Source organism: Pseudomonas sp. AE27 (genome assembly GCF_037113495.1).
GTDB lineage: Bacteria > Pseudomonadota > Gammaproteobacteria > Pseudomonadales > Pseudomonadaceae > Aquipseudomonas > Aquipseudomonas palmensis.
Genome location: NZ_CP146966.1, coordinates 5,705,001 through 5,815,209, shown reverse-complemented (window position 1 = coordinate 5,815,209; position 110,209 = coordinate 5,705,001). Strand labels below are relative to the sequence as shown.

Annotated in this window: 111 protein-coding genes, 5 tRNA genes, 2 rRNA genes and 1 pseudogene (2 of these 119 only partly in view); 49 read left to right on the top strand and 70 right to left on the bottom strand. The window is 64.8% G+C overall.

What is annotated here, in order from left to right; translation table 11 throughout:
- The 9 genes from V9K84_RS26880 to V9K84_RS26840 form a co-directional block, all read left to right on the top strand.
- Nucleotides 1–688, top strand: the 3' portion of a protein-coding gene (locus V9K84_RS26880; RefSeq protein WP_088515590.1) for a mannuronate-specific alginate lyase. The gene continues 419 nt to the left of window position 1, outside the view; the window shows 688 of its 1,107 coding nt (coding positions 420–1,107); its start codon lies beyond the left edge, outside the window; the stop codon is at nt 686–688.
- A gap of 177 nt (nt 689–865) precedes the next feature.
- Nucleotides 866–2,323: an MBOAT family protein gene (locus V9K84_RS26875; protein ID WP_058540860.1), complete on the top strand. Its 1,458-nt coding sequence runs from the start codon at nt 866–868 to the stop codon at nt 2,321–2,323.
- A gap of 11 nt (nt 2,324–2,334) precedes the next feature.
- Nucleotides 2,335–3,498, top strand: a complete 1,164-nt coding sequence (locus V9K84_RS26870; protein WP_043860999.1) for an alginate O-acetyltransferase — start codon at nt 2,335–2,337, stop codon at nt 3,496–3,498.
- Between the two features lie 12 nt (nt 3,499–3,510).
- Nucleotides 3,511–4,158, top strand: a complete 648-nt coding sequence (locus V9K84_RS26865; RefSeq protein ID WP_043860998.1) for an alginate O-acetyltransferase AlgF — start codon at nt 3,511–3,513, stop codon at nt 4,156–4,158.
- 33 nt (nt 4,159–4,191) lie between these two features.
- On the top strand, nt 4,192–5,643 hold the full coding sequence (locus V9K84_RS26860; protein ID WP_043860997.1) for a mannose-1-phosphate guanylyltransferase/mannose-6-phosphate isomerase: 1,452 nt from the start codon (nt 4,192–4,194) through the stop codon (nt 5,641–5,643).
- Nucleotides 5,644–5,770: 127 nt separating this feature from the next.
- Nucleotides 5,771–6,235: a multidrug transporter gene (locus V9K84_RS26855; RefSeq protein WP_338793328.1), complete on the top strand. Its 465-nt coding sequence runs from the start codon at nt 5,771–5,773 to the stop codon at nt 6,233–6,235.
- Between the two features lie 76 nt (nt 6,236–6,311).
- A complete protein-coding gene (locus V9K84_RS26850; RefSeq protein WP_143516671.1) occupies nt 6,312–6,791 on the top strand; it encodes a thioredoxin family protein in 480 nt (159 codons plus the stop codon).
- A complete protein-coding gene (locus tag V9K84_RS26845; RefSeq protein ID WP_054914855.1) occupies nt 6,682–7,506 on the top strand; it encodes an SDR family oxidoreductase in 825 nt (274 codons plus the stop codon). The genes V9K84_RS26850 and V9K84_RS26845 overlap by 110 nt, the downstream gene beginning before the upstream one ends.
- Nucleotides 7,507–7,747: 241 nt before the next feature.
- Nucleotides 7,748–8,416: a TetR/AcrR family transcriptional regulator gene (locus V9K84_RS26840; protein WP_052504232.1), complete on the top strand. Its 669-nt coding sequence runs from the start codon at nt 7,748–7,750 to the stop codon at nt 8,414–8,416.
- On the opposite strand, the gene V9K84_RS26835 is transcribed toward V9K84_RS26840, so the two are convergent.
- The 3 genes from V9K84_RS26835 to V9K84_RS26825 form a co-directional block, all read right to left on the bottom strand.
- Nucleotides 8,405–9,310 (bottom strand): CoA ester lyase, encoded by a 906-nt coding sequence (locus tag V9K84_RS26835; protein ID WP_043860993.1) that lies wholly within the window; start codon nt 9,308–9,310, stop codon nt 8,405–8,407. The genes V9K84_RS26840 and V9K84_RS26835 overlap by 12 nt on opposite strands.
- A 45-nt stretch (nt 9,311–9,355) precedes the next feature.
- On the bottom strand, nt 9,356–10,096 hold the full coding sequence (locus V9K84_RS26830) for an SDR family NAD(P)-dependent oxidoreductase (RefSeq protein ID WP_088515553.1): 741 nt from the start codon (nt 10,094–10,096) through the stop codon (nt 9,356–9,358).
- A 173-nt stretch (nt 10,097–10,269) separates the two neighbouring features.
- Complete coding sequence (locus V9K84_RS26825) at nt 10,270–10,548, bottom strand: hypothetical protein (protein WP_143516672.1); 279 nt, start codon at nt 10,546–10,548, stop codon at nt 10,270–10,272.
- A gap of 13 nt (nt 10,549–10,561) precedes the next feature.
- On the opposite strand from V9K84_RS26825, the gene V9K84_RS26820 reads away from it, so the two are divergent.
- From V9K84_RS26820 to V9K84_RS26805, 4 genes are all read left to right on the top strand, one after another.
- The gene (locus V9K84_RS26820; protein ID WP_043860990.1) at nt 10,562–10,975 is read left to right on the top strand and encodes an acyl-CoA thioesterase; all 414 of its coding nucleotides are present in this window, start codon (nt 10,562–10,564) and stop codon (nt 10,973–10,975) included.
- Between the two features lie 71 nt (nt 10,976–11,046).
- Complete coding sequence (locus tag V9K84_RS26815; RefSeq protein WP_078479507.1) at nt 11,047–12,189, top strand: acyl-CoA dehydrogenase family protein; 1,143 nt, start codon at nt 11,047–11,049, stop codon at nt 12,187–12,189.
- A gap of 114 nt (nt 12,190–12,303) precedes the next feature.
- Complete coding sequence (gene paaK / locus V9K84_RS26810) at nt 12,304–13,665, top strand: phenylacetate--CoA ligase PaaK (protein ID WP_054914859.1); 1,362 nt, start codon at nt 12,304–12,306, stop codon at nt 13,663–13,665.
- A gap of 40 nt (nt 13,666–13,705) precedes the next feature.
- Nucleotides 13,706–15,397 (top strand): thiamine pyrophosphate-binding protein, encoded by a 1,692-nt coding sequence (locus V9K84_RS26805; RefSeq protein ID WP_043860987.1) that lies wholly within the window; start codon nt 13,706–13,708, stop codon nt 15,395–15,397.
- A 45-nt stretch (nt 15,398–15,442) separates the two neighbouring features.
- Here V9K84_RS26805 and V9K84_RS26800 read toward each other — a convergent pair whose 3' ends face one another.
- The 5 genes from V9K84_RS26800 to V9K84_RS26780 all read right to left on the bottom strand — a co-directional run bounded on the left by V9K84_RS26800 (nt 15,443) and on the right by V9K84_RS26780 (nt 21,553).
- Nucleotides 15,443–16,237, bottom strand: a complete 795-nt coding sequence (locus tag V9K84_RS26800) for an SDR family oxidoreductase (RefSeq protein ID WP_043860986.1) — start codon at nt 16,235–16,237, stop codon at nt 15,443–15,445.
- A 75-nt stretch (nt 16,238–16,312) separates the two neighbouring features.
- Entirely contained in the window at nt 16,313–17,803 is a 1,491-nt protein-coding gene (locus V9K84_RS26795; RefSeq protein ID WP_054914860.1) for an efflux transporter outer membrane subunit, read from the bottom strand.
- Nucleotides 17,800–18,876, bottom strand: coding sequence for an HlyD family secretion protein (locus tag V9K84_RS26790; protein ID WP_054914861.1), 1,077 nt, complete (start codon nt 18,874–18,876; stop codon nt 17,800–17,802). Before V9K84_RS26790 ends, V9K84_RS26795 begins: the two co-directional genes overlap by 4 nt.
- Before the next feature lie 20 nt (nt 18,877–18,896).
- Complete coding sequence (locus tag V9K84_RS26785) at nt 18,897–20,450, bottom strand: MFS transporter (protein WP_043860983.1); 1,554 nt, start codon at nt 20,448–20,450, stop codon at nt 18,897–18,899.
- A 191-nt stretch (nt 20,451–20,641) separates the two neighbouring features.
- Nucleotides 20,642–21,553: a LysR family transcriptional regulator gene (locus V9K84_RS26780; protein ID WP_043860982.1), complete on the bottom strand. Its 912-nt coding sequence runs from the start codon at nt 21,551–21,553 to the stop codon at nt 20,642–20,644.
- A gap of 170 nt (nt 21,554–21,723) precedes the next feature.
- Here V9K84_RS26780 and V9K84_RS26775 point away from each other — a divergent pair, with 170 nt between their 5' ends.
- Nucleotides 21,724–22,176 (top strand): universal stress protein, encoded by a 453-nt coding sequence (locus V9K84_RS26775; protein WP_043860981.1) that lies wholly within the window; start codon nt 21,724–21,726, stop codon nt 22,174–22,176.
- Between the two features lie 38 nt (nt 22,177–22,214).
- A complete protein-coding gene (locus V9K84_RS26770; protein WP_043860980.1) occupies nt 22,215–22,991 on the top strand; it encodes an enoyl-CoA hydratase in 777 nt (258 codons plus the stop codon).
- A 26-nt stretch (nt 22,992–23,017) separates the two neighbouring features.
- On the opposite strand, the gene V9K84_RS26765 is transcribed toward V9K84_RS26770, so the two are convergent.
- From V9K84_RS26765 to V9K84_RS26750, 4 genes are read right to left on the bottom strand one after another with little or no spacing between them, the layout of a single operon-like run.
- Nucleotides 23,018–23,875, bottom strand: a complete 858-nt coding sequence (locus tag V9K84_RS26765; RefSeq protein WP_043860979.1) for an HlyD family secretion protein — start codon at nt 23,873–23,875, stop codon at nt 23,018–23,020.
- A gap of 11 nt (nt 23,876–23,886) precedes the next feature.
- On the bottom strand, nt 23,887–24,087 hold the full coding sequence (locus V9K84_RS26760) for a DUF1656 domain-containing protein (protein ID WP_043860978.1): 201 nt from the start codon (nt 24,085–24,087) through the stop codon (nt 23,887–23,889).
- The gene (locus V9K84_RS26755; protein ID WP_054914863.1) at nt 24,077–26,263 is read right to left on the bottom strand and encodes an FUSC family protein; all 2,187 of its coding nucleotides are present in this window, start codon (nt 26,261–26,263) and stop codon (nt 24,077–24,079) included. Before V9K84_RS26755 ends, V9K84_RS26760 begins: the two co-directional genes overlap by 11 nt.
- A complete protein-coding gene (locus V9K84_RS26750) occupies nt 26,260–27,771 on the bottom strand; it encodes an efflux transporter outer membrane subunit (RefSeq protein ID WP_043860976.1) in 1,512 nt (503 codons plus the stop codon). Before V9K84_RS26750 ends, V9K84_RS26755 begins: the two co-directional genes overlap by 4 nt.
- A 186-nt stretch (nt 27,772–27,957) precedes the next feature.
- On the opposite strand from V9K84_RS26750, the gene V9K84_RS26745 reads away from it, so the two are divergent.
- Complete coding sequence (locus tag V9K84_RS26745) at nt 27,958–28,905, top strand: LysR family transcriptional regulator (protein WP_043860975.1); 948 nt, start codon at nt 27,958–27,960, stop codon at nt 28,903–28,905.
- A gap of 73 nt (nt 28,906–28,978) precedes the next feature.
- Nucleotides 28,979–29,950 carry a D-glycerate dehydrogenase gene (locus V9K84_RS26740; RefSeq protein ID WP_058540854.1) on the top strand — a complete coding sequence of 324 codons (972 nt, stop codon included), beginning with the start codon at nt 28,979–28,981 and terminating at the stop codon, nt 29,948–29,950.
- A 37-nt stretch (nt 29,951–29,987) separates the two neighbouring features.
- Here V9K84_RS26740 and V9K84_RS26735 read toward each other — a convergent pair whose 3' ends face one another.
- Complete coding sequence (locus V9K84_RS26735) at nt 29,988–30,902, bottom strand: DMT family transporter (RefSeq protein WP_054914866.1); 915 nt, start codon at nt 30,900–30,902, stop codon at nt 29,988–29,990.
- A gap of 136 nt (nt 30,903–31,038) precedes the next feature.
- On the opposite strand from V9K84_RS26735, the gene V9K84_RS26730 reads away from it, so the two are divergent.
- Entirely contained in the window at nt 31,039–31,914 is an 876-nt protein-coding gene (locus tag V9K84_RS26730; protein ID WP_043859711.1) for an AraC family transcriptional regulator, read from the top strand.
- 75 nt (nt 31,915–31,989) lie between these two features.
- Here the strand turns inward: V9K84_RS26730 and V9K84_RS26725 are convergent, their stop codons facing one another.
- The 6 genes from V9K84_RS26725 to V9K84_RS26700 all read right to left on the bottom strand — a co-directional run bounded on the left by V9K84_RS26725 (nt 31,990) and on the right by V9K84_RS26700 (nt 38,258).
- Nucleotides 31,990–34,404 carry a TonB-dependent receptor gene (locus tag V9K84_RS26725; protein WP_088515591.1) on the bottom strand — a complete coding sequence of 805 codons (2,415 nt, stop codon included), beginning with the start codon at nt 34,402–34,404 and terminating at the stop codon, nt 31,990–31,992.
- Nucleotides 34,405–34,507: 103 nt separating this feature from the next.
- Nucleotides 34,508–35,488 carry a FecR domain-containing protein gene (locus V9K84_RS26720; protein ID WP_088515555.1) on the bottom strand — a complete coding sequence of 327 codons (981 nt, stop codon included), beginning with the start codon at nt 35,486–35,488 and terminating at the stop codon, nt 34,508–34,510.
- Nucleotides 35,485–36,048, bottom strand: coding sequence for an RNA polymerase sigma factor (locus tag V9K84_RS26715; RefSeq protein ID WP_088515556.1), 564 nt, complete (start codon nt 36,046–36,048; stop codon nt 35,485–35,487). The genes V9K84_RS26720 and V9K84_RS26715 overlap by 4 nt, the downstream gene beginning before the upstream one ends.
- 4 nt (nt 36,049–36,052) lie before the next feature.
- A complete protein-coding gene (locus V9K84_RS26710; RefSeq protein ID WP_043859708.1) occupies nt 36,053–36,379 on the bottom strand; it encodes a DUF3325 domain-containing protein in 327 nt (108 codons plus the stop codon).
- Nucleotides 36,379–37,956, bottom strand: a complete 1,578-nt coding sequence (locus tag V9K84_RS26705) for a PepSY-associated TM helix domain-containing protein (protein ID WP_088515557.1) — start codon at nt 37,954–37,956, stop codon at nt 36,379–36,381. The genes V9K84_RS26710 and V9K84_RS26705 overlap by 1 nt, the downstream gene beginning before the upstream one ends.
- Nucleotides 37,953–38,258 carry a DUF3649 domain-containing protein gene (locus V9K84_RS26700; protein WP_043859706.1) on the bottom strand — a complete coding sequence of 102 codons (306 nt, stop codon included), beginning with the start codon at nt 38,256–38,258 and terminating at the stop codon, nt 37,953–37,955. The genes V9K84_RS26705 and V9K84_RS26700 overlap by 4 nt, the downstream gene beginning before the upstream one ends.
- Before the next feature lie 201 nt (nt 38,259–38,459).
- Between V9K84_RS26700 and V9K84_RS26695 the strand changes: the two genes are divergently transcribed.
- The 5 genes from V9K84_RS26695 to V9K84_RS26675 all read left to right on the top strand — a co-directional run bounded on the left by V9K84_RS26695 (nt 38,460) and on the right by V9K84_RS26675 (nt 43,413).
- Nucleotides 38,460–38,960: a sigma-70 family RNA polymerase sigma factor gene (locus V9K84_RS26695; protein ID WP_088515558.1), complete on the top strand. Its 501-nt coding sequence runs from the start codon at nt 38,460–38,462 to the stop codon at nt 38,958–38,960.
- Nucleotides 38,957–39,886 carry a FecR family protein gene (locus V9K84_RS26690; RefSeq protein WP_088515559.1) on the top strand — a complete coding sequence of 310 codons (930 nt, stop codon included), beginning with the start codon at nt 38,957–38,959 and terminating at the stop codon, nt 39,884–39,886. Before V9K84_RS26695 ends, V9K84_RS26690 begins: the two co-directional genes overlap by 4 nt.
- Nucleotides 39,887–39,975: 89 nt before the next feature.
- Nucleotides 39,976–42,306 carry a TonB-dependent Fe(3+) dicitrate receptor FecA gene (fecA, locus tag V9K84_RS26685; RefSeq protein ID WP_088515560.1) on the top strand — a complete coding sequence of 777 codons (2,331 nt, stop codon included), beginning with the start codon at nt 39,976–39,978 and terminating at the stop codon, nt 42,304–42,306.
- 248 nt (nt 42,307–42,554) lie between these two features.
- On the top strand, nt 42,555–42,968 hold the full coding sequence (locus V9K84_RS26680; protein WP_043860410.1) for an HPF/RaiA family ribosome-associated protein: 414 nt from the start codon (nt 42,555–42,557) through the stop codon (nt 42,966–42,968).
- Nucleotides 42,969–43,104: 136 nt separating this feature from the next.
- Entirely contained in the window at nt 43,105–43,413 is a 309-nt protein-coding gene (locus V9K84_RS26675; protein WP_043860411.1) for a DUF3509 domain-containing protein, read from the top strand.
- 7 nt (nt 43,414–43,420) lie between these two features.
- Here V9K84_RS26675 and V9K84_RS26670 read toward each other — a convergent pair whose 3' ends face one another.
- Nucleotides 43,421–43,891: a phosphate-starvation-inducible PsiE family protein gene (locus tag V9K84_RS26670; protein WP_043860412.1), complete on the bottom strand. Its 471-nt coding sequence runs from the start codon at nt 43,889–43,891 to the stop codon at nt 43,421–43,423.
- Nucleotides 43,892–44,147: 256 nt separating this feature from the next.
- Between V9K84_RS26670 and V9K84_RS26665 the strand changes: the two genes are divergently transcribed.
- Entirely contained in the window at nt 44,148–44,411 is a 264-nt protein-coding gene (locus V9K84_RS26665; RefSeq protein ID WP_043860413.1) for a YebG family protein, read from the top strand.
- Between the two features lie 3 nt (nt 44,412–44,414).
- Here V9K84_RS26665 and V9K84_RS26660 read toward each other — a convergent pair whose 3' ends face one another.
- The gene (locus tag V9K84_RS26660) at nt 44,415–45,437 is read right to left on the bottom strand and encodes a Glu/Leu/Phe/Val dehydrogenase dimerization domain-containing protein (protein WP_054914877.1); all 1,023 of its coding nucleotides are present in this window, start codon (nt 45,435–45,437) and stop codon (nt 44,415–44,417) included.
- 116 nt (nt 45,438–45,553) lie between these two features.
- Here V9K84_RS26660 and V9K84_RS26655 point away from each other — a divergent pair, with 116 nt between their 5' ends.
- Complete coding sequence (locus tag V9K84_RS26655; protein WP_043860415.1) at nt 45,554–46,360, top strand: tetratricopeptide repeat protein; 807 nt, start codon at nt 45,554–45,556, stop codon at nt 46,358–46,360.
- A 77-nt stretch (nt 46,361–46,437) separates the two neighbouring features.
- Here V9K84_RS26655 and maiA read toward each other — a convergent pair whose 3' ends face one another.
- The 3 genes from maiA to hmgA are packed head-to-tail and all read right to left on the bottom strand — an operon-like array spanning nt 46,438 to nt 49,673.
- Nucleotides 46,438–47,064 (bottom strand): maleylacetoacetate isomerase, encoded by a 627-nt coding sequence (maiA, locus tag V9K84_RS26650; protein ID WP_088515561.1) that lies wholly within the window; start codon nt 47,062–47,064, stop codon nt 46,438–46,440.
- Nucleotides 47,065–47,076: 12 nt separating this feature from the next.
- Nucleotides 47,077–48,369 carry a fumarylacetoacetase gene (gene fahA / locus V9K84_RS26645; protein ID WP_043860417.1) on the bottom strand — a complete coding sequence of 431 codons (1,293 nt, stop codon included), beginning with the start codon at nt 48,367–48,369 and terminating at the stop codon, nt 47,077–47,079.
- 2 nt (nt 48,370–48,371) lie between these two features.
- The gene (gene hmgA / locus V9K84_RS26640; RefSeq protein ID WP_088515562.1) at nt 48,372–49,673 is read right to left on the bottom strand and encodes a homogentisate 1,2-dioxygenase; all 1,302 of its coding nucleotides are present in this window, start codon (nt 49,671–49,673) and stop codon (nt 48,372–48,374) included.
- Between the two features lie 117 nt (nt 49,674–49,790).
- On the opposite strand from hmgA, the gene V9K84_RS26635 reads away from it, so the two are divergent.
- Complete coding sequence (locus tag V9K84_RS26635) at nt 49,791–50,570, top strand: IclR family transcriptional regulator (RefSeq protein ID WP_043860419.1); 780 nt, start codon at nt 49,791–49,793, stop codon at nt 50,568–50,570.
- 293 nt (nt 50,571–50,863) lie between these two features.
- Here V9K84_RS26635 and V9K84_RS26630 read toward each other — a convergent pair whose 3' ends face one another.
- The 4 genes from V9K84_RS26630 to V9K84_RS26615 all read right to left on the bottom strand — a co-directional run bounded on the left by V9K84_RS26630 (nt 50,864) and on the right by V9K84_RS26615 (nt 54,047).
- Complete coding sequence (locus V9K84_RS26630) at nt 50,864–51,775, bottom strand: SDR family oxidoreductase (protein ID WP_043860420.1); 912 nt, start codon at nt 51,773–51,775, stop codon at nt 50,864–50,866.
- Nucleotides 51,776–51,886: 111 nt separating this feature from the next.
- Complete coding sequence (locus V9K84_RS26625) at nt 51,887–52,792, bottom strand: alpha/beta hydrolase (RefSeq protein WP_043860421.1); 906 nt, start codon at nt 52,790–52,792, stop codon at nt 51,887–51,889.
- Nucleotides 52,793–52,984: 192 nt separating this feature from the next.
- On the bottom strand, nt 52,985–53,671 hold the full coding sequence (locus tag V9K84_RS26620; RefSeq protein ID WP_088515563.1) for an LrgB family protein: 687 nt from the start codon (nt 53,669–53,671) through the stop codon (nt 52,985–52,987).
- A complete protein-coding gene (locus V9K84_RS26615) occupies nt 53,661–54,047 on the bottom strand; it encodes a CidA/LrgA family protein (protein WP_043860423.1) in 387 nt (128 codons plus the stop codon). Before V9K84_RS26615 ends, V9K84_RS26620 begins: the two co-directional genes overlap by 11 nt.
- 96 nt (nt 54,048–54,143) lie before the next feature.
- Here V9K84_RS26615 and V9K84_RS26610 point away from each other — a divergent pair, with 96 nt between their 5' ends.
- On the top strand, nt 54,144–55,031 hold the full coding sequence (locus V9K84_RS26610; protein ID WP_043860424.1) for a LysR family transcriptional regulator: 888 nt from the start codon (nt 54,144–54,146) through the stop codon (nt 55,029–55,031).
- Here V9K84_RS26610 and V9K84_RS26605 read toward each other — a convergent pair whose 3' ends face one another.
- On the bottom strand, nt 55,032–55,487 hold the full coding sequence (locus V9K84_RS26605) for a flavodoxin (protein WP_043860425.1): 456 nt from the start codon (nt 55,485–55,487) through the stop codon (nt 55,032–55,034).
- A gap of 150 nt (nt 55,488–55,637) precedes the next feature.
- Here V9K84_RS26605 and V9K84_RS26600 point away from each other — a divergent pair, with 150 nt between their 5' ends.
- Together V9K84_RS26600 and V9K84_RS26595 are read left to right on the top strand one after the other, a co-directional pair.
- Nucleotides 55,638–56,099, top strand: coding sequence for a PAS domain-containing protein (locus tag V9K84_RS26600; protein ID WP_088515564.1), 462 nt, complete (start codon nt 55,638–55,640; stop codon nt 56,097–56,099).
- A 69-nt stretch (nt 56,100–56,168) separates the two neighbouring features.
- Nucleotides 56,169–56,777, top strand: coding sequence for a hypothetical protein (locus V9K84_RS26595; protein WP_088515565.1), 609 nt, complete (start codon nt 56,169–56,171; stop codon nt 56,775–56,777).
- An 85-nt stretch (nt 56,778–56,862) separates the two neighbouring features.
- Here V9K84_RS26595 and V9K84_RS26590 read toward each other — a convergent pair whose 3' ends face one another.
- A complete protein-coding gene (locus V9K84_RS26590; protein ID WP_043860428.1) occupies nt 56,863–57,813 on the bottom strand; it encodes a MerR family transcriptional regulator in 951 nt (316 codons plus the stop codon).
- A gap of 229 nt (nt 57,814–58,042) precedes the next feature.
- Here V9K84_RS26590 and V9K84_RS26585 point away from each other — a divergent pair, with 229 nt between their 5' ends.
- The 4 genes from V9K84_RS26585 (at nt 58,043) to V9K84_RS26570 (ending at nt 60,057) form a co-directional block, all read left to right on the top strand.
- Entirely contained in the window at nt 58,043–58,615 is a 573-nt protein-coding gene (locus tag V9K84_RS26585; protein ID WP_088515566.1) for an antibiotic biosynthesis monooxygenase, read from the top strand.
- 86 nt (nt 58,616–58,701) lie between these two features.
- Nucleotides 58,702–59,400, top strand: coding sequence for a dihydromonapterin reductase (folM, locus tag V9K84_RS26580; RefSeq protein ID WP_054914885.1), 699 nt, complete (start codon nt 58,702–58,704; stop codon nt 59,398–59,400).
- 26 nt (nt 59,401–59,426) lie between these two features.
- Nucleotides 59,427–59,723, top strand: coding sequence for a DUF1244 domain-containing protein (locus V9K84_RS26575; RefSeq protein ID WP_043860431.1), 297 nt, complete (start codon nt 59,427–59,429; stop codon nt 59,721–59,723).
- A complete protein-coding gene (locus tag V9K84_RS26570) occupies nt 59,716–60,057 on the top strand; it encodes a HopJ type III effector protein (RefSeq protein ID WP_043860432.1) in 342 nt (113 codons plus the stop codon). Before V9K84_RS26575 ends, V9K84_RS26570 begins: the two co-directional genes overlap by 8 nt.
- A gap of 42 nt (nt 60,058–60,099) precedes the next feature.
- Here V9K84_RS26570 and V9K84_RS26565 read toward each other — a convergent pair whose 3' ends face one another.
- Nucleotides 60,100–61,032, bottom strand: a complete 933-nt coding sequence (locus V9K84_RS26565) for an alpha/beta fold hydrolase (RefSeq protein ID WP_088515567.1) — start codon at nt 61,030–61,032, stop codon at nt 60,100–60,102.
- A gap of 244 nt (nt 61,033–61,276) precedes the next feature.
- Entirely contained in the window at nt 61,277–62,065 is a 789-nt protein-coding gene (locus V9K84_RS26560; protein WP_058540840.1) for an SDR family oxidoreductase, read from the bottom strand.
- A gap of 138 nt (nt 62,066–62,203) precedes the next feature.
- Here V9K84_RS26560 and V9K84_RS26555 point away from each other — a divergent pair, with 138 nt between their 5' ends.
- Entirely contained in the window at nt 62,204–62,773 is a 570-nt protein-coding gene (locus tag V9K84_RS26555) for a TetR family transcriptional regulator (RefSeq protein WP_088515568.1), read from the top strand.
- Between the two features lie 109 nt (nt 62,774–62,882).
- Nucleotides 62,883–63,656 (top strand): ParA family protein, encoded by a 774-nt coding sequence (locus V9K84_RS26550; RefSeq protein WP_054914890.1) that lies wholly within the window; start codon nt 62,883–62,885, stop codon nt 63,654–63,656.
- Nucleotides 63,657–63,683: 27 nt separating this feature from the next.
- On the opposite strand, the gene arsH is transcribed toward V9K84_RS26550, so the two are convergent.
- The 12 genes from arsH to V9K84_RS26490 all read right to left on the bottom strand — a co-directional run bounded on the left by arsH (nt 63,684) and on the right by V9K84_RS26490 (nt 73,718).
- Nucleotides 63,684–64,385: an arsenical resistance protein ArsH gene (gene arsH / locus V9K84_RS26545; protein WP_088515569.1), complete on the bottom strand. Its 702-nt coding sequence runs from the start codon at nt 64,383–64,385 to the stop codon at nt 63,684–63,686.
- A 12-nt stretch (nt 64,386–64,397) separates the two neighbouring features.
- The gene (locus V9K84_RS26540; RefSeq protein WP_088515570.1) at nt 64,398–64,868 is read right to left on the bottom strand and encodes an arsenate reductase ArsC; all 471 of its coding nucleotides are present in this window, start codon (nt 64,866–64,868) and stop codon (nt 64,398–64,400) included.
- A 31-nt stretch (nt 64,869–64,899) separates the two neighbouring features.
- Entirely contained in the window at nt 64,900–66,183 is a 1,284-nt protein-coding gene (locus tag V9K84_RS26535; protein ID WP_043860439.1) for an arsenic transporter, read from the bottom strand.
- A 15-nt stretch (nt 66,184–66,198) separates the two neighbouring features.
- Nucleotides 66,199–66,546: a metalloregulator ArsR/SmtB family transcription factor gene (locus V9K84_RS26530; RefSeq protein ID WP_043860440.1), complete on the bottom strand. Its 348-nt coding sequence runs from the start codon at nt 66,544–66,546 to the stop codon at nt 66,199–66,201.
- A 98-nt stretch (nt 66,547–66,644) separates the two neighbouring features.
- Nucleotides 66,645–67,343 (bottom strand): epimerase, encoded by a 699-nt coding sequence (locus V9K84_RS26525; RefSeq protein ID WP_088515571.1) that lies wholly within the window; start codon nt 67,341–67,343, stop codon nt 66,645–66,647.
- Between the two features lie 41 nt (nt 67,344–67,384).
- A complete protein-coding gene (locus V9K84_RS26520; RefSeq protein WP_088515592.1) occupies nt 67,385–68,242 on the bottom strand; it encodes an SDR family NAD(P)-dependent oxidoreductase in 858 nt (285 codons plus the stop codon).
- Nucleotides 68,243–68,302: 60 nt separating this feature from the next.
- Nucleotides 68,303–69,148 carry an SDR family NAD(P)-dependent oxidoreductase gene (locus tag V9K84_RS26515; RefSeq protein ID WP_088515572.1) on the bottom strand — a complete coding sequence of 282 codons (846 nt, stop codon included), beginning with the start codon at nt 69,146–69,148 and terminating at the stop codon, nt 68,303–68,305.
- A gap of 58 nt (nt 69,149–69,206) precedes the next feature.
- Nucleotides 69,207–69,776: a TetR/AcrR family transcriptional regulator gene (locus V9K84_RS26510; RefSeq protein ID WP_043860443.1), complete on the bottom strand. Its 570-nt coding sequence runs from the start codon at nt 69,774–69,776 to the stop codon at nt 69,207–69,209.
- A gap of 144 nt (nt 69,777–69,920) precedes the next feature.
- Nucleotides 69,921–71,399: a DUF6765 family protein gene (locus V9K84_RS26505; protein WP_338793274.1), complete on the bottom strand. Its 1,479-nt coding sequence runs from the start codon at nt 71,397–71,399 to the stop codon at nt 69,921–69,923.
- Between the two features lie 180 nt (nt 71,400–71,579).
- Nucleotides 71,580–71,792 (bottom strand): hypothetical protein, encoded by a 213-nt coding sequence (locus tag V9K84_RS26500; RefSeq protein WP_088515574.1) that lies wholly within the window; start codon nt 71,790–71,792, stop codon nt 71,580–71,582.
- 573 nt (nt 71,793–72,365) lie between these two features.
- A complete protein-coding gene (locus V9K84_RS26495) occupies nt 72,366–73,355 on the bottom strand; it encodes a hypothetical protein (protein ID WP_088515575.1) in 990 nt (329 codons plus the stop codon).
- Nucleotides 73,356–73,460: 105 nt separating this feature from the next.
- Nucleotides 73,461–73,718 carry a hypothetical protein gene (locus tag V9K84_RS26490; protein ID WP_088515576.1) on the bottom strand — a complete coding sequence of 86 codons (258 nt, stop codon included), beginning with the start codon at nt 73,716–73,718 and terminating at the stop codon, nt 73,461–73,463.
- Between the two features lie 213 nt (nt 73,719–73,931).
- Between V9K84_RS26490 and V9K84_RS26485 the strand changes: the two genes are divergently transcribed.
- Nucleotides 73,932–74,408 carry a hypothetical protein gene (locus V9K84_RS26485; protein WP_143516674.1) on the top strand — a complete coding sequence of 159 codons (477 nt, stop codon included), beginning with the start codon at nt 73,932–73,934 and terminating at the stop codon, nt 74,406–74,408.
- Nucleotides 74,409–74,539: 131 nt separating this feature from the next.
- A pseudogene (locus V9K84_RS26480) lies at nt 74,540–75,154 on the top strand (transposase); the annotation flags it as partial.
- A gap of 110 nt (nt 75,155–75,264) precedes the next feature.
- Here V9K84_RS26480 and V9K84_RS26475 read toward each other — a convergent pair.
- Both V9K84_RS26475 and V9K84_RS26470 read right to left on the bottom strand, forming a co-directional pair.
- A tRNA-Thr gene (locus V9K84_RS26475) sits at nt 75,265–75,340 on the bottom strand.
- A 56-nt stretch (nt 75,341–75,396) separates the two neighbouring features.
- Nucleotides 75,397–75,825, bottom strand: a complete 429-nt coding sequence (locus V9K84_RS26470; RefSeq protein WP_043860329.1) for a pilin — start codon at nt 75,823–75,825, stop codon at nt 75,397–75,399.
- Between the two features lie 216 nt (nt 75,826–76,041).
- Here V9K84_RS26470 and V9K84_RS26465 point away from each other — a divergent pair, with 216 nt between their 5' ends.
- Genes V9K84_RS26465 through yacG form a run of 4 tightly spaced genes read left to right on the top strand, consistent with a single transcriptional unit; the run spans nt 76,042 to nt 78,942 of the window.
- Nucleotides 76,042–77,250: a type II secretion system F family protein gene (locus tag V9K84_RS26465; protein WP_088515577.1), complete on the top strand. Its 1,209-nt coding sequence runs from the start codon at nt 76,042–76,044 to the stop codon at nt 77,248–77,250.
- 2 nt (nt 77,251–77,252) lie between these two features.
- Nucleotides 77,253–78,122: an A24 family peptidase gene (locus V9K84_RS26460; protein ID WP_088515578.1), complete on the top strand. Its 870-nt coding sequence runs from the start codon at nt 77,253–77,255 to the stop codon at nt 78,120–78,122.
- Nucleotides 78,119–78,742, top strand: coding sequence for a dephospho-CoA kinase (gene coaE, locus V9K84_RS26455; protein WP_054914907.1), 624 nt, complete (start codon nt 78,119–78,121; stop codon nt 78,740–78,742). Before V9K84_RS26460 ends, coaE begins: the two co-directional genes overlap by 4 nt.
- Nucleotides 78,739–78,942, top strand: coding sequence for a DNA gyrase inhibitor YacG (gene yacG, locus V9K84_RS26450; RefSeq protein ID WP_043860325.1), 204 nt, complete (start codon nt 78,739–78,741; stop codon nt 78,940–78,942). The genes coaE and yacG overlap by 4 nt, the downstream gene beginning before the upstream one ends.
- Here yacG and V9K84_RS26445 read toward each other — a convergent pair.
- Nucleotides 78,939–79,628 carry an energy-coupling factor ABC transporter permease gene (locus V9K84_RS26445; RefSeq protein ID WP_043860324.1) on the bottom strand — a complete coding sequence of 230 codons (690 nt, stop codon included), beginning with the start codon at nt 79,626–79,628 and terminating at the stop codon, nt 78,939–78,941. The genes yacG and V9K84_RS26445 overlap by 4 nt on opposite strands.
- A gap of 129 nt (nt 79,629–79,757) precedes the next feature.
- On the opposite strand from V9K84_RS26445, the gene V9K84_RS26440 reads away from it, so the two are divergent.
- The 4 genes from V9K84_RS26440 to V9K84_RS26425 all read left to right on the top strand — a co-directional run bounded on the left by V9K84_RS26440 (nt 79,758) and on the right by V9K84_RS26425 (nt 85,349).
- Complete coding sequence (locus V9K84_RS26440) at nt 79,758–80,387, top strand: DUF1780 domain-containing protein (protein ID WP_043860323.1); 630 nt, start codon at nt 79,758–79,760, stop codon at nt 80,385–80,387.
- A gap of 168 nt (nt 80,388–80,555) precedes the next feature.
- Nucleotides 80,556–80,729, top strand: coding sequence for a DUF3094 family protein (locus V9K84_RS26435; RefSeq protein WP_043860322.1), 174 nt, complete (start codon nt 80,556–80,558; stop codon nt 80,727–80,729).
- A gap of 90 nt (nt 80,730–80,819) precedes the next feature.
- Entirely contained in the window at nt 80,820–82,115 is a 1,296-nt protein-coding gene (locus V9K84_RS26430; RefSeq protein WP_043860321.1) for an NAD(P)/FAD-dependent oxidoreductase, read from the top strand.
- A gap of 129 nt (nt 82,116–82,244) precedes the next feature.
- Nucleotides 82,245–85,349 carry a DUF6543 domain-containing protein gene (locus V9K84_RS26425; RefSeq protein ID WP_088515579.1) on the top strand — a complete coding sequence of 1,035 codons (3,105 nt, stop codon included), beginning with the start codon at nt 82,245–82,247 and terminating at the stop codon, nt 85,347–85,349.
- Between the two features lie 53 nt (nt 85,350–85,402).
- On the opposite strand, the gene V9K84_RS26420 is transcribed toward V9K84_RS26425, so the two are convergent.
- From V9K84_RS26420 to rluD, 7 genes are all read right to left on the bottom strand, one after another.
- A tRNA-Pro gene (locus V9K84_RS26420) sits at nt 85,403–85,479 on the bottom strand.
- Nucleotides 85,480–85,578: 99 nt separating this feature from the next.
- Nucleotides 85,579–85,654, bottom strand: a tRNA-Lys gene (locus V9K84_RS26415).
- A 5-nt stretch (nt 85,655–85,659) separates the two neighbouring features.
- A tRNA-Pro gene (locus V9K84_RS26410) sits at nt 85,660–85,736 on the bottom strand.
- A gap of 10 nt (nt 85,737–85,746) precedes the next feature.
- Nucleotides 85,747–85,822: transfer RNA gene (locus V9K84_RS26405), tRNA-Asn, on the bottom strand.
- 302 nt (nt 85,823–86,124) lie between these two features.
- The gene (clpB, locus tag V9K84_RS26400) at nt 86,125–88,689 is read right to left on the bottom strand and encodes an ATP-dependent chaperone ClpB (protein ID WP_043860320.1); all 2,565 of its coding nucleotides are present in this window, start codon (nt 88,687–88,689) and stop codon (nt 86,125–86,127) included.
- A gap of 125 nt (nt 88,690–88,814) precedes the next feature.
- A complete protein-coding gene (gene pgeF / locus V9K84_RS26395; RefSeq protein WP_088515580.1) occupies nt 88,815–89,555 on the bottom strand; it encodes a peptidoglycan editing factor PgeF in 741 nt (246 codons plus the stop codon).
- Nucleotides 89,552–90,514, bottom strand: a complete 963-nt coding sequence (gene rluD / locus V9K84_RS26390; protein ID WP_043860318.1) for a 23S rRNA pseudouridine(1911/1915/1917) synthase RluD — start codon at nt 90,512–90,514, stop codon at nt 89,552–89,554. Before rluD ends, pgeF begins: the two co-directional genes overlap by 4 nt.
- Nucleotides 90,515–90,664: 150 nt before the next feature.
- Between rluD and V9K84_RS26385 the strand changes: the two genes are divergently transcribed.
- Both V9K84_RS26385 and V9K84_RS26380 read left to right on the top strand, forming a co-directional pair.
- A complete protein-coding gene (locus tag V9K84_RS26385) occupies nt 90,665–91,687 on the top strand; it encodes an outer membrane protein assembly factor BamD (RefSeq protein WP_043860317.1) in 1,023 nt (340 codons plus the stop codon).
- Nucleotides 91,688–91,785: 98 nt separating this feature from the next.
- Nucleotides 91,786–92,022 carry a PP0621 family protein gene (locus V9K84_RS26380; protein WP_043860316.1) on the top strand — a complete coding sequence of 79 codons (237 nt, stop codon included), beginning with the start codon at nt 91,786–91,788 and terminating at the stop codon, nt 92,020–92,022.
- A 41-nt stretch (nt 92,023–92,063) separates the two neighbouring features.
- Here V9K84_RS26380 and thiO read toward each other — a convergent pair whose 3' ends face one another.
- From thiO to V9K84_RS26355, 5 genes are read right to left on the bottom strand one after another with little or no spacing between them, the layout of a single operon-like run.
- Nucleotides 92,064–93,161, bottom strand: a complete 1,098-nt coding sequence (gene thiO, locus V9K84_RS26375) for a glycine oxidase ThiO (RefSeq protein ID WP_088515581.1) — start codon at nt 93,159–93,161, stop codon at nt 92,064–92,066.
- 29 nt (nt 93,162–93,190) lie between these two features.
- Complete coding sequence (locus tag V9K84_RS26370) at nt 93,191–93,601, bottom strand: type IV pilin protein (RefSeq protein WP_054914914.1); 411 nt, start codon at nt 93,599–93,601, stop codon at nt 93,191–93,193.
- Nucleotides 93,602–93,612: 11 nt separating this feature from the next.
- Nucleotides 93,613–94,125 (bottom strand): PilX N-terminal domain-containing pilus assembly protein, encoded by a 513-nt coding sequence (locus tag V9K84_RS26365; RefSeq protein WP_088515582.1) that lies wholly within the window; start codon nt 94,123–94,125, stop codon nt 93,613–93,615.
- A complete protein-coding gene (locus V9K84_RS26360; RefSeq protein WP_088515583.1) occupies nt 94,122–94,826 on the bottom strand; it encodes a hypothetical protein in 705 nt (234 codons plus the stop codon). Before V9K84_RS26360 ends, V9K84_RS26365 begins: the two co-directional genes overlap by 4 nt.
- Nucleotides 94,823–95,170, bottom strand: coding sequence for a prepilin-type N-terminal cleavage/methylation domain-containing protein (locus V9K84_RS26355; RefSeq protein ID WP_088515584.1), 348 nt, complete (start codon nt 95,168–95,170; stop codon nt 94,823–94,825). The genes V9K84_RS26360 and V9K84_RS26355 overlap by 4 nt, the downstream gene beginning before the upstream one ends.
- A 137-nt stretch (nt 95,171–95,307) precedes the next feature.
- Here V9K84_RS26355 and V9K84_RS26350 point away from each other — a divergent pair, with 137 nt between their 5' ends.
- Nucleotides 95,308–95,784 carry a GspH/FimT family protein gene (locus V9K84_RS26350; protein ID WP_229589858.1) on the top strand — a complete coding sequence of 159 codons (477 nt, stop codon included), beginning with the start codon at nt 95,308–95,310 and terminating at the stop codon, nt 95,782–95,784.
- On the opposite strand, the gene ispH is transcribed toward V9K84_RS26350, so the two are convergent.
- The 6 genes from ispH to murJ form a co-directional block, all read right to left on the bottom strand.
- Nucleotides 95,773–96,720, bottom strand: a complete 948-nt coding sequence (gene ispH / locus V9K84_RS26345) for a 4-hydroxy-3-methylbut-2-enyl diphosphate reductase (protein ID WP_043860310.1) — start codon at nt 96,718–96,720, stop codon at nt 95,773–95,775. The genes V9K84_RS26350 and ispH overlap by 12 nt on opposite strands.
- Before the next feature lie 14 nt (nt 96,721–96,734).
- Nucleotides 96,735–97,172, bottom strand: a complete 438-nt coding sequence (gene fkpB / locus V9K84_RS26340; RefSeq protein ID WP_054914918.1) for an FKBP-type peptidyl-prolyl cis-trans isomerase — start codon at nt 97,170–97,172, stop codon at nt 96,735–96,737.
- Entirely contained in the window at nt 97,165–97,680 is a 516-nt protein-coding gene (lspA, locus tag V9K84_RS26335) for a signal peptidase II (RefSeq protein ID WP_043860308.1), read from the bottom strand. Before lspA ends, fkpB begins: the two co-directional genes overlap by 8 nt.
- Nucleotides 97,673–100,504 carry an isoleucine--tRNA ligase gene (ileS, locus tag V9K84_RS26330; RefSeq protein WP_043860307.1) on the bottom strand — a complete coding sequence of 944 codons (2,832 nt, stop codon included), beginning with the start codon at nt 100,502–100,504 and terminating at the stop codon, nt 97,673–97,675. The genes lspA and ileS overlap by 8 nt, the downstream gene beginning before the upstream one ends.
- Entirely contained in the window at nt 100,501–101,451 is a 951-nt protein-coding gene (gene ribF / locus V9K84_RS26325) for a bifunctional riboflavin kinase/FAD synthetase (RefSeq protein WP_168186867.1), read from the bottom strand. The genes ileS and ribF overlap by 4 nt, the downstream gene beginning before the upstream one ends.
- A gap of 118 nt (nt 101,452–101,569) precedes the next feature.
- The gene (gene murJ / locus V9K84_RS26320; protein ID WP_043860305.1) at nt 101,570–103,108 is read right to left on the bottom strand and encodes a murein biosynthesis integral membrane protein MurJ; all 1,539 of its coding nucleotides are present in this window, start codon (nt 103,106–103,108) and stop codon (nt 101,570–101,572) included.
- 251 nt (nt 103,109–103,359) lie between these two features.
- Here murJ and rpsT point away from each other — a divergent pair, with 251 nt between their 5' ends.
- The gene (rpsT, locus tag V9K84_RS26315; protein WP_043860304.1) at nt 103,360–103,638 is read left to right on the top strand and encodes a 30S ribosomal protein S20; all 279 of its coding nucleotides are present in this window, start codon (nt 103,360–103,362) and stop codon (nt 103,636–103,638) included.
- A 143-nt stretch (nt 103,639–103,781) separates the two neighbouring features.
- Here rpsT and V9K84_RS26310 read toward each other — a convergent pair whose 3' ends face one another.
- The 5 genes from V9K84_RS26310 to V9K84_RS26290 all read right to left on the bottom strand — a co-directional run.
- On the bottom strand, nt 103,782–106,082 hold the full coding sequence (locus V9K84_RS26310) for an MlaD family protein (RefSeq protein ID WP_078479466.1): 2,301 nt from the start codon (nt 106,080–106,082) through the stop codon (nt 103,782–103,784).
- Nucleotides 106,075–106,698, bottom strand: coding sequence for a paraquat-inducible protein A (locus V9K84_RS26305; protein WP_088515586.1), 624 nt, complete (start codon nt 106,696–106,698; stop codon nt 106,075–106,077). The genes V9K84_RS26310 and V9K84_RS26305 overlap by 8 nt, the downstream gene beginning before the upstream one ends.
- Nucleotides 106,685–107,344, bottom strand: coding sequence for a paraquat-inducible protein A (locus tag V9K84_RS26300; protein WP_043860301.1), 660 nt, complete (start codon nt 107,342–107,344; stop codon nt 106,685–106,687). The genes V9K84_RS26305 and V9K84_RS26300 overlap by 14 nt, the downstream gene beginning before the upstream one ends.
- Nucleotides 107,345–107,495: 151 nt before the next feature.
- A 5S ribosomal RNA gene (gene rrf / locus V9K84_RS26295) occupies nt 107,496–107,611 on the bottom strand.
- 138 nt (nt 107,612–107,749) lie between these two features.
- Nucleotides 107,750–110,209 (bottom strand): 23S ribosomal RNA (locus tag V9K84_RS26290) (it continues 431 nt past the right edge of the window).

Genomic DNA, 110,209 nt, shown 5'->3' with positions numbered 1-110,209 from the left:
GTCGATGCGCAAATGGGCGCTGGGCAGCCTGAGCTCGGCATACCTGCGCCTGAAGTTCTCCAACGCACAGCCACTGGCGGCGCACCAGGCCCAGGCCGAACAGATCGAGAAATGGTTCGCGCGCCTGGCCGAGCAGACGGTCAAGGACTGGAGCGACCTGCCGCTGGAAAAGATCAACAACCACTCGTACTGGGCCGCCTGGTCGGTGATGGCCACGGCGGTGGCGACCGATCGCCGCGACCTGTTCGACTGGGCCGTGAAGGAGTACCGCGTGGGTGCCAACCAGGTCGATGCGCAGGGCTTTCTGCCCAACGAGATGAAGCGCAAGCAGCGCGCCCTGGCGTACCACAACTACGCACTGCCGCCGCTGTCGATGATCGCCAGCTTCGCCCAGGCCAACGGCGTGGACCTGCGCCCGGAAAACAACGGCGCGCTCAAGCGCCTGGGCGAGCGGGTGTTGTCCGGGGCCAGAGACCCGAGTGCGTTCAAGGCGCGCAATGGCCAGAAGCAGGACATGGACGATCTGAAGATCGACAGCAAATACGCCTGGCTTGAGCCGTGGTGCAGCCTGTATCAGTGCGACGCCGATGCGCTCAAGCGCAAGCAGGCGATGCAGCCGTTCAAGAGTTTCCGCCTGGGCGGCGACCTGACGCGCGTCTACGACCCGCAGGCAGAACAGAAGAAATGACGGGCTGGCCCCTTCGCCGGCAAGGCCGGCTCCTACACCGGACGCACCCGTAGGAGCCGGCCTTGCCGGCGAAGAGGCCCGAACAGCCACTGCAAGACGATAGGTTCCCCCGCAATTTCAGCGGGGGGTTTGGGGGGCTGCTGCCCCGATTGTGGATAACGACAAGGAGAGATCGGGATGGTGTTCTCGTCCAATGTGTTCCTGTTCCTGTTCCTGCCGATCTTTCTCGGCCTGTACTACCTGAGCGGGCAACGCTACCGCAACGCCCTGCTGCTGCTGGCCAGCTACGTGTTCTACGCCTGGTGGCGGGTGGACTTCCTGGCGCTGTTCGCCGCGGTCACCCTGTGGAACTACTGGATCGGCCTCAAGGTGGGCGCCGCCGGCGTACGCACCAAGCCGGCCCAGCGCTGGCTGCTGCTGGGGGTGGTGGTCGACCTGGGTATCCTGGGCTACTTCAAGTACGCCAACTTCGGCGTCGACAGCATCAACGCGATCATGACCTCGTACGGCCTGGAGCCGTTCATCCTCACCCACATCCTGTTGCCCATCGGCATCTCGTTCTACATCTTCGAGTCGATCAGCTACATCATCGACGTGTACCGCGGCGACACCCCGGCCACCCGCAACCTGATCGACTTCGCCGCGTTCGTGGCGATCTTCCCGCACCTGATCGCCGGCCCCGTGCTGCGCTTTCGCGACCTGGCCGACCAGTTCAACCACCGCACCCACACCCTGGACAAGTTCTCCGAAGGCTGCACGCGGTTCATGCAGGGCTTCATCAAGAAGGTGTTCATCGCCGACACCCTGGCGGTGGTCGCCGACCACTGCTTCGCCCTGCAGAACCCGACCACCGGCGACGCCTGGCTGGGCGCACTGGCCTACACCGCGCAGCTGTACTTCGACTTCTCCGGCTACAGCGACATGGCCATCGGCCTGGGCCTGATGATGGGCTTTCGCTTCATGGAGAACTTCAAGCAGCCCTACATCAGCCAGTCGATCACCGAGTTCTGGCGGCGCTGGCACATCAGCCTGTCCACCTGGCTGCGCGACTACCTGTACATCACCCTGGGCGGCAACCGCGGCGGCACCTTCGCCACCTACCGCAACCTGTTCCTGACCATGCTGCTGGGCGGCCTGTGGCACGGCGCCAACTTCACCTACATCATCTGGGGCGCCTGGCACGGCATGTGGCTGGCGATCGAGCGCGCACTGGGCCTGGACACCAACCCGCAGCGCTTCAACCCGGTCAAGTGGGCCTTCACCTTCCTGCTGGTGGTGATGGGCTGGGTGATCTTCCGCGCCGAAAACCTGCACGTGGCCGCACGCATGTACGGCGCCATGTTCAGCTTCGGTGAATGGCAGCTGTCGGAGCTCAACCGCGCCAGCCTCACCGGCCTGCAAGTGGCCACCCTGGTGATCGCCTACCTGAGCCTGGCGTTCTTCGGCCTGCGCGACTTCTACCGCAACGCCAAGCCCACGGCCAAGGCCAGCCCGGTGGCCGTGCATGGCGACGGCAGCGTGAGCCTGGACTGGGGCCTGTACATGACCCGCGCGCTGGTGCTGCTGCTGTTCGTGGCCTCGATCCTCAAACTCTCGGCGCAAAGCTACTCGCCGTTCCTCTACTTCCAGTTCTGAGCGAGCCGACCATGACCCGATCATTACGCAAACTCTACGCCGTGCTGTTCATGGCCCTGCTGCTGGGCCTGGGCATCTGGTCGCTGGGGGGCCTGGGCAGTTTCCAGCGCACCGCGCAGATGTCCCTGCTCGACGGCAAGCTGGCCAAGGCCGCCGAAACCCACTACGACGCGCAGTTCCCGATCAAGCGCCTGGGCACCAACCTCTGGGCGGCGCTGGACTTCAAACTGTTCAACGAAGGCCGCCCGGGTGTGGTGCTGGGCCGCGAGCAATGGCTGTTCAGCGATGAAGAGTTCAAGCCGGTGGCCGGCAGCGAACAGTTCGAGGCCGAGAACCTCGCACTGATTCGCGGCGTGCGCGACACCCTCAAGCAGCACGGTGTGCAACTGGTGCTGGCGATCATTCCGGCCAAGGCCCGCCTGTACCCGGAGTACATCGGTGAGCAGACGCCCGCCAGCCTGCATGCCGACCTGTACAACCAGTTCCATGCCAAGGCGCGCCAGGCCGGCGTGTTCGCCCCGGACCTGCTCGGCCCGCTGCAGGCGGCCAAGGCCCAGGGCCAGGTGTTCCTGCGCACCGACACCCACTGGACACCACTGGGCGCCGAGGTGGTGGCACGCCACCTGGCCGAAGCCGTGGCCCGCCAGACCCTGCTCAGCGGCACGCCGCAGCAGTTCGTCACCGAAGCCAAAGCCGCCACACCGTACAAGGGCGACCTCACCAACTTCCTGCCGCTGGACCCGTTGTTCAGCCACCTGCTGCCGGCCCCGGACAGCCTGCAGCAACGCACCACCCGCCCTGCCCGGGCCCAGGATCACACCGACAGCGACGACGCGCTGTTTGCCGACAACGAGATCCCCGTGGCGCTGATCGGCACCAGCTACAGCGCCAACCCGCACTGGAACTTCCTCGGTGCGTTGCAGCAGGCGCTGCGCAGCGACGTGGTCAATTACGCCGAGGACGGCCATGGCCCGCTGCTGCCGATGCTCAAGTACCTGCAGACCGACGCCTTCAAGACCAGCGCCCCACAGGTGCTGGTATGGGAGTTCCCGGAACGTTATCTGCCAATGAAAAACGACCTCAGCGCCTTCGATCCGCAGTGGATCGCCCAGCTGAAGCAAACCCGTACCGCCAATCAAGACATGGCCCTGTCGTCCAATCGGACGCAACACTGAGAGGAACTGCACATGACCACCAAGCACCGCATTGCCAAAGCATTCGCCCTGACCGCCGGCATGAGCCTGCTCTCGCTGCAGGCCTGGGCCGGCGCCGACGCCGCACTGTACGGCCCCAGCGCGCCCAAGGGCTCGACCTTCGTGCGCCTGTACAACGCCGGCAACCAGCCGGTGGCCGCCAGTGTCGGCAATACCCAGATCAGCGAAGTGGCCGCCCAGGGCAGCAGCGATTTCAGCTTCATGCCCCAGGGCGACTACAGCGCCAAGGTCGGCAGCCAGACCGTACCGGTCAAGCTGGCGGGCGATCACTACTACACCCTGGTCAACCACGGCAGCGGCCAGCCGCAACTGGTCGAGGAACCGCCGTTCAAGAACAAGCAGAAATCCCTGGTACGCGTGCAGAACCTGAGCGACCAGGCCCTGACCCTGAAGACCGCCGATGGCAAGACCGAAGTGGTCAAGCCGGTGGCGGCCAAGGCGCGCGGCGAGCGCGAGATCAACCCGGTCAAGGTCAGCCTGGCGCTGTATGAAGGCGACAAGAAAGTCAGCGACCTCAAGCCCGTTGCACTCGAACGTGGCGAAGCGGCCGTGCTGTATGTGACCGGCAGTGGCAGCAACCTGTCGCCGGTCTGGGTCAAGCGCCCTGTGTCCACCCGTTAATCAACTGCCCCTTTCAACGTTCGGAGATTACCCATGATTCCAGTCATCCTGTCCGGTGGTAGCGGCTCGCGTCTGTGGCCCCTGTCGCGCAAGCAATTCCCCAAGCAGTTCCTGGCCCTGACCGGTGAACACACGCTGTTCCAGCAAACCCTGTCGCGCCTGGTGTTCGACGGCATGGACGCGCCCATCGTGGTGTGCAACAAGGACCACCGTTTCATCGTCAACGAGCAGTTGGCCAACCTGAACCTGGACACCCAGGCGATCCTGATGGAACCGTTCGGGCGCAACACCGCGCCGGCCGTGGCGCTCACGGCCATGAAACTGGTCAACGAAGGCCGCGACGAGCTGATGCTGGTGCTGCCGGCCGACCACGTGCTGGACGACCAGAAGGCCCTGCAACGCGCCCTGGCCCTGGCCACGGTGGCCGCCGAACGCGGCGAAATGGTGCTGTTCGGGGTGCCGGCGACCAAGCCGGAAACCGGCTACGGCTACATCAAGTCGAGCCAGGACGCCCTGCTTCCCGAAGGCATCAGCCGCGTGGCACAGTTCGTTGAAAAACCGGACGAAAAACGCGCCACCGAGTTCGTCAAAAGTGGCGGCTACTACTGGAACAGCGGCATGTTCCTGTTCCGCGCCAGCCGCTTCCTCGAAGAGCTGAAAAAGCACGACCCCGACATCTACGACACCTGCCTGCTGACCCTGGAGCGCAGCCTGGAAGACGGCGACAGCATCAGCATCGACGAGGCCACCTTCGCCTGCTGCCCGGACAACTCCATCGACTACGCGGTGATGGAAAAGACCCAGCGCGCCTGCGTGGTGCCGCTGAGTGCGGGCTGGAGCGACGTGGGCTGCTGGTCGTCGCTGTGGGACGTGCACGAGAAGGACACCAACGGCAACGTGACCAAGGGCGACGTGGTGGTGCAGGACAGCCACAACTGCATGATCCACGGCAACGGCAAGCTGGTGTCGGTGATCGGCCTGGAGAACATCGTGGTGGTCGAGACCAAGGACGCCATGATGATCGCGCACAAGGACAAGGTTCAGGGGGTCAAGCAGATGGTCAACACCCTGGACGCCCAGGGCCGCAACGAAACCCAGAACCACTGCGAGGTGTACCGCCCGTGGGGCTCGTATGACTCGGTGGACATGGGCGGGCGCTTCCAGGTCAAGCACATCACGGTAAAACCCGGCGCCAGCCTGTCGCTGCAGATGCACCACCACCGTGCCGAGCACTGGATCGTGGTGTCGGGCACGGCCGAGGTGACGTGCGACGAGAACGTGTTCCTACTGTGCGAGAACCAGTCCACGTACATCCCGATCGCCTCGGTGCACCGCCTGCGCAACCCGGGCAAGATCCCGCTGGAGATCATCGAGGTGCAGTCGGGCAGCTACCTGGGCGAGGACGACATCGAGCGTTTCGAAGACATCTACGGGCGCTCCACGCCAGTGGAGCGCGGGGTGTCGATCAAGACCATCGCGCAGTGATCTAGCGGCCCTTTCGCCGGCAACGCCGGCTCCTACAAGGAATACGCGTTCCCTGTAGGAGCCGGCTTTGCCGGCGAAGCTTTTTAGGCGTTAGGATGATCCTTCATCCGCACCCAAGGCGCCCTCCATGTTCATCGGTATCCTGCTCATCCTCACCTGGCTGGTCCTGCTGCTGCGCTACCCGGCCAAGGCCTTGCCGATCTCCATGGCCGCGCTGCTCGGCCTGGGCCTGGTGGGCCTGTGGGTGGTGTGGCTGGACAACCGCGAGGCCAGCCAGCTGGCCCGCCTGGAACTGCGCCTGGACTACGCCCCCGACGCCTGCCCGGCCGACCGGCCGCTGCGCGTACAGATAAAGAACGCCAACCGCGTGCCGCTGGTCGAGCTGCGCTGGCGCGTGGCCGCCTACGCCCCCGGCGACACCGTCAACCTGGCCGAGAACACCTACACCGCACCGCGCTACCGCGGCCCCGGCGACCTGCAGCCCGAGGCCAGCTGGCACGACTGCCTGCCCCTGCCCCCCCTGCGCTCAGGCTACCGCCCGCAAACCCTGGAATTTCGTGCCGAGCACCTGCAGGGTGGGTTTGCCAACTAGTATTTTTGTCAGTTACCTGAGACACGCCAGCCGGGGTTGAATGGAGCGCACCGGAAATCTTGCAGGAGGCACCACCATGTCACTCAGGCCCGTGACCCGCCTCGACCAGCTCCAGGCGCTGCTCGATGATTGCACACGCCAACGCCCGGCCATGGTCATGGTGGGCTCGGCCAGTTGCCCGCCTTGCCGCACGATGCATCCCGGTGTTGCACGGCTTGGCAGTCAACATCCTCAGGTCGACTTCCACTATTTCAACGTCGACCTGTTCGAGGATCACCCGCAAGAACCGGCCCTGACCCTCCTGTTCCAGAGCCTGTCGCTGCACTATCTGCCTTCACATATCCTGTTGCCCGTCGCCGGCCCCAACCTCGTGGTGTGCGCCACGAGCATCACCCGGCTGATCGAAGCCCTGACCGAACACCACATTCTGAGGAGAGCCCCCTTCCATGCCCGTCGTCCTGATCACCGGTTGCTCCAGCGGCATCGGCCGCGCCCTCGCCGACAGCTTCAAGTCCGCCGGCTACGACGTGTGGGCGACCGCGCGCAAGGCCGATGACGTCGCCACGCTGATCAAGGCCGGCTTCAGCAGCCGCCAGCTGGACGTCAACGACGAGGACGCCCTGGTGCGCCTGGCCGACGCCATCGAAACGGCCCATGGCGGCCTCGACATCCTGATCAACAACGCCGGCTACGGCGCGATGGGGCCGCTGCTGGACGGCGGTGTCGAGGCCATGCAGCGCCAGTTCGAGACCAACGTGTTCGCACTGATCGGTGTGACCCGCGCACTGTTCCCCTTGCTGCGACGCAATCGCGGCCTGGTGGTGAACATCGGCAGCGTGTCGGGTGTGCTGGTCACCCCGTTCGCCGGCGCCTATTGCGCATCCAAGGCGGCGGTGCATGCGCTCAGCGATGCGCTGCGCCTGGAACTGGCGCCGTTCGGCATCGGCGTGATGGAAGTGCAGCCCGGCGCCATCGCCTCAAGCTTCGCCAGCAATGCCGGGCGCGAGGCCGAGCAGGTGCTGGCGCAAGACTCACCGTGGTGGCCATTGCGCGAGCAGGTGCGCGCCCGCGCCCGCGCCTCGCAGGACAGGCCGACCCCCGCCAGCGCGTTCGCCCAGGGCCTGCTCAAGGCCGTACAGCAGCGTACCCCGCCCGACCTGCTGCGCCTGGGCAACGGCAGCCGCGCCTTGCCGCTGCTGGCCGGCGTGCTGCCCAAACGGCTGCTGGAAAAGGTGCTGAAGAAACGTTTCGGCCTCGACCGCAGCCTGTGATCTGCCCGGTTTGCGGGGGCCTGCGCCGGCGATAGCTGACCCTATCGCTAACTATAAAGTGCACACCAGAGCATTTTCCAAAGCGTCTCCAAGGCCAAGAATCGCCCTCGTACTGGATCGGCTGCATTGCCACAGCGGCGGCGCGCTCCAGGCAATCAGGGAGAAATCTCCAAGGTCGGAGCACCGCTGCCTGCTGGCAGCCTTTCTCACAAATGCAATCAGGCCCTTTCTGGAGACATTCGTGAAACACCTTAACCTTCCGCGCAAGATCCCCACCCAGGCCCGCTCGCGGATGATGGTCGAAACCATCCTCACCTCCACCGCCAAGGTGGTGGTCAAGCATGGCTACCAGGGCACCAACACCAACCTGGTGGCCCAGCGCGCCGGGGTCAGCGTGGGCTCGGTCTATCAGTACTTCCCGAACAAGGATGCATTGATCGCGGCGTTGCATGAGCGCCATGCGCAGGCCATGAACCGGGTGATTCTGGAGGTCGCCGGCGCACACGAGGTGGCCGACCTGCCGGCCCACCTCAGGCTGCTGGTGCAAGCCCTGCTGCACCTGCACCAGCAGGAACCGGAGCTGCACCGGCTGCTCGACACCGACCTGGCCAACCTGAGCCGCAGCGTCGACGACCTGCAGCACAAGGCCCGCATCACCCTGTCCATCGAGCGCCTGCTGGACCGCTGGCGGGCCACGCTGGCTCACAGCAACCTGCACCTGGCCGCCTGGCTGGCGGCGCAGGTGATCACCTCGATGGTCAAGGCCTACATCCTCGACTCGCCGCAGATGAGCCAGGCGCAGATCGAGGATGCGATCAGCAGCTCGCTGATCGGGCTGTTGTGCCTCCCGCCGGCCATGCCGCTGGCCACCGCCCGCGCCCGCGCGCAGCCGCACAGCTCAGCGGCGTAGCGCCTGGCGCGCCTGCAACTGCTCGTAACGCTCCAACAAGCGCAGCGCCTGCAGGTAGCTGGGCACTTCCACCACCAGGCCATCGACTTCGGCACGCACGTTGCCGCCCTGGGCCGCCGCCTCGAACGCCGCCACCTGCCGGCGCGCCAGTTCGGCGTCCGCGTCAGCGGGGGTGAGGTAGCGATTGGCGACCGCCACGTGCGCCGGGTTGACCACACCCTTGGCCTGGTAGCCGATGGAGCGGGCGAACTGCATGTCGGCTTCGGCACCCTGCGCGTCGGCAAAGGTGTAGGGCGAGTCGATGGCCAGCACCCCCGCCGCCGCACATTCGAGCAGAAAGCGCGAGCGCGGGTAATACAGCTCGGTGCCGGCGCGGCTGCGCCCGGCGCCCAGGTCGGCCACCATGTCCTCGGTGGCCACCAGCATCGCCTTGATACGCGGGCTGGCGGCGGCGATCTCGATGGCGCGCACCACGCCCAGCGCGGTCTCGATGTTCGGCACGATCAACGTGCTGCCGGCAGCGATGCCATGGCGCCCCTCAAGCTCGGTGATCAACTGGTCCAGCTCGATCATCTGTTCGCGGCGCTCGACCTTGGACATCATCACCACCTGCGGGCGGCCAGCCATCACTGCCGCCAGGTCCTCGTGGCCACAGGTTTCAAACGGGTTGATGCGCACCGCACTGACCCGCCCGCAGGCGCGCCAGCGCTGCAGGATATCCACCGCCAGTGCACGCGCCTCGGGGCGTCGCGCCGGTGGGGTGAAGTCCTCCAGCTCCTGCACCAGCACGTCGCCATCGCCGTCGAGTGCCGCCAGCAACGCGCGCTCGTCGGCGCCGGGAATGAAGAAAAAGGTGCGGCAAAGCGCCAGTGGGTTGTCCTTGGAAACTGCCATGGTTGACGTCCTGTACAGAGAAGAAAAGGAAGAAAAGAAAGCGCCTCAGAGCATCGCCAGGCCGCCGTCCACGGCGATGGTGGTGCCGCTGACGAACGAGGCCTTGCCCGACAGCAGCCAGGCGATCACCTCGGCGGCTTCCTCGGCACGGCCCTCGCGGCGCAAGGCGGTCATGCCGTGCAGCTGTTCGAGCTTGCCGGCGACGCGCGTGGTGTCATCGAGCATCGGCGTGCGGATCACCGCCGGGGCGACGCAATTGACGGTCAGCCCGCGCGGGCCCAGTTCGCGCGCCAGGCCCTTGCTCAGGGTGATTACCGCGCCCTTGCTGGTGGCGTAGCCGAGCGTGCCGGCCAGGCCACCGCCGCGAATGCCGGCGACGCTGGCCACGGTGCAGATATGCCCGCCGGCGCGCATCAAGGGCACGCTGTGCTGCACCACGCTGAAGGTGGCAAGCAGGTTGACCTCCAGCAACTGGCGCAGGCGCGCCACGCTCAGGTCGTCGAATGCCGTGGTGTCGACCACCCCGGCGCAGGTGGCCAGGCCATCGATGCGCCCGCGCCACCGGGCGATTTCGGCGAACACCGCGGCCACTGCCTGTTCATCGCACAGGTCCAGGGCGAACGGCCGATGGCCTGGGCCCAGCGCATGCAGGGTGCGATCCAGGCCGCCTTCGTCACGGTCCAGGCACGCCACCTGAAAACCCTCCCGTGCCAGCTGCAGGGCGGTCGCCGCGCCAATACCGCTGGCCGCACCGGTGACCACCGCCACCCTGTCTTGATTGGTCATGAACACTGCACTCCCTGAATGGCGATACAGGGCCGCTACAACAACGGCGCCTGAGTGGCGGCCATGCTAAAAGAATGCCTGCCGAACAACTACTCGCATTAAAAACCCCACATACAAGAGCCGTGCCCGTGTACCCGCCGTGGATTGCTCGCATTGCCAGGAATATTAAATATTCATGACCAAAGTTCGTTGTCGGCGGCGAAATGCGAGCAATTCAACGCCACCCTCAAGGCCGCCCCCACAAACGAACCATGGCGTACAACCAGCAGCCAGCAACCCCACGGCAGACAAGCGCTGTAGCGCGAAAGCGAGTTTCCTGCAAACAAACGCGAGTAGCCTTGCAAGTTCAACTTGCCTAGCATTTGAAACAACTTGAAACCCACTTTCAAGGGACCTAACAAGTTGCCGAGAAGTTTCAATAACATTTCGCCAACTTCAAACAGAACAAACAAAAGGAAGTGCACCATGAGCCAGAAAGGCTTTGAGACCGTCATTGAAATCAAATACCGCGACACCGACTCGATGGGCCATGTAAGCAGCCCCATCTATTATGACTACATGCAACATGCCTACCTCTGCTACATGCACCACCTGCTGCAACTGCCAAAGAGCGAAAAACTGCCGCACATCATGGTGCGCAGCGAGTGCGACTACCTCAAGCAGGCCATGTACGGCGAAACCCTGGTGGTCAGCAGCGCCGTGGTGAAATTCGGCACCAAGAGCTTCGAGATCGAGCACACCATGCGCCGCCAGGACGATACCCACGAGGTGGTGGCCAGGGCCAAGTCGTACCACGTGATGTTCGACTACGACAAACAGGCCACCGTGCCTGTGCCCCAGGCATTCAAGGATCAGGTCCTGGCTTTCCAGGAAGGCTGAGCCGGCGCTCAGGGACGAACCGTTCGCCGACGCTCAGGCGCCCCGGCGAACCGACTGCAAAGGTACGCTCAATGAAACTCTCCTGGACTCCACAGCAGCTCGCGCTGCTGTCGACCTACCGCGCCATCGGCGTGGAACTGGCCGAGGCGCGGCGCAGCGCCGCCCCCGGTTTCGATCACTACGGCTGGCAACGCCTGTGCGACGCGGGCCTGTGGAAGCTGGTCATCCCGCTCGAATACGGCGGCCTGGGTGAAGACTGGTGGGGCTTCAGTGCCGCGCTGGAAGGCCTGGCCTCGTCGATCCGCACGCCCGAGCTACTGCTGTCGGTGATTGCCCAGGCCGGCATGGTCCGCGCCCTGATGCTCTACGGCAGCGACGCCCAGAAGGACCGCTACCTGAGCGCGATCCTGGCCGGCGCGCTGAGCGCCACCGGCATCGCCGAACCGGGCACCGGCACCGACGTGCGCAGTATCCACAGCCTGCTGACCCCGTGCGCGGACGGCTACCGGCTGACCGGCAGCAAGTTCAACATCGCCCATGCACCGGTGGCCGACTTCCTGCTGATCGTGACCCGCCTGGCCACCGACTCCAAGCACAACATCGCCCTGGTGATCATCGACAAGGACACCCCCGGCCTGACCCGTGGCGAGCCGGACGACAAGTTGGGTAACAAGCACCTGCCCACCGGCCCGCTGCACTTCGACAACCTGCCGGTGCCGGCCGAACAGGTCCTGGGCGAGCCGGGCCGCGGCCTGCAGCAACTGATCAGGATCATCTCGCTGGGGCGTGCGTACTACGGCCTGGTAGCGGCCAACCTGCCCACGCCGTTCCTGGCCGAGGCCATGCACTACGCGGCCAACCGCCAGAGCTTCAACAGCGCCATCGACACCCACCAGTACGTGCAGAAGCGCCTGGTGGACATCGCCATGGGCATGGAGCGCAACCGCTGGATGGTGTACGCCGCGCTCGACCAGTTGCTGGGCAACGACCCCCAGGCGCTGATGAGCTGCTCGATCGCCAAGCTCGGCGCCGCGCAGGACTTCATCCACAGCGCCATCAGCCTGCTCAAGCTGTATGGCAGCCTGGGCTACCACGAAGGCGACATCGCCACCCTGGTCAAGGACGCGCTGGGCTTTGCCAGCGTGGGCGGCACCGAAGAGATGCACCAGAAGAACATCTTCAACCAGCTGCTGCGCCTGACCCAGGCCGGCTGACCCCGCAGCGCCCGCCCCTGCCACCTGCGCGCCCGGCCCCACCCGGCTCGCGGGCATGGCAGCGCGAGCGTGGGCGCCCTTGACCACTCCCCTTCCTGGTAGAGAACAGACCCGATGCCGATCGAATCGACTTTACTGCACGCAAGCCCTGTCGCCGCCCTGGCCCCGGTGCCCTTCGCCCAACCGTTCGATGACCACCTGGAACAGGCCGGCCTCGACGAGTTGCGCCAGCACCAGTTGCTGCGCCTGCGCCAGACCCTGCTGCATGCCTACACCCATGTGGCCTGGTACCGCGAGCAGTTCCATGCACTGGACGTGCACCCCTACGACCTCAAGCACCTCGACGACCTGGCGCACTTCCCGCTGACCAGCAAGGCACAGTTGCGCGACCACTACCCCTTCGGCCTGTTCGCCGTGCCGATGGACCAGGTGCTGCGCCTGCATGCCTCCAGCGGCACCACCGGCCAGCCCACCGTGGTCGGCTACACGCGCAACGATATCGACGTGTGGGCCTCGCTGGTGGCGCGCTCGATCCGCGCTGCGGGCGGGCGGCGCGGCGACCGCATCCATATCGCCTATGGCTACGGCCTGTTCACCGGAGGCCTTGGCGCACACTACGGCGCCGAGAAACTGGGCTGCACGGTGATCCCGATGTCGGGCGGGCAGACCGCACGCCAGGTGCAGCTGCTCAAGGACTTCCAGCCGGACATCATCATGGTGACGCCGTCCTACATGCTCAACATCGCCGAAGAGATCGAACGCCAGGGCATCGACCCGCAGTCGCTGTCGCTGCGCGCCGGGATCTTCGGCGCCGAGCCGTGGGGCGGACAGATGCGCGGCGAGCTGGAACAGCGCCTGGGCATCAAGGCCCTGGACATCTACGGCCTGTCGGAAGTGATGGGCCCGGGGGTGGCCATGGAGCACCTCGACACCCAGGACGGCCCGACACTCTGGGAAGACCACTTCTACCCCGAGATCATCGACCCGGTCACCGGCGCGGTGCTGCCCGACGGGCAGTTCGGCGAACTGGTGCTGACCACCCTGAGCAAGGAAGCGCTGCCGATGGTGCGCTACCGCACCCGCGACCTCACCCGCCTGTTGCCCGGCAACGGTCGCGCCATGCGCCGCATCGACCGCATCACCGGGCGCAGCGACGACATGCTGATCATCCGCGGGGTCAACGTGTTCCCCAGCCAGATCGAGGAGCAACTGCTCAAGCTGCTGATGTTCAGCCCGGTGTACCAGCTGCATGTCAGCCGCCAGGGCAACCTCGACGTGCTGGCCGTCCACGTCGAGCTGCGCCCGGAACACAGCGGCCTGAGCGCCCGGCAGCAACAGGCCGCCTGCCAGCAGCTGAGCCACCAGATCAAGGTGCACGTGGGCATCAGCACCCACATCCAGCTGCACCCGTGCCACACCCTCAAGCGTTCCGAAGGCAAGGCCGGCAACGTCATCGACCTGCGCCGCCAGCCCTAGCGGCGCACCCCCTCTCAAGGATCACGAGGCTCCCCTACTCATGGACATGACCATTGGCGATTTTCTGCTGCGCCGCCTTCAGGAATTCGGCATCCGCCACCTGTTCGGCGTGCCCGGCGACTACAACCTGACCCTGCTCGAACAGGTCGAGGCGCTGCCCACGCTCGACTTCATCGGCAACTGCAACGAACTCAACGCGGCCTACGCGGCCGACGGCTACGCCCGCACCCAGGGCTTCGGCGCGGTGCTGACCACCTACGGGGTGGGCGACCTCAGTGCACTCAACGGCATCGCCGGCGCCTATGCCGAGCGGGTGCCGGTGATCATGGTGTCGGGCATGCCGCCGCTGCACGCGATCATCGACCGGGCCCTGATGCACCACACCCTGGGCGACGGCAACTACGACAACATCATGGTGACCCTGCGCCAGTTCACCGTGGCCCAGGCGCGCATCACCGTGGAAAACGCCGCCATGGAAATCGACCGCGTATTGCAGACCTGCTACCGCGAACGCCGCCCGGTGTACCTGCAACTGCCCAGCGACCTGGCCACCTTGCCTATCGAGGTGCCCGACACGCCGCTGCAACTGAGCGAGCCGCGCAGCGAGCCGGGGCAACTGCAGGCGGTGGTACGGGCGCTGGTGGCACGCCTGGATGCCGCCAGCTCGCCGGTGCTGCTGGTGGACATGGACGTGGCGCGCTTTGGCCTGGTGCCCCAGGTGCTCGAGCTGATCGAGCGCTTCGACCTGCCCTTCGCCTGCCTGCCGCCGGCCAAGGCCATGCTGCCCGAGTCGCACCCGCTGTTCCTCGGCACCTACGCCGGTGCCGGCTCCGCGCCCGGCGTGCGTGCGGCACTGGAGCAATCCGACTGCGTGATCAGCCTTGGCGCACGTTTCACCGACACCAGCACCGCGCTGTTCTCCCACAGCTTCATGGACGGCGCGCTGATCCAGTTGCACGCCTACGCGGCCTCGATCGCCAGGCAGCACTACACCGCCGTGAGCCTGGGCCAGGTGCTCCAGGCGCTGGGCCAACAGGCGCTGGCACGCGAGCGCCGCGCCCAGCGCATCCCGCCGTTCAGTGCCAGCCCGGCGTTCGCCGCGCTGTCGGGCAAGCCGCTGAGCCAGCTGCGCTTCTGGCAGCGCATCGGCCACCTGATCGAAGCCGACGACCTGGTCATCGCCGAAAGCGGTACCTCGTCGGCGGGCATCAGCGGCCTGCGCTTGCCGACCGGGGCAACCTGCATCACCCAGCCGATCTGGGGCTCGATCGGCTACACCCTGCCCGCGCTGCTGGGCAGCCTGCTGGCCGCACCGACACGCCGCCAACTGCTGTTCATCGGCGACGGCTCGTTGCAGATGACCGTGCAGGAGCTGTCGACGATTCTGGCGCACAACCTCAAGCCGGTGATCTTCCTGATCAACAACGATGGCTACACCATCGAACGGCTGATCCTGGGCGAGCATGCCAGCTACAACGACGTGAACCCCTGGCGCTATGCGCAACTGGCCAGCGTGCTGGACACCCGCGAGCGCTCGCGCAGCTTCACCGTGCACACCGAGGACCAGCTCGAAGATGCGCTGGCCCAGGCCGCACAGGCCGACACGCTGGTGTTCATCGAAGTGGTGATGGAACGCATGGACGCGCCCGAATCGCTCAAGCGCTTTGCCCGGCTGTTCGCCGAGTTCGACTACGGGCTGCAACCGGCCAGCCTGCCGGCGATTGCCGGCTGAAGGCCGCGCCCGGGCGAGTCGCTCGCCCGGGCGCGGCAGGGTGCATCAGGCGATGGAACGAACCACGCCGCCATCCACGCGCAGGGCTGCGCCGGTGGTGGCGCTGGCCTGGCGCGAGGCCAGGTAGACCACCATGTTGGCGACCTCCTCGACCGTGGCCAGGCGCTTGATGACCGAGCTGGGACGGTGCTCGGCTATGAACCGGGCCTCCAGCGTCTCGCTGTCCACCCCCTGCTCCCTGGCCATCTGGCTGAAGTAGCCGCCCACGCCTTCGGAGCGGGTCGGGCCCGGCAGCACCGCATTGACGGTCACGCCGGTACCGGCCAGGGTCTCGGCCAGCCCGCGGGAAATCGCCAGCAGAGCGGTCTTGGTGGTGCCGTAGTGCACCATCTCGGTCGGGATCTGCAGCGCCGATTCACTCGACAGGAACAGCACCCGGCCCCACTCGCGCGTGGCCATGCCCTTGGCGTAATGGCGCGACAGGCGCACCGCGCTCATCACGTTGACCTCGAAGAAGCGCTGCCAGTCCTCGTCGCTGATCTCGAAGAAGCCCTTGGGCTCGAAGATGCCCAGGTTGTTGACCAGGATGTCGGTTTCCGGCTCCTTGGCAAACAGGATGTCCGCCCCCTCGGCCGTGCCCAGGTCGGCCGCAATGCCCTTGACCTTGGCCCCCGGCAACTTGCGCTGGATCTGTTCGACGGCGCGCGTGACACGGGCCTTGGTGCGCCCGTTGACCACCACCTCGGCACCGGCCTCGGCCAGCCCGTGGGCAATGGCAAAGCCGATACCGGCGGTGGAGCCGCTGACGATCGCACGCTTGCCGTGCAAGGAAATATTCATACCTGCGTCCTTTTCTGGATGACATGTGAACCCCGGCGCGGCGCCGGCCGTGCCGGGGCACGGCCGGCGCAGGCCTCATGGGTGCTTTGACCGCTGCCCTCGATCGAGTTCAGCGCTGGCCTGGGCCGGTGGGGCAAATGACTGCCAGCCCCCACCCAGGGATTTGTACAGGCCGACCATGGCCAGCGACACCGCCGCCGAGCTTTCGACCCACTGCTCCTGGTTGGCCAGCAAGGCGCTCTGCACGGTCAGCACGTTGAGGAAGTCGACCGCGCCCTCCACGTACTGGTTGCGCGCGGTGTCCAGCGCCACCCGGCTCTGGCGCACCGCTTCGTCGAGCAGGTCGCGGCGCAGCTGGCTGGCGTTGTACAGGCGCAGCACATCGTCGATCTCGTGCCAGGCGCGCAGCACCACCTGCTGGTACTGCACAGCCGCTTCCTGCTGCTGCGCCTCGCGCAGCTTGAGCACGCCGGTCAGGCGCCCGCCTTCGAAGATCGGCAGGCTCAACTGCGGGCCGATGGCAAACCGGCGCGAACTCCAGTTGCCGAAGTCCGACAGTTGCAGCGACTGGAACCCCGCGCTGCCCGACAGGCGGATGCTCGGATAGAAGTTGGCCTTGGCCACCCCGATGCTGGCCGTGGCGGCGTGCAGTTGCGCCTGTGCCTGGCGGATGTCGGGGCGCCGCTCGGCCAGCTCCGAGGGCAGGCCCATGGCAAAGCGCTGCGCGGTCTGCGGCATCGGTGCCGGTTGCAGCAGTTCGTTCTGCAGGCTGCGTGGCGGCTCGGCCAGCAGCAGGCTCAGGGCGTTGATCAGTTGCGCCTGGCGGTCTTCCAGGGTGGGCAGGCGCGCCTCGATGGACGCCACCTGCGCCTTGGCCTGGGCCACGTCGAGGTTGGTCGCCACGCCATCGTTCAGGCGCATCTGCGACAGGCGCAGGCTGTGGCGCGACACGTCGAGGTTCTCGCGGATCACCGCCAGGGTGCTCTGCACCGCACGCAGCTGGATATAGTCGTGGGCGGTCTCGGCCAGCAACGACAGCAGCACGCCCTGGCGGTCGTTTTCGGCCACCTCGACGCTGGCGTCGGCGGCCTCCACCTCACGCCGCACCCGGCCCCACAGGTCCAGTTCCCAGGCAGCGGTGAAGTCGCCCTGCCACAGGTTGAAGGCCGACTTGCCGTTCTTGCCGGACGGGTCGTTGAGGCCGTCCTCGCTGTTGCGGGCGCGGCTGTAGTTGCCGTTCAGGTCGACCGACGGGTACTGCTCGGAGGCAATGCTGCTGCGCACCGCGCGGCTCTGCATCAGCCGGGCGGTGGCCACCTGCAGGTCCAGGTTGCGTTCGACCGCGCGCTGTACCAGTGACGACAGCTGCGCATCGTTGAACTGCTCCCACCAGCGCGCCTGCAGCGGTGTCGCCTCGGGCTGGCTGGGGCCGGCCTTGTCCTGCAGGGTCGGCCAGGCCGACGGCGCGGTGGAGCGCGGCGCTTCGAAATCGGGGCCCAGGCTGCAGGCGCCGAGGGTCAGCGTGGCGCCCAGCAGCAAGGGCGAAGTAGCCTGTGCGAAGTTCATCGAGCGCTGACCTCGTTGCCGGCCTGGGCCCTGGCCGGGCTCTGGGTATCGATTCTGGCGATCACCGACATGCCCACGCGCAGGCGGCTGAGCAATGGCTGGTCGGCGTCGAGCACGATCTTCACCGGGATGCGCTGCACCACCTTGGTGAAGTTGCCGGTGGCGTTGTCCGGCTTGACTGCGGCAAAGGTCAGGCCGGTGGCCGGGGCCACGCTCTGCACATGGCCGCGCAGCTGTTCACCGGCAAAGGTATCCACGCTCACCAGCACTGCCTGGCCTGGCTGCACGTGGGTCAGCTGGGTTTCCTGGAAGTTGCCGACCACGTAGGCCTGCGCCAGCGGCACCACCGAGAGCAGCCGTGCGCCCGGGTTGACGTAGGCGCCCACGCGCACGGCGCGCTCGCCGACCATGCCGTCGATGGGTGCGACGATCTGCGTGTAGGACAGGTCCAGGCGGGCACGGTCCAGCGCGGCCTCGGCATGCTTGAGGCCGCCCTGGGCTGCCTCCACCTGCGCGGTGAGAATGTCCACCTGCTTGCGTGCCGCGGCCAGCGCCGCACGGGTGTTGGCCAGGCGTGCCTGGGCCTGGTCGACCCGGCTGCGCGCCTGCTGGGCGTTCTGCACGGTGCCGGCGCCCTGCTCGGCCAGGCGGGTGTGACGGGTCAGTTCATGGTTGGCGAACGCCAGCGCCGCCTCGTCGGCAGCCACCGTGGCCTGGGCCTGGGCGATCAGCGAAGCCTGCCGTTCGAGGGTGGCGCGGGCGTTCTGGTACTGCGCGCGGGACATCAGCAACTGCGCGTCGGCGGCGGCCAGCGCCGCCTGGAAGTCGCGGTCGTCGATCTGCGCCAGCACCTGGCCGGCCTTGACCTGCTGGTTGTCCTCGACGTGGACCGCCTTGATGAAGCCCGACACCTTGGGCGCCACCACGGTGTAGTCGGCCGTGACGTACGCATCGTTGGTGGACTGCGTGCCGCCGCTGCCGAACAGCGCGGGCAGCGCCACATAGGCCAGGCCGGCGACGACGATCACCGCCACGGCGATCAGGGTGAGTCTGGAAGTTTTACTTGAGGTCATGTCTTTCTCTCTCGACGGGACTAGGCCACTGCACGCGGCGGGTAGATCCGGGTAGGCACAAAGGGAATCAGCACGATCAGCGCCAGTGCCAGCAGCGCCATGCACAGGTAAAGGTCGGCCGAGGTCAGCACCACGGCCTGCTCATGGATGCGCCTGGCCAGCCCCGGCGCATCGCTGGCGGCCAGCGGCGAGTTGCCCAGGTTGTCCACCAGCATGTTGGAGTGGAAATGCCGGCGCACCGTGGTCAGGGCCTCCAGCACCCCGGCGGCCACCACCGAAGCCAGGCCCTTGATGGTGTTGAACCAGGCCGAGGCGAACGGGCCGTCCTGCGGGGTCATGCCGCCGGTGGCGAGCATCAGCAGCGGGATCACCGCCATCGGCTGGCCGAAGATCTGGAACAGTTGCAGCACATAGAAGTTTTCGCGCACCCATTGCGAGGTGATCTGCGTGCCGCCCAGGCACGACATGGCGAGCATGCCCAGGCCGATGGCCAGCACCCAGCGGCAGTCCACCGCGCGGATGTTGCACAGCGCCGCGGTCAGCGGCAGCGCCAGCAGTTGCGGCAGCGCCACCAGCAGCATCACCGGGCCGCTGTGCACGGGCCGATAGCCCTGGACCTGGGCCAGGTAGTTGGTGGGGATGATGATCACGGCCGACAGCACCACCAGCACCCCGCCCAGGGTGATCAGGGCGTGGGTCAGGTTGCGGTTGCGCAGCATCTGCAGCTTGAAGAACGGCAACGGGTGCGACCATTCGTTGATCATGAACAGCACCAGCAGCACCACCCCGCCGCCCAGCAGCCAGCAGATCAGCGGCGAGTTGAACCAGCCCATGCGGTCGCCCTGGGACAGGCCGATCACGATCGAGCAGATGGCCGGCAGCCCCAGCAACAGGCCGCGCCAGTCGAACTGCTTGAAGCGCTCCAGGCGCAACGGGTCCTGCGGCAGGCCCCAGGCCACGCAGCCCATGGCCACCAGCGAGGGCAGGATGATCTGCCAGAACGCCCACTGCCAGCCGACATACTCGGTCCACATGCCCGCCAGCGGCAGGCCCAGGCTCGGCCCGAAGGTTGCGGTCAGGGCGTAGCCGGCCAGGCCGTAGAGCTTGATGCCGGGGGGCAGAAAGCGCAGCGCCACGCTCATCAGCATCGGCGGCAGCGCGCCCCCGGCAAGGCCTTGCAGGGTGCGCAGCAGCATCAGGCTTTCGAGGTTGGGTGCAAACGGGCAGAGCAGCCCCAGTACGGCAAAGGCGCCGATGGCACACAGGGTGAAGCGGCGCAGCGAGAAGGTCACCGAGCACCAGGGCGCAAAGGCCATGGCCGACACCGAGGTGGCCGAGTACAGCGCCACCAGCCAGGCCCCTTCGTCGGCGCCGATGTGCATCCCGCCACGGATGTCGGCCAGGGCCATCTTGGTGACCATCTCGTTGAGGCCGGCGCACAGCACCGCCAGCAGCACGCCGACCAGGCCCACCACGATACGCAGGCCGAAAGCAGCCGGGGCGGCCGGTTTGGCAGGCGCCGCGGCGGGCGCCGGGGTGGCCCCCAAGGGCGCCTGGGCCGCCAGCGACGTCATGGCCGGCCCCCGCCCACAGGCGCTGAAGCACGGCAGAAAAAAGGCACACACATGGCAGGAGGACTCCGGGTAGTTAAGTACCCGGCAAGTCTATGGAGGCCAATAGATGACGAAAACTGACATATTCGCAGTTTATTGCTGCGTCAAACGCAATCCACAAAAGCCGTCGATAACGCGTGCCTGCCCCGGGCTCAGGCGTAGTGCCTGGAGCAACATTCCTTGAGGGTCTGGCGCAACCAGCGGTGGGCGGGGTCGTTGTCGAAGCGCGGGTGCCAGGCCTGCATGATGGTTACCGCCTCCAGCGCCATCGGGATGCGGAACGAGCGCAGCGGCAGGCCGAGCCGGGCCACGCTCATCAGCACGTGCTCGGGCAGCGCCAGCAGCAACTCGGAGTCGGGCAGCGAGAACATCGCCGAATGAAAGCTCGGGGTGATCAGCGCCACGCGCCGCTGCAGGCCCATGCCGGCCAGCGCCGCATCGATCGGGCCGGCGGCGCGGCCACGGCGCGACACGCTGATCTGCTCGTAGCCGGCGAAGCGCTCGGGGGTGATCTCGTCATCGAAGATCGGGTGATCGACCCGCGCCAGGCCGACGAAGGTGGTGGAGAACAGGCTCTGCACCTTGATCTCGGGGCCGAGGTTGCGCGTGGCACTGATGTACAGGTCCAGGCGCCCGTCGCGCAGTGCGGCGTCCTCGTCGCCGCCCTCGCCTTCGGGCACGAAGCGCAGCACCGTGTGCGGCGCCTGTTCGCGCATGGTTTCCAGCAGGGGCGCGGCAAAGGGCGCGATGAATACATCGTTGGCGCGCAGGTTGAAGGCCCGCTCCAGGCTCTGCAGGTCCACCTCGTCACTGGAACTGAACACCTGGTTGGCCTGCTCCACCACGCTGCGCACCTGACTGCGCAGGGCCATGGCCTTGGGCGTGGGCACCAGGCCGCGGCCGGCGCGCACCAGAATCGGGTCACCCACCGCATGGCGAATGCGCGTCAGGGTACGGCTCATGGCCGCGGGGCTCAGGTTCATCCGCCGCGCCGCGCCGACCACACTGCCTTCATCGAGCAGCGCATCCAGCGCGACCAGCAAATTCATATCTGGAAAGTGCATGGCAAGCATCCATTCATTGCTTCGTTGAGTCCGGGGCAAAGCTTAACAGTTTCCGCCGCGCTCACAGCCCCTGCATGTGGCGCAACTAGTCATTGCACGCTGCACCATTTACCGCGCCGCATGCTTTTTTCAAGAATGCTGCTCTTTGCACAGTGAGTGGACCCTGCCCCATGTACAGCGTCGTTTTGATCGCCATCGATGGCTCGCCACGCAGCCACGGCATCCTGGAAACCGTCAGCACGTTCTGCGAGCAGACCCGTCATCGCCTGCATGTGCTGCTGGCGGTCGACCGTGCCTACGCGCTGCCCGAACAGGACGGCCACATCAGCCCGCAGGACGAAACCGAATACCCGGCGGCCAGTCATGAACAGCAGGTGGCCGACATGAGCATGCTGCAGGCCGTGACCCACCTGCGCGAACGCGGCTTCCAGACCGAAGGCAACCTGGTCAATGGCGACCCGGTGTCGAGCATCGTCGCCGAGGCCAAGCGCCTGGGCAGCGACCTGATCGTGATGGGCCACCGCCACCTGTCGCGGCTGGACCGCATGTTCGACCCCTCGATCAGCAGCAAAGTCATCGACAAGGCCGGTTGCCCGGTACTGGTCGATGCGCGTCATCTCTGACGCCCCCTTGCACTCACCCCTTGAACGAGACTACACGGATGAAACTCGATTACCTGCTGCTGGAACAGATTGACGCGGTGGCGCTGATTCGCCTCAACCGGCCACTGTCGCTCAATGCCCTGTGCGCCGAACTGGCGGCGGAGCTGGCCGGCGTGCTCGACCGCCTGGAACAGGACCGCAGCGTGCGCGCCGTGGTGCTGACCGGCACCGACACGGTGTTCGCCGCCGGGGCCGACATCATGGCCATGCGCAACCGCAACTACATCGACGTGTACACCAGCGACTTCGTGACCGTGGACTGGGAGCGCCTGGCCAGCTTTCGCAAGCCGGTGATCGCCGCGGTGGCCGGCTACGCACTGGGCGGTGGCTGCGAGATGGCGCTGATGTGCGACTTCATCATCGCCGCCGAGAGCGCGCGCTTCGGCCAGCCGGAAATCAAGCTGGGGACCATCCCCGGTGCCGGCGGCAGCCAGCGCCTGGCGCACTTCATCGGCAAGGCCAAGGCCATGGACATGGTGCTCACCGGGCGCACCCTGGACGCCCACGAAGCCGAGCGCTGCGGCCTGGTGAGCCGGGTGGTGAGCGACGCGGCGCTGCTCAACGAAGCCTTGCGTGTCGCGGCGCGGATCGCCGGCTACTCCGGGCCGGTAGCGATGATGGCCAAGGAGGCGGTGAACGGCGCCTTCGAAACCACCTTGAGCGAAGGCGTGCGCCAGGAGCGCCGGCTGTTTCATTCCACCTTCGCCATCGAGGACCAGAAGGAAGGCATGGCCGCCTTCGCCGAGAAGCGCGAGCCGCAGTTCATGCACCGCTGAACGTTCGCCATGGCAGCGGCACGCGCTCAATCGCGCGGCTTGACCACCACCGTGCAGGTGGTGCCCGCTGCCAGCAGGAAGCCTTCGGGCACCTCGTCGATGTGGATGCGCACCGGTACCCGCTGGGCCAGGCGCACCCAGTTGAAGGTGGGGTTTACATCGGCGATCAGCTCGCGGCTTTCAGGGTTGTCGCGGTCATAGATGCCGCGCGAGATGCTCTCCACATGCCCCTTGAGCACCTCGCCGCTCATCATCTGCAGGTCGGCCTGATCGCCCACCTTCACGTGCGGCAGCTTGGTCTCCTCGAAGAAGCCGTAGACCCAGAACGAGTCCTTGTCGACCACCGCCATCTTCGGCTCACCGGTGCGCGCATAGTCGCCGCGGTGCACGTTGAGGTTGGTCACGTAGCCGTCCACCGTGGCCAGGATGCGCGTGCGCTTGAGGTCCAGCTCTGCCGCCGCCAGCTGCGCCTGGGCCTGCTGGTAGTCAGCCAGGGCCGAGTTGGCGATGTTGCTGGCGTCGTCGCGGTTCTCCCTCGAGATCACCAGGTTGTCCATGTCGGCACGCCGGTGCGCATTGACCTTGCGCATCTCCCAGGTGGCCTTGCGCGAGGCTACCAGCGCCTGCGCCTGCCTGACCGCCACCTCGTAGTGCTCGGGGTCGATCTGGATCAGCAGGTCGCCCTTCTTCACCAGCTGGTTGTCGCGCACCGGCACGTCCACCACATAGCCGGGCACGTCGGCGGCCACGTTGATGATGTCGGCGCGTACCCTCCCGTCGCGGGTCCAGGGCGTGTTCATGTACTGCACCCACAATTGCCGGCCGATCGCCACGGCAGCTGCCAGTACCAGCAAGGTGGCGATCAGGCTGAAAAACTTTTTCATCGACTAGGGTCTCAACGGTAGACGGTCAGCGCCATGGCGCCAAAGAGGCAAATGAACAGGCACAGGCGCAGCAGCGCCGGGTGCCAGAAAAAACGGTAGCCGTCATGCCCGGCAATGAACCGGTCCAGCCCCCAGGCAAGCCCTGCGGCGAACAGGAACATCAAGGTCATGGTCGGCATGTACAGGCCGTGGAAGGCGATTTCACGGGGCATCGGGCAGTCCTTGCGTCGCGGGCAGGTGGGCCAGCGGCGATTGTGGGTCGAGCAGCGAGGTACGGATGAAGTGCAGGTAGCTCTGCACCCGGCGCAGGGCCGAGGTGTCGAAGTGCCGGGCAAAAGGTTCGTCGGTGGCCTGCACGCGGCTGATCGCATGGTCCACTGCCACCAGCGCACGCTCGTGGTTGCTGGCGGTGGGCTGCAGGAACAGCCGCGCCAGCGCCCGGCCCATCACGCGGATGGCCTGGCGCCAGGGCTGGGACTCGGCATAGCAGGGGTGCACCGGGAGTATCGCCTGTTCCTTGCGCAGCTCGATGATCGCGTGGCCCACCTCCAGCACCACGAACATCCAGCGCAGCAGCTTGCTCTGCACCTGGGGCTGGCCCACGGCCAGGCCATAGGCCTGGTGCAGCAGGTCACGGGTGCGGCTCTCGAACGCCGAGCCCAGCCCGCGCAGGCGCCCGCTGATGGCGAACAGCACCTGGCCGCGCAGGTCCTGCTCCAGGCGGCTCCACAGCCAGCGGCTGTTGGGCGGCAGGATGATCGCCCCGGCCGCCGCGCACACCAGCATGCCGATGACCATGGCGATGTAGTCGTTGACGAAGGTGTAGGGGTTGTACACGGTGAGGTTGTCGGGCACCGAGCCGGTCGAGAAGAAGATCAGCAGGCCCAGGCCATAACCGGCGTAGGCCGGGCGCGAGGCCAGGAACGCGCCCACCACGAACACCGGCGCCAGCACCATGCACAGCAGCGGGAAGCCGTCGATCCAGGGGAACACGAAGAAGGTTTCGAAGAACCCCACCAGCGCGCCGAACAGGGTGCCGCAGGCCATCTGGAACGACATGCGCTTGGGGTTGGGGGTGGCCGCCGACAGGCCCACGGTGGCCGCCGCGATCAGGGTCATCATGGCCCCGCTGGGCCACGCCGTGGCCAGCCAGAAGCTGCCCAGCACCAGCAGGATGAACGCGGCCCGCACGCCGGCGGCCAGCGACACCAGCCAGTTGGTCTGGGCCACGTAGGGTTCGTCCCATTGCTCACGGGCGTGGCTGTGCTCGGCCAGCGAGGCGTGGGTCTGGGCATAGCTGTGCAGGTCGTCGACGAAGCGGTACAGCAGTTCGTAGGCGGTGTGAAAGTCGAGCAGGTCGGCGTCGCTGGGCGCGGTGTCGAGGTAGGCGGCGCGCAGGCTGCGTACCCGCTCGGGCAGGTCGTCCTTGTAGGCGGCCAGTTGCTCGGCCAGGCGCGCGGCATCGGCGTGGGTCAGCGAGCGCCCGGCATAGCCGTCGAGCAGGTTGGCCAGGGCATCGAGGCCCGGCTCGATGGCCGTGACGATCTGCAGCGGGCCGCGCTGGCGCAGGCGCTCGAGCAGTTGGTGCAGGGCGTTGAAGCGCGTGGTGATGGCCATGAACTCGCTGTTCATGCGGCCCAGGCGGCCGTTGCGCCGGCGCATGTGCGGGTCTTCGAAGGCGGTCACGCTGCGCAGGCTTTCCAGGCCCACCGCCTCGGCGATGAAGCGCACGTTGCTGCTTTCGAAACGGTCGCGCTGGCTGTCGCCGCGCAGGCCTTCGGCGACGAAGCCGGCGAACACGCCAAAGCGCTGGTACAGGGCGTTGCGCATCGAGGCACTGGCCGACTGCGGCAGGATCGCGGCGCTGACCAGGGTCGACACCAGGATGCCCAGGGAGATCTCCAGCACCCGCCACACTGCCGCCATGAATGCACCGTCGGGGTGCTGCAGGGCCGGCAGGCCGACCATGGCCGCGGTGTAGCCGGCCAGCACGAAGCCATAGGCGCGAAAGTTGCGGTAGCGCATCGCCCCCGCCGAGCAGATGCCCACCCAGATCGCCAGGCTGGGCAGGAACAGCTCGGTGTTCTGCGGGAAGATCGCGATCAGCGCGACCATCACCGACGAACCGGCCAGGGTGCCGAGCAGGCGGTAGAAGCTCTTGGCGAACACGTGGCCGCTCTGCAGCTGCATCACGATGAACACGGTGATCATCGCGGTGCGCGGCTGCGGCAGCTCCAGGCGCATGGCCAGCCACAGGGTGAGAAACGCCGCGCTCAGCACCTTGAAGATGTACACCCAGGTGACGCCGTCGCTACGCGCCCATTCGAAGAAGCCGCGACGCCATTCAAGTGATGCCAGCCAGCGAAACGGCAGGGTCATGGCGCTCATTTGTCGAACACCGCCAGGGTGCGCGGGGTGGCCGGTGCGGCCTGCTTATCCGGCGTCGGCACATCGTTGCCGGCGCCCAGCCCACCGCCCAGGGCGGTGACCAGTTCGGCATGCGCGGTCAGGCGCGCGGCCTGCACCTGCTGCTGGATCTGCTGCTGGCGAAACAGCAGGGTCTGCGCATTGAGCACGTTGAGGTAGTCGGTGAGGCCGCGCTGGAACGCGATCATGGCGATGTCGTAGGTCTTCTGCGCCGAGGCCACCGACTCGGCGGCAAAGTGCTGCTGCTCGTCCATCGAGTGGCGGCGGATCAACTGGTCGGACACCCCCTTGAGGGCCTCGACCACGGTCTGGTTGTAGCGCGCCACGGCGATGTCGTAGCCGGCCGAGGCCACGCCCAGTTGCGAGCGCAGGCGGCCACCATCGAACACCGGCAGGCTGATGGCCGGGCCGACGTTGTAGTTGAACTTGCGCCCGGTGAGAAACTCCAGCGCACCGCCGCCGGTGGCCATGAAGCCGAGCCCGCCGACCAGGTCGACGTTGGGGAAGAAGCCGGCATGCGCCACATCGATACCGCGCGCCTGGGCCGCCACCTGCCAGCGGCTGGCAACCACGTCGGGACGCTGCCCCACCAGCTCGGCAGGCAGCGCCGACGGCAGCTTGAGTGCGGTGGCCAACGAGAGATTCGGCCGCTGCAACTGCGCGCCCTCGCCCGGGCCCTTGCCGGCCAGCGCGGCCAGCTGGTTGCGCGCCAGGGCGATTTCTTCATCGAGGCTGTCGAGCTGGCGATGGGTTTCGGGCAGCGGCGTCTGCGCCTGGCTGACCTCGAAATGGGTACCGATGCCGCCGGCCAGGCGCCGTTCGGCCAGGGCCAGGATCTGCTCCTGCTGGGCCAGCTCGGCCTTGACGATGTCGCGCTGGGCAAAGTGCAGCGACAGCTGGATGTACACCTTGACGATGTTGTTCTGCAGTTCGAGCTGCGCCTGGCGCGCCTGGGCCACGCTCATGTGGGCCATGTCCACGGCCTGCTCGCTGGCATTGCGCTCGCGGCCCCACAGGTCCAGCGCATAGCTCAGGCCCAGGGTGGCATTGTTGTCCCAGGTGTTGGCACCGGACAGCGCGCCGGGGCCATAGAACTGGTCTTCGGGCCAGTTGTGGCGCTTGAGGCTGGACTGGCCGTTGACCTGCAGTTTTTCGTCGGCCTCGATCACCCCGGCCATGGCCCTGGCTTCACGCACGCGGGCAGCGGCCATGGCCATGGTCGGGCTGCCCTGGAGCGCCAGGGCGATCCAGCGCGCCAGTTGCGGGTCGCCATAGGCTTGCCACCATTGCTGGTCGGGCCAGTGGGCATCCTGCGCGGCTGCTCGGATGGCCGCGTCGGTGGTCAGGGTATTGGCTTGCAGCGTCTTGCTTTGCGGGGCGATGCCCCAGGTTCCGATACAGCCGCTCAAGGTCAAGCTAAAGGCACAGACACTGAGCGCATTCAGCGCTCTGATGATGCGACGCGGCACAGCTGCGAGTTCCCGACTAGAAGGTGGATGACGCTAGGTGACGCAATTCTAGGGGGCCGCCGCACTGGCGATAAGCGTGCTTTACTGCGAATCTTTGTTACGAAAACCGCGATAATCCGGCTTTAGTCTGAAGACTGCTTTGGTTACTTCATGTCACAATTCTGTCGTCTTCCTTGAGAGCGCCCCATGGACACCCTGCAAAACATGCGTGCTTTCAGTTGCGTCGCGCAAGTCGGCAGTTTCACCGCCGCTGCCGTGCAACTGGATACGACCACCGCGAACGTGTCGCGGGCGGTTTCCAATCTTGAAGCGCACCTGCAAACCCGCCTGCTCAACCGCACCACCCGGCGCATCGCACTGACCGAAGCGGGCAAGCGCTACCTGATGCGCTGCGAGCAGATCCTCACCTACGTGGAGGAAGCCGAGGCCGAGGCCAGCGACGCGCATGCGCGCCCGGCCGGGCAACTGAAGGTGCACTCGATGACCGGCGTGGGCCAGCATTTCGTCATCGATGCCATCGCCCGCTACCGCGAAACCCATCCCGACGTGACTTTCGACCTGACCATGGCCAACCGCGTGCCCGACCTGCTGGACGAGGGCTACGACGTGTCCATCGTGCTCGCCAGCGAGCTGCCGGACTCGGGTTTCGTGTCGCAGCGCCTGGGCATCACCTACAGCATCGTGTGCGCCTCGCCCGAATACGTGAAGCGCCACGGCGTGGCGCACAAGCCGGCCGACCTGCTCAAGCACGCCTGCCTGCGCATGGTGAGCCCGGTGATCCCGCTGGAAAAATGGCTGTTCGACGGCCCCGAGGGCCAGGAGGTGGTGAACATCACCCAGGCGCCCTTCCAGGTGAACTCGGCCGATGCCATGAAGGCGGCGATCCGCAGCGGCATGGGCGTGGGCGTGCTGCCGATCTACTCGGCCATCGACGGCCTGCGCGACGGCAGCCTGGTACGGGTGATGCCCGAGTACCGCCTGCAGGAGCTGAACCTGTACGCGATCTACCCCTCGCGCCAGTACCTGGATGCGAAGATCAAGACCTGGGTCGAGTACCTGCGCAACTCGCTGCCGGAGATCCTCGCGGCCCACGAGGCCGACCTCAAGACCCACGAGCTGCTCATCGCCACCTGAAATCTTGCTGCACAGGGGCGGCGGAGAATGATAGCGTGCTACCCATTCTCCCCTGCCCGCAGCGAGTTCGCCGATGAAAAAGACCGTACTGGCCTTCAGCCGCATCACCGCCCCGATGGTCGAGCGTCTGCAGCAAGACTTCAATGTGATCGTGCCCAACCCCAAGCTGGGCGACATCAATGCCCAGTTCAACGAAGCGCTGCCCCAGGCCCACGGCCTGATCGGGGTGGGGCGCAAGCTGGGCGAAGCGCAGTTGCACAACGCTGAGCAACTGCAGGTGGTGTCGAGCGTGTCGGTGGGTTACGACAACTACGACCTGGCCTACTTCAACCAGCGCGGCATCGCCCTGACCAACACCCCTGACGTCCTCACCGAAAGCACCGCCGACCTCGGCTTTGCGCTGATCATGAGCGCGGCGCGGCGGGTGGCCGAGCTGGACGCCTGGACCAAGGCCGGCGAATGGAAAGCCACCGTGGGCCCGGCACACTTTGGCAGCGACGTGCATGGCAAGACGCTGGGCATCGTCGGGCTGGGCAACATCGGCGCGGCGATTGCGCGGCGTGGCCGGTTCGGCTTCAACATGCCGGTGATCTACAGCGGCAACAGCCGCAAGACCGCGCTGGAGCAGGAACTGGGCGCGCAGTACCGCAGCCTGGATCAACTGCTGGCCGAAGCCGACTTCGTGTGCCTGGTGGTGCCGTTGGGGGCCAACACCAGGCACCTGATTGGCGAGCGCGAACTGAAGCTGATGAAGCCCAGTGCGTTTCTGGTCAACGTGTCGCGCGGGCCGGTGGTGGATGAGGCGGCGCTGGTGGCGGCGTTGCAGCAGGGCACGATTCGCGGTGCAGGGCTGGATGTGTACGAGAAAGAGCCGCTGAGCGAGTCGCCGCTGTTCCAGCTGGCCAATGCGGTGACCTTGCCGCATGTGGGCTCGGCCACGGCCGAAACCCGCGAGGCGATGGCCAACCGTGCCATCGACAACCTGCGCGCGGCACTGCTGGGCGAGCGCCCGCGCGACCTGGTGAACCCGCAGGTGTGGAAGTAAGGCTGCCATTCGCCAGCAAGGCGGGCTCCTGCAAGGGTTACGCGGCCCTGGTAGGCGCCGGCCTTGCCGGCGAAGGCGTCACCACCCGCCCCTTCCGGAACACCAGCACATTGCCCAGCATCACCAGCACCAGCCCGCCCAGCGCCGGCGCTGTCCACTGGTACCCCTCGTAGAACGCCGACACGTTCAGCGCCACCAGCGGGAACAGCACCGTGCAGTACGCCGCACGCTCCGGCCCCATGCGCCCCACCAGCGTCAGGTACGCGGTAAAGCCGATCACCGACCCCGGGATCACCAGGTACAGCAGCGACCCCACATACCGCACATTCCATTCCATCGCGAACGGAATGCCGCTGACCACACAGTACAGCGCCAGCATTCCGGCCCCGTAGAGCATGCCCCAGGCATTGGTGGTCATCGGCCGCAAGCCGGCCTTCTGCTGCAGGCTCGAGAGCATGTTGCCCGCCGAGAAACACAGCGTACCCAGCAACGCCAGGCCCAGGCCGATCAGGGTTTCGCGGCTGGCCGCATGCCCGGCCAGCTCCGGCCAGAACAGCAGCCCCAACCCGCCCAGCCCCAGCGCCCCACCCGCCAGCACGTTGGCCGCCACCTGCTGCCCGAAGAACACCCGCGCATTGAGTGCGTTCCACAGCGTGGCGGTGGAGAACACCACCGCGATCAGGCCGCTGGGGATCCACTGGCTGGCCGTCAGAAAGCACATGAAGTTCACGCAGAACAGGCACAGCCCCTGCGCCAGGCAGATCAGGTGCCCTCGCCGGTTCATCACTTGCAGGCGCCGCCCGATCAACAGCACGGCAAACAGCACCAGCGCCGCCAGGGCAAAGCGATAGACGATGGACACCGGGATGGCCACCACCCCCAGTTGCAGTTTCAGGGCGATCCAGGTGGTGCCCCAGATCAGCACGGTCAGCAGGTACAACGACAGGTTCATGGCATGCACTCCTCACGACAGCCTGCAGTGTCCGGCGCGGGGCGCCCCGTGCGCTTGCACAAACTTGCGGTTTTTTGCTGGGCGGGGCTGTCAGGCCCGGTGGCCGCGAGTAGGATGGCCGACAGAGGTAGACCCCATGACGCCGCTGGACCAGTTGCAAGTCTTTCAAGCCATGCACGCCTCGCCCAATGCCCGCCTGGAACACAGTGCGCAGCTCGGCGACGAGCTGGTCGCAGCCCTGTGGAACAACCGCCACGACGCCCGCGATTACGAAGCGCCCAGCCACCACACGCTGTCGTGCTATATCGCCGGCGGCACCGGCACCTTTCGCCGGGATCGCCCCGCCGCCAAGGGCGGGCCCGGCAAGCTGTGCATCCTGCCGGCCGAGCACGCCTCGAACTGGGTGATCAATGGCAGCATCCGCCTGGCGCACCTGTACATCAGCCAGGCGCAGTTCGCCCTGGCCTGCACCCGCCTGCTGGACCGCGAACCGCGCGAGGTGCAACTGCACGAAGCGACCTTCATCGACGACCCGGAGCAGGCGCTGCGCTTTGGCCGGCTGATCGAGCTGAACTGGGACGAGCCCGGCGAGCGCCTGCTGACCAGCAGCCTGGCCCACGAGATTCTCGACCATGCGGTGCTCAACCAGGTGGGGCTGCGTCGGGGGCTGCGCCTGAAGGGCGGGTTGGCGACGCATCAGCGCCGGCACCTGGCCGACTACATCGAGGCGCACCTGGAGCAGGCGATCAGCCTGGGTGAGCTGGCGTTGCTGTGCAACCTGTCGCACTACCACTTTGCACGGATGTTCCGCGCAAGCTTCGGCCTGCCGCCGCACCAGTACCTGCTGGCGCGGCGCCTGGCCCGGGCACGCCAGCTGCTGCGCTGTGGCGACGGGGCGTTGGGCGAGGTGGCATTGGCGTGCGGGTTTGCCAGTGCCAGCCATTTCAGCAATCGCTTCAGGCAGGTGGTGGGGGCCACGCCGGGGGATTATCGGTTGGCCATGCGCCGCTGAGATTCGCCGGCAAGGCCGGCTCCTACAGAGTTTGCGATGCCCTTGTAGGAGCCGGCCTTGCCGGCGAAGAGTCCCTCAGAACTCCAGGGTGCTCGACAGGCTCACCTGCCGCGAATCCCCCACGGCCACGAAGTAACGGTTTACCGCCGAGCTGTAGTAGGTCTTGTCGAACAGGTTCTTCACGTTCATCTGAAAGCGCACCTTGTGCTCATCCAGCCGGGTTTCATAACTGGCGAACGCATCCGCCACGGTGTACGCCGGCAGGTCGAAATCGTTCTCCGCGTTGCCGGCCCGCTCGCCCACATAGCGCGCCCCGGCGCCGACCCGCAGGCGATCACCACCGAACAGGCTGCCCACGTCATACACCGCCGACAACGACCCGGTATGCCGCGCCACGTTCTGCAGGCGGTTGCCCTTGAGCTTGGGGTCCTGGGACACTTGGGCGTCGGTGAAGGCATAGCTGCCGATCAGGCTCCAGCGCTCGCTCACCTGCCCGGTGAGGTCCATCTCCAGGCCGCGCGACTTCACTTCGCCGGCGCTGCTGTACAGGGTGTCGCCGGTGGCCGTGTCGAAATTGGCCACCAGCACGTTCTGCTTGGTGATGTCGAACAACGCCACGCTGCCGGTGATCGCCCCCGGCAGGTCGAGCTTGGCCCCCAGCTCCCACGACTTGCCCTCTTCGGGGGCAATCGAGGAATCCAGCACCAGGCCACCGGTCATCGGCGCGATGCTGGAGTTGGGCTTGAACGACTCGGTGTAGCTGCCATAGAACGACAGCGTGTCGTCGACCTTGTACACCAGCCCCGCACGCGGCACCCAGGCCTGGCCGCTGTTGTCGGTGTTGGCCTTGAACGGCCGGCCGCGACCGGCGTACTGGTCGAACTGCTGATAGCGCGCACCGGCCACCAGAATCCAGTGCTCGTCGAGGTGGATCGAGTCCTGGAAGAACAACGCGTTGCTACGCAGCTTGTCGGTCTGGTCGCTGTCGCTGTCGCGCACGGCGGTGCCGGGCTGGACCTGGCCGTACACCGGGTCCAGGTAATCGAAGGTGTTGCGGGCGCCGCGAATCAGGTCGGCACGAAACACCTTGCGGTACTCGTCATCCACCCCCACCAGCACGTCGTGCTGCATGCCTGCCAGTTGCAGCTTGCCGTCCAGGCTGACGGTGGCGAAGCGGTCGCTGCTCAGGGCGCCACGGGTGCCGTCCAGGTTGCGCGTGAGGGTGCCCTTGGCAGGGTCAACCGCGGTGACGCGCACCTGGCTGGCATCGTAGGTTTCGCGGTTGAAGCTGTAGCCGAAGTGGAGTTTCCAGTCATCGGCAAGCTGATGGTCGACCTCCAGGCGGTACAGGTCCGAGCGCCCTTCCATGTTGTTGAAGGGCTCGTCCAGCCGACGTGTGCTGGGGATGTTCAGCGGGTGGTTGGTGCGCGGGTCGATGGCCGTGCCGCGGTCGAACGGATACAGGAACTCGCGGTGCTCATAGGCCAGCTGCACCTGGGTGTCTTCACCGAACCAGGCCAGCGACGGCGCCACCAGCGTCTCGCGGTGGGTGCCGAAGTTGCGCCAGTAGTCTTCGTCCTCGTGGTCGAGCACCAGGCGGTAGGCGAAGTTGCTGTCGCCCAGCGCGCCGGTACTGTCGAGCCCGCCACCGCTGCCGTTCTTGCCGCTGCCATAGCTGGAACCGCGCAGGTTCAGGGCGTTGTAGCGCTGCAGTTGCGGGCGCTTGCTGACCACGTTGATCACCCCGCCCGGGTCCTGGATGCCGTACAGCAGCGAGGCCGGGCCCTTGAGCACTTCGACCCGCTCGGTGCTGGCATTGAGGCTGCGCCCCTGCACCAGCGGCATGCCGTCACGCATGATCGAGCCGTCGCGGTTGTCGCCGAAGCCGCGCTTCATCACGGTGTCGGCGGTGGCGCCGAAGTTGTTGCCCTGGGTGATGCCGCTGACGTTGCTCAGCGCATCGTCGAGGTTGCGCGGCGCCTGGTCGGCGAGCACCTGGGCCGGCACCACGTTGATGGCCTGGGGGATCTCCAGGTTCGGCACCTGGCTGCGCATGATCGCGCTGGTGGCCGGCGGCTGGTAGCTGCCGACGCTGTCCTGCTGGGACGAGACCGTGGTGGGCTCGAGGTTGAGTGCACCGGCCTGGGCCAGCGGTTCGACGGTGAGGGTGCGCGCATTCACGCGGCGGTAGGTGAAGCCGCTGTTGCCCAGCAGGCGCTGCAGGGCCTGCTCGGCACTGAACGTGCCCGTCAGGGCCGGCGCGGCAAGGCCGGGCAGCTCGACGGTGTAGACCACGCTCAACCCGGTCACCCGGCTGAAGTCGTTGAGCGCCTGGGGCAAGGGTTTGCTGGGCTGGGCAAAGCGGTACACCTGCTCGACCTGCTGCGCCGCCACCGCCTGGCTCACGCCCGCCCCCAGCGGCAGCCACGCTGCCGCCCCAAGCCCGATTGAAACGCAACGCACCAACGATGATTTTGCCCTGAACTTCATGCCGTCGACCTGTGAGTGAACCTGTTTCATGCGAATGAATCGCACTTTCAATCACTACACGGTTGCCGCACGTACTTACCTCACCGGGCCGTGAAAATATTTTTCAGCGCAGCAGCGTGACCCGCCCGAGCAGGGTCTTGCGCTGGAAGCCGGTCACCGCCCCCAGGGCGTCCAGCGCCGCCAGCGGGTCGGCGGCGGGGAAGCTGCCGCTGACCTTGCGCGCCGCCAGGGCGTCGTCCAGCAGCACGATGCGCCCGGGGTAATGCCGGGCCAGGTCGTCGACTACCTGCGCCAGCGGCGCCTGGTAGTAGTTGAGCCAGCCCTGGCGCCAGGCCAGGCGGTTCTCGCTGTCCACGCCCTGCACTGCACCGGCCAGGCCCTGGGCGTACTCCACCTGCTGGCCGGCCGTGAGCACCTGCTGCGACTGCCCCGGCGCCGGCGTGACCCCGACCTTGCCCGATAGCACGGTAACGGTGGTGCCCTGGGGCTGGCGACGCACCTCGAACCGGGTACCCATCACCCGCACCTCGCCGCCATCGGCCTGCACGGTGAACGGCGCACCGGTATGCGTGACCTCGAAGAACACCGCGCCGCGCCGCACCTGCACCCGACGCTGCCCACCGCTGAAGTCCACGTCGATGGCGCTGTCGGCATCCAGCAGCAGGTGTGACTGGTCGGCCAGGGTCACGGCCTTGAGCTCGCCCACCGCGGCCACGTAATCGGCGCCCAGGTCATCGACCCAGTTGGCCGGGTGCCAGCCCGCCCCCATCGCCACGCCCAGCACCACGCTGGCAGCCAGTGCCAACCCGGCCACACGGGCCGGCCAACGGCGCCGAGGCCGGTCCATCGCGCGCAGGTAGGCCTCCAGTGCCGGGGCGTCTTCGGCGGCCAGGCGTGCTGCAGGCGCGGCGGTCTGCTGCCACAGCGCCTGGGCCTGGCGCCAGGCCTGCGGGTGCGCAGGGTCGGCCAGCAACCAGCGCTTGAACGCGGCGCCCTCGGCACGCGCGGGCTGCTGGTTGATCTGGCCGAGCCAGGCAAGCGCGGCCTGCTGCTGTTCGGCGGTAGGTGGGGCTGGAGCGTTCATCGCGGGGCATTCCCTGGCTTGCGGGGCACGGCAGGCTCGGCGGCGATACTCGCCTTGCAGGCCTCGAGGGCACGCATCATATGTTTTTCCACGGCGCTTTGGGACAGGCCCATGGCCCGCGCAATGTCGGCATAGGTGCGGCCGTGGATACGGTTGAGCAGGAAGATCTGGCGGGTGCGCTCGGGCAGCTCGCGCAGGGCAGCCTCGATCCGACGCAGGTCGCTGTCGGCCTCCAGCGCGGCCTCGGGCTCGCTGGCATGGTTGTCTTGATGCGGCGCCAGCAGGCTGTCGTTGACCCGCTCGCGGGCGCCTTGGCTGCGCAGGTGATCGATGGCGATATTGCCGGCGCAGCGCAGCAGGTAGGTGTCCAGCGCCTCGACCTCGACCTGCGGGCGACGCCAGAAGCGCAGGAACAGTTCCTGCACCAGGTCGGCGGCGGTGGCCCGACAGCCCACGCGGCGGCTGACCAGGCGCTCCATGCGCGCACGCTGGGCCACGAACACCTGCACGAAACGTGCGCGGCCCGGGGCGTCGTCGTGGCTGTCGAGCGGCTCGCTCATCGTTTCAGTACGGCGCCAGCAGTGCCAGCGGCGCCAGCACCAGGCTGGCCGCGGCCAGGCCCAGCAGCAGGCGCGGGGCGTAGGGAAGGACGAACACCCACGCGCACAAGCCGCCCATCACTACCGCGCTCAGCTCCACCAGGCCCATGGCCCAGCCGCTGTGACGCACCGCCAGCCCCAGTGCCACGGCGATCAGCAACCAGCCGCCCATGCGCAGACCACGCAGGCGGCGGGGCGTGGGCTTGTGCCCCAGCAGGTCGGTGTAATGGCGCTCCATGGCCAGGCACAACGCCGCTACTGCGGCAAAACCGAACAATGCGATGGCCAGCATCACTGCACCTCGCTTTCGATCAGCGGTGCGGCCCTGGGCGTGCGTGCCGCGCGCTTGGGCGCCAACACCTGCGGGCGAAGCATCTTGCGCGCCATCCAGGCCAGCAGCAGGCCACAGCCCAGCGCCGTGAGGTCGAACCCGGCAATCATCCAGTCGCCCTGGGCGATCGCAGGCAGCAGGCCGGTGCCGGTGGTCAGGGCGTTGAGCACCGGCAAGGCGGCGAACAGTACCGCGCCCAGCAGCAGTTGCTCGCCCCAGGCGCGGCGCCCGGGGCGCAACAGTGCGTGCAGCAGGGCCAGGCCCCAGACGGCAAAGAAGCTGTCGACCTCAAGATCGGCACGTCCTTCAAGGGCCACCGGCAACAGGCGGTTGGCCCAGAAGAACGCCGCCACGGCGAGGATCAGCCCGCTCATGCTGGCGATGTTGAGCACCTCGACCAGACGCAGCTCGAAGGGCTGGGTGCCGCTCTTGGCGTGCTTGAGCTGGCGCTTGCCCAGCCACATCACCAGCCCCGTGCCGATCACGGCAGTGCCGGCCAGGCCGAACACGAAGTACAGCCAGCGCAGCGTCGGGCCGGCGAAGTGGCCCATGTGCAGGCCGTACATGCCGGCGGCAATCACCAACGGTGTGCTCTGCTCGCCCGGGGCCTTGAGCGGGGTACCCTGCACGCCGTCGAACAGCCAGCCGGCGCCGCGGTTCTGGGCGATGCCCTCGTTGCTGGCACGCACCAGGCGCACACGTGCGTTGAGGTCACCGGGGTTCTGCACCTCGACCCAGCTGATCTCGCTGCCGGGCGCCTGCTGGCGCGCCTGGGCATACAGCTGCGCCAGCGGCACCAGCGGTGCCGGGGTGCCCGCCGGCTTGACCGGCTCGTCGCGCGAAAACAGCTCGTTGTAATAGGCCTGGAGGTTGTCGCCATACATCGTGCTGATGCTGGCCGGCATCACCATGGCCATGAAGATCACCAGGCTGCTGTAGCTGATCATCAGGTGGAACGGCAGCACCAGCACGCCGATCGCGTTGTGGCCGTCGAGCCAGGAACGCTGGCCCTTGCCGGGGCGGAAGGTGAAGAACTCCTTGAAGATCTTCTTGTGGGTGATGATGCCGGTGACCAGCCCCACCAGCATCATCAGCGCGCAGAAGGTCGACAGCCAGCGGCCCCACGGGTAGGGCATCTGCAACTGGAAGTGGAAGCGGTAGAAGAACTCGCCGCCGCTGCTGTCGCGCGGGTGCAGTTGATTGCCGGTGGCGGGGTCGAGGATCTTTTCGTTGAAATCGCGCCGGCCAGCGCCGGGTGCACGCCAGCCCACGCGCAGGGTCGGGTCGCGCGCTTCGGGCAACTGGATGAACCAACTGCCGGCATCGGCGGCGTTGGTTTGCAGGTAGCGCTGCGCCAGGCTCAGGCTGGCGGTGGTGTCGAGGGTGCGGTACGGGATCTCCGGCTGGGTCCAGTGGCTGATTTCGCTCTTGAAGTACGACAGCGTGCCGGTGAGGAAGATCGCGAACAGCAGCCAGCCGAAGATCAGCCCGGCCCAGGTGTGCAGCCAGGCCATGGCCTGGCGAAAGCCTTCTTTCATGGGGTTTGCATCCAGTAGGCCAGGCCGTTGATGGCGGCCAGCGCGGCGCCGGGCAGCAGCACCCCGAGCCAGGCATGCCAGGCGCTGCGACAGGCGAAGCACCAGAGGATCGCCACCAGGTAGAACAGAAACGACAGCATCATGCCGGTGACGACCGCGTCGGCCTTGGGCATGGGCAGCAACAAGGTGATGCACACGCTGGCCATGGCCGCCAGCAGGTAACCGCCGAGCAGCGCCGCGAGGCTGCGCGAGGTCACGGCCAGGCGATAACTGAAGGGCAGCCCGGCGGCTTTGCTTTTCATGACAGCGGGTCCAGTGTGAGGAGGGGCGTAATATTAATGATTAATATTCGCAGATGCAAAGACACCGCTTCAACCGGCCATGAAGAAGCAGATCGGTGGTATGGCCGCTTGCAGCGGGTGACTTGAAGCCTGTGGCGTCAAATCCTACAATGCGAACAATTCTTATTCTTTTGCGCATCCCCCGGCGCCGGAGTTGTCACGGTGCCCAGTGCCCAGCCCGCCCCTGCTTCGCTCGAAGGCCTCTACAGCGCCCATCACAACTGGCTCACCGGCTGGCTGCGACAGCGCCTGGGCTGCCCGCACAGCGCCGCCGACCTGGCCCAGGACACCTTCATGCGCCTGCTGCAGGCGCGCGAAACACCAACGCTCAACGAACCTCGCGCCTTCCTCACCACGGTGGCCAAGCGCGTGCTGTTCAACCACTACCGCCGCCAGGACCTGGAACGCGCCTACTACCAGGCACTGGCCCAGCTACCCGAAGCGGTGGCGCCTTGCGAAGAACATCGCGCGATCATTCTGGAAACCCTGATCGAACTCGACCGGCTGCTCGACGGCCTGCCCGTGGTGGTCAAGCGCGCCTTCCTGATGGCCCAGGTCGACGGCCTGGGCTACGCCGACATCGCCCGGGAGCTGGGCATTTCGCTGGCCACCGTGAAGCGCCATCTGAACAAGGCGGCCATGCGCTGCTACTTCGCCCTGTGAACGCCCAGGAATTCTCGCCAAAGGTGGCAGAACAGGCGGTGCACTGGCTGATCGAACTGCAGGGCGGTGCCCTCGACAGCCGCCAGCAACTGGCCATGGAGCGCTGGCTGCAGGCCAGCGAAGAACACCGCCGCGCCTGGGAACACATACAGCGGGTCAATCAGCGCCTGCGCGGGCTGTCTTCGCCACTGGCGCACGCCGCCCTGCAGGCGCCACGCTCGGCCAGCCGGCGGCGCGCGCTCAAGGCGCTGTTGCTGCTCGGGGTGGGCGGCGCCTGCGGGCTGGCCCTGCAGCAGCACAACCCGCTGCCGCCCCTGCTGGCCGACTACCGCAGCCCGCTGGGCCAGCGCCGCCAGATGCGCCTGGACGACGGCACGCACCTGCACCTGAACACCGCCAGCGCCGCCGACGTGCGCCTGGACCGCGAACAGCGGCTGATCCACCTGCTCGAAGGCGAACTGCTGCTCAATGTGGCCGACGACCCCCGCCCCCTGCGCGTGGTGACCGGCAACGGCCTGCTGCAGCTGTCGAGCGGGCGCTTCAACGTGCGCCAGTGGGCCGACCACAGCCAGGTGGCGGTGCTGCAGGGCCGGGCGATGCTTGCCGGGCATGCGCTTGAAGCCGGGAAGCAGGCGCGTTTCGACGGGCCACGCTGGGGCGCCACCGATGCGGTGGATGCCAACACCGGCGCCTGGGTCGACGGCATGCTGGTGGCTGCGCATACGCGCCTGGGGGACTTCATCGACGATCTGGCCCGCTACCGTCGCGGCCAGCTCACGTGCGATCCGGCGGTGGCCGACCTGCTGCTGTCGGGCAGCTACCCGCTGGCCGACAGCGAACGCATCCTGGACCTGCTGGAGGTGTCGCTGCCGGTGCGCGTGCGGCGCTTCACCCGCTACTGGGTCACGGTAGAAGCCCGCGCCTGAGATTATTTTCAGAACCTTGAGCCGTTTTTTCATCTCGCGTGACAGAGAAGGCAGAACCCTTTGCCCCGACCTTCTCAAGGACCCTTTGCATGCCGCTTCGCCTAAGCCCCCTCGCCCATGCCCTGCTGCTGGGCGCCAGCCTCACCTTCGGCGCCGTTGCGCCCCTGCACGCCGCCCAGGCACGCACCTACCACATCGCCCCGATGTCGCTGGAAGACGCCCTGAACCAGTTCGGGCGTGAAAGCGGCGTGCTGATCTCGTTCGGCTCGCAGGTGACCCAGGGCGTGAAAAGCCGTGGCCTGGAAGGCGAGTATTCCACTGCACAGGGCCTGGCCGCGCTGCTTGAAGGCACCGGCCTGCAGGCCCGCGCCGAAGGCGACAACGCCTACAGCCTGCAACCGCTGGCCCCGGCCGCCGGCGCGCCGCTGGAGCTGGGCAGCTCCAGCGTGGTCGGCGACTGGCTGGGTGAAGCCACCCAGGACAACGTGTTCGAACACCCCGGCGCACGGGACGTGATCCGCCGTGAAGAGTTCGAACGCACCGGCGCCAGCAGCGCACGGGAAGTGCTCAACCGCATACCCGGGGTGAATGCGCCGGAAAACAACGGCACCGGCAGCCACGACATGGCGCTGAACTTCGGCATTCGCGGGCTCAACCCGCGCCTGGCCTCGCGCTCAACGGTGCTGATGGACGGCATTCCGGTGCCGTTTGCGCCCTATGGCCAGCCACAGCTGTCGTTCGCGCCGATCAGCCTGGGCAACATGGACGCGGTGGACGTGGTACGCGGCGGCGGCGCCGTGCGCTACGGGCCGCAGAACGTGGGCGGCATCGTCAACTTCGTGACCCGCGCGATCCCCGACGAACCCACGCTGAAGGCCGGCCTGCAGACCCAGACCAGCCCCTCCTCCAGCCACGACGGTTTCAAGAGCAGCGCCAACCTGCTGGCCGGCGGCACCGCCGACAACGGCCTGGGCGGCGCGATCCTGTATTCGGGCACCCGCGGTGGCGACTGGCGCGAGCACAGCGACACGCAGATCGACGACCTGATCCTCAAGGGCAAGCTGCAACTGGACGAGGCCAACAGCCTGCATGCCATGGCGCAGTATTACGAGGGCGAGGCGCAGATGCCCGGCGGCCTCAACGTGGCCGACTACGACGCCGACCCGTACCAGTCGACCCGCCTGCAGGACAAGTTCTGGGGCCGGCGCACGATGTTCAACGCCGGTTACGACTACAAGGAAGGCGAGCGCCAGTTCAGCGTCAACAGCTTCTTCACCAAGACCCTGCGCAGTGGCTACCTGGTGCAGAACAGGTCGATCTCGCTGTCGCCGCGCGAGTACTGGGTGCGCGGCATCGAAACCCGTTTCACCCAGGGCTTTGCGCTGGGCGACAGCCACCACGAGGTGGGCCTGGGCTACCGCTACATCAACGAGGCCGGGCACGAGCTGCGCTACATGGAGAGCGTCAGCGCCGGCCAGTTGCCGACCACCTCCAGCCCCAACGACCGCGACACCCGTGGCGGCACCGATGCCCATGCGCTGTTTCTGGATGACCGCATCGACATCGGCCAGTGGACCATCACCCCGGGTATCCGCTACGAGATGATCAAGTCGCAGCAGAGCAACAAGCTCAAGGGCCTGGAATACAAGGGCGACTACAACACCGCTTTGCCGGCGCTGAACGTGATGTACCACCTGAGCGACAGCTGGAACCTCTACGCCAACACCGAGGGTTCGTTCGGCAGCGTGCAATACAGCCAGATGCCCAACCGCGTGAATCAGGGTGAAGTGAAGCCCGAGAAGGCCCGCACCTGGGAGCTGGGCACGCGCTACGACAACGGCAACCTGCAGGCCGAGGCCGGGCTGTTCCTGATCAATTTCGACAACCAGTACGAAAGCAACCAGACCACCGACGACGTGATCGCCCGTGGTGAAACCCGCCACCAGGGCCTGGAAACGAGCGTGAAGTACGCGCTGGACGGCCTCACGCCGGCGCTGGCCGGGTTCGATGTGTACGCCAGCTATGCCTTCGTTGACGCGACCATCCGCGAAGATGGGCCGAACAAGGGCAATCGTGTGCCGTTCTCCTCCAGGCACAAGGGCACGCTGGGGCTGGGTTACACCGATGGGCCGTGGAAGCTGAACCTGGACAGCACCTACCAGAGCAACCAGTTCGCCGACAACGCCAACACCTCGGCCCAAAGCGCAGACGGCGCGGCCGGGCGCATCCCGGGCTACATGCTGTTCAGCAGCCGCGCCGGCTATGACTTCGGGCCGCAGCTGTCGAACCTGAACGTGGCGGTGGGGGTGAAGAACATCTTCAACCACCAGTACTTCACGCGCTCGTTCGACGACAACAACAAGGGCAAGTATGTGGGTGAGCCACGGACGGTCTATCTGCAGACATCGATTGCTTTCTGATCGGTAGCGCCTGCTTCGCCGGCAAGGCCGGCTCCTACAGGAGCGCACCTTGCCGGGGGGCCGCGCATTGACTCAGGACACCCCCAGACAACCTTTCACCTGTTTAATTGCCACAAAATATTTTTCTTCTTCAAGCACTTGAAAAGTTCTGCCAACTGCCTGACCTTGTAGTCAAGAGGCGATGATTTCCACAGGCCGCAATGGCCCGCATCGTTCTCTTGCGAGCTAGCTGAATAAGGGATTGAACTATGCAAATCCAAGTCAACAGCGACAACCATATCCAAAGCAGTGCCCGTCTCGAAGAGTGGGTACGCACTACGGTAGAAAGCACGCTCGAACGCTACGAAGAAGACCTCACCCGCATCGAAGTCCACCTGCGCGATGAGAACGGCGACAAGCCAGGCCCCCACGACATGCGCTGCCAGATGGAGGCACGCCCCAAAGGCCATCAACCGATTTCCGTCAGCCACAAGGCCGATAGCCTGGAGCAGGCCATCGAAGGCGCCGCGACCAAACTCGAGCATTCCCTCGAGCACCTGTTCGGCAAACTGCGCGGCAAACGTGGCGTGACCCAGAAGGTCGCAACCGCCCCGGCAGCCGATGCCCTGCTGCAGGAAGAATTCCTGGAGAACGAGCAAGCCCTGCAGGCCCGTCAGGCCTGACAGCCAAGGCAATGAAAGAAGGCGAGCCACGGCTCGCCTTTTTTATTGACCACTCGGCACCTGCCCCGCAACGCCACCTGAACCAACCTGGCCAGGGCCCGGTCAATCAGAACATGTCTTTGCCAGGTACAGCCCCATGATCAACCCCTTCCAACAGATCAACGCTGCATTTGCCGACACCTACCGGGTCAACCTGAGTATCGAGCGGCTCGATGGCAGCATCATGCTGACCCTGTCCGACGATCAGGGCGTGGTGGCCAAGCGCCTGATCAGCCCGGCCCAGCGCAATGACCCCAAGCGCCTGGCGCGCCTGATCGAGAGCGTGCGCTTTGGCATTGCCATCGAGCAGGGCCACAGCGCCATGGAGATTCTGGCCAGCATGACCCGCGACGGTGCACGCACCCCGGGCCTGCGCGCCGCCAGCGAGCGCCGCGCGGGGGCGTGAGCCAAGGCTACTTGGCCTCTTCGATTTCCTTGCCGCTGGCGTCGATGGCCTTGGTGGAGGGGTAGCGCGACGAGGCGTAGCGCACCACCAGGATCGAGAACGACAGCAGCAGGATCCCGCCGCACACATACAGCAGGCCCACGTCGGGGGCCTTGTGGTGCGACACGTCGCCGATCAGCAGGCGCGTAAGCGCGGTGATCGCCACGTACAGCAGGAAGCGGATGGGCATGTGGTTGGTCTTGAAGTAGATCCCCACCATCGCCCCCAGCTCCAGGTAGATGAACAGCAGCAGGATGTCATCGACGCTCACCCCACCCTTGCCGATCATCTCGATGAATGCCGACACCGCCGCATAGGCGGTGATGGCACCGATGCCGAACAGTGCCAGGTAATGAAAGGCCTCCACGCACAGGTTGCCCAGCGAATCCGCCGAGCCATGCAGGCCCTTGCGCACTTTTTCAGCCCATTTGATGTTCACGATGCGAATTCCTTGGAAACGACGAAGGGAGGATGCGCCACCCAGGTGACGCTTTGCCTGCATGCAGTAAAAAGGCCAGCGGCACAGCTTGAGAAGGCGACCGATTGCCGCAAGACACCCGCCCCCCCCACCATTGCGAGCAAATTGAGCTATAAAAATGCCACTACCCAAACGTGGTGGTTTGCCTTATGCTTTTACCTGTATAAAAACACAGTACTCGTACACATCAATTATCGAAAGGCATGTGAGGTGATGAATGGCCGTCGAAGTGGTATACCGCAGCAGCCGCGATCTGGAGCGCTTGTTCATGGATAAAGCTGAAGCAGACCGTCACGACAAGATGCTCGAGCTGGCCGAACTGCTCGCCGAGGTGCTGCAGAAGGCCGTGCCGTCGCTGAGCGAACAGCAGGTCGAGGAAGCGGGTATCTACATGGCGAAGAACCGCGATGTGTTCGCCAAGGCCTTCAAGAGCCAGCCCGACGCGTTGTCCGAGCTGCTTGCCGAGCAGCCCGCCGAGTAGGCATCAGGCGTTGTACACCAGCTTCTCGGCCAGTTGCTGGGCCACGCGGGCCGGCGAGCTCTTCTCGGCCTGGGCGTGGGCGAAGACCTCGGTCAGCCGCGTGGGAATGCGCGCCAGGTGCGCAGTGATGGTGCCAAGGTCCTGGCCCTGGTGGGTCAGCGCCACGTAGATCAGCCCGCCGGAATTGATGATGTAGTCCGGGGCATACAGAATGCCGCGGGTTTCGAGCTGGTCGGCGACCTGAAGGTGGGTCAGCTGGTTGTTCGCCGAGCCGGCCACCGCGGCACAGCGCAGCTGCATGACGCTCTGGCTGTTGAGCACCGGGCCCAGCCCGCACGGCGCAAAGATGTCGCAAGGCGTGCTGACCAGCGCTTCGCTGGCCACCGGCAGCGCATTCAACTGCTCCATGGCCAGTTGCACCCGCCCCGGGTCATGGTCGCTGACCAGCAGTACCGCCCCCGCCGCATGCAACTGCTCGGCCAGGGCAAACCCGACATTCCCCAACCCCTGCACAGCCACGCGCAACCCTTCCAGGTTGTCGGTGCCCAGGCGCGCCATCGCCGTGGCGCGGATGCCGGCGAACACGCCCATGGCCGAATGCGGCGAAGGGTCGCCGGCGGTGGTGGTACTGGTGACGTGCCGGGTGCTCTGGGCGATGCAGTCCATGTCCAGGGTCGAGGTGCCGCTATCGGTCGCGGTGATGTAGCGCCCCTCCAGGCTGTCGACGAAGCGCCCGAAGGCCTCGAACAGCGCGGCGCGGTTTTCCACATGGGGGTTGCGGATGATCACCGCCTTGCCACCGCCCAGCGGCAGGCCCGCCAGGGCAGCCTTGTAGCTCATGCCCTGGGCCAGGCGAATGGCATCGGTCATTGCGGTGTCGTCGTCCGGGTAAGGCAGATAGCGACAACCGCCCATGGCCGGGCCCAGCCGCTGGTTGTGAATGGCGATCACCGCCTTGAGGCCCGTGGCCGGGTCGACGCACAGGTGCAGTGAGTGGGTGCGCGTGCTTTGCATGAGAGCGAACATTGCCCAGCCCTCGTGAGTCAGTGCTCCCACCAGTATAGGCGGCGCGAAGGCACACGTTGCGGCACTGGACGAACGCCCCTGCCGGCGCTACAACAGAAGCTTGAGCGGAGACTGCCATGACCCCACGCCAAGCCTGCCTGGCCTGCCTGGAACGCAACCCCGCCGCCCTGTTCGAGGCGGCGCTGTGGATCGCTGCCGAACACGATGCCAGCGTGCAGCCGGCCCAGGTGCTGGGCGAATTGCAGCTCGTGCAGCAGCAGGTCAGCCAGAGCCTGCCCATGCTGCCGGTGAGCGAACTGGCGCAGCCGTTGCTGCGGGCGCTCAGCGCGGCGGGCTTCCAGCAGGACGAATATCACCCATTGCGCCCGCAGGCGGCGCTGCTGAACAAGGTGCTGCAACGTCGTCGCGGACAACCACTGGCACTGGCGATCCTCACGCTGGAGCTGGCCCGCGGGCTGTCGATACCACTGGAGGGGGTGAATTTTCCGGGGCATTTCCTGTTGCGCGTGCCGGGGGCCGATCACCTGCTGGACCCCTGCGGCGGGCGCCGGTTGTACCCGGCCGATTGTCGCGAGTTGCTCAGCCGCCAGTTCGGCCCGCAGTTGCCGTTGAGCGCCGAGCATCTGGTGACGGCCAGCGCACAGCAGATGCTGCAACGACTGTCGCGCAACCTGCGTCAGTTGCATGCGAGCAATGATGATGACCTTGCGGCGCTGAAGGATGCCGAGCGGGTGTTGTTGCTGGGCTCGGCCAGCGCCAGCGATTACCTGGCGCGGGCGACACTGTATCAGCGGCTGGATTGCCCGCAGGCAGAGCGGTTTGACCTGGAGCATGCGCTGATGCTCACGGATGACCCGATCCAGCGGTTGCGCCTGACCGAGCGGCTGAGCCACCTGCCGCCGCCGACGCCTTCGGTGCACTGAAAGCTTCGCCGGCCAGGCCGGCTCCTACACGGGCCGTGCAGCGCCTGCAGGAGCCGGCCTGGCCGGCGAATGGGCCATCAGGGGGCATCCGGCTGACGCGAAGGGTGCGCCTGCACGAACGCATCATGCTCACCGGCCAGCGCCACCACCCGGCGAATCCGTGGCCAGCCCGACAGGTCCACATTGAACCGTTCGGCCGCATACACCTGCGGGATCAGGTACACATCCGCCAGCCCCGGCTCATCGCCGAAACAGAACCCCGCCTCGCCGATCATCTGCTCCACCGCCGCCAGCCCCTGGGAGATCCAGTGGCCGATCCAGGCGTTCACCTGGGTGTCGTCATGCCCCAGCTCACGCAGCTGATTGAGCACGCTGACATTGTGCAGCGGGTGGATGTCGCAACCGATCAACGCCGCCACGGCGCGCGCCTGCGCCCGCGCCACCGGCGACTGCGGCAACAGCGCAGGCTGTGGATAAACCTCCTCCAGGTACTCGATGATCGCCGGCGACTGCACCAGCAGCTCGCCCGAGTCGATACGCAGCGCCGGGATGCGCCCCTGGGGGTTCAGCCCCAGGAACTCGGCCTCGCGCTGCGCGCCCTTGAGCAGGTTGACCGGCAGCGACTGGTAATCCAGCTGCTTGAGCGCCAGCGCAATGCGCACGCGGTACGACGAGGTAGAACGGTAGTAGGTATACAGTTCCATGCTCGTACCCTCTCAATGTGCCGGCAGAATCTTGCCGCGGCACTCGCCAAAACCGATCGACGCCACGCCATCACGCTTGCAGCGCGCGCGCAGGATGATCTCGTCGCCGTCTTCAAGGAACCTGCGCACCTCGCCACTGGCCAGTTCGATCGGCACCTTGCCGCCCTCGGTAATCTCCAGCAGGCTGCCGAACTGGCCAGGCTTGGCGCCCGACAGGGTGCCCGAACCGAACAGGTCGCCTGGCTGCAACTGGCAGCCGTTGACACTGTGGTGCGCAACCATCTGCGCCACGGTCCAGTACATGCTCAGGGTGTTGCTCAGGGTCAGGCGATGCGCCGGCAGGTTCTGCTCGCGCATGCGCTCGGTCAGCAGCAGCACTTCCAGCTCGATGTCGAACGCGCCACCCGCCTGGTCACGCGGGTCGAGCAGGTACGCCAGCGGCTGCGGATCGCCTTCGGGGCGTGCCGGCTGGGCACAGCGGAACGGCTCCAGCGCCTCGGCGGTGACCACCCAGGGCGACACGGTGGAGATGAAGCTCTTGGACAGGAACGGGCCCAGCGGCTGGTATTCCCAGGCCTGGATGTCGCGGGCCGACCAGTCGTTGAGCAGGCAGTAGCCGGCAACGTGTTCGCCTGCCTGCGCTACCGGGATGGCATCGCCCATGGCATTGCCCTGGCCGATCCAGATGCCCAGCTCCAGTTCGTAGTCCAGCCGCGCGCACGGGCCGAAGCTCGGCTCGGTTTGCCCGGCGGGCAGGGTCTGGCCGTTGGGCCGACGGACATCGGTGCCCGACGGGCGAATGGTCGAGGCACGGCCGTGGTAGCCGATCGGCACGTACTTGTAGTTGGGCAGCAGCGGGTTGTCGGGGCGGAACAGCTTGCCGACGTTCTTGGCGTGCTCGATGCCTACATAGAAGTCGGTGTAGTCGCCGATGCGCGCCGGCAGGTGCAACTGGCACTCGGCGGCCGGGTACAGGGCCGGCTTCAGCGCAGCCTGGTGCGGGCTGTCGGCACCCAGCAGTTCGAGCAGGCGCTCGCGCAGGGCCACGCGGGCCTCACGGCCCAGGGCGAAATAGGCGTTCAGCGCACCACCGCGGGTGGCCTGCACCGCATTGCGGGCCTGGCCGTCGAACAGCCCGGCGGCCAGCACCGCGTCGAGGTCCAGAATCGCGTCACCGATGGCCACACCGCAGCGACGCTCGTCGCTGCCACGGCTGAAGATACCCAGCGGCAGGTTCTGCAGCGGGAAATCGCTATGCCCGTTGGCGTGCTCGACCCAACTGCGGGCAATGGCGGACTGGTTCATGGTTATCTCCGATTCGGGATGAAGGTGCTCGGCAAGGTGGCCCAGCACGTGTCGTAGTCGGCCTGCAGTTGCGGGCATTCAAGCGCATGGCGGGTCGGGCGCAGCACCTGGCTGGTCTCGAACATGAACGCCATGGTGTTGTCGATCTTGCTCGGTGCAAGGTCGGCGGCAATCGCCCTGGCGCAGGTTTCGGCATCCGGGCCGTGGGCGCTCATGCAGCTGTGCAGCGAGGCGCCGCCGGGCAGGAAGCCTTCGGCCTTGGCGTCGTACTCGCCCTTGATCAACCCCATGAACTCGTTCATCAGGTTGCGGTGGAACCACGGTGGACGGAAGGTGTTCTCGGCCACCATCCAGCGCGGCGGGAAAATCACGAAATCGATGTTGGCCATGCCCGGTACGCTGGTGGGCGAAGTGAGCACGGTGAAGATCGACGGGTCGGGATGATCGAAGCTGACCGTGCCGATGGTGTTGAAACGGCGCAGGTCGTATTTGTACGGCACGTTGTTGCCGTGCCAGGCCACCACGTCCAGCGGCGAGTGCTGCAGTTCGCAGCCCCACAGCTCGCCGAGGAACTTCTGTACCAGCGGCACCGGGCCCTGCTGCTCTTCGTAGTGGGCCACCGGCGCGAGGAAGTCGCGCGGGTTGGCCAGGCCGTTGCTGCCCAGCGGGCCCAGGTCCGGAATGCGCAGCGGCGCGCCGTGGTTTTCGGCAATGTAGCCACGCGCCTGACTGTCGAGCAGCTCGACGCGAAACTTCAGGCCACGGGGCAGCACGGCGATTTCCAGCGGCTCCACGTCCAGCACGCCCAGCTCGGTGACGAGGCGCAGGCGGCCCTGCTCGGGTACCAGCAGCAGTTCGCCATCGGCGTTGAAGAACACCCGCTCCATGGAACGGTTGGCGCGGTAGTTGTAGATGCTGATGCCGGCCGGCTTTTGCGCCGCCGAGTTGGCCGCCATGGCTACCCAGCCGTCGATGAAGTCGGTGGGCTCGGCCGGGATGTCCAGCGGGCTCCAGCGCAGCCGGTTGGGGGTTACCGGGCCCAGCGGGCCGCCGCTCAACTGGCGCTCGAGGCGTTCGAATGCCGGGTGCAGTGCCGATGGCCGGATACGGTACAGCCAGGTACGCCGCTGCTCGCTGCGCGCCATGGTGAATGCGGTGCCGGAAAACAGCTCGGCATACAGGCCATACGGGGCTTTTTGCGGGGAGTTCTGGCCAACCGGCAGGGCGCCGGGCAATGCCTCGCTGGCAAATTCGTTGCCGAAGCCGCTCTGGTAAGCGAGGGCGGGAGTGGAATCGACGTTCATCGAGCCTCCAGTCAGGTAGCGTTATTATTATCGTAAACTGATTACGCATAACGTAATTTGATACCTGTAACCCGTCAAGCTATAAAGACGCCCACCTGTCAACACGGACCCCTTTCCATGAGCAAAACCAGCACCGCCGACAGCAACGGCAAACAGAAGGTCCGCTCGGCGGAGGTCGGTACCGACATTCTCAAGGCGCTGGCCCAGCTCTCGCCGGCCACCTCGCTGTCGCGCCTGGCCGAGCATGTGCAGATGCCCGCGAGCAAGGTGCATCGCTATCTGCAAGCCCTGATCGCCAGCGGCTTTGCCGAGCAGAACCCGGCCACCAACCACTACGGGCTGGGCCGTGAAGCCCTGCGCGTGGGCCTGGCCGCGCTGGGCGGGATGGACGTGCTCAAAGTGGCGGCCATGCCGTTGTCACAGCTGCGTGACGCGCTCAATGAAAGCTGCTTTATCGCGGTGTGGGGCAACCAGGGCGCAACGGTGGTGAACATCGAACCTGCGGTGCGCGCCGTGACGGTGGTGACGCAGATCGGCTCGGTGCTGCCGTTGCTCAGTTCGTCCACCGGGCTGGTGTTCGGGGCCTACCTGCCCCAGCGCGAGACCATCGAGTTGCGCGACCAGGAACTGCTTGCCCTGGGCCAGGACGCCGCAGACTACGAAGCGCTGTTTGCGCAGATCCGCGCACGCGGCCTGCACCATGTGCATGGCCTGCTGATGCCGGGGGTGGATGCGCTGTCGGCACCGGTGTTCAACGCCATGGGCAACATCGCTGCCGTGCTGACCGTGGTGGGCCCTACCTCGATTTTCCATGCCGATGAACAGGGCCCGGCGGCGCAGCAGCTGCAGGCGGCGGCGCAGGCAATCAGCTGGCGCATGGGCTATGAACCACAGTGACCTGTTTTGGTGCACTGTTACCCACTTTGCAACAGTGAATGTCCGAAACGTCTATTTTTTTCGGTAGGGGGGCTGGCTATGCTGGCCGGGCTTGCAGCGAAACGCGGTTTCGCCAGGCGCTGGGCCGATGGTTTGGCGGTTAATGTCAGGTTAATCCTCTCCCCCTAGAGTAACCACCTGACACGTTGAACCCTCCCCCTTCAGGTTCACCGACGTTGATTTTGAAGCTCCTTGATCTACGTCTTGCTTGGCCGCTGCTTTTGCAGCGGCCTTTTTTATTTGTGCTGCCCGGTTCAGCCTGCGTGCCTGTGCAGATTGGCCATCATCTGCTGCAACGCCTCGAGGCTGTCCTGCGGGTGCACCGCGCCCTCGAAATCGCCGATGGCATCCCAACTTGCGGCGATGTCTTCCACGCTCATGCCCTGGCGCGGGTCGAAGCCCACCCCCAGGCTGCGTTCCCAGCGCACCTTGCCCACCCAGCCGCCACCGACCTCGTAGAGCCCGCCGGTGTCCTGGCAGCGATCACTGCCCAGGTACACCACCAGCGGGCTGATCAGCTCGGGCTTGAGCTGTTCGAACACCTGCGGCGGAATCAGCCCCTCGGTCATGCGCGTGCCACCGGTGGGAGCGATGGCATTGACCAGGATGCCGTGCTTGCGCCCCTCGAGCGCCAGGGTGCGGGTCAGCCCGTACAGGCCCAGCTTGGCCATGCCGTAGTTGGCCTGGCCGAAATTGCCATATATGCCCGAGGTGGACGAGGTGAAGATCACCCGCCCCGCGTTCTGCTCGCGCAGGTGCGGCCAGGCGGCGCGGGTGAGCTTGTAGGCACCCTCCACATGCACGCGGTACACCTGGTCCCAGTCGCTGTCCTCCATCTTGTGAAAGGTCTTGTCCCGCAGGATGCCGGCGTTGTTGACCAGCACATCCACGCGGCCGAACGTGTCCAGCGCCTGTTGGACGATACGCTCGCCATCGGTGACCGAGTCATGGCTGGCCACCGCCGTGCCGCCCGCCTCGCGAATCTCGGCCACCACACGGTCGGCCGCCGATGCGCTGGCGCCTTCACCATGGGTGGAGCCTCCCAGGTCGTTGACCACCACGCGGGCACCATGACGGGCGAACAGCAGCGCATGGGCACGCCCGAGGCCCCCGCCAGCGCCGGTCACAATCACTACTTTTTCATCCAGGCGAATCGACTCGGTCATCTCGGCACTCCGTTAACTGCAAGGAATATGGCAGCCAGTGTCAGCCAGCGCCCGGCCCCGGACAATCAACCGGGCGGACGCTGAATGGCAGGCAATAAGGCAGCGGGATGATCAGGACCAGGCGACCTTGTGCGCCAGGCTTGGCAGAGGTTGCTGCCGAAATGCCAGGTAGTGGCGCAGCACCTGTACCGGTGCCTCGGTGTGCGGATAATGGCCGATGCCCTGCAGGGTCACGGTGTCGGGTTGGGGCACCAGTTCGCAGTAGCGCGCCACCACATGCGCGCCCGATACCGGGTCGGCGGCGCCATTGATAAGGCGCAGCGGTACGCCTGACTGCTGCAAGGCCGCCACCCAGCGCTCGCGCCAGGTGACGCGTTCGGGTACATAGGCTGCCAGCTTGTGCAGGATGCGATTGCCGCGGTTGGAGGCGATCAGGCTCCAGCAGTCATCCAGCACGCTTTCACTGGGGCGTGTGCTGCGGCCATAGAGGTGGGTGACATTCCTGACCAGGTCGTCGCGCCCGAACGAGCGCGCCACCAGCCAGCCAAGCCGGCTGAGCAGGAGCTTGTGCACCAGCAACGCACGGTGGCACTCCGGGAACAGGCCGGCGTTGAGAAACGCGCAACTGGCCACCTGGGCCGCCCCCTCGTGGTGACGGGCCAGCAGTTCCTGGGCCACCGTGGCGCCATAGTCATGGGCCAGCAGGTGCACCGGCTCCTGAACCTGCAGGTGTTCGAGCAGGGCCTGCTGTACGTCGGCCTGTTCCAGCAGGCTGTAGGTGTGGTGCAACGGCTTGGACGAGTCACCGAAGCCGAGCATGTCGCAGGCGATCACGCGAAAGCGCTGGGCCAGGGGTTGCCACAGGTAGTGCCAGTCCCAGCTGGCGGTGGGGAAGCCGTGCAGCAGAAGCAGGGGCTCGCCCTGCCCTGCGCTCCAGTAGCGAATCGATTGCTGGCGAAACGTGAAACTGCGACCACGGGTACGCCAGACACTCAAGGGAATCTCGGCGAGGGGCATCACGCAGGTCCTGGTTCGGGGCTGCAACTTCCTGGGGGCAGCGCGTTGTCGGGCAAAGGGTTGGCGGCGGTCATTGCAATCACCTCGGCACATGGGTGTGCTCTGCTGCCGGTCAGTCTAGAGGCGCGACTCGATAGCGGGTGTTGCATTGCCAGCCAGCTTATTGGCCCACCGGGTCAGGGCAGTAAATAGTTACAGCAGGTGACGTAACAGTGGCGCCATGAACAGGTTGAAAATGCCCGTCAGCACCATTACCAACCCCGCCACAGAGCCCTCTTCGCCGCCCACCTCATGGGCTCGGCTGACCCCGGCGCCGTGCGCCCCCACCCCGAACAGCGCCCCGCGTGCCAGCGGCGTGCGCAAGGGCAGGTACTTGAGCAGTACCCCGCCCATCAGGGCACCGAGCACCCCGGTGAACATCACGAACACCGCGGTGAGTTCCGGCACACCGCCCAGGTCGTGGGCCAGCGGCATGGCAAAGGGTGTGGTGATCGAGCGTGGCAGCAGCGACAGGCTCACCTGATTGTCCAGCGACAACGCATGGGCCAGGGCCCACGAACTGCCGATGGACGCCGCGCTGCCCACCAGCATGCCCAGCGACAGGGCCGGCCAGTGGCGTGCCAGCAGCGCCCGCTGCTTCCAGATCGGCACCGCAAAGGCCACGGTGACCGGGCCCAGCACCGACATCAGCCAGTGGGTGTTGCGCGCATACTCGGCGTAACCGGTGTGCAACGGCACCGCCACCGCCAGCAGCACCACCGGGACCAGGATCAGCGGCGACAGCAGGTAGCGCCCGGTACGTCGGTACAGCCAGCGGCTGCCCAGGTAGGCCAGCAGGGTCAGCGCCAGCCAGAACAGCGACATCGGCTCAAGCGTCATGGCGCAGCCTCCAGCGGCACGCCCACTCCACCGTGAAGGCAGTGGCGAGCATCACCAGCAGCGTGCTTGCACCGATCACCAGCAGAATGCGCCAGCCTTCGCTGCGCAGCAGCGGGCCGTAGTCGAGCAGGCTCATCAGCGCCGGAATGAAGAACAGCAGCATCTCTGCCATCAGCAGGGTGGCGCCGGTCTGCAGGGTGGCCGGCTTGACCCGCCCGGTGGCGAATACCAGCAGCAACAGCGCCATGCCCACCACACCGCCCGGGATCGGCCAGTGCAGCCAGGCCGACAGCTGGCAACCGAGCAGGTACAGCACCAGCAGCACGCCCAGTTCAGCGAGCAAGCGCGAAAATTTCTTGAATGAAACGGCAGTCATCGAAGGGGTCCTCTGAGGTCTGCAGTTTAAAATCCCGCTGCCCATGCAAAAAGCGAATTGTTAGACTGGCCTCCATTCCATAATGGAATTCAGGCAATGGAATTCAAGCAGCTACGCAGTTTTGTCGAAGTGGTTCATCGCGGCGGCTTCACCCAGGCCGCTCAGACCCTGCATATCAGCCAGTCAGCCGTGAGCAAGCAGGTGGCGCAGCTGGAGCACGACCTGGGCATGGCCCTGCTCGACCGCCACGGCTCGCAGTTGCACCTGACCGACGCCGGCAAGATCGTGCTGGCCCGCGGCGAGGCCATGCTGCGGCTGCGCCAGGAACTGCACAACGAACTCGACGACCTTGGCCAACTGGCGCGGGGCGAGTTGCGCCTGGGGCTGCCGCTGCTGGGCAGCGACGCGCTGTTTGCCGGGTTGTTCGCCGAGTACCGGCGGCGCTACCCGAACATCACCGTGCAACTGCTCGAAGGCGGCAGCCTGAACGTGGAGCACGCCGTGCGCAGCGGCGAGCTGGAGTTGGGCGGCAGCCTCACGCCCACCACGCCGGGCTTCGAGTGCCAGCCCTTCTGCAACGAACCGCTGGATGCGCTGCTGCCGGTAGCCCACCCACTGGCAACTGCCGGCAGCATCAACCTGGGGCAACTGGCCGACACGCCGTTTCTGCTGTACCAGCGCAGCTTCGTGCTCAATGATCGCCTGCTGGCGGCCTGCCAGGCCTACGGCTTTACCCCGAAGGAAGGCGGACGCAGCGGCCAGGCGGATTTTCTGGCGGCACTGGTGGCGGCAGGCCAGGGCGTGGTGTTGCTGCCACGGGTGGTGGCGCGGGGCCTGGAACGGCCGGGGGTGGTGCGTGTGACCTTGAGCGAGCCCAGCGACCTGCGCTGGGACATCGCCTTCATCTGGCGCCAGGGCGCCTACCTGTCACGGGCGGCGCAGGCCTGGCTGGCGCTGCTGCGCGAGCGCCCGCAACCGCTGTGATCAGCCGCGCAGCCTGGCGATGAACTCGGCCAGCCAGGGCTCTGCATCGGTTTCGGGGGTGACGGTTTCACTGGCGTCCAGACGCAGCATCGGCTGCACTTCGTCGAGGCCCAGTTCGGCGAACAGCTCGCGCAATTGCTCGCCGCCGCCGCAGTAGGTGTCGCCATAGCAGGAGTCGCCCAGGCCGATCACCGCACCGGGCAAGCCGCGCCAGGCACCTGGCAGCACATCGCGGATCTCGCTGTACAGCGGCACCAGGTTGTCGGGCAGCTCGCCCATGCCGGTGGTGGACGTGATCGCCAGAAAGGCCTGCGGGGCAAAGCCCTGAACGTCCTGCAGGTTGGCACGGTTGGCCAGCAGGGTCTCGAAACCCGCCGCCTGGAGCAGCGAGGCGGCATGGCGTGCAACTTCCTCGGCAGTGCCGTAGACCGAGCCGGAAAGAATGGCAACTTTCATAACTAATCCCGAAGCTGAGTAAAAGCGTAGGATACTACCACCTGATGCGGGTTCCGGACGCTGGCAATTGGCCCGCATGCAGATGCCGACCGCTCGGCAATCCACTAGAATCCTTCGCCTGGGTGCCCCTTTCACATTCGGTTCGACACGATGATCAACGCCAAGCTGCTGCAACGCATGATTGATGCCTCCAACGACGGGATCGTGGTAGCCGAACAGGAAGGCGACGACGACACCATCCTGATCTATGTGAACCCGGCCTTCGAACGCCTGACCGGCTACGCGGCCAACGACATTCTGTACCGCGACTGCCGCTTCCTGCAGGGCGAGCCGCGCGACGATGCGGCCCGGGCACGCATCCGCGACGCCATCCGCAGCGGCCAGCCATGCCGGGAAGTGCTGCTCAACTACCGCAAGGACGGCACGCCGTTCTGGAACGAGCTGTCGATCACCCCGGTGTTCAACGAGGCCGACCAGCTCAAGTACTTCATCGGTATCCAGAAGGACGTGAGCCGCCAGGTGGCCGCCGAGCAGCGGGTGCTGGAACTGGAGCAGGAACTGGCCCGGGCGTACGCCAAGCTCGACGCGCAGAAACCCGACGGACGGTCTTAACAAAGCCAGCGAATCGTTGTCCATCACCCACGAAGAAATGATTCCCGATTGAAATTGCCGAGTTCGCCCATGCAATCAGATGCCCTCCTGACCCAGGATGAGCTGGATTTCATTCAGACCATGCACCGTTCGCCACAGCTGAACCTGACGGACGTCACCTCCAGCCTGCGCCTTGATGGCGGCAGCGAGGTGCAGCAGCTGTTGACCCGGTTGGTGGCCCAGGAGCAGGTGACCCTGCAGGCGAATTTCGAGAACCAGCAGATGAGCTTTCCGCTGCAGCTGGTGGAAGACGAGTTCCATGCGGTGAGCCTGCAACTGGGCGCACCGAGCATCTATGAAGACGGGCCGATGATGCGCCCCTGGCGCCTCACGCTGGAGCCGCCGGTTGCGCTGGACGACGAGCTGGGCCTGAGCACCGACCTCAAGGTGTGCGAGATGTCGTTTCGCGGTGTGCTGGTGCAGGTACCGCGCAATCGCAAGCCGCCCAAGACCTTCAACCTGTGGTTCAGCCCCGAGGCCGACGCGCCGATCAACCTGCAGGGCACCTTGCAGCGCAAGACGGCCGACGGGCTGGCAGCGTATCGGCTGAGCCAGCACCAACCCCACGAGATCGAGCGGTTGCGCCAGTACATCCTGCGCCAGCACCGGTTGGCGCATCCCGAATTGCATCCGGATTAACACCGCAGCGCGGCTTTCGCCGGCAAGGCCGGCCCCTGCAGGGTTGCAACTGCCTGCAGGAGCCGGCCTTGCCGGCGAAGGGGTTTCAGGTATCCAGGTGCTCTGCCAGGTACTGCTGCAAGCGCCGACGCATCAAACGCCCCTCACTGCCCAGGCACGCCACCTGCGAGCGCATCAGCGCATCCTGGGCCAGCTCCGCCGCCTCCCCCGCGAACAGCAACGGGCAGTCCAGGCCCTGGGCCAGGCGCATCAAGCGCTTGGGCAGCTCGGCCGTCGGTGAATGGTTGGAGAACAGCACCAGTGCCTGCGGCGCCATGCGCTCGCACACCAGGCTCAGTTCCTCCAGCGGCTGCCCCACGGCCAACACCCTGATCACCACCTCGCTGCTGCCCAGCATCAGGGCCGCCACCAGCAACTCAAGCTCGCGGCAGTGCCCCGGCATCGCCGCCAGCACCACGCTTACCTCCTGCTGTTCGCGGGCCAGTTGCAGGCGCTGCAAGGCCCGGGCACGCAGGAAGCCATCGAGAAACAGCCACTCGCTCTGCGCACCGAATGCCTCGCCGGCCGCGCACAGGTCGTGCCATACCGGCATCAGGATGTCCTGGAACACCACCACCAGCGGATAGCTGGCGAAGACCTGCCCGTACACCTGCTCCAGGCGCCTCTCGTCGAATGCCTTGACGGCCTGGCGCAGCTGCACCTGCCACTGCTTCCAGTCCGCCTGGGTGCCGGGCGCCTGGGCCGAGGGGGCCTGCTGCTGGGTCGCCTGGTTGCGCGCAAGGATCTTGCCGACCTTGCTCACCGCCACGCCGCGCTCGATCCAGCCCAGAATGCTGCGCACGTCATCGATGTCGGCCTGGGAATACAGGCGGTGCCCACTTTCGGTGCGCACCGGCTGGATCAGCCCATAACGGCGCTCCCAGGCACGCAGGGTGACCGGGTTGATGCCGGTCAGGCGCGCCACTTCACGGATGGGGAAAAGCTCCTCCTGGCGGTGGGGAGCATCAGGGAGGGAAGCCGAATCAGGCTCGATCATCGCCGTAAAGACCGTGATTGCGTAGTGAAAGGCAATTCTACTCCCCTTGTACCAGCCCGCCGCAAGCACCATGCGCCGGGCAGCCGACACATCAGCACTGACGAGTCAGCTTATTTGCGGAATAATCCTTGCTTGTTCCCACACGAACACTCGAACGCCACCCACCACCCCGGGCAGCGTTGCATGGCCGTGGCTACCCGCCGCGCCGGTTTTTACCAGGAGATACACGATGTCTACCCCTCCGGTTACCTTGATGGTGGCGCGCCGCGTTGCCGAGGGTCGCTACGAAGACCTGATCGCCTGGCTGCGCGAAGGCGAACAGCTGGCTACCGACTTTCCCGGCTACCTGGGTTCCGGCGTACTGGCCCCGCCGCCCAACGACGACGAATTCCAGATCATCTTCCGCTTCGCCGACGAGAAAACCCTGCATGCCTGGGAGTTTTCTGCCTCGCGCAGCGCCTGGCTGGCCCGCGGCAACGGCCTGTTCCAGCAGCCCCACGAGCACCGGGTCAGCGGCATCGACGGCTGGTTCGGCCCGGCCCTGGCACAACGTCCACTGCGCTGGAAACAGGCCGTGGCCATCTGGCTGGCGTTCTTTCCGGTGTCGCTGGCCTTCAACCTGCTGTTCGGCCACTGGCTGGGCGAGCTCGGCCTGGTGCCACGGGTACTGCTGAGCACCCTGGCCCTGACCCCGCTGATGGTCTACCTGTTCATCCCGCTGTCGACCCACCTGCTGGCCAGCTGGCTGCACCCCAAGCCTGCCCCGCAGAGCGTTGCCGCGCCGCCCGTGGGCACCCGCTGACGCAGCGCCCCGGGGCGTGCAACGGCGGCGAGTTCGGGTATGCTGGGGCCTACCCAAGCGAATATCTGAAGTTGACCGCCCATTACATGAACAGCCCAATTCTTGTTACCGGGGCCAGCCAGCGAGTCGGGCTCGCGCTGGCCATCAAACTGGCGCAGGCCGGCCACACGGTCGTCAGCGCCAGCCGCAGCATCAGCGCGCAGGCGCCCCACCCGAACATCGTGCAGTTCCAGGCCGACCTGTGCCTGGAGCAGGACCGCCTGGCCCTGATCGACCACCTGCGCAGCCGCTATGACGGCCTGCGGGCGATCATCCACAACGCCTCGCTGTGGCTCGACGATGACCTGGCCAACCTGAACACCATGTTCAAGTTGCACGTGGAAGCGCCGTACCACCTGAACCTGGCACTGGGTGAGCAACTGCTCAAGCTGGACAAGTCGGACATCATCCACATCTGCGACGAAACCTCCTCGCGCGGCAGCAAGAGCCATATCGGCTATGCCGCCACCAAGGCGGCGTTGCAGAACATGGTGCTGTCGTTCGCCGAGAAGTACGCCCCCAGCGTGCGCGTCAACGCCATCCTGCCCGGCCTGCTGATCTTCAAGGAAGACGGCGACGAGCAGTACCGCCAGCAGGCGCTGAAGAAGGCCCTGCTTGAATTCGAACCCGGTGCCCAGCCGCTGATCGAGGCCGTGATGTTCCTGCTCGACAGCCAGTACAGCACCGGCAGCAACGTGGTCATCAACGGTGGCCGCCATTTGAAGAACCGCATCGCGGCCGGATGAGCCGCTGCACCGTGAAGGGAACCCCCATGGACCCGCAACAGCAACTCGAACTCGAAGCGGCGGCCTTTCGCCGCCTGGTAGCGCACCTGCGCGAGCGCACCGATGTGCAGAACATCGACCTGATGAACCTGTCCGGCTTCTGCCGCAACTGCCTGTCCAAGTGGTACAAGGCCGCCGCCGACGAGCGCCAGATCGACCTGAGCCTGGATGACGCCCGCGAAGTGGTCTACGGCATGCCCTACGCCGAGTGGAAAACCCAATACCAGAAAGAAGCCAGCGCCGAACAGCAAGCGGCGTTCGCCAAAGGAAAACCCCATGACTGACCTGAACACCCTGCGCAGCCAACTCGACAGTGGCGAACATGTATTCGCCGACACGCTGGCGTTCATCGCCCAGGGCTACACCTACCAGCCACAGGCCTTCACCAATGGCGGTGTGGAAAACGCCGCCGGGCAGAACGAAGGGTCGTGCAAGACCCTGGGCCTGGCACTGCTCGAAGGCCTGAGCGACCAGCACGCGCTGCTGGCGTTCGGCGAGCACTACCGCTCGGTACTGGCCACCCCCGAGGGCAGCGACCACGCCAATATCCGTGCGCTGATGCAGCACGGCCTGGCCGGCGTGACGTTCGCCGGCGCGCCGCTGCAACGCAAGGGCTGACGCCACACTGCTGCACAAGAACGGCCCGCCTGGGCCGTTTTTTCATGCCTGGAGTTCGATCACCTGCCCGGGCACCTGCGCCGGCAGTTGCGCACTGCGCAGCCAGCCCAGGGCTATGGGCCACAGCTGCGCCTGAAAGCGGCTGTGAAAGAACGCGAAATGACCGACCCCCTTGGCATCGACCTGCTGCGCGGCGATGCGCAGGTGCGTGCACACGCTGGCGGTAAAGTAGCCCAGCAGGCGCTCGATGGCCGGCACCGTACCGAACGGGTCGTCGGTCAGGCTGATCGCCAGGATACTGGCCTGCACCTGGCCAAAGCCCAACGCCCCCAGCGTGCGACCGCTGGGCCGCTGTTCATAGGTAGCGGCGGGTGTCACCCAGTCGCGCACCACGCCGGCCGGGGTGTCCTCCATCCAGCCCAGGCGCTTGCCGGGAAAGTAGCCGAACACGCGGGTCAGCAGCGGCATTGCCAGGTGCCATTTGCATAGCAGCTGCCAGCGGCTGCCCGGGGCATAGTCACGCCAGTAGGCGAACTGCGCGCCCACCGTGACCACCCGCCGGATGCTCGCCGCCGACGCCGCCAGGCCCAGCGCGCAACCGCCGAAACTGTGCCCGACCACATCGATGGGCTGCCCGGGAAACTCGCGCCGGGCGCGCTGGAGCATCGCCTCGAAATCCAGCCGGCCCCAGTCCGACCAGCTGGCCTGAAAACCCCGCAAGGCGGCAGGGCGCGATTCGCCGATGCCGCGGTAGTCGTAGGTGATCACGTCGGCGCCATGGGCGAACAGGTAGTCGGCAAAACGCGAGTAGAAACGGCAGCGCACCGAGGTGGCGGCGTTGATGATGACCACCGCCCGCGTGGGGTCCGCCGCGCCGTGGCGCCAGGTGAAGCCGCCCAGGCTGAAGCCGTCTGCCGCCTCTTCGCGAAACGGCTGGGCAACGCTGGGCGCCTGGGTGGTGAGGGGTTGATTCATCGGTGCCGGCTCCTTCAGGGCCCTTCGCAGCGCAGCATCGGCCAGCGGGTGGCCAGCCCGTGTGGGTGATGCGCGAGGCGTAGACCGTCTGTTTCTGGCTAACGTAACGCGCGGTGCGGCGCAGTACCAGCCCGGACAGGTCATTCAGTCCCAGTGGCGCAGCGACTTATCATTGTGGGTTCGACCACCGGCAGGTTGCGCGGGCGCTGGCCGCCGATCACCGGCGCGCCGGCCCGCGCCCGCCTCAGGCAAGCTCGGTATAGCGCGCCGCCACCTCGGCCTGGCGGATGTCCGAGATCAGGGTGTGACGGGCCGCCTGGAAGGCCGTCCAGCGGGCGGCGTCATGCAACGGCGGGATGGTCACCCCCTCGCGACGATCGAACCCCACCAGCGCCGCATCCACCAGGTGGTCCACCTCCATCACCTGCGTCAGGGTGTTGATGTCGATGCCCGAGCGCTCCCAGATCTCGGTACGCGTGGCCGCAGGCAGCACCGCCTGCACGTATACGCCGCTGGGCGAGAGCTCCAGGCTCAGCCCCTGCGACAGGAACTGCACGAACGCCTTGGTAGCGCCATACACCGTCATGCCCAGCTCCGGTGCCAGCCCTACCACCGAGCCGATATTGACGATGGCCCCCTCCCCGGCCTGCGCCAACCGTGGCGCGATGGCATGGGCCAGGCGCGCCAGCGCGAGGGTGTTGAGCGTGATGATGCGCGTGACGCTGTCGGCGCTCTGCTCGACGAAGGCCCCCGACTGCGCCGCCCCGGCGTTGTTGATGAGGACGCCGATGCGGGCATCTTCGCGCAGGCGGGTTTCGACCCTGGCAAGGTCTTGGGCCAGGGTCAGGTCGGCCTGCAACACCTCGACGGCCACGCCATGAGCCTGGGCCAGGCGGCTGGCCAGCCCGTCGAGGCGAGGCCTGTCGCGGGCTACCAGCACCAGGTCATGGCCACGACGGGCAAAACGCTCGGCGTAGGTAGCGCCGATACCGGAAGAAGCACCAGTGATGAGAACAGTGGCAAGGGTAGTCATGGGGTTGCGCTCTGGATGGGTGGGTAACGAGCCGTTATGATGATGATCATAATCTTAACCGTCAACAGTTTTGATGATGGTTGACATCAATGTATAGTGGGCCCCTGACTGACGGCACACGCAGCGAGGTATCTGCACATGAGGGTCACCAAGGCACAGGCGCAGGCCAATCGCGCGCACATCGTCGAAACCGCGTCCGAACTGTTTCGCGAGCGCGGCTATGACGGGGTGGGCGTGGCAGACCTGATGGCGGCGGCAGGGTTTACCCACGGCGGCTTCTACAAGCACTTCGACTCCAAGGCCGACCTGATGGCCGAGGCTGCTGCCTGCGGGCTGGCCAAGACTGCCAGCGCCGAAGAAGCGCTGGACGTGGCGCAGTTTTTCCAGCGTTACCTGTCGCGCGAACACCGCGATGCACGCAGCACCGGCTGCACCATGGCCGCCCTGTGTGGCGACGCGGCGCGCCAGCCGGCCGCAATCAAGGCGACCTTTGCCGACGGCCTGGAGGGCCTGCTCAAGCGGGCCGAGCACGCAGGTGCCGAAAACGGCGATCAAGCCCCGCATACCGCACGCGCCAGGATGATCGAGCGCTTTGCCCAGGCGGTGGGCGCGATCATGCTGTCGCGCGCCTGCCCGGACGATGCGCCATTGGCCGACGAAATCATCGAGGTGTGCCGCAAGGCCATCGTTGCCCCACTCGCCGACTGAGGTGCCCGCCCCGCAGTTGTCTTAAAACTGCAACCTTTTGGTCATAGTATGGAAGCTGTTCCCGCTGCAGCCCTGTTGCAGCGGGCCTTTGACAAGGACTCGAAACTCAATGCGCCGTGTCGTATTCAATCAGAAAGGGGGTGTGGGCAAGACCAGCATCGCCTGCAACCTTGCAGCCGTCAGCGCCGCCGAAGGGTATCGGACGCTGCTGGTGGACCTCGACCCCCAGGCCAACACCACCCACTACCTCACCGGCCTGCTCGGCGACGACATCCCGGCCGGCATCAGCGACTTCTTCAAGCAGACCCTCTCCAGCGCACCGGGCAGCAAGCGCGGGCGCGTGTGCATCACCCCCACCCGCTACGACAACCTCGACCTGGTGACCGCCAGCCCCGACCTGGCCGACCTGCAGCCCAAGCTGGAGAGCAAGTTCAAGATCAACAAGCTGCGCAAGCTGCTGGTTGAACTGTCCGAAGACTACGAGCGCATCTACATCGACACCCCGCCGTCGCTGAACTTCTACACCTTCAGCGCGCTGGTGGCCGCCGACCGCCTGCTGATTCCGTTCGATTGCGACAGCTTTTCGCGCCAGGCCCTGTACAGCGTGATCGAGCAGGTGGAAGAACTGCGCCAGGACCACAACGAGTCGCTGCAGGTGGAAGGCGTGGTGGCCAACCAGTTCGTCGCGCGCACCGCGCTGCACCAGAGCCTGGTGGACGAACTGCTGGCCGAGGGCCTGCCGGTGCTGCCGGTGTACCTGAGCAGCTCGGTGAAGATGCGCGAATCCCACGAGCTGTCGGTACCGCTGGTGCACATGGCACCGCGGCACAAGCTGTCGCGCGAATTCGTCGACCTGCTGGGGGCGCTGGAGCGGGCTGCCTGAGGGCTGCCCGCCGGTTGCGCCCTGGCGTCAGATCGACGCGTGGCGCATGCGATCGGACAACGCCTGCGCCGTTTCCTTGCGCTCGGAGTAGCGGTCCACCAGGTGCGCCTGGCTGTCGCGCAGCAGCAGCGTGAACTTGACCAGTTCTTCCATCACATCCACCACCCGGTCGTAATACGGCGAGGGCTTCATGCGGCCCTGCTCGTCGAACTCCATGTACGCCTTGGGCACGGACGACTGGTTGGGGATGGTGAACATGCGCATCCAGCGCCCCAGCACGCGCAGCTGATTGACCACGTTGAACGACTGCGAGCCGCCACACACCTGCATCACGGCCAGGGTCTTGCCCTGGGTGGGGCGAATGGCGCCGAGGGCCAGCGGCACCCAGTCGATCTGCGCCTTGAACACCGCCGACATCGCGCCGTGCCGTTCAGGCGAACACCACACCTGGCCTTCGGACCACAGCACCAGCTCGCGCAGTTCCTGAACCTTGGGGTGCTCCACCGGTACGTCGTCCGGCAGTGGCAGGCCGCTGGGGTCGAAGATGCGCGTCTGGGCGCCAAAATGCTGGAGCAGGCGCGCGGCCTCCTCGGTCAGCAACCGGCTGAAGGAACGCTCGCGGGTGGAACCGTACAGCAACAGGATGCGCGGCTTTCGCTCGCCGGCCTGCAGGGCGGTGGGCAGGCCTTCGAAGAGGCTCGGGTCGAGGTTGGGCAGGTCGTGGTGCATGGGGCCTCCGGGTCAGAGCGTGGCAATGCGGTCGAGTTCACGCTTGAGCGCGTGGGCATCGAGCTGGCTGAATGGCAACGCGAAAAACGCCCGGCAGCGACGCTCGATACGCGCCAGCGCATGGTGAAAGTTCGCCTCCACCTCGTCGTCGGTGCCGGGTTGTTCGGAAGGGTCGGCCAGGCCCCAGTGGGCCTTGAGCGCCGGGCCGAAAAACACCGGGCACGCCTCGCCTGCGGCCTTGTCGCACACGGTGATGACGATATCCGGCGGGTTGACCGCGAAGGCCTCGTTGCCCTTGCTGCTAAGGCCTGCGGTGCTGATGCCGGCCTGCTGCAGGGTCAGCAGGCTGCGCGGCAACACCTGCCCCCTGGGAAAGCTGCCGGCGCTCAGCGCCTCGAAGCCCGCCGGGGCGAGGTGATTGAACATCGCTTCGCAGAGGATGCTGCGACAGCTGTTGGCCGTGCACATGAACAGAACTCGCATGGTGGTGTACTCCCTTTGGCAGGCAGAATGGTCAAAGGCTCAGGCGCAGGGCCAGGGCCGAAAGCGTGATCAACAGCACCGGCACCGTCAGCAGCAGGCCGACCTTGAAGTAGTAGCCCCAGGTGATGCGCGTGCCCTTGCGCGCCAGCACATGCAGCCAGAGCAATGTGGCCAGGCTGCCGATGGGGGTGATCTTGGGGCCCAGGTCGCAGCCGATGACGTTGGCGTAGACCATCGCCTCGCGCACCACACCCTGTGCTTCGCTGGCGTGGATCGAAAGCGCGCCGATCAGCACGCTGGGCAGGTTGTTCATCACCGAGGACAGCACTGCGGCAAGCAGCCCGGTGCCCAGCGATGCGCCCCACACGCCATAGGCGGCAAGACGGTCCAGCAACTGGGTGAGCAGGTCGGTAAGGCCGGCGTTTTTCAGGCCGTACACCACCAGGTACATGCCCAGCGAGAACACCACGATCTGCCAGGGCGCATCGCGCAGCACGCGCCGGGTGGAGATCACATGCCCGCGCGCAGCGACAATGAACAGCACCACTGCACAGGCCGCCGCCACGGCGCTGATCGGGATGCCCAGCGGCTCGAGCAGGAACAGGCCCACCAGCAGCGCCACCAGCACGCCCCCGCCCACGCGGAAGGTGGCGCGGTCGCGGATCGCCAGCACCGGCGCCTTCAGTGCCTGTACCTCGTACACCCCCGGTATGTCGCGGCGAAAGTACAGAAACAGCACCAGCAGGGTGGCCGCCACACTCACCAGGTTCACCGGCACCATCACCGCTGCGTATTCGCCAAAGCCCAGGCCGAAGTAATCGGCCGAGACGATGTTCACCAGGTTGGAGACCACCAGCGGCAGGCTGGCAGTGTCGGCAATGAAGCCTGCGGCCATGACGAACGCCAGGGTCGCAGCCGGGGAGAAACGCAGCGCCAGCAGCATCGACATGACGATAGGGGTAAGGATCAGCGCCGCACCGTCGTTAGCGAACAGCGCCGACACCGCAGCGCCCAGCAGCACGATGAAGGCGAACAGCCGGCGCCCGTTGCCGCGCGCCCAGCGGGCCACGTGCAGGGCTGCCCATTCGAAGAAGCCGGCCTCGTCGAGCAGCAGGCTGATGACGATGATCGCAATGAAGGTGGCGGTGGCGTTCCACACAATCGCCCACACCGTGGGGATGTCGTGCAGCGACACCGCGCCCAGCGCCAGGGCCAGCAGTGCGCCGAGGCTGGCGCTCCAGCCGACGCCCAGGCCGCGGGGTTGCCAGATGACCAGGGTCAGGGTGAGCAGGAACACAGCGATGGCAGTCAGCATCGGGGCGTTCCTGGCTCAGCAGCAGGCAGCAGCACGAACGGGGCGACCGTCCATGTTGTGCAAGCGTGTGGTGTTGTCCTTGAGCCAGTCGGCATTGGCGCGCAGCGTCACCTGCAGCAGGTCGTGCACCCAGCCGGGCAGTTGCGGGTTGAGACGGTAGTACACCCACTGCCCCTGGCGGCGGTCGAGCAACAGGCCGCTGGTACGCAGCTGCGCCAGGTGACGGCTGATCTTGGGCTGGCTGTCGCCCAGGGCGCACATCAGCTCGCACACGCACAACTCGCCCTGCTCTGCGATCAACAGTGCAGCGCGAGCGCGGGTTTCGTCGGCCAGGCTCTTGAACAGCTCGGGTGGGGTAATCATTGTGGGCGGCCCTTACATATGGATAACCGAATATACGGATATCCATATGTTATCTGCAACCGGATTTTTCAGCGCCTGCCATCAACCTCCCCAGCGCGTCACCCGCAGTTGGGGGCCGGTTTTTCGCGCAAGGCCGTGTGGTAGATCTGCGCCGAATCGAGCACGGGCTGGGTGGCACCATGGCGGGCGATCGACAGCATTGCCTGGCCGATGACCTCGGTGCTCAGCACCTTTTCGGGCAACAGCGCACGCGCCAGGCTCAGCAGCGGGCCGGTGAACCGGTAGAACACACGGTACGCGCGGGTTCTGGAGGTGGCACCGTGCAACGGTTGAATCACCGCCGGGCGCAGGATGTGCACGCGCCTGAACGGCAGGCGCAGCAGGCTGTTCTCCGTCATGCCGCGCACCCGCGCCCACATCGTCGAGCTGGTTTCGCTGCTGTCGGCGCCCGCCCCGGAGACGTAGATGAAGGTGGCATGCGGGTTGAGCTCGCACACGCGCTGGGCCACCGCCAGGGTCAGGCGGTAGGTCATGTGGGTGTACTGCGCCTGGGTCATGCCCGCCGCCGAAACGCCCAGGCAGAAGAAACACGCATCCACATCGCGCAGGTCGTCGTCGAGCAGCGTGGACGGGTTATCGGCGAAGGCCGGCCTGACCACCTGCCGGAGCTTGGGGTGCTGGGCGTTCAGGCGTGAGCGCCCGATCAAGCGAACGGACTCCACATCCTGCGCCGCCAGGCATTCGCGCAGTACCCCGCTGCCGATCATGCCGGATGCACCAAAGATCACTATGTTCATGGCGTAGGCTGGCCTCGCTCAGTCTGAAGGGTGCGCCGGCTTCATGCCGACGGCCATTGCGGCGGTGCCGTGCCGAAATCGGCCGCGAGGCTGACCGGCTTCCAGCGCTGCATCGCTTCGCTGCGGGCGGCCTCTTCCACCTCCACCACATACAAGGCGTCCGACCCCAACAGTAGACGCGACGGCAGCCCTTCACGAGCGGCCAGCGCCACGATCAGCTGCGCAATGCGCTCGGGGTCGCCCACTTCGTTGCCCACGTAGGACTCGATCAAGGCCTTGAACGCGGCCATCGACGCCATGTAGTCCGGGGCCAGCCCGGTGAGCGTGCTGCGGGCCTGGTGGCCCCAGTCGGTACGCATGCCGCCGGGCTCCAGGGTGCACACCTGGATGCCGAACGGCGCGACCTCCTTGCCGACCACGTCGCTGAACCCGCCCACGGCCCATTTGGCCGCCTGATAGGCCGACAGGCCCGGGCTTGCGATGCGACCACCGGCCGATGACACCTGAAAGATATGGCCGCGGCCCTGGGCGCGCATCACCGGGATGGCCGCACGGGTGAGGTTGACCACGCCGAACAGATTGGTCTCGACCTCGGCGCGAAAATCATCGGTGGGGATGTGCTCGAACGGCTGGATATGGCCGAAGCCGGCGTTGTTGACCAGCACATCCAGCCGGCCAAAACGGCGCACGGCCTCGGCCACGGCGTGCCTGGCCTGCTGTTCGTCGGTCACGTCCAGTTCGAACGTGGCCAGGTTGGCGCCGTACTGCGCCTGCAGCTCGACGAAGCGTGTGATGTCGCGTGCAGTGGCCAGCACCTTGGCGCCGCTGTGCAGCGCCGCCTCCAGAATGGCGCGCCCCAGGCCTCGGGACGCACCGGTAATCAACCAGACTTCAGACATGATCATTCAACCTTTTCAAAGCGCCGACGCGGCGCATGGGCAACGTAAAAGAGGGGCTGCTCACTCGGGCCGAAAGCCGGCCTTGCCTTCCAGCATCACCGACTCGGCAAGCGCCTTCTGTGCCTGAATGTCCGCCAGGCTGCGGGCATAGCCGGCCTCCAGCGCCGCATAGGCATCCCCGCCGAGCACGGTGCGCAGCGGCGGTGTCTGCAGCTGGCTGAGGGTGTAGATGGCGTCGGCCATTTTCAGCGGGTCGCCCGAGGCGGTGTCTTCGCCATGCTGTTCGATCCACCCGCGCAGGTTGCCGACCGCACTGCCCTTGTAGACGTCGAGCTGCTCGGTCCAGCGGATGTTGGCCACGAAGCCGGTCTTGATCGAACCTGGCTCGATGATCAGGGTGTTGATACCGAACTCGGCCAGCTCCTGCGCCACCGCTTCGGCGAAGCCTTCCAGACCGTACTTGGCCGCGTGGTACAGCGAGCCGCCCGGGTAGGCGGTACGGCCGCCGACACTGCTGACATGGATGAAAGTACCGCGCTGCTGTGCGCGCATCGCCGCCATGAAGGCGCGGGTGACCTGTATCGGCGCCATCAGGTTGAGCGCGATCTGCTGGTCGACTTCGGCGTCGGTCATCTCTTCCATTGCACCGATCACCGCCCCGCCCGCGTTGTTGACCACCACCTCCACATCGGGATGGCGGGCAGCAACGGCGCGTACCTGTTCGCGGTCGGTCACGTCGAGCGCTTCCACATGAAGACGCTTTGGATACGCCTGTTGCAACGCCTGCATCGCCTCCACACGACGCACGGCGGCGACCACGGTATGCCCCTGGGCCAGCGCCTTTTCGGTAAGGGCCAGGCCCAGGCCACCCGAAGCACCGGTAATGAACCACTTTTGAACAGCCATGAAGATACTCCTGCTACAAATTGTGAGTGATTAATCACTCAGTTAAAAGGCAAGGCTTTTACGCCGTAATGGCGCGCCACAGCATATGGAAGCCCAGCTGGCGGTGGCTGTCGGCCTCCTCCGGGGACTTCTCGATGTGTTCGATGGTGGTGGTGGCGATACTCTCGATCACGGAAGAAATGAAGCTGATCGGGGCGTCGATCAGCACACCGTCCTCTACCCCGCCCTCCATCGTCCTGGACACGGCCTGGAACGGCTGCGCGCCCAGTGCGCGGGTGTCTGCGGTCACCTGCCCCGACGCCGACAGCCGTGCCAGTACCACGCGCTCCAGGGCATTGTTCAGGCCCCAGCTGACATAGCGATTGAAGATGTACTCCATGCGCTGGCGGTAGTCGGCCTGGGCCGGGAAGTCCGACATCATGGCCGTCACCAGGCTCTGCTTGAGGTGCAGGTAGAGCTCCTGGAACAGCACCTCCTTGCTGCTGAAGTAGGTGAACAAGGTGCCGTCGGCAACCCCGGCGCGCCGCGCAATGCTCGACGTGCTGGCCATCACGCCCAGCTCGGCGACCGCCTGCATCGCAGACAACAGCAAGGCTTCACGTTTTTCGGGGCTGAGGGGACGTGCCATGGAGGGAGGTTCGCTTAAGAAGACTGAGTAATCAGTCAACTATATTCCTGACCCTTGGGTGAATGCAAGGGGCGGATGACGCGACGGTGCCGAACGGCAAGCCCCCCGGCATCGCGCCGGGGGGTTGATAGCCGTTATCCGGCGCTACTCGAACAGGTTCACGATGGCATCCGACAACGTACTCCGCTGCCGCGACCACGAGCTTGTGAAGTGATAGATATCGTTGGCCTGAACGTAGTGCTTCACGAACTGGAAGTGATAGTCGGCGGCAATCTGGAACAGGTACAGATCGCTTTGGATATTCACGTAGTTGGTGCCGAAGCGATGGATCTCGGTACTGATCTGGACCATGCCATCCAGAACCGCATGGGTATCGGGCTCCAGGTCCACATTGATTTCCGAACTTGGCTTTTCGGTAAGAATGCGCTTCCAGGCGAGCTCCGAACTCTTTCTTCCCGAGGTGCCCTTGGTAAGGTCGCAGGGGGCCTCGATGGCCTGGCGGGCTTTGCTCATTTCGTCTTTGATGCGGTCATCCAACTGCAACTTCCGGCCTGTTTTTACCTGGCAAAACAAACTGGTCAACTCGAGCCAGGCGGATTCATATTCCTTGGGGTTATCGCGCTCGACCATCTGCTTGGGGTTGGACCAGCAAGGCTTGTACCTGAACTTGGCGAAACTGTAGTCGGGAAAGTGCCCGAGCCAGCCGTGGCCCAGATAACTGGTACCGCTGGGGGCCGCTTCGAAGTTGGGGTTCGCGAACGGCACGCCCTTGGTGTCCGATGACTTCAGAACTTTCCTGTTCCAGTTTTTCGACGAGCCGTCCATGTAGTAGATGGCCTGTGGGCCGTAGCCCATCTTGGACCATTCCCAGGAGTCCGGGTCGTAGTCCGCATCCCAGTAGGTGTTCATCACGTTGTCGAGGCCGCAGTGGTCCTGGTGGGCCCAGGTGTCGGCGATCACATGCGCCCTGACCCCCAGCAGGATCAGCCTGAACCTGCGCAGCACGTCTGCACGATTGTCCTTCAGCACCTCTGCCCCGCCGATGGCCAGGCTGATGATCTTCTCCAGCCGATCGTCATCGGTGGCGCAGAGCACGGCATCTTGAACAAGCCTGCGCGAGAGTGCGCTTTGCGGCCGGTTGAGCATCTTGCCGTATTGCAGATCCTTCACCTTGCTGGCGTTGTACTTTCTCAGTATCTGCTCGCCGCCGAAGGTGTCGCGCTTGATGAACTTGGGCAGGTAGTTGGCCACTTCAGCGCCATGGGTTTCTTCTCGGCTGGGCGTACCGGCCGGGTCGTTGTAGTTGCCGGGGATGAAGTGGTAAGAGCACCACAGGCCATCTTCAGGCTCCCCCATCGTGCCCAGCAGCCCGCCCTGGTAGGTGTAGCGAGGGTTGTCCATCTTGGCGACGACGTTGTACTTGGCAGATTTTTGGGTGTCGCTGACCAGGCTCCAGTAAGAGGCATAGGTGCTCTCGCTGAAGAAGTCGATGAAGTTGGCTGCCTTGGCAATAAGGGTTGCATCGTCCTTGTTGAAGCCGCCGCACAGTGCTGAGTGGTAAGTACCGTAGAAGTGAAAATCCTGATCCATGCCGCTTTCCCCTAAACAGTTTTTGTTTAACAAAAAAAGACCGCAAGGGTTTATAGGCACAGCTTTAAATAGTGTCAAATGGCCATTAGTCAATGATAATTGTTATTTTTATTTCGTGTATTAACGTTGGGAAAGTGCGGTTTGATGGGCATGGCGATATAGAGCGGTTCTATTTAAATTCATGGCCAAATGGAGCCAGTCTGCGCTCAATAATCAGTGGTCAGATTTGAGCAACTTTCCACACTGCTCACTGGCCAACTGACTGATGATCCGGATGGCCTGATGAATACCCGCCGTGTTGCGAAAGCTCAGCTGCGGGTTGTGCTCGCACTCCAGCACCTCGTCATGCTGGACGAGCGCTTCACCGAGTAGTTCGAGGGTCCAGGCGTAGCGTTGGATGGTGGACAAGCGTTCTTGGTCGGTCATGGGGATACCTGCGCTAGGGCTTGTAACAGGGTTACTTAGGATCTTGTCGGGGAGATCGTCCCGTTACTGCGCTCGTAAGGCCACGGTATTTAGGACCCATTTCGTGGCGTTGGACGATGGGCAGGCGATCATAGGGATGCCCGCCCTGTAGCTGGTCGGGGATTGTCATGGAGGTAGAGTAGAAATCAAGCGAGGAATACGCCGTCGTCATACTGCTACTAAGAGCGAATGCGGAGGTCTTGCTCAGATTGCGAATAGGCATGCATGAGGCGCCAAGTTTGAGCTTGAAGCTTCCACGACCTTTCCTATGGAATTGGGTTGTGGTGGCCTGATGATTTCGGATACCCATTTGGACAGTCAGAACTAGGCAGGGAGAAATAACAAAGCCCGCACTAGGCGGGCTTTGTTGTGTGCTCCGTAGGAAACTGGTCTCCGGTGCGGAGACAGGAGTCGAATCAGGCACCTGAAAGCTAACAAAACCAACGAATCAGCTATTAGATCGCCTCGAACGTATACCTAAATGTATACCTAAACCCAAAGATATCCCCGGGAACAAGGCTGCCTTTCAGAAAATTAGTCCGCAGATTCCTCATCGTCGGAATCACCTGCGACCGCCACCTCTGGCTCAAGTAGGCCGCTTTGGGTACTGCCTAAGATGTTGGCTGATTGAATGGCCCCTGCTTTATACCGACCAAGCACCAGCAGTTCTACTGGCTGATGCTTTGCGAAGGCCAGCGAAATCTCTTCGATACATTTAGACGCGTTCTGCCCACGGAAGAGGTCCGTCTGAATCTGGCCGGTCCGCTCGCTGTATAGAACCACCCGCCATTTGTCTTCAAATCTCTTGAGCTGAACGATTTCGTAGGGCCCATCAATTCGGCTAACGGCGGTAGTTTCGCGCCCTCGCTGGTTGATAGCCTCGATCTGGGGCTTAGAGAGCTCGACGTCACCATAGGTGATTTTATTGGCATCGTAGGCGCCCTTGACCAGGCTCATGGCTGCCTTGCCCATATCAACTTGGAGCTGAGCAAGATGTTCGTTCTGATGAAGGATCTGAGTGACCATCTGTTGCTTGCTGGCATCAGCCTGAATGGCCGCCTGAGTATCCATCCAGTGAACACTCGCATAGGTGAAGCTTGCCAGGAATGCGGCGCCCAGGATTGTCGTTACAAGCTGTTTTCCCGTCATGCGTTCGATGGCCCTTGCTCCTAGGCTGTTGAGAGCACCCCATAGCTCTGTCTCGGTGTCGGTGCTTCCTTCCTTCACATCGAAAACCAGCTCGATCTCTTTGCGGTCTTCCTCGGTCATCGACTTTGCAGTCTTTCCGTAGGCTATCGAAGCATAGGCGCGATTGATCCCGGCTTGATAGTCGATCAGCGCCTTGAGGACACCAGTTGGAAGCGAGCTGTGGTATCGCTCACCTTCAATATCGATATCGAGCTTGGGCCATCCGTCGAATTTGATCAACACACTGCGATTGTCAAAGACCCCGGCAAGTGCTTGCTCAAAATATTGAGCTGCCTCTTCCTCAGACCTGACCACAAGCTCAACGACCTCAGACATCCCTTCCTCCCCTTATAGGACACCGTGCTCCATGCTCTGTGCGAAGCATCCAGCGTGCGGTAGGGCTTATACCGCCTTACGCAGAGAATCGCCAGCAACTAGCCATCACGAAGCGATCGGCGGATGGTGGGAAAAATCCGGGCAGTTACCAGCCAATGAATAAAGCCCCATCTGCCTGATGATGCGGCGCGGCTCCATTCCATCGCGTAGCGCCCTTCTGGCGTCCATGGTCATCTGGTCGAGCGCCTTGCTCTCGAATGCTTCGGCAATGGAGGCGGCCTTCCTAACGATCAGTAGCGCCAGCTCGGGCGGAAACTGGACCGGTTCCGGCTTGGGTAGGTAGTCGCAGTCGATAACGGACAAGGCGTGGCCCTCAATATGTATGTGGGCAGATCGGCGAGCTGAGCGCCTGATTATCTGATAGCTGCCCAGCATCCGAATAGTTTACCCAGAGACAACTAACCACGTAGCCCGGCTTGACGCCAGGGTTGTGTTTCACCACTCAGCGATCAACCCCATACAGAAGCATGCGCTAGTATAACCCTGCACATCCAAACCACTTCGGAGCTCGACGATATGGAAATCCCCTCACCCTTCGATGGTCTTCACCTTGATCGAGAACTCATTTGTGACTTCTTTGCTGCTTTCTCAAGATTTGAATTCGCGCTGAAGGAGTCGGGCTTCGCACGAAATCATAGAGGCTCAATCGAGCCCACGTGGCGAGGGTATGCCTCCGAGGCAGCCAAGCTGCTGACCGTTGAGCGAGGCTCGTCCCTAGATGAAGCCATCAACTACCTGTGCAACGATCCTCCCTTGTTTCAAGTTGGCGCAAAGCAGTGGGAGCAGCGCACTTTGCAAGGCGATAGTAAACTTGAGCAGGCGATAGATGCAGCAAAACAGGTACGGAACAACCTATTCCATGGTGGTAAACACACACCGCACTCACCACCTGGTCGGGACAACCAATTGGTAAAATCATCTTTGGTAGTCCTTTACGCATGCCTTGTGGCCGACGATAAATTGCGAGATGCGTACATCCAGAACCAGTTCTGAAGATTGAAGTGGTGGCTCTGGTTCCCGCTCGCAGAGTGCGCGCCACTGACTTGAGGCGGGGTCGCTTTGTAGTGGTCTAATGAAACCGGGCACCCATTTAGGCGAGAATGCTCGCCATAGAGAGGTGTCTGATGACCAAGCAACGTCGTCCTTACCCCAGAATTCAAGCGCGAAGCTGCCAGCCTGTTGCTCGATCAGCGCTACAGCCATATCGATGCCGTCCGTTAACTTGGGCTGGTGGAGTCGGGCCTGCGTCGATGGGTCAACCAGCTCCAGCAAGAGCGAGGCGGCATCACTCCGACCAGCAAGGCGCCGCCCGAGCAGCAAAAAATCCCGAATCAATCGGTTGGAACGGGAAAATCGATCCTAAAAAACCGCCTCCCCGGCACTCCGCGCTCTTGATGAGCGAGGAGCACGAGCGTTCGCGTTAGTTGAGCAGCTTCGCTCTGAAGAGCCTGTTGATATGTTGTGCTCGATATTTGAAGTCCCGGATCTTGCTACTACGGGCACTACCGCAATCGCCAATCTCCGGACGTTGAGCGGTTGGTTTTACGCATCCGCTTGAACGAGTTGTTCACTCAAAGCCGCAGCGCGGCGGGCAGCCGAAGCATCATGTTCATGATGCACGAGGACGGCATAGCGATTGGGTAATTCAAGTGCACCAGTTGATGAGCGAGATGAAGTTGATCAGCAAGCAACCCGGCTCACATGCCTACAAAAAGGTGACGGTGGCGCGGCCGAATATCGGCTGGCAGCAGCCGGAATACGCCGGAACGCCATAACGAAAAAACCCGCCAAAAGGCTGGTTTTATGGGGGGGGTCCAGAGATGTTGGTAGCCTTCGCTGGAACCTGAACTGGTGCCGGAGACAGGAATCGAACCTGCGACCTTCGCGTTACGAGTGCGCTGCTCTACCGACTGAGCTACACCGGCGTGGCGACAACGCTACCATTGCCGCCACGCTTTCGCAAATCACTGTTTATCAACAGCTATTGCCCACCACTCGCCTGCACCGCGGTGCACCCGGCCGGGGCCAGGTCGGCCTCGATATCTGTGCTGCACGCCCAGCCCGTGGCCGAACGGGCCCAGGTCAGGTGCTTGCCCGCCACCGGCGCCGGCGCATCCACCAGCACGCATGCAAGGGTGCCCACACCAGTCGCCGCCACGCCCTGCGCACTCAAGGTGCAGTTGGCCGTGGTCGGCTGGCCGCCAAGGGCGGCGACATCGGCCACGTCCTTGCCCTGGTTGATCTGCACTTCGAAGGCCGTCTTCAATGCCGACACCTCGGCCAGCGCCGCGGTGGCCTTGGCCCGCGCCTGGTGGTTGGTGTACATGGGCATGGCAATGGTCGCCAGAATGCCGATGATCGCCACCACGATCATCAACTCGATCAATGTAATACCGCGCTGTCCCTTCATGGGCACTCCCCTCGCAAAAACTCACAAATCCCGCCACGGACACCGCCGCAGACCAGCGCGCCAGTAGGCCCGAACAGACACCTTTTGTCACCCTGCGGGTGCTTAACCCAGCACCGCGCTCGACTACTCTAGTGGCCACCGGGCGGGATTGCCCGAGCCTATCACCCTGAAGCTGTTACAGGGTTTGTGACTGTCCACCGCTGCAGGGAGGTAGCGATGAACCACAAGACAAAAACCTATGCCTGGCAAGGCATCGACCGCTCCGGCACCCACGTGAGCGGGCACAGCAGCGGGCAGAACAGTGCGCTGGTGAAGGCGCTGCTGCGCGGTCGCGGCATACGCCCAACCCAGGTGAACGCGGCACGCCGTATTACCCTGCAACTGCCCGCTTCGCTCGGCGCCAAGGACATCACCCGCTTCAGCCGCCAGCTGGCAACGTTGTTCAAGGCCGGCGTGCCGCTGCTGCAAGGGCTGGGCATGATCGCCGAAGGCATCAACAACCCACCGCTGCGCCGCCTGCTGGGCACCCTCAAAAACGATATCGCCGCCGGCTGCGGCCTGGCCGATGCGCTGCGCAGGCACCCGCGCCAGTTCGACAGCCTGTATTGCAACCTGGTGGCCGTGGGTGAGCAAACCGGCTGCCTGGACAGCCTGCTCGACCAGTTGGCAACACTGCAGGAGAAACGCCAGGCGCTACGGGCCCGGCTGAAAAAGGCCATGGTCTACCCCGCGCTGGTGCTGCTGGTGGGGTTGGGGGTGGCGGCGCTGCTGTTGCTCAAGGTGGTGCCGCAGTTTCAGGCCATGTTCGCAGGCTTCGGCGCACCGTTGCCGGCCTTCACCCAGGGTGTCATCAACCTGGCCGACTGGCTGGGGCAGTATCTGCTGTGGGTGCTTGGGGTAATGCTGGCCACGGGATTTGCCCTGCGCCGCGCCTTCGAGCGTCAGCAGGCGGTGCGGTTGTGGATGTTGCGCCAGGGGCTGCGCATGCCGGTTCTGGGCGCAGTGATGCAGCATGCGGCGCTGGCTCGTTTTGCGCGCACCCTGGCGACGTCGTTCAGTGCCGGCGTACCGCTCACCGAAGCCCTGGGGCCGGTGGCCGCCGCGTGCGGCAATACGCTGTACGAGCAAGCCGTGCTGCGCCTGCGCCAGGCCATCGGCAACGGCCTGTCGATGAGCGCGGCGATGCGCAACGAGCCGCTGTTCCCGTGCCTGGCGGTACAGATGTGCGCCATTGGCGAGACATCCGGCACGCTCGACGATATGCTCGACCGGATCGCCAGCCACCACGAAACGGCCGTCGACGAATGGCTCGACAACCTGGCCAGCCTGCTGGAGCCGATGATCGTGCTGATTCTCGGGCTGGTGGTGGGCAGCCTGGTGGTCGCCATGTACCTGCCGATCTTCCAGCTGGGCGATGTGATCTGACTATGGACCTGTTCGAAACCCTGGCCCGCCAGCCGCTGGCCTACCAATGTGTCGCCCTGTTGCTTGGCCTGATTGTGGGCAGCTTCATCAATGTGCTGGTGCATCGCCTGCCGATGATGCTGGAGCACCAATGGCGCAGTGAGGCCCGCGAAGTGCTGGAGCTGCCCAACCCGGCCGAGCCACGTTTCGACCTGATGCTGCCCCACTCCCACTGCCCGCACTGCCAGCACCGCATCCGCGCGTGGGAGAACATCCCGGTGCTGAGTTACCTGTGCCTGCGCGGGCGCTGTTCGGCCTGCAAGGCATCGATCAGCCCGCGCTACCCACTGGTGGAGCTGGCCTGCGCAGGGCTTGGCCTGTTCGCGGCCTGGCATTTCGGCTTCAGCGCCAGCGCGGCGGCGTTCATGCTGTTGAGCTGGGGCCTGCTGGCAATGAGCCTGATCGATATCGAGCACCAGTTGCTGCCCGATGTGCTGGTGCTGCCGCTGCTGTGGCTGGGGCTGATACTCAATGCCTTCGAGGTGTTCGTGCCGCTGGACCAGGCGCTGTGGGGCGCCGTGGCCGGCTACCTGAGCCTGTGGACGGTGTACTGGCTGTTCAAGCTGGTCACCGGCAAGGAGGGCATGGGCTATGGCGATTTCAAGCTGCTGGCCATGCTCGGCGCCTGGGGCGGCTGGCAGATCCTGCCGCTGACGCTGCTGCTGGCCTCGTTGGTGGGCGCGCTGCTGGGCCTGGTACTGCTGCGCCTGCGCAACCAGCAGGCGAGCACGCCGATTCCGTTTGGGCCCTATCTGGCCATTGCGGGCTGGATCGCGCTGCTCTGGGGTGGTCAAATGACCACTTCCTATCTGCAATTTGCCGGACTGCAATGACCACACCCGCCTTCACACCCTGGATTCTCGGCCTCACCGGTGGCATCGGCAGTGGCAAGAGCGCCGCGGCGCAACGCTTCATCGAGCTGGGCGTGCACCTGGTGGATGCCGACCAGGCCGCACGCTGGGTGGTCGAGCCCGGGCGCCCGGCGCTGGCCAGCCTGGTGGAGCATTTCGGCCCCGGCGTGCTGCAAAGCGACGGGCAACTGGACCGCGCCGCGCTGCGCCAGCTGATCTTCAGCGACCCGGCGCAACGCCGCTGGGTGGAAGCCCTGCTGCATCCGCTGATCGGCCAGGAGATCTTCAGCTACCTGGCCAAGGCCGAGTCGCCCTATGCGGTGTTCGTTTCACCGCTGATGGTGGAGTCGGGCCAGTATCAGCGCACCCAGCGCCTGCTGGTGATCGACGCGCCGCAGGCCTTGCAGATCGAGCGTACACTGCAGCGCGACCAGACCAGCCCCGAACAGGTGCAGGCCATTCTCAAGGCGCAGACCAGCCGCGAAGAGCGCCTGCGCCATGCCCACGACGTGATCGTCAACGACCGCGACCTGGCCTGGCTGCATTCGGAGGTCGACCGCCTGCATCACTTTTACCTGACTTTGCGTGGAGGCCAAGCATGAGCCAACCCCTGACCGTAGACTGCCCGACCTGTGGCGCCCCTGTTGAATGGAGTGCCACAAATACCTATCGGCCATTCTGCTCCGACCGCTGCAAGCTGATCGACCTGGGTGCCTGGGCCGCTGAAGAGCACAAGATTCCGGTGGCACCGGATGCCGAAGACGAGCTGTTCTCCGGCGACTTCAACCCGCGCGAACACTAACCGCGCGGTTCGTCGTCCTTCCACGGGGCCTGCAGGTAGCGGGTCCGGTTGAAGGTTTCCAGCCACTCGGGGCAGAACACCACAAGCGCACTGATTACCATGCCGTTGATGAAGGCCTCGGGGAAGATGATCAGCCACAGGTAGCCGATGAAGTCCGACAGCCATTCGGGCATCACGAAGATACCGTCCAGCCACAGCCAGCCAAGGCTGGCCAGCAGGCACAGCAAGGTCGCCAGCGCGGCGGCGAAAAACCCCGAACAGAAGATGTACACGAACAGGTTTTTAGGCTGTGCGCGCTCCACCAGTATGGCCACCCCCTCCGTCACCAGCACCGGCAGGCCAATCAGCAGCAGGCCGTTGACGCCCATCGCCGCCAGGTCCTGACGCCCCAGCGCCACCAGCCCCACCTGCGCCACCAGGCCACCGACGATTGCCAGCGGCCAGTCCAGCAGCAGGGTCACGGCGGTCATGCCGATGAAGTGGTACGACACGCCGGTGTCGAAGTCGCGGCGTACCAGCCACAACGCGAACAGCGCGAAGATGGTGCCGAACAGCAGGTGCTGGCGCCGCCGGTCGGTGAACAGCTCGACCCACGGCGCGCGCCACACCGCCCACAGCAGCAGCGGCACATAGCACAGCCAGCCCAGCAGCAGGCTTTGTTCCGATAACACTTGTGCGCCAATCACGGCTGTCTGCCCCTTGTGTGCATTGCGCCCGACGATGGCTCATTCTACACACCGTTCCACGGCCTGTTGCCGCCATCCACCGGGCCTGGAATGCAGCGTTGTCATGATTTGGGCGCTAAGCTTGTGCCCATGGATGACTCAGACTACCTGCGCCTGCTAACCATTCAGGCCGAACAAGCCAATGCGTTCCTGTCCAATGCCCGCAAATGGGAGCGCGAGCGTTGGGTATGCCAGCGCCTGCTGCAAGGCCTGAACATCCCTTACCGCAGCGAGGACTTCACCGCCGCCGGTCAGGAACCACCCGACGTGCTGTTTCGCGATGCCGCCTTCGAGGTGTTCTTCGTGCTCGACGAAGGGCGCCGGCTCAACGACGAATGGCGCGAAGAACTGCAGCGCCGGCGCAGCGCGTTCTCCCTCGCGCAGCTGGTAAGGCGCGAGGCCCGGCCGCGACGCATCAGTGCGCAGGAGCTGCTGCAGCGCCTGGCGCCCACCCTGCGCAAGAAGTCGCACAACTACCGCGAACGCAACCTGGACCTGGGCGAACTGGACATCATTGCCTTCGCCAGCCTCAAGCGCGAAGTGCTCGACCTCAACAGCCACTTCCCGCCGCCCACAGAATACCTGCGCCAGGGCTGGCGCTCGCTATCGCTGGTGGGCCCGACCTTCGCCCGGGTGCTGTTCGCCCACCCCGATGCGCCGGATTTTCTGCGCGCCAACCTGGGGCGCAGCATCGTCTTCGATGTGGGGATCAGCCTGTGATCGCTGCCCCCTGCCAAAGCGGGATGGCATAAATGCGGCGCGGGTGATACAAAGCGCAATCATTCGCTGTCACGAGCGCTTCGATCCCCCAGGTAAGCCTTTGGCGACGGACTACAGTGAACACTGTAGCGTTCCCACAGTCACATGCGTCTACCTGACGAGGCCTCCATGACCAGCCGCCTGAACCCCGAAGACCAGCGACGAGTCGATGAATACCTGCGTGCCCCCCAACACCAAGTCGAGCGCAAGCCTTTCAGGCCATGGCTGCTCCTTGCTCTGGTGGTGGGCGTGACGATCAGCCTTGGCCTGTTGAGCCGCCTCCTGAGCCACCTGGTGCTATGAGCTGCCTTGCGCTCGCCCAAACCGCCCGCCCTGCGCGGCCGGCCACTCAGGACCCAACCCAGAATTCCGCAAACCTTATGAGATATCCCCATGACTCACCGTATCGTGATTGTCGGCGGCGGCGCCGGCGGCCTGGAACTGGCGACCCGCCTGGGTAAGACCCTGGGCAAGCGCGGCACCGCCGCGATTACCCTGGTCGACGCCAACCTGACCCACATCTGGAAGCCGCTGCTGCACGAAGTGGCGGCCGGTTCGCTCAATTCTTCCGAAGACGAGCTCAACTACGTGGCCCAGGCCAAGTGGAACCACTTCCAGTTCCAGCTGGGGCGCATGAGCGGCCTGGAGCGTTCGAGCAAGCAGATCCAGCTGGCCGCCACCCTCGACGAGGACGGCCGCGAGCTGCTGCCGGCGCGCACCCTGGCGTATGACACGCTGGTGATCGCGGTGGGCAGCAACACCAACGACTTCGGCACCCTGGGTGCGGCGCAGCATTGCCTGTTCCTCGACACCCGCAAGCAGGCCGAGCGCTTCCACCAGCAGTTGCTCAACCACTACCTGCGCGCCCACGCCGGCGACCTTGCCAGCGAGAAGATCAGCGTGGCGATCGTGGGTGCCGGTGCCACCGGCGTGGAGCTGGCGGCCGAGCTGCACCATGCCGCCCACGAACTGGCCGCCTATGGCCTGGACCGCATCCAGCCCAAGGACATGCAGATCACCCTGATCGAGGCCGGCCCACGGGTGTTGCCGGCGCTGCCCGAGCGCATCAGCGTGCCGGTGCACAAAACCCTGGAAAAACTCGGCGTGACGGTGCTGACCAACGCGTCGGTGAGCGAGGTCACCGCAGACTCGCTCAAGACCGCCAACGGCGAGGTGATCCACGCCAGCCTCAAGGTGTGGGCGGCCGGTATCCGCGCCCCGGCGTTCCTCAAGGACATCGACGGGCTGGAAACCAACCGCATCAACCAACTGGTGGTGCGCCCTACCCTGCAGACCACCCTGGACGATGACATCTTCGCGTTCGGCGACTGCGCCGCCTGCCCGCAGCCGGGCAGCGACCGCAATGTGCCGCCGCGCGCCCAGGCCGCCCACCAGCAGGCCTCGCTGCTGGCCAAAGGGCTCAAGGCGCGCCTGGAGGGCAAGGCGTTGCCCACCTACGCGTACCGCGACTACGGCTCGCTGGTTTCGCTGTCGCGCTTCTCGGCAGTGGGCAACCTGATGGGCAACCTCACCGGCAGTGTGATGCTCGAAGGCTGGCTGGCGCGGATGTTCTATGTGTCGCTGTACCGCATGCACCAGATGGCGCTGTATGGCACCTTCCGCACGCTGATGCTGATGCTCGGCAGCCGTATCGGCCGCGGTACCGAACCCCGCCTCAAGCTGCACTGACGGCTACCCCCGTCCGCCCCGGCGCCCTGCCGGGGCCGGATGGGCGCCAGGCCACTGGCGATACTTATCTACCCTCCCCGAACTGCCCTGCTGGGCCAGGCTCGAGCTTCATCGACCTGGAGCATCGGCATGCCTACGCAACCCGTGAACGTCAACGCCAGCACCCTGGCACGCAAGGCCCGCGAATGGGTGGAGCACTTCCCCGACCTGCATGAGCTGGCCATCACCCAGGCCCGCGCCATCATCTTCAAGCATACCGGCCGCCAGCTCGACCCCGAGAAGGTCTGGTGGCACCGCTTCGACCGCGCCGTCAGCACCCCGGCGAGCTTTTCGGGGTGGGAGCACCGCGGCCCGCCGCTGCGTTCGCTGACCTTTGTGCAATTGATGCTGCAGCGCTTCGCCGCCAGCGATCAGGATGACCTGGACACCCTGCAGGTGATGGGCGGCTTCTACACCGATGGCGCCGAGCACAGCTGGTTCGACCAGCGCAATGAAGTCAGGATGCTGGCGGCGCCGGTTTCACGGGACTTCTGGGCCATCGACTTTGCAGCCACCTATACCCACGCCTTGCGTACCTTCTGGGACTCCCGCGGCGACGATTTCATCCTGCTGGCCAAGACCCACTTTCTGGCGCAGGTGGCCCGGCAGGCCGCCAGCGGCAGGCTGGGCCGCGAGGAGCTGCGCATGCTGCGCCACGGCCTCGGGGCACGCGTCAGCCAGCCGCTGACCCTGGACGGGCTGCTGATGCCGGCCCCCGCCCAGGCCGATACCCGTCTGTACAGCTTCGACATTGCCGGCCTGCGCGTGCCGCAGGCACTGCGCGTGGTCAACGGCCAGGGCCGCCAGGTGCTCTACCTGCCGGGCGGCAGCCCCAGCCTGCTGGCGTTCGCCAACCGCCAGGCGCTGTACGACTGGGTACGCGAACAGGCCGCGAGCCCCACGGGCCGTCAGCGTCTGCTGCGCCATCTGGGCGCGTTCGCCCCGTTGCAGCAAAGCGAGCAGGACAAGGCCAACCGCGCGCTGGATACTTTTGCCAGCGATGCGCAGGGCGCCCATATCGACCTGCTCAACCAGGCCGAGCAGCATATTCAGGGCGACGGCTTCCAGGCGCTGCGCAGCCTGGCGATCACGCAGATGTCGCAGCAGGCCCAGCGCCTGCTGATGAGCAATGCCCACCTCACCAGCCAGCTGTGGACCCGCTACCTGGGCGCCTTCATCGGCCTGGCCGGGGTTGCCGCCCCGGTCGCCTGGCCGCTGGCGCTGGTGGTGGTCGGTGCGGGGGTGGCCAACGTGATCCTCAACAGCATCGAGGCGGTCCATGCCGCCGATACCCAGCAGCGACGCCAGGCGATCATCAACGCCATTTCCAGTGCGATCACCGCCGCCTTCAGCCTGCCGTTCGTGTTCGCCGACGAAGCCCTGGCCGCCGAAGGCCCGTTGAACAGCCCGGTACCCCGGCCCGCGCCCATTGAAGTGCCGGACAGCGGCGAAAGCCTGGCGCTGATCCAGTTGCATCAGGACAACATCGTGCTGCAGGCGGGCGAGCGCTGGAACAGCCTGGGGCTGATCGAGCGTATCGATGTGCCGCGCGTGTACCTGGTGCACGCGCTGGCGCGAGGCGAAACCGCCTCGCCCGCAGGCTCGCTGGTACCACGCGAAACCCTGCGCTTCGACTTCAGTGCGCGCCTGCGGCCTGGCAAGGTGGTGCGCACCTTCGCCAGCGTGCCGGGTGCGCTGGAGTACGCCAAGGCCGAGCTGGATGGCCCGTTTGTGGTGTATGAAGTCGACAGCCAGGGGCTGGCCTGCGCGTCCCTGCGCCACAACCTGCAGTACAACTGGCGCTTCACCCTGAGTCGACAGGGGCTGGCGCCATCGTTCATGCAGGAGTGGGCAGAGGGCGCGCGCGCACTGGAGGACTTCGGCGACGGGGCCTGGCTGTTCGACGAGGTACACCTGCAACTGGAGGGTCTGGAGCCCTCGCGTAGCCGCTTGATGGCGATGAGCGAACTCGAGGCGCCACTGCCCTCGCTCAATGACGCTGGGGTCATCCACCAGGCGCCCACCCTACTGCAAGGGGTGAGGGTGCTCGAACCCTCGGCTGGCGAAATGCGCTGGCTCTACAGCATCGAGGCCGGTGGCACACGCCAATACGTACGCTATGACCTGTTCAGCGCTAGCTGGCGCACTGCGCAAGGCACCGCCTACCGCTACAACAGCGCCACCGGCGGTTTCGATCTGCTGACGACACTGCCCACCGAACCCGAATCACCCAGCAGCATGCAGCAGGCGCTGGACACCCTGAACATTGCGGCGCGTATCCCCTTGGAAATCGAGATACCGGACGCCGAAGGCAGCCTGCCGCTACCGCGCAAGATTCACAGCATATGGCTCGGCGGCCCGTTGCCACGCAGGCTGGCCAGCCTGGTGCTGGACAATGCCCGGGTGGCCGCACGGGGCGCCAACCCGTTCGAATGCCACCTGTACCTGTCGATCGGCGACCCCCAGGCCTTGCGCGATACCTTGAAGTTGCTGGAACAGCGCCCGGCCAACCTCCACCTGCATACTCTGGAACAAACGCCGTTTTTCGAGCAGTTTCGCCAGAGCCCGTTCTACCCGCAGTACCGCAGCGCCAGCAGCGGCCCGGCCATCAACTACGCTAGCGCGGTCGATACCCTGCGCTATCAGTTGTTGCGCATGGAGGGCGGCTTGTACATGGATGTGGACGACTGGGTGCATGGCCCCAGCGACACCCGTCGCGCCCTGGGCGATGTACAAATGAAGGTGAAACCGGGCGAGCTGATGCTCAACGGGCTGGCAAGCCATCCACGCCTGGGGATGATCATCGAATTCAACAACAGCAACTTCGGCTCGCTGCCCGACAACCCGCTGCTCGATCGCATCAGCGAGGAAAGCCTGCAGCGTTACCTGCGCAACCGCGACCTGTTCCGCAGCCGCCCTTACGACTACAAGGACAGCCAGGCGACCATGGACGCCTATGCGCGTCGCATCAGCCACGTGAGTGGGCCGCAGATGTTCAATGCGGTGATCGACCGGGAGTTGCCTGCGTTTCGCCAGTACCGCGGCGTGGTGCGGTTGACCCGGGGCGAGCTGTATTTCGACGAGGCGCGGATGCGCGCGCTGCGCCTGCAGCAACGCCTGGCCACCCCGCACTACAGCCCCCTGCAGGATGTGCTGGGCATAGGCAGTACCGCCAGCTGGCTGCACACGCGCTAAACCCTGCGCAAACGAAAAAGGGCACCTTTTGCAAGGTGCCCTTTTTCTGAAGATGGTCGGGGTAAGGGGATTCGAACTCCTGACATCCTGCTCCCAAAGCAGGCGCGCTACCGGACTGCGCTATACCCCGGTAAAAAAAAGACACCGATTAAGGTGCCTTTTTTAATGGCTGGACGCTAATGGCGTACCAACCTTTTAAGATTCAAACCCAGCGAACCGGATTCAAAAATGGTGGGTCGTGTAGGATTCGAACCTACGACCAATTGGTTAAAAGCCAACTGCTCTACCAACTGAGCTAACGACCCAAATATGGTCGGGGTAAGGGGATTCGAACTCCTGACATCCTGCTCCCAAAGCAGGCGCGCTACCGGACTGCGCTATACCCCGGTTTGAAATTTGGCTCCGCGACCAGGACTCGAACCTGGGACCCAATGATTAACAGTCATTTGCTCTACCGACTGAGCTATCGCGGAACTATCAATTTCAAGTACAACTTGCTGCAATTTCGAAAACTGTATCGCTACCGCTTCGAACTCTTCGACCTTGTGCATCGCTGCGTTCATGTCTCTGAGGCGCGCTATTCTACAATCTTCAAAACCCTTGTCAACCCTTAATTTGCATTCAACACACTGATTTGCAACTTTTTTTCAGATTCCCACTTCTGCCGGAAACCTGCGGGGTGACATACAGCGGGGCGCACTTTACAAGCACTCGAAGCAAAATGCAAAGAAAAAAGGCCTCGAAAATCGAGGCCTTAGCGTAACCCGCCGAAAACTCAGGCAAAGACGATCTCTTCGCCCTCCAGCTTGGCGGTGATGCTGCTGCCCGGCATGAACTGACCCGACAGAATCAGTTGCGCCAGCGGGTTCTCGATCCAGCGCTGGATCGCCCGCTTCAGCGGCCGTGCGCCATACACCGGGTCGTAACCGACCGCGATCAGCTTGTCGAGGGCCTCGGGGCTCAGCTCCAGGCTCAGCTCGCGTTCGGCCAGACGGCTGCGCAGACGCGACAGCTGGATCTGGGTGATACCGGCGATCTGGTCGCGACCCAGAGGCTCGAACACCACCACTTCGTCGATACGGTTGACGAACTCGGGGCGGAAATGCGAACCCACCGCGTCCATCACCGCAGCGCGCTGCGCCTCGCGATCACCCACCAGTTCCTGGATCTGTGCCGACCCCAGGTTGGAGGTCATCACGATCACCGTGTTGCGAAAGTCCACGGTACGGCCATGACTGTCGGTCAGGCGACCGTCTTCAAGCACTTGCAGCAACACGTTGAACACGTCCGGGTGGGCCTTCTCGACCTCGTCCAGCAGCACTACCGCATAGGGTTTGCGCCGCACGGCTTCGGTCAGGTAGCCGCCCTCTTCGTAACCCACGTAGCCTGGCGGTGCACCAATCAGCCGCGCCACGGAATGCTTCTCCATGAACTCGGACATGTCGATACGCACCATGGCCTCTTCGGTGTCGAACAGAAACTCGGCCAACGCCTTGCACAGCTCGGTTTTACCCACACCGGTAGGGCCCAGGAACAGGAACGAACCACTTGGCCGGTTAGGGTCGGACAACCCGGCCCGCGAACGACGCACCGCGTTGGCTACGGCCACCACGGCCTCTTCCTGGCCGATCACGCGCTGGTGCAGGAGGCTTTCCATCTTCAGCAGCTTTTCGCGCTCGCCTTCGAGCATCTTGGATACCGGGATACCGGTCCACTTCGACACCACCTCGGCGATCTCTTCCTCGGTCACCTTGTTGCGCAGCAGCTGGTTTTCGGCCTTGCCATGCTGGTCGACCATCTGCAGGCTGCGCTCCAGGTCCGGGATCACCCCGTACTGCAGCTCGGCCATGCGGCTCAGGTCGCCCTTGCGGCGGGCGGTTTCCAGCTCCTGACGGGACTGCTCGATCTTTTGCTGGATCTGCGCAGAGCCCTGCACTTCGGCTTTTTCCGAGGTCCAGATCTCTTCCAGGTCGGAGTACTCACGCTCCAGCCGCACGATCTCCTCGGTCAGCTTCTCGAGGCGCTTGAGGGCCGCCTCGTCGTCTTCCTTCTTCAGCGCCTGGGATTCCACCTTCAGTTGAATCAGGCGACGCTCCAGACGGTCGAGCACCTCGGGCTTGGAGTCGATCTCCATGCGAATGCGGCTGGCCGCCTCGTCGATCAGGTCAATGGCCTTGTCGGGCAACTGACGATCGGTAATGTAGCGATGGCTGAGCTTGGCCGCGGCAATGATCGCGCCGTCGGTGATCGCCACCTTGTGGTGCACCTCGTAACGCTCCTTGAGGCCACGCAGGATGGCGATGGTGTCTTCCTCGCTCGGTTCCTCTACCAATACCTTCTGGAACCGACGCTCCAGCGCCGCATCCTTCTCGATGTACTGGCGGTACTCGTTCAGCGTGGTGGCACCGACGCAGTGCAGCTCGCCGCGCGCCAGCGCAGGCTTGAGCATGTTGCCGGCATCCATCGAGCCTTCGCCTTTACCTGCACCGACCATGGTGTGCAGCTCGTCGATGAACAGGATGATCTGGCCTTCCTGCTTGGACAGCTCGTTGAGCAGGCCTTTGAGGCGCTCTTCGAACTCGCCGCGGAACTTGGCGCCGGCAATCAGCGCGCCCATGTCCAGCGACAGCAGGCGCTTGCCCTTCAGACCATCGGGCACTTCGCCATTGATGATGCGCTGGGCCAGGCCTTCGGCGATGGCAGTCTTACCCACGCCAGGCTCACCGATGAGCACCGGGTTGTTCTTGGTACGGCGTTGCAGCACCTGGATGGTGCGGCGGATCTCGTCGTCACGGCCGATCACCGGGTCGAGCTTGCCGTCTTCGGCACGCTTGGTCAGGTCGACGGTGTACTTGTCCAGGGCCTGGCGCGATTCCTCGGCGTTGGGGTCGTTCACCGCTTCGCCGCCGCGCAGGTTGCTGATGGCGTTTTCAAGCGCCTTCTTGCTCACGCCCTGGCCGAGCAGCAACTTGCCGAGCTTGCTGTTCTCGTCCATGGCCGCCAGCAGCACGAGTTCGCTGGAGATGAACTGGTCGCCCTTCTGCTGGGCCAGGCGGTCGGCCTGGTTGAGCAGGCGTGCCAGGTCCTGCGACATGTTGACGTCGCCGGTAGGGTTCTGGATTTTTGGCAACTGGTCGAGTTCTTTGCCCAGTTCCTTGCGCAGGCTGTTGACGTCGAAGCCCACCTGCATCAACAGGGGCTTGATCGAACCACCCTGCTGGTCGATCAGCGCCTGCAACAGGTGCGCAGGCTCGATCGCGGGGTGATCCATGCCAACCGCCAGGGACTGGGAGTCGGATAACGCCAGTTGCAGCTTGCTGGTCAAACGGTCTATTCGCATAACTTACCTTCCTTTAATGGGCAGGCCGGAGCGATGGACACACCTGATGAAGAAAAACCTGCCTGAGATACCCCTATAGATAAGGGTGATTGTGGAAGATTCAAGCGTAGCGGGCTTGATCCAGGTCAGCGAGGCGCCAGCCAGATCAGCGAAGCGAAGCGCCCGGTAACGGGGCTGCGACGGTAGGAATAGAAGCGTGGGTCGCTCACGGTGCACAGGCCGCCGCCATACACGGCAGTGATGCCACGGGCCGCCAGGCGAATGCGCGCCAGTGCATAGATGTCGGCCATGAACTTGCCGGGCTGCGCCCCCGCCACGAAGGCGCTGGTACTTTCCGGATGAACGGTCATGAAGGCCTCGCGCACTTCGCCGCCCACCTCGAACGCCTGGGGCCCGATGGCCGGGCCCAGCCATACCAGCACCTCGCTGGCCGGTATGCCCAGCGCATCGAGCGTGGCCTCCAGCACACCGCCCACCAGCCCGCGCCAGCCGGCATGGGCAGCGCCCACGCGGGTGCCGGCACGGTCGCAGAACAGTACCGGCAGGCAGTCGGCGGTCATGGACGTGCAGGCGATGCCGGGGGTGCTGGTGCAGCTGGCGTCGGCTTCGGCAACCCGCGCCGGGTCGGCCTCGACCACATCGATGCCGTGCACCTGCTTGAGCCAGGCGGGCTGGATGGCGAACTGCGCGGTCAGGCGCCGACGGTTCTCGGCCACTGCGGCCTGGGCGTCACCGACGTGGTCGCCCAGGTTCAACGAATCGTAGGGCGCCAGGCTCACGCCGCCGCCCCGGGTGGTGACGCACGCCTTGACCCAGGCTGGCGCAGGCCAGTCGGGGGTCAGCAGGTGGTGCGTCAGCGGGCTCATCCGACGAAGGCCTCGCGGTCCTGCTTGAGCAGCGACAGCAGCCATACGAAGTCGTCCGGCAGGGACGACTCCCAGCCCATGCGCTCACCGGTCACCGGGTGATCCAGCTCCAGGAAGCGTGCGTGCAGGGCCTGGCGCGGGAAGGTCTTGAGCGCGTCGACCATGGTCACGCTGGCCGCCGGCGGGATGCGGAAGCGCCCGCCGTATACCGGGTCGCCGACCAACGGGAAGTTGACGTGGGCCATGTGCACGCGGATCTGGTGGGTACGCCCGGTTTCCAGCTTGACCCGTACGTGGGTGTGCGAGCGGAAGCGTTCGAGCACGCGGTAGTGGCTGACGGCCTGCTTGCCGCCCTCCATCACCGCCATGCGCTGGCGCTGCTGGCCGTGACGACCGATCGGGGCGTTGATCTTGCCGCCTGCGGTAACCACGCCGATCACGATGCATTCATAGATGCGGCTGACGCTGCGACTTTGCAACTGGGCTACCAGCTGGGTCTGCGCCTGAATGGTCTTGGCCACCACCATCAGACCGGTGGTGTCCTTGTCGAGGCGGTGCACGATGCCGGCGCGCGGCACGTTGATGATGTCCGGCACGTGGTGCAGCAGGGCATTGAGCAGGGTGCCGTCGGCATGACCGGCAGCCGGGTGCACCACAAGCCCGGCCGGCTTGTTGATGACCAGGATGTGCTCGTCTTCGTAGACGATGTCCAGTTCGATGTCCTGCGCCACCCACTCGCCCTGGGCTTCCTGCTCGGCGTCAAGCGCCAGCAGGGCGCCGCCATGGACGATGTCGCGCGGACGCACGACGTTGCCATCGACGGTCAGTAGGCCTTCTTTGATCCAGGCGGAAAGGCGCGAGCGCGAGTGCTCGGCAAACAGTTGGGCGGCGACTTGGTCGAGGCGTTGCCCGCCCAATTCGGACGGTACCTCTGCGCGAAGTTCAATTTTCTCGGACATGCTCGAATCAGGCGGAGGCACAGCCTTTGGTTTCAGCTGCACGCTTGTGGTTAAATACGGCGTCTTTTGCCCCGAGGGTTCCAACGGGGTGCTCATCATAACAGGACGGCCTCGCCCAAGACAGCAGCCGTCATAGGGACGCAAGCCGCCATGCAAGTGAAACACCTGCTGCTGATCGCCATCCTCGGACTCACCGCTGCTTGTTCTTCGAAGGAAGTCGTCGACGAAAACCTCAGCGAAACCGAGCTGTACCAGCAGGCGCAGGCCGACCTGGACAACCACAGCTATACCAGCGCCACCTCCAAGCTCAAGGCCCTGGAGTCGCGGTACCCGTTCGGCCGCTATGCCGACCAGGCGCAGCTGGAGCTGATCTACGCGAACTACAAGAACGCCGAGCCCGAGGCTGCCAAGTCGGCTGCCGAGCGCTTTATCCGCCTGCATCCGCAGCATCCGAACGTCGACTACGCCTATTACCTCAAGGGCCTGACCTCGTTCGACCAGGACCGCGGCCTGCTGGCGCGCTTCCTGCCGCTGGACATGACCAAGCGTGACCCGGGCGCTGCGCGTGACTCGTACAACGAGTTCGCCCAGCTCACCAGCCGCTTCCCCAACAGCCGCTACGCGCCGGACGCCAAGCAGCGCATGATCTACCTGCGCAACCTGCTGGCCTCCTACGAGATCCACGTGGCCGACTACTACCTGACCCGTCAGGCGTATGTTGCCGCCGCCAACCGTGGCCGCTACGTGGTGGAAAACTTCCAGGAAACCCCATCGGTCGGTGACGGCCTGGCGGTGATGACCGAAGCCTACATGCGTCTGCACCTGGACGAACTGGCAGCCACCAGCCTGGAAACCCTGAAACTCAACTACCCCGATCACCCGAGCCTGAAAGACGGCCAGTTCGTGCCGCAGCAGGACGAGGCGGACAACCGCTCGTGGCTGTCCAAGGCCACCCTGGGCCTGATCTCCAGCGCGCCGCCGCTGCCGCCAGGCCAGACCCGCGCCAACCAGGACGTGCAGAAGCAGTACCAGGACGCCAAAGACGCGATCCCGCAGGAACTGCTGCCCAAGGACGAAAATGGCGACGTGATCGAAGAAGAAAACCACGAAGCCGAAGGCAACAACGAAGACCGTTCCTGGTTCAGCTACATGACCTTTGGCGTATTCGACTGACACGCCATACGGTGAATGAAAAAGGGAGGCCTGATGGCCTCCCTTTTTTGTTGCCAGGCCCTAAACTGGGGGCTCTTCATTCGACAAAGCTGGACACCATGGTTCGCCTAATTCTCTGGATTGCCCTGATTGCTGCTGCGTTCTGGTTGTGGCGCAAGTTCAAGGCCGGCACTGCTGCCGATACTCGCCCTACCCTCGATGACCCGCTGAAGATGGTGCGCTGTGCCCATTGCGGCGTGCACCTGCCCACCGACCGTGCCTTGCACCGGGGCCAGCTGTGGTATTGCAGCCCGGCGCATCTGGAGCAGGGGCCCAACGATACCCGCCAGGGCTGAGGGCCCCTTCGCCGGCCAGGCCGGCTTCCACATGCCTGCTGTTACAGCAGGCGCGGCCCCGGCGCGTACGGCGCCGGGTCGATGATCGGCGCACGCCCCAGCAGCAGGTCGGCGAACAACCGGCAGGACGCCGGCGCCAGCACCAGCCCGTTGCGGTAATGCCCGCAGTTCAACCACAAGCCTTCATGCCCGGGCACCTGGCCGATGTACGGCACACCTTCCGGTGAGCCAGGCCGCAATCCCGCCCAATGCCCGACCAGCGTGGCATCGGCCAGCGCCGGCAGCAATTCGATGGCCGAGGCCTTCAGGCTCGCCAGCGCCGCTTCGGTGGGCGTCTTGTCATAGCCTGCATGCTCCAGTGTGCTGCCGACCAGAATGTGCCCGTCTCGCCGTGGGATCGCGTAGCGCCCCTTGGCCAGCACCATGCTCGGCAGGAAATCTTCCGCGCACTTGAACAGGATCATCTGCCCTTTCACCGGCTCCACCGGCAGTTCCAGGCCCAGCGGGCGCAGCAGGTCGCCACTCCAGGCCCCCGCCGTAAGCACCACCTGATCGGCGCGGATCGGGCCATCGACGGTTTCAACGCCGCAAATACGCTCGCCCTCGCGGCTGAACCCGGTGATTTCACAATGCTCGCGAAGGGTCACGTTCGGCAGGGCCTGCAACGCCGCCTTGAGCGACTTGACCAGGCGCGGGTTGCGCACGTTCGCCACACCCGCCATGTAGATGGCCCGCTCGAAACCCGGCCCCAGCACGGGCACCGCCGCATAGGCGCGGGCCACATCCACTGCGCTCAACGGGCGCCCCTCGCGGGCCGCCCAGGCCAGCGCCTCGGCTTCATCGTCCAGGTCCAGCCAGTACAGGCCGGTGGTATGCACCTCGGGGTCTACACCGGTGCTGGCGAACAGACGCTCGCCCAGTTGCGGATAGAAGTCCTGCGACCAATGCGCCAGGGCGGTAACCGCCGGGCTGTAGCGCCACGGGTACAACGGCGACACGATCCCGCCTCCGGCCCAGGAAGACTCCTGCCCGAGCGCGCCCTTGTCGCACACCACCACCTGCTCGACATCGGCCGCCAGGTTGAACGCAGTCAGCAGGCCGATCACCCCACCGCCGACAATCACTACTTGCTTGGTCATCTATTGGTCCAGTACCCGTATGAAAGACGTCAGTTACCCCAGCAACCCCCGTCCGCCTCGTTGCTGGCACCGGGGTTGCCGCGCACACCCTGGTGATCGAGCTCGAAGTCGCCACAGGCGTCGCCGGCCATCAGCCCGCCAGCGTGACGCCGGGCCAGCAGGCTGAAACCCTCGGCCTCGCGGCTGGCGTGCAGGCTGTAATGGCCTGTGCCGGGGGGCAACGGGGTGATCACGGCGTCGGTATCGGCATACTGGCCCGTGCGGGCGCGATGGCGCTCCAGGTGCTGCGCACTGTCGAACAGCAGCCCCACGACCTCGCTGCGTGCGGCTCTTTTCACCGTGTCGCGGTAGCTGGGGTAGGCAATGCCCGCCAGAATGCCGACCACGGCGACGACAATCAACAGTTCGATCAGGCTCAGGCCCTGATGAGTTCGCGGCATGTTGTGCGCCCCTAGTGGATCTGCCGCCACAAGATACGTTGCGCCGGCCATTCAGCCGACACCACTGGCTGCGCCAGCACGCTCTCCAGCACCACCCGCGCCTGCTGCTGACGCCCCACGGCAGTCACCCGAAGCAGCTGCACCTCAAGGCCGTCGGGCAGCCGCGCGGGGCGCGAGCTGCGGCCCAGGTTCTGTACCAGGAAGAAACCTGGCCCTTGCGCCTGCCAGCCCAGCCCGGAGCTTGGCCCCGCCCCGCCCTGCACACCGGCGGCGCGTACCCTGGGTGCCTCCGGCGGCGGCAGGCAGTACACGCACGGGCCCGGTGGCTCAAGACCCGCCAGCACACGGGCCTCGGCGAGCCGCAACGTGGTTTCCGCCGCTTCGAACGCCTGCAATGCCATCACCAGGTTGCCGGCCATGCGTGCCTGCAAGGCGGCACTGTGCAGCACCGAAACACCCAGCAGGCCGCACAGCAGCATCAGCACCAGGCACACCAGCAGCGCCATGCCCCGTTGCAGCTTCATGGCAGGCGGTTACGTACGGCGGCGACCATCTGATAGGTTTGCGCGCGTACCCGTTCAGCAGGGTCGTCCAGGGTCAGGCGCAGGCGGATGCTGCGAATGCGCGAAGGGTCGGGCACCGCCGTCATCCAGGCCAGCTCACCGCCCTCGCCCGCCACGCCCAGGTCAACCTGCAGCCGGCTGACATGTTCGATCAGCACCGCGTGGCTGCCACCACTGGTGAGCAGCAGTTGCCCGTCCACCAGGCGATACACCTGCTGACGAACGGGCAAGGCGAACTGGTGTGGCCCGGGCAAGCGCTCGCCTGTCTGCACCTGGGCGGTGCTCAGGCAGTCGGTGAGCAGCGTCCAGTTGGGCGGGCCACCGGCCTCCCCACCCTGCACGCCAACCAGGCTCAGGCTGCGCAGGGTGCCGTCAGGCTCGAGGCTGACACTGATCGGCAGGGCAAATGCCGCGGCAATGGCAGGGTCGGCAAAGCTGATCGCCTCGCGCCGCAGGCAGCCGAATGCGCCGGCCATGCGGATGTCACGGGCCATGCGCTGCAGCGCAAAGCGCGCATCCTCCTGCAACTGCGCAAGTGAGCCCTGCGCCTGCCAACCCTGCAGCGCACCGATGAACAGACGGCTGCCGGCCAGCACCAGCAGCACGCCCAGGCTCAACGCCAGCAGCGCCTCGACCAGGCCGAAACCGGTGTCGCGCCTCATGGCCCCACCTGCCCCTGCACAGCAAGGCCACCGCCCTGCCAGTGCAGGTCGAGTGCGAGCCCATTGCCCGCCTGGCGCACCTGTGCCTGCGCGGACGCGCCGGCCACCTTCACCAGCTCGCGTTGCAAGGCGCTGGCCTCCCCCGCCCTCAGCCCGCCCGCAGCGCGCGCGCCTTCGAGCAGGGCCTGGGCCAGGTACAGCGCCTGGGTGGTACGCAGCGCGCCGTCGGTGCCGTGCAACGCCCGCCCTTGCAGCGCAGCCGCCGCCATTACCCCCAGTGACAGCACCAGCAGCGCCACCATCACTTCGATCAGGGTCATGCCCTGCTGCAGCCTCCTGGCCATGTTCGCCTCCTGCGAAATTTCCCCATGTGATTGCCTACCCGGCCGACTGGACGCCCAACCGAGCGGCACTGAATCTACAGAGAAGCACTTCCAGGGAGGGATGCACGATGGGGCAACAGGGCGTAACACTGATACAAATGATGTATGCGCTGGGGCTGATCGCGGCGCTGACGCAGTTAGGGCTGCCGGCCTACAGCGCCATGAGCGTGAGCCTACAGCGCGAGGCCAGCGCGCAGAACCTTGCCCAGGCCTTGCGCAGCGCCCGCAGCGAAGCCCTGCTGCGCAATCAGCGAGTCAGCCTGACGGCCCTGGAGGGCGACTGGAGCAAGGGATGGCGAATGAGCGCCGACGATGAAGGCTTGCTGCACGAGTACCGTGCCAGCGGGAAGGTTCGTGTGGTGGGCAATCAGCCGCTGGCGCGGCAGGTGCATTTCAGCGGGCTGGGGGTACCGCTGCAGGCGGGCGGTGCGTTCCAGGCCGGGACCCTGCACGTGTGCGAAAGTCCCGGAACCCGGAGCCTGCATCAGGTGGTGCTGTCACGCACCGGGCGGGTCAGCCTGCGCCACCTCGCCACCGATCAGCCGCTGTGCGCGGCCGCCGGGTCAGATCAGTGAACGCACCCGCAGCTCCTTGGGCATCGAGAACGTTACATTCTCTTCGCGACCATCGAGCTCGTCGGCACCTGTGGCGCCCCATTCCTGCAACTGCGCGATCACACCACGCACCAGCACTTCGGGGGCGGAGGCGCCGGCGGTGATGCCGATACGCTCGACACCGTCGAACCAGCTGCGCTGCATGTCTTCTGCACCGTCGATCAGGTAGGCCGGGGTGGCCATGCGCTCGGCCAGCTCACGCAGGCGGTTGGAGTTGGAGCTGTTCGGGCTGCCCACCACCAGTACCACGTCGCACTCGTCAGCCAGTTGCTTGACCGCATCCTGGCGGTTCTGGGTGGCGTAGCAGATGTCGTCCTTGCGCGGCCCGCCAATGCTGGGGAAGCGCGTGCGCAGCGCATCGATGACACGGCTGGTGTCGTCCATCGACAGGGTGGTCTGGGTCACGAAGGCCAGGCGTTCGGGGTCACGAACCTGCAGGTTGGCGACATCTTCTTCGTCTTCGACCAGGTAGATCGAACCGCCATTGCTGGCGTCGTATTGGCCCATGGTGCCTTCGACCTCGGGGTGCCCTTCGTGGCCGATCAGGATGCATTCCTTGCCATCGCGACTGTACTTGGCCACCTCGATGTGCACCTTGGTCACCAGCGGGCAGGTCGCGTCGAAGACCTTGAGGCCGCGCCCCGCCGCTTCCTGGCGCACGGCCTGGGAAACACCGTGGGCGCTGAAGATGACAATGACGTCATTGGGCACCTGGTCGAGCTCTTCGACGAAGATCGCCCCGCGCGCGCGCAGGTCTTCGACCACGAACTTGTTGTGCACCACTTCGTGACGCACATAGATCGGCGGGCCGAACACCTCGAGGGCGCGATTGACGATTTCGATCGCCCGGTCCACGCCGGCGCAGAAGCCGCGTGGGTTGGCGAGTTTGATCTGCATGGCTGACTCCTGGCTCAAAGGGCCTTGACTGCGAGGATTTCCACCTCGAAGTTCAGGGTCTTGCCGGCCAGCGGGTGGTTGAAGTCGATGGTCACTTGCGCGTCATCGAACGCCTTCACCACGCCGGGCAACTCGGCGTTGGCCGCGTCGTTGAAAATCACCAGCAGGCCCTCGGACAACTCCATGTCCTGGAACTGCGAGCGGGGAATGATCTGCACGTTCTGCGGGTTCGGCTGACCGAAGGCGTTCTCCGGTGCCACGCTGACGGTGCGCTTGTCGCCGGCCTTGAAGCCGAAGATCGCGGCTTCGAAGCCCGGCAGCAGGTTGCCGTCGCCGACCTTGAACACCGCCGGAGCCTTCTCGAAGGTGCTGTCGACAGTATCACCGTTTTCCAGGTGCAGCGCGAAGTGCAGGGTGACTTCGGTGTTCTGGCCGATACGGGTATCAGTCATGGACGGGTTCTCCGGACTTTTTGCTCTTGAACATATCCAGCGCCAGCATCACGGCGCCCACGCTGATGGCGCTGTCGGCCAGGTTGAAGGCCGGGAAGTACCAGCGGTTCTGCCAATGCACGAGGATGAAGTCGACCACGTGGCCGAGCACAATTCGGTCGTACAGGTTGCCCAGCGCACCGCCCAGCACCAGGGCCAACGCAACGGCCAGCCAGGTGTCGTCGCGGCCCAGGCGCTTGAGCCACACCACCAGCACCGCACTGACCACCAGGGCGATCAGGGCGAACAGCCAGCGCTGCCAGCCGGAGCTGTCGGCCAGGAAGCTGAAGGCCGCACCGGTGTTGTAGGCCAAAGTCCAGCTGAAGTAGTCGGGGATGACCACGATCTGCTGGTACAGGCTCAGCGCACCTTCGAAGTAGTGCTTGCTGGCCTGGTCCAGGACCAGTACCAGCAGGCTCAGCCACAGCCAGGCGAGGCGCCCGAAGCGCCCCACGTTGGGGTTAGGCATAGTGACGCACCTCACCTTTGCCGCTGATGTTGTCGACACAACGACCGCAGATTTCCGGATGCTCCGGGTTCACGCCCACGTCGGCGCGGAAGTGCCAGCAACGGCCGCACTTGGCGTGACCCGACTTGACCACCTTGAGCTTGAGGCCGGCCACTTCGGTAACCACGGCATCGGCCGGGGCTTCGACGAACGGCGCCACGCTGGCTGCCGAGGTGATCAGCACGAACCGCAGTTCGTTGCCCAGCTTGTTCAGGTCGGTGCTCAGGGCCTCGTCGGCGAACAGGGTGACTTCGGCTTGCAGGTTGCCGCCGATGGCCTTGGCCGCACGCTGGTTCTCCAGCTCCTTGTTGACCGCAGCCTTGACGGCCATCACGCGGTCCCAGTAGGCGCGGTCCAGCTCGATGCCTTCCGGCAGCTCGGTCAGGCCCTGGTACCAGGTGTTGAGCATGACCGACTCGTTGCGCTCGCCCGGCAGGTACTGCCACAACTCGTCGGCGGTGAACGCCAGGATCGGTGCGATCCAGCGCACCAGCGCTTCGCTGATGTGGTACAGCGCGGTCTGGCACGAGCGGCGCGCGACACTGTTGGCGCCGGTGGTGTACTGGCGGTCCTTGATGATGTCGAGGTAGAAGCCGCCCAGCTCCTGCACGCAGAAGTTGTGGATCTTGGAGTAGACGTTCCAGAAACGGTACTCGCCGTAGTGCTCTTCCAGTTCGCGCTGCAGCAGCAGGGTACGGTCGACCGCCCAGCGGTCCAGCGCCAGCATGTCGTCGGCCGGCAGCAGGTCGCGGGCCGGGTCGAAGCCGGACAGGTTGGAGAGCAGGAAGCGCGCGGTGTTGCGGATGCGCCGGTAGGCGTCGGCGCTGCGCTGCAGGATCTGGTCGGAAACCGCCATCTCGCCGGAGTAGTCGGTGGCCGATACCCACAGGCGCATGATGTCGGCACCCAGGGTGTCGTTGACCTTCTGCGGCTCGATGGTGTTACCCAGCGACTTGGACATCTTGCGGCCGTTCTCGTCCACGGTGAAGCCGTGGGTCAGCAGCTCGCGGTACGGCGCATGGCCGTCGATGGCGCAGCCGGTGAGCAGCGAGGAGTGGAACCAGCCGCGGTGCTGGTCGGAACCTTCCAGGTACAGGTCGGCGCGCGGGCCGCTTTCGTGGCCGATGTTGTGCGAGCCACGCAGCACGTGCCAGTGGGTGGTACCGGAGTCGAACCACACGTCCAGGGTGTCGGCGATCTTGTCGTACTGGCCGGCTTCGTCACCGAGCAGCTCGGCGGCGTCCATCTTGAACCAGGCTTCGATGCCCTCGAGCTCGACGCGCTGGGCCACCTGCTCCATCAGTTCGACGGTGCGCGGGTGCAGTTCGCCGGTCTGCTTGTGCAGGAAGAACGGGATCGGCACACCCCAGTTGCGCTGACGCGAGATGCACCAGTCCGGACGGTTGGCGATCATCGAATGCAGGCGCGCCTGGCCCCAGGCCGGCACGAACTTGGTTTCTTCGATGGCGTTGAGGGCGCGCTTGCGCAAGGTTTCGCCGCTGTCAGGCTGCTTGTCCATGCCCACGAACCACTGCGCGGTGGCGCGGTAGATCAGCGGAGTCTTGTGGCGCCAGCAGTGCATGTAGCTGTGGCTGATGGTGTCGGTGAACATCAGCGCGCCGACTTCGGCGAGCTTGTCGACGATGTGCGGGTTGGCCTTCCAGATGAACTGGCCACCGAAGAATTCCAGCGAGTCGACGTACACGCCGTTGCTCTGCACCGGGGTGAGGATGTCGTCGTTGACCATGCCGTAGCGCTTGCAGGTCACGAAGTCGTCTTCACCGTAGGCCGGGGCCGAGTGGACCACGCCGGTACCGGCGCCCAGCTCGACGTACTCGGCCAGGTAGACCGGCGACAGGCGATCGTACAGAGGGTGACGGAAGTTGATCAGCTCCAGTGCAGAGCCCGGCGCGGTGGCGATCACCGAACCTTCCAGCGAGTAGCGCTTGAGGCAGGCTTCGACCAGCTCTTCGGCCAGCACCAGCAGCTTGTCGCCGACGTCCACCAGGGCATAGCTGAACTCGGGGTGCACGTTCAGCGCCTGGTTGGCGGGGATGGTCCACGGGGTGGTGGTCCAGATCACGATGGCGGCGGGCTTGGCCAGCGACGACAGGCCGAAGGCCTGGGCCAGCCGCGCTTCGTCGGCCACGTTGAAGGCCACGTCGATGGTCTGGGACTTCTTGTCGGCGTATTCGACCTCGGCTTCGGCCAGGGCCGAACCGCAATCGAAGCACCAGTTCACGGGCTTGAGGCCCTTGAACACGAAACCGTGCTTGACCATTTCGGCCAAGGCGCGGATTTCGCCGGCTTCGTTGGCGAAGTCCATGGTCTTGTAGGGGTTGTCCCAGTCACCCAGCACGCCCAGGCGGATGAATTCCTTCTTCTGCCCTTCGATCTGCTCGGCCGCGTAGGCACGGCACAGCTCGCGGGTCTTGTCCGCGGTGAGGTGCTTGCCGTGGGTCACTTCGACCTTGTGCTCGATCGGCAGGCCATGGCAGTCCCAACCCGGCACGTACGGCGCATCGTAGCCGGCCAGGGTCTTGGACCGCGAGATCATGTCCTTGAGAATCTTGTTGAGCGCGTGACCGATGTGGATCTTGCCGTTGGCGTAGGGCGGGCCGTCGTGCAGCACGAACTTCGGACGATCCTTGCCAATTTCGCGCAGCTTCTGGTACAGGCCAATGCTGTCCCAGCGCTGCAGGATCTGCGGTTCGCGCTGTGGCAGGCCGGCCTTCATCGGGAAGGCGGTGTCCGGAAGGTTTAGCGTGGCTTTATAGTCGGTCATTTCAGGCTCTTCGTTAGCGGTTGACCGTGCCAATGGGCACGTGCGGCGGCGATATCCGCATCGATCGCCGACTTCAGCGCCTCCAGGGAGGCGAATCGCTGCTCATCGCGCAGCTTGTGGTGGAATTCCACCGTGAGACGCCGGCCATACAGATCGCCGGCAAAATCCAGGAGATGCACTTCCAGGTGGGCGCGGCCATCACCTGCAACGCTGGGGCGCACGCCGATGTTGGCGACACCCGGCCACGCCTGGCCATCGAGTTCGACGCTGACCAGGTACACCCCGGTGAGCGGTACGCGATGACGCTTGAGTTGTATGTTGGCCGTGGGCCAACCCAGCTGGCGCGCCAGCTTCTGCCCATGCAGCACCCGGCCGCGGATGCGGAACGGGCGGCCCAGCAGACGCTCGGCCACGACAAAGTCGGCACGCGCCAGCGCTTCGCGCACCTGCGTGCTGCTGACCCGCAGGCCCTCGAGCTCCACGGTTTGCGCCGCTTCCACGGTGAAGCCGTGGCGCAGGCCGGCCTGCTGCAGGAACGTGAAGTCACCCACCCGGTCGCAGCCGAACCGGAAGTCGTCACCGACCTCCAGGTGCTGCACGCCCAGGCCGTCGACCAGGATGGTGTCGACGAATTCGGCGGCGCTGAGCTTGCACAGGCGCTGGTTGAACGCCAGGCACAGCACCCGGTCGATGCCTTCGGCGGCCAACAGGGCGACCTTGTCGTGCAGGCGGGCCAGGCGCGCAGGCGCGGTGTCCGGTGCAAAGTACTCACGCGGCTGTGGCTCGAAAATCACCACGCAGCTGGGTACGCCCAGCGCTACCGCGCGCTCACGCAAACGCGCCAGGATAGCCTGGTGACCGCGGTGAACACCGTCGAAGTTGCCGATAGTGGCAACACAGCCCCGATGCTCGGGGCGAAGGTTGTGAAGGCCTCGAACCAGCTGCATAACGCGCTTCTTGCTCATAAAGTGGTCGATTATAACCACACCCGGGCGCCGACGACAGGCAGCAGCGCGATGCCAGGGCGTCTAAAACACAAAACCGACGCCTGACCCGCGCCGGCCATCAGTGCAGCGCCTTGCGGGCGAAGTCCCGTGGACGAAAACCAAACAGGTAAAGGCAACCGAAATAGGTCACCACGCCTGCGCCAATCAGTACGCCCAGGCGCAGGAACCGCTCGAGCATGTGCCCCTGCTCCCAGGCGGGCATGTACCACATGCCGGCCACCAGCACACCGGCCATTAGCAGTACGGCCACCAGCAACTTGAGCAGGTAGGCGGTCCAGCCCGGCTGCGGCTCAAACAGGTTCTGCTGGCGCAGCTTCCAGTACAGCAGGCCGGCATTGAGGCAGGCGCCTACACTGATCGCCAGGGCCAGCCCGGCATGCTGCAGGTAGCCGATGAACACCAGGTTCAGCAGTTGCGTGGCCACCAGGGTGAAGATGGCGATCTTTACCGGTGTACGGATGTTCTGCTGGGCATAGAAGCCAGGGGCGAGCACCTTGACCAGGATGATGCCGAGCAGGCCGACCGAGTAGGCGATCAGCGCGCGCTGGGTCATGGCGGCATCGAAGGCGGTGAACTTGCCGTACTGGAACAGGGCCACCGTCAGTGGCTCGGACAGGATTGCCAGGGCAAAGGTGCAAGGCAACACCAGCAAGAAGCACAGGCGCAGGCCCCAGTCGAGGATGCGCGAATACTCGTGGCGATCCTTGCTGGCGTAGGTCTTGGCCAGGGTCGGCAGCAGGATGGTGCCCAGCGCCACGCCCAGCACCCCGGAGGGCAGCTCCATCAGGCGGTCGGCGTAGTACATCCACGACACCGAGCCGGCCACCAGAAACGAGGCGAAGATGGTGTTGATGATCAGCGAGATCTGGCTTACCGACACCCCGAGGATGGCTGGCAGCATCTGCTTGAGCACGCGCCATACCCCGGTATCGCGCAGGTTCAGGCGGGGCAGCACGAGCATGCCGATCTTTTTGAGGTGCGGCAGCTGGTACAGCAGCTGCAACAGGCCGCCGGCCAGTACCGCCCAGCCCAGGGCCATCACCGGCGGATCGAAGTACGGGGTGAGGAACAGCGCGAAGAAGATCATCGCGACGTTGAGCAGGGTCGGCACGAAGGCCGGTACCGAGAAGCGGTTCCAGGTGTTGAGGATGGCGCCCGCCAGGGACGACAGCGAGATCAGCAATATATAAGGAAAGGTCACACGCAGCAGGTCGGTGGTCAGCTCGAACTTCTCGGCGCTGTCGACGAAGCCCGGCGCGGTGACCCACACCACCCAGGGCGCGGCCAGGATCCCCAGCGCCGTGACCACTGCCAGCACCAGGGTCAGCAGGCCGGCGACATAGGCCACGAAGGTGCGGGTCGCCTCCTCGCCCTGCTGGCTTTTGTATTCGGCCAGGATCGGCACGAACGCCTGGGAAAACGCCCCCTCGGCAAAGATTCGCCGCAGCAGGTTGGGCAGCTTGAAGGCAATGAAAAAGGCGTCGGTGGCAACACCGGCGCCGAAGATGCGCGCCAGGATGGTATCGCGGACAAAGCCCAGCACGCGCGACACCATGGTGATGGAACTGACTGCAGCCAGGGACTTGAGGAGATTCATCGAAAGATTTTCATGCCATATGGATGAAGGAGAGGCCTAAACGGCATCCAAGTATGCGATACTCCGCCGCGCAAAGCAGACAGAGCAAAACTCCCGAGTTTACAGGTCATGCGCCAGAAGGGAATCATCCCCTCCAGCGAATCGACCGCTCAGCGGAACCTAACAAGCGCCCTTGACAACCGATCAACTCATCGGCATGATTCGCGGCCTATTTTGTTTGCTATTTACCAAGTCTTTCGAGGAGCTCGACGGTGGCCAACTCACCTTCCGCCAAAAAACGTGCAAAACAGGCTGAGAAGCGTCGCAGCCACAACGCCAGCCTGCGTTCCATGGTTCGCACCTACATCAAGAATGTAGTCAAGGCCATCGACGCAAAAGACGCCGAAAAAGCGCAAGCTGCTTACATCCTGGCTGTTCCAGTTATCGACCGCATGGCCGATAAAGGCATCATCCACAAGAACAAGGCTGCTCGCCATAAAGGCCGTCTGAATGGCCACATCAAGGCACTGAAGATTGCTGCAGCTGCCTAAGCGACGCTTGTTAAAAAACCGACCCTAGGGTCGGTTTTTTATTGCCTGCGATTTGATGATGCCGGGAAGACAGGGCCGCTCCCTTCGCCGACCAGGCTGACTCCTGCAGGAGACGGCCTGGTCGGCGAAGGGCTATGCCTTGCCTACTTGCCGAGCGGGATCTTCGGCGCCCATTGCAGCCATTCGTCCTCGGCCTTGTCGAACAGGGCAAAGGTCTGCTGCGGCAACGCTGCGTTGCCCATCTTGTCGCCGTCTGGCGTGGCGAAGGCAATGCCACCCTCGATCAGGGTCTCCAGCGACTCGGTACGCACCGTAGCGCCCTTGAACAGGCCGATATCGAAGCCGAAGCCACTGCTGTTCCAGAAACGGCTGCCACCGCGCACAAGCGAGGCGTAGCGTGGCTCGATCAGGATATGGATCAGCACGCGATCCGCTGTCTGCCCCAGTTCGTACCCCGTAACCTTGCCCACCGGCACTTCACGGTAGGTGACCGGCACACCGACCTTGATCGACCCGCGTCGAGCAGCGCTGAGCACCACCGGCAGGCCAGCCTCGCGAGCGGTCAGGTCCGGTGGCTCGGGCAAGGCCACGAAGTTGCGCTGCGGGCCCTGATTCTTCGCCGCCGGTTGCACTTCAAGGTACTGACCGGTGACCAGCGTCTCCAGGTTGGCCGTCTTGACGATACCCAGCGCCGGCTTGACTACCCAGAACTGCGTGCCCACACGCGCAATACGCTCGGGCACCTCGGTGATCTGCGCCTTGAGCGTCACCGACTGCAGGTCCTCCGCCAGGTCCACCGCTTCGACCTTGCCGACATCCAGTCCCTTGAAGCGTATGGGGGTGCCGACCTTGAGGCCGTCCGCACGGTCCACCTTGATGGTGATGCTGGTGCCCTTGCGATCCGCCGCTTCCTGGTTGGCCAGCAGGCGGAAGGTGGGGATACGACGCTTGAGCGGTACATTCTGTTTCGGCGTATCGAAGGCGATGCCACCGGCCATCAGGCTCTGCAGCGACTCGCTCTTGATCTGGATGCCCGACAGGCCGCCAGTCAGGGTAATGCCGCTGGCGTTCCAGAAACGCGTCGAACCATTGACCAGGTTGGCGTACTCGGGCTCGATGTGCACGCCAATCAGCAGGCGTTGCTGCTTCCTGGAGAACTGGTAGCTTTGCACGCTACCCACCTTTACCTGCCGATACAGGATCGGGCTGCCAACCTCGAGCGAGCCCAGGTTGTCGCTGAACAGCACAAGGTGCAGGCCGGGCGCCTTCAGATCGAGGGGCGGGGCCTTGGCCCGGGCTTCGAATTCACGCTGAGGCGAGGCGCCCTTGTCGCCGGGACGGATAGCAATGTAGTTGCCCTTTACCAACGCCTCCAGGCCGGTGATACCCGCCAGGGAGATCGACGGCTTGACCACCCAGAACTGGGTGCCTTCGACCAGGTAGTCCTCGGCCAGCGGGTCCAGGGTCAGCTCGGCCATGGCACTGGAGAGGTCGGCATCGACCTTCAGGGCTTTCAGCGAACCTACCTGTATACCTTTGTACATGACCGGCGTACGGCCCGCCTGCAGGCCCTCGAAGTCGCTAAGCTTGACCTTGACCCGGATACCCGCCTGGGCGGCGTCGAAGTCTTCGAAAAGACGGAACGGCAGGTTCGGGTCGGTGGGCGGGCTGTCCTTGCGGTGCTCGGGGGTAGCGAATGCGATACCGCCGGCAACGATGCTGGCCAGGGACTCGCTGCGCACCTTCACGCCCGACAGGTTGGCATCGATGCTCACGCCGCTGGCGTTCCAGAAACGCGTGTGCTTGCGCACCAGGTCGGCATAGCCCGGCTCGATGAACACCTTGATCTCGACCGTACCCTGGTCGTCGGAGAGCTTGTAGCTCTTCACCCGGCCAACCTGGATCTGCTTGTAGAACACGGGGCTGTCACGGTTGAGCGACCCCAGGCGATCGGCCTTGAGGGTCAGATGCAGGCCGGGCACGCTGTCGGACATCGGCGGTGCTTCGCTCAACGCATTGAAACGCTTGCTCGGCTCGCCATCGCCCGGGCTCACGGCAATGTAGTTGCCTGATACCAGCGTCTCCAGCCCGGTGATCCCGGCCAGGCTCACGTTTGGCTTGACCAGCCAGAAGCGAGTGTTCTTGCGCAGGTGCTCCTCGGCCACCTGGTTCATCTCGATGGTGGCGATGACACCTTTGTTGCGGCCTTTGTCGTCAAGTACCAGGCTTTTGACCTTACCCACCGACATGCCCTTGTAGACCACCTCGGTCTTGTTGGCGACGATACCCTCGCCGCTCTCGAAGCGTACCTCGATGTTCACCCCCGCTTCACGGTAGGCCTGCCAGCCGAGCCACCCACCGATCACCAATGCGATCAGGGGCAGTATCCAGATGGCCGACCAGTTCGAAGCTGGGCGGGTTTTAGCCGTAGGCAAATCACTCATGGTCGTCATCCGACTCCGTGTTATCCCAAATCAGTCGGGGATCGAAAGTTACTGCAGCAAGCATTGTCAGAATCACCACACTGGCAAAGGCGACGGCCCCCAGGTTGGCTTCGACACTGGCAATCCGGCCGAAATTCACCACCGCCACCAGGATCGCGATGACGAAGATATCCAGCATCGACCAGCGGCCGATGAATTCGATGAAGCGATACATCACGATGCGCTGGCGTGCCGACAGCGGCTGGTGGCGCTGCACCGAATACAACAGCAGGGCGATGCCCACCAGCTTGAAGGTAGGTACCAGAATACTGGCGATGAACACCACGGCCGCGATCGGCAGCATGCCGTGCTGCATCAGGGTGATGACGCCGGACATGATTGTGTCGGGGCTGCCCTGCCCCAGGGTGCTGACCGTCATGATCGGCAGCACGTTGGCCGGTATGTACAGGATGGCCGCGGTAATCAGCAGCGCCCAGGTGCGGGCCAGGCTGTCGGGCCGACGTGCATGCACCAGGGCCCCGCAGCGTGTGCAGGTCTGGCTGCTGCCGCCCGCCTCCTGGCGGTTGAGCTCATGACACTCGGTACAGATCAGTATTCCTGCGTCAATCGCCCGCATGCACATCTTCTCCCGACAAGGCTACCCAGATCTGGTGGGGGGACATCACCACTTCCAGCCAGACCTGAACCAGCAACAAACTGACAAAACACAGCAAGCCAAGCCCTAGGCTGAGTTCGGCCATATCCACCAGCTTGACGATGGCGACCAGTACGCCCATGAGGTAGACCTCAAGCATGCCCCAGTCGCGCATGTGGTGATAAAAACGGTAAAGAAGCAGGCCGTAGCTGCGGCCCCTGTTCAAGCGGATGGTCAGCAACACGACCAGCTGACACAGCAGCTTGAGCAGTGGAATGGCCATGCTGCACAGGAACACCACCACCGCCACGCCACCCATGCCGCTGTTGTACAGGCCGATCACACCGCTCCACACCGTGTCATCGGAGTTCTGGCCCAACAGATGGAGTTGCATGATCGGCAGAAAGTTCGCCGGCACGTAGAGCAGCAAGGCCGCCAGTACCAAGGCCAGGCTGCGCTCGACCACATTGTGCCGATGGGCGTACAACTCATAGCCGCAGCGCGGGCATTGCGCTTTTTCATCCGTCTTGAGCTCGGGCTTGCGCAGTAGCAGGTCGCATTCGTGGCACGCCACCAATTGATCCAGCGGCAAGCCTGCGAGTGAATCGCGATCGTCAGGGTCGGGCATAGAAGGGTTCTGAGTAAAAACGTCGGGGCCTATTCTAGTGTCGTTGCCCCAATTGTGGGAGCACAACCGCGCAGGAGCCAGCCTTGGCGCAGAACAGGCCACAAAGACAAAACCCCTACCTGCAGATGCAGATAGGGGTTTCGGAATTTAATCTTGACGATGACCTACTCTCACATGGGGAAACCCCACACTACCATCGGCGATGCATCGTTTCACTACTGAGTTCGGGATGGGATCAGGTGGTTCCAATGCTCTATGGTCGTCAAGAAATTCTGTTGCCAGAAGGTCTTGTTCAGACACTCCAGCGAATCGGGTATGTGATGTTCGTGAGTTACAAATCTTCGGCTTACTGTGTCTTCACAACACCGCAATCTGGCCTTTCGACGCAAATTGCTTGGGTGTTATATGGTCAAGCCTCACGGGCAATTAGTATTGGTTAGCTCAACGCCTCACAGCGCTTACACACCCAACCTATCAACGTCGTAGTCTTCGACGGCCCTTCAGGGAGCTCAAGGCTCCAGTGAGATCTCATCTTGAGGCAAGTTTCCCGCTTAGATGCTTTCAGCGGTTATCTCTTCCGAACATAGCTACCCGGCAATGCCACTGGCGTGACAACCGGAACACCAGAGGTTCGTCCACTCCGGTCCTCTCGTACTAGGAGCAGCCCCTCTCAAATCTCAAACGTCCACGGCAGATAGGGACCGAACTGTCTCACGACGTTCTAAACCCAGCTCGCGTACCACTTTAAATGGCGAACAGCCATACCCTTGGGACCGGCTTCAGCCCCAGGATGTGATGAGCCGACATCGAGGTGCCAAACACCGCCGTCGATATGAACTCTTGGGCGGTATCAGCCTGTTATCCCCGGAGTACCTTTTATCCGTTGAGCGATGGCCCTTCCATACAGAACCACCGGATCACTAAGACCTACTTTCGTACCTGCTCGACGTGTCTGTCTCGCAGTCAAGCGCGCTTTTGCCTTTATACTCTACGACCGATTTCCGACCGGTCTGAGCGCACCTTCGTACTCCTCCGTTACTCTTTAGGAGGAGACCGCCCCAGTCAAACTACCCACCATACACTGTCCTCGATCCGGATAACGGACCTGAGTTAGAACCTCAAAGTTGCCAGGGTGGTATTTCAAGGATGGCTCCACGCAGACTGGCGTCCACGCTTCAAAGCCTCCCACCTATCCTACACAAGCAAATTCAAAGTCCAGTGCAAAGCTATAGTAAAGGTTCACGGGGTCTTTCCGTCTAGCCGCGGATACACTGCATCTTCACAGCGATTTCAATTTCACTGAGTCTCGGGTGGAGACAGCGCCGCCATCGTTACGCCATTCGTGCAGGTCGGAACTTACCCGACAAGGAATTTCGCTACCTTAGGACCGTTATAGTTACGGCCGCCGTTTACCGGGGCTTCGATCAAGAGCTTCGCGTTAGCTAACCCCATCAATTAACCTTCCGGCACCGGGCAGGCGTCACACCCTATACGTCCACTTTCGTGTTTGCAGAGTGCTGTGTTTTTAATAAACAGTCGCAGCGGCCTGATATCTTCGACCGGCATGAGCTTACGGAGCAAGTCCTTCACCCTCACCGGCGCACCTTCTCCCGAAGTTACGGTGCCATTTTGCCTAGTTCCTTCACCCGAGTTCTCTCAAGCGCCTTGGTATTCTCTACCCAACCACCTGTGTCGGTTTGGGGTACGGTTCCTGGTTACCTGAAGCTTAGAAGCTTTTCTTGGAAGCATGGCATCAACCACTTCGTCGCCTAATGGCAACTCGTCATCAGCTCTCGGCCTTAAGATCCCGGATTTACCTAAGATCTCAGCCTACCACCTTAAACTTGGACAACCAACGCCAAGCTGGCCTAGCCTTCTCCGTCCCTCCATCGCAATAACCAGAAGTACAGGAATATTAACCTGTTTTCCATCGACTACGCTTTTCAGCCTCGCCTTAGGGACCGACTAACCCTGCGTCGATTAACGTTGCGCAGGAAACCTTGGTCTTTCGGCGTGGGAGTTTTTCACTCCCATTGTCGTTACTCATGTCAGCATTCGCACTTCTGATACCTCCAGCAAGCTTCTCAACTCACCTTCACAGGCTTACAGAACGCTCCTCTACCGCATCACCTAAGTGATACCCGTAGCTTCGGTGTATGGTTTGAGCCCCGTTACATCTTCCGCGCAGGCCGACTCGACTAGTGAGCTATTACGCTTTCTTTAAAGGGTGGCTGCTTCTAAGCCAACCTCCTAGCTGTCTAAGCCTTCCCACATCGTTTCCCACTTAACCATAACTTTGGGACCTTAGCTGACGGTCTGGGTTGTTTCCCTTTTCACGACGGACGTTAGCACCCGCCGTGTGTCTCCCATGCTCGGCACTTGTAGGTATTCGGAGTTTGCATCGGTTTGGTAAGTCGGGATGACCCCCTAGCCGAAACAGTGCTCTACCCCCTACAGTGATACATGAGGCGCTACCTAAATAGCTTTCGAGGAGAACCAGCTATCTCCGAGCTTGATTAGCCTTTCACTCCGATCCACAGGTCATCCGCTAACTTTTCAACGGTAGTCGGTTCGGTCCTCCAGTCAGTGTTACCTAACCTTCAACCTGCCCATGGATAGATCGCCCGGTTTCGGGTCTATACCCAGCGACTAAACGCCCTATTAAGACTCGCTTTCGCTACGCCTCCCCTATTCGGTTAAGCTCGCCACTGAATATAAGTCGCTGACCCATTATACAAAAGGTACGCAGTCACCTAACAAGTAGGCTCCCACTGCTTGTACGCATACGGTTTCAGGATCTATTTCACTCCCCTCTCCGGGGTTCTTTTCGCCTTTCCCTCACGGTACTGGTTCACTATCGGTCAG

What these genes read in the sequence shown, in the direction of transcription:
- V9K84_RS26365 (WP_088515582.1), bottom strand. Translation starts at nt 94,125, where the DNA reads ATGAAGCTGCAACGGGGCATGGCGCTGCTGGTGTGCCTGGTGCTGATG.
- V9K84_RS26730 (WP_043859711.1), top strand. Translation starts at nt 31,039, where the DNA reads ATGACGCCGCTGGACCAGTTGCAAGTCTTTCAAGCCATGCACGCCTCG.
- V9K84_RS26615 (WP_043860423.1), bottom strand. Translation starts at nt 54,047, where the DNA reads ATGACTGCCGTTTCATTCAAGAAATTTTCGCGCTTGCTCGCTGAACTG.
- V9K84_RS26430 (WP_043860321.1), top strand. Translation starts at nt 80,820, where the DNA reads ATGACTCACCGTATCGTGATTGTCGGCGGCGGCGCCGGCGGCCTGGAA.
- V9K84_RS26380 (WP_043860316.1), top strand. Translation starts at nt 91,786, where the DNA reads ATGGTTCGCCTAATTCTCTGGATTGCCCTGATTGCTGCTGCGTTCTGG.
- murJ (WP_043860305.1), bottom strand. Translation starts at nt 103,108, where the DNA reads ATGAATCTCCTCAAGTCCCTGGCTGCAGTCAGTTCCATCACCATGGTG.
- V9K84_RS26665 (WP_043860413.1), top strand. Translation starts at nt 44,148, where the DNA reads ATGGCCGTCGAAGTGGTATACCGCAGCAGCCGCGATCTGGAGCGCTTG.
- V9K84_RS26710 (WP_043859708.1), bottom strand. Translation starts at nt 36,379, where the DNA reads ATGCTGGCCATCGCATTGTTCGGTTTTGCCGCAGTAGCGGCGTTGTGC.
- paaK (WP_054914859.1), top strand. Translation starts at nt 12,304, where the DNA reads ATGCCGATCGAATCGACTTTACTGCACGCAAGCCCTGTCGCCGCCCTG.
- V9K84_RS26785 (WP_043860983.1), bottom strand. Translation starts at nt 20,450, where the DNA reads ATGACGTCGCTGGCGGCCCAGGCGCCCTTGGGGGCCACCCCGGCGCCC.
- V9K84_RS26600 (WP_088515564.1), top strand. Translation starts at nt 55,638, where the DNA reads ATGATCAACGCCAAGCTGCTGCAACGCATGATTGATGCCTCCAACGAC.
- fecA (WP_088515560.1), top strand. Translation starts at nt 39,976, where the DNA reads ATGCCGCTTCGCCTAAGCCCCCTCGCCCATGCCCTGCTGCTGGGCGCC.
- V9K84_RS26855 (WP_338793328.1), top strand. Translation starts at nt 5,771, where the DNA reads ATGTTCATCGGTATCCTGCTCATCCTCACCTGGCTGGTCCTGCTGCTG.
- V9K84_RS26485 (WP_143516674.1), top strand. Translation starts at nt 73,932, where the DNA reads ATGGAAATCCCCTCACCCTTCGATGGTCTTCACCTTGATCGAGAACTC.
- V9K84_RS26510 (WP_043860443.1), bottom strand. Translation starts at nt 69,776, where the DNA reads ATGGCACGTCCCCTCAGCCCCGAAAAACGTGAAGCCTTGCTGTTGTCT.
- rluD (WP_043860318.1), bottom strand. Translation starts at nt 90,514, where the DNA reads ATGTCCGAGAAAATTGAACTTCGCGCAGAGGTACCGTCCGAATTGGGC.
- clpB (WP_043860320.1), bottom strand. Translation starts at nt 88,689, where the DNA reads ATGCGAATAGACCGTTTGACCAGCAAGCTGCAACTGGCGTTATCCGAC.
- maiA (WP_088515561.1), bottom strand. Translation starts at nt 47,064, where the DNA reads ATGGAACTGTATACCTACTACCGTTCTACCTCGTCGTACCGCGTGCGC.
- V9K84_RS26860 (WP_043860997.1), top strand. Translation starts at nt 4,192, where the DNA reads ATGATTCCAGTCATCCTGTCCGGTGGTAGCGGCTCGCGTCTGTGGCCC.
- V9K84_RS26465 (WP_088515577.1), top strand. Translation starts at nt 76,042, where the DNA reads ATGAACCACAAGACAAAAACCTATGCCTGGCAAGGCATCGACCGCTCC.
- V9K84_RS26300 (WP_043860301.1), bottom strand. Translation starts at nt 107,344, where the DNA reads ATGCCCGACCCTGACGATCGCGATTCACTCGCAGGCTTGCCGCTGGAT.
- ileS (WP_043860307.1), bottom strand. Translation starts at nt 100,504, where the DNA reads ATGACCGACTATAAAGCCACGCTAAACCTTCCGGACACCGCCTTCCCG.
- V9K84_RS26540 (WP_088515570.1), bottom strand. Translation starts at nt 64,868, where the DNA reads ATGCGAGTTCTGTTCATGTGCACGGCCAACAGCTGTCGCAGCATCCTC.
- V9K84_RS26835 (WP_043860993.1), bottom strand. Translation starts at nt 9,310, where the DNA reads ATGGCAGTTTCCAAGGACAACCCACTGGCGCTTTGCCGCACCTTTTTC.
- V9K84_RS26525 (WP_088515571.1), bottom strand. Translation starts at nt 67,343, where the DNA reads ATGAACATAGTGATCTTTGGTGCATCCGGCATGATCGGCAGCGGGGTA.
- thiO (WP_088515581.1), bottom strand. Translation starts at nt 93,161, where the DNA reads ATGACCAAGCAAGTAGTGATTGTCGGCGGTGGGGTGATCGGCCTGCTG.
- ribF (WP_168186867.1), bottom strand. Translation starts at nt 101,451, where the DNA reads ATGCAGCTGGTTCGAGGCCTTCACAACCTTCGCCCCGAGCATCGGGGC.
- V9K84_RS26560 (WP_058540840.1), bottom strand. Translation starts at nt 62,065, where the DNA reads ATGACTACCCTTGCCACTGTTCTCATCACTGGTGCTTCTTCCGGTATC.
- V9K84_RS26470 (WP_043860329.1), bottom strand. Translation starts at nt 75,825, where the DNA reads ATGAAGGGACAGCGCGGTATTACATTGATCGAGTTGATGATCGTGGTG.
- lspA (WP_043860308.1), bottom strand. Translation starts at nt 97,680, where the DNA reads ATGCCTAACCCCAACGTGGGGCGCTTCGGGCGCCTCGCCTGGCTGTGG.
- V9K84_RS26620 (WP_088515563.1), bottom strand. Translation starts at nt 53,671, where the DNA reads ATGACGCTTGAGCCGATGTCGCTGTTCTGGCTGGCGCTGACCCTGCTG.
- fkpB (WP_054914918.1), bottom strand. Translation starts at nt 97,172, where the DNA reads ATGACTGATACCCGTATCGGCCAGAACACCGAAGTCACCCTGCACTTC.
- hmgA (WP_088515562.1), bottom strand. Translation starts at nt 49,673, where the DNA reads ATGAACGTCGATTCCACTCCCGCCCTCGCTTACCAGAGCGGCTTCGGC.
- V9K84_RS26700 (WP_043859706.1), bottom strand. Translation starts at nt 38,258, where the DNA reads ATGAAAAGCAAAGCCGCCGGGCTGCCCTTCAGTTATCGCCTGGCCGTG.
- coaE (WP_054914907.1), top strand. Translation starts at nt 78,119, where the DNA reads ATGACCACACCCGCCTTCACACCCTGGATTCTCGGCCTCACCGGTGGC.
- V9K84_RS26535 (WP_043860439.1), bottom strand. Translation starts at nt 66,183, where the DNA reads ATGCTGACTGCCATCGCTGTGTTCCTGCTCACCCTGACCCTGGTCATC.
- V9K84_RS26740 (WP_058540854.1), top strand. Translation starts at nt 28,979, where the DNA reads ATGAAAAAGACCGTACTGGCCTTCAGCCGCATCACCGCCCCGATGGTC.
- V9K84_RS26770 (WP_043860980.1), top strand. Translation starts at nt 22,215, where the DNA reads ATGAAACTCGATTACCTGCTGCTGGAACAGATTGACGCGGTGGCGCTG.
- V9K84_RS26305 (WP_088515586.1), bottom strand. Translation starts at nt 106,698, where the DNA reads ATGCGGGCGATTGACGCAGGAATACTGATCTGTACCGAGTGTCATGAG.
- V9K84_RS26520 (WP_088515592.1), bottom strand. Translation starts at nt 68,242, where the DNA reads ATGTCTGAAGTCTGGTTGATTACCGGTGCGTCCCGAGGCCTGGGGCGC.
- V9K84_RS26350 (WP_229589858.1), top strand. Translation starts at nt 95,308, where the DNA reads ATGATGTATGCGCTGGGGCTGATCGCGGCGCTGACGCAGTTAGGGCTG.
- V9K84_RS26705 (WP_088515557.1), bottom strand. Translation starts at nt 37,956, where the DNA reads ATGAAAGAAGGCTTTCGCCAGGCCATGGCCTGGCTGCACACCTGGGCC.
- pgeF (WP_088515580.1), bottom strand. Translation starts at nt 89,555, where the DNA reads ATGAGCCCGCTGACGCACCACCTGCTGACCCCCGACTGGCCTGCGCCA.
- V9K84_RS26850 (WP_143516671.1), top strand. Translation starts at nt 6,312, where the DNA reads ATGTCACTCAGGCCCGTGACCCGCCTCGACCAGCTCCAGGCGCTGCTC.
- V9K84_RS26870 (WP_043860999.1), top strand. Translation starts at nt 2,335, where the DNA reads ATGACCCGATCATTACGCAAACTCTACGCCGTGCTGTTCATGGCCCTG.
- V9K84_RS26515 (WP_088515572.1), bottom strand. Translation starts at nt 69,148, where the DNA reads ATGGCTGTTCAAAAGTGGTTCATTACCGGTGCTTCGGGTGGCCTGGGC.
- V9K84_RS26435 (WP_043860322.1), top strand. Translation starts at nt 80,556, where the DNA reads ATGACCAGCCGCCTGAACCCCGAAGACCAGCGACGAGTCGATGAATAC.
- V9K84_RS26765 (WP_043860979.1), bottom strand. Translation starts at nt 23,875, where the DNA reads ATGAAAAAGTTTTTCAGCCTGATCGCCACCTTGCTGGTACTGGCAGCT.
- V9K84_RS26715 (WP_088515556.1), bottom strand. Translation starts at nt 36,048, where the DNA reads ATGAGCGAGCCGCTCGACAGCCACGACGACGCCCCGGGCCGCGCACGT.
- V9K84_RS26555 (WP_088515568.1), top strand. Translation starts at nt 62,204, where the DNA reads ATGAGGGTCACCAAGGCACAGGCGCAGGCCAATCGCGCGCACATCGTC.
- V9K84_RS26625 (WP_043860421.1), bottom strand. Translation starts at nt 52,792, where the DNA reads ATGCCCCTCGCCGAGATTCCCTTGAGTGTCTGGCGTACCCGTGGTCGC.
- V9K84_RS26875 (WP_058540860.1), top strand. Translation starts at nt 866, where the DNA reads ATGGTGTTCTCGTCCAATGTGTTCCTGTTCCTGTTCCTGCCGATCTTT.
- V9K84_RS26565 (WP_088515567.1), bottom strand. Translation starts at nt 61,032, where the DNA reads ATGAATCAACCCCTCACCACCCAGGCGCCCAGCGTTGCCCAGCCGTTT.
- V9K84_RS26815 (WP_078479507.1), top strand. Translation starts at nt 11,047, where the DNA reads ATGAAACTCTCCTGGACTCCACAGCAGCTCGCGCTGCTGTCGACCTAC.
- V9K84_RS26630 (WP_043860420.1), bottom strand. Translation starts at nt 51,775, where the DNA reads ATGACCGAGTCGATTCGCCTGGATGAAAAAGTAGTGATTGTGACCGGC.
- V9K84_RS26440 (WP_043860323.1), top strand. Translation starts at nt 79,758, where the DNA reads ATGGATGACTCAGACTACCTGCGCCTGCTAACCATTCAGGCCGAACAA.
- V9K84_RS26725 (WP_088515591.1), bottom strand. Translation starts at nt 34,404, where the DNA reads ATGAAGTTCAGGGCAAAATCATCGTTGGTGCGTTGCGTTTCAATCGGG.
- V9K84_RS26530 (WP_043860440.1), bottom strand. Translation starts at nt 66,546, where the DNA reads ATGATTACCCCACCCGAGCTGTTCAAGAGCCTGGCCGACGAAACCCGC.
- V9K84_RS26575 (WP_043860431.1), top strand. Translation starts at nt 59,427, where the DNA reads ATGGACCCGCAACAGCAACTCGAACTCGAAGCGGCGGCCTTTCGCCGC.
- V9K84_RS26830 (WP_088515553.1), bottom strand. Translation starts at nt 10,096, where the DNA reads ATGACCAATCAAGACAGGGTGGCGGTGGTCACCGGTGCGGCCAGCGGT.
- V9K84_RS26775 (WP_043860981.1), top strand. Translation starts at nt 21,724, where the DNA reads ATGTACAGCGTCGTTTTGATCGCCATCGATGGCTCGCCACGCAGCCAC.
- V9K84_RS26460 (WP_088515578.1), top strand. Translation starts at nt 77,253, where the DNA reads ATGGACCTGTTCGAAACCCTGGCCCGCCAGCCGCTGGCCTACCAATGT.
- yacG (WP_043860325.1), top strand. Translation starts at nt 78,739, where the DNA reads ATGAGCCAACCCCTGACCGTAGACTGCCCGACCTGTGGCGCCCCTGTT.
- V9K84_RS26370 (WP_054914914.1), bottom strand. Translation starts at nt 93,601, where the DNA reads ATGCCGCGAACTCATCAGGGCCTGAGCCTGATCGAACTGTTGATTGTC.
- V9K84_RS26720 (WP_088515555.1), bottom strand. Translation starts at nt 35,488, where the DNA reads ATGAACGCTCCAGCCCCACCTACCGCCGAACAGCAGCAGGCCGCGCTT.
- V9K84_RS26845 (WP_054914855.1), top strand. Translation starts at nt 6,682, where the DNA reads ATGCCCGTCGTCCTGATCACCGGTTGCTCCAGCGGCATCGGCCGCGCC.
- V9K84_RS26790 (WP_054914861.1), bottom strand. Translation starts at nt 18,876, where the DNA reads ATGACCTCAAGTAAAACTTCCAGACTCACCCTGATCGCCGTGGCGGTG.
- V9K84_RS26805 (WP_043860987.1), top strand. Translation starts at nt 13,706, where the DNA reads ATGGACATGACCATTGGCGATTTTCTGCTGCGCCGCCTTCAGGAATTC.
- V9K84_RS26760 (WP_043860978.1), bottom strand. Translation starts at nt 24,087, where the DNA reads ATGCCCCGTGAAATCGCCTTCCACGGCCTGTACATGCCGACCATGACC.
- V9K84_RS26500 (WP_088515574.1), bottom strand. Translation starts at nt 71,792, where the DNA reads ATGACCGACCAAGAACGCTTGTCCACCATCCAACGCTACGCCTGGACC.
- V9K84_RS26495 (WP_088515575.1), bottom strand. Translation starts at nt 73,355, where the DNA reads ATGTCTGAGGTCGTTGAGCTTGTGGTCAGGTCTGAGGAAGAGGCAGCT.
- V9K84_RS26675 (WP_043860411.1), top strand. Translation starts at nt 43,105, where the DNA reads ATGATCAACCCCTTCCAACAGATCAACGCTGCATTTGCCGACACCTAC.
- V9K84_RS26550 (WP_054914890.1), top strand. Translation starts at nt 62,883, where the DNA reads ATGCGCCGTGTCGTATTCAATCAGAAAGGGGGTGTGGGCAAGACCAGC.
- V9K84_RS26820 (WP_043860990.1), top strand. Translation starts at nt 10,562, where the DNA reads ATGAGCCAGAAAGGCTTTGAGACCGTCATTGAAATCAAATACCGCGAC.
- V9K84_RS26680 (WP_043860410.1), top strand. Translation starts at nt 42,555, where the DNA reads ATGCAAATCCAAGTCAACAGCGACAACCATATCCAAAGCAGTGCCCGT.
- V9K84_RS26590 (WP_043860428.1), bottom strand. Translation starts at nt 57,813, where the DNA reads ATGATCGAGCCTGATTCGGCTTCCCTCCCTGATGCTCCCCACCGCCAG.
- V9K84_RS26655 (WP_043860415.1), top strand. Translation starts at nt 45,554, where the DNA reads ATGACCCCACGCCAAGCCTGCCTGGCCTGCCTGGAACGCAACCCCGCC.
- V9K84_RS26865 (WP_043860998.1), top strand. Translation starts at nt 3,511, where the DNA reads ATGACCACCAAGCACCGCATTGCCAAAGCATTCGCCCTGACCGCCGGC.
- V9K84_RS26755 (WP_054914863.1), bottom strand. Translation starts at nt 26,263, where the DNA reads ATGAGCGCCATGACCCTGCCGTTTCGCTGGCTGGCATCACTTGAATGG.
- V9K84_RS26735 (WP_054914866.1), bottom strand. Translation starts at nt 30,902, where the DNA reads ATGAACCTGTCGTTGTACCTGCTGACCGTGCTGATCTGGGGCACCACC.
- V9K84_RS26745 (WP_043860975.1), top strand. Translation starts at nt 27,958, where the DNA reads ATGGACACCCTGCAAAACATGCGTGCTTTCAGTTGCGTCGCGCAAGTC.
- V9K84_RS26660 (WP_054914877.1), bottom strand. Translation starts at nt 45,437, where the DNA reads ATGTTCGCTCTCATGCAAAGCACGCGCACCCACTCACTGCACCTGTGC.
- V9K84_RS26610 (WP_043860424.1), top strand. Translation starts at nt 54,144, where the DNA reads ATGGAATTCAAGCAGCTACGCAGTTTTGTCGAAGTGGTTCATCGCGGC.
- V9K84_RS26585 (WP_088515566.1), top strand. Translation starts at nt 58,043, where the DNA reads ATGTCTACCCCTCCGGTTACCTTGATGGTGGCGCGCCGCGTTGCCGAG.
- V9K84_RS26355 (WP_088515584.1), bottom strand. Translation starts at nt 95,170, where the DNA reads ATGGCCAGGAGGCTGCAGCAGGGCATGACCCTGATCGAAGTGATGGTG.
- V9K84_RS26425 (WP_088515579.1), top strand. Translation starts at nt 82,245, where the DNA reads ATGCCTACGCAACCCGTGAACGTCAACGCCAGCACCCTGGCACGCAAG.
- V9K84_RS26595 (WP_088515565.1), top strand. Translation starts at nt 56,169, where the DNA reads ATGCAATCAGATGCCCTCCTGACCCAGGATGAGCTGGATTTCATTCAG.
- V9K84_RS26780 (WP_043860982.1), bottom strand. Translation starts at nt 21,553, where the DNA reads ATGCACTTTCCAGATATGAATTTGCTGGTCGCGCTGGATGCGCTGCTC.
- V9K84_RS26570 (WP_043860432.1), top strand. Translation starts at nt 59,716, where the DNA reads ATGACTGACCTGAACACCCTGCGCAGCCAACTCGACAGTGGCGAACAT.
- fahA (WP_043860417.1), bottom strand. Translation starts at nt 48,369, where the DNA reads ATGAACCAGTCCGCCATTGCCCGCAGTTGGGTCGAGCACGCCAACGGG.
- V9K84_RS26605 (WP_043860425.1), bottom strand. Translation starts at nt 55,487, where the DNA reads ATGAAAGTTGCCATTCTTTCCGGCTCGGTCTACGGCACTGCCGAGGAA.
- arsH (WP_088515569.1), bottom strand. Translation starts at nt 64,385, where the DNA reads ATGCACCACGACCTGCCCAACCTCGACCCGAGCCTCTTCGAAGGCCTG.
- ispH (WP_043860310.1), bottom strand. Translation starts at nt 96,720, where the DNA reads ATGCAGATCAAACTCGCCAACCCACGCGGCTTCTGCGCCGGCGTGGAC.
- V9K84_RS26795 (WP_054914860.1), bottom strand. Translation starts at nt 17,803, where the DNA reads ATGAACTTCGCACAGGCTACTTCGCCCTTGCTGCTGGGCGCCACGCTG.
- V9K84_RS26360 (WP_088515583.1), bottom strand. Translation starts at nt 94,826, where the DNA reads ATGAGGCGCGACACCGGTTTCGGCCTGGTCGAGGCGCTGCTGGCGTTG.
- V9K84_RS26635 (WP_043860419.1), top strand. Translation starts at nt 49,791, where the DNA reads ATGAGCAAAACCAGCACCGCCGACAGCAACGGCAAACAGAAGGTCCGC.
- V9K84_RS26385 (WP_043860317.1), top strand. Translation starts at nt 90,665, where the DNA reads ATGCAAGTGAAACACCTGCTGCTGATCGCCATCCTCGGACTCACCGCT.
- V9K84_RS26800 (WP_043860986.1), bottom strand. Translation starts at nt 16,237, where the DNA reads ATGAATATTTCCTTGCACGGCAAGCGTGCGATCGTCAGCGGCTCCACC.
- folM (WP_054914885.1), top strand. Translation starts at nt 58,702, where the DNA reads ATGAACAGCCCAATTCTTGTTACCGGGGCCAGCCAGCGAGTCGGGCTC.
- V9K84_RS26310 (WP_078479466.1), bottom strand. Translation starts at nt 106,082, where the DNA reads ATGAGTGATTTGCCTACGGCTAAAACCCGCCCAGCTTCGAACTGGTCG.